The organism is Klebsiella oxytoca, assembly GCF_009707385.1.
GTDB classification, from domain to species: domain Bacteria; phylum Pseudomonadota; class Gammaproteobacteria; order Enterobacterales; family Enterobacteriaceae; genus Klebsiella; species Klebsiella oxytoca_C.
Genome location: NZ_CP046115.1, coordinates 2,415,575 through 2,530,917, shown reverse-complemented (window position 1 = coordinate 2,530,917; position 115,343 = coordinate 2,415,575). Strand labels below are relative to the sequence as shown.

The window sequence follows — 115,343 nt, the reverse complement described above, 5'->3', positions numbered from 1 at the left end:
GCAGCGCCGCCAGGCGACGTACCAGCGGGTTATAGAAGCGCTCTACCGATAGCCCAAGATCCGGCGCCGGACCGCTGGGATCGACGTTGCGGTCATTTAAATCCTGCCCGGCACAAAAGCCGCGCCCCGCGCCGGTCACCAGTAAACAGCGGACGCTGTCATCACGTTCGGCCTGTTTCAGGCACTCCGCCAGCTGCTGGTGCATCTGGTCATTAAAACTGTTCAGACGGTCCGGGCGATTAAGGGTAATCGTCATCACGCCCTGTTCCACTTCGCTGAGAATGAAAGCTTCCACGATTAGCGTCCTTTAAATTCCGGGGTACGTTTATGTAAAAAGGCGTCGATGCCTTCGCGACGGTCTTCGGTCGCGCTAAGTAAGGTAAAGAGCTGGCGCTCCTGCTGAAGCCCGGCCTGCAGGCTCACCTCCTGCGACAGGCGTAAAGACTGTTTAGCCGCGCGCAGCGCCAGCGGCGAATGACGGGCAACGGTGGCGGCAAGGCCGAGCGCGTATTCATCGGTGAGCGCAGGCGGATGAACCTCGCTCACCAGCCCGGCCCGCAGCGCCCGTTGGGCATCAATGCTTTCGCCGCTCAGGACCATCCGGCTGGTCAGCGCCTTACCCACGCTGCGAATCAGGCGCTGGGTGCCGCCGGCGCCCGGCATAATGCCGAGGGTGATTTCCGGCAGACCAAAGCGGGCGTTATCACCGGCCACTATCAGGTCGCAGAGCAGCGCCAGCTCGCACCCGGCGCCGAGAGCATAACCGTTCACCGAGGCGATCAGCGGTTTGCTGAAAGCGTCGATGCGCGCCCACAGCCGCGGGCGAATATCATCGAGAGTGGCGAGCAGATCTTTTTCCGCCATTTCGTTCAGGTCAGCCCCCGCGGCAAAGAAGCGTTCGTTACCGCTGATGACGCAGACGCTGACCGCCGGATCCAGCGCCGCCGCGTCGAGTACGTCGGCAATTTGCGTCAGCAGCGCGTTATTGAGCGCATTGCGCGCCTGCGGGCGATGCAGCGTCAGCTGCAGTACCCGCTCATGGCGAGCAATTAACAGTTCACTCATGCCATCCCCCGCGCGTCGAAGTCGACAACCACATCGTCGCTGGTGGGAAGAGACTGACAGCTCAGCACGTAGCCCGCCGCCACTTCGTCGGCTTCGAGGCTGTAGTTGGCGGCCATCGCCACTTCGCCGCGCAGTACTTTGCATTTACAGGTGGCGCAGACTCCGCCTTTGCAGGCAAACGGCAGATCCGCGCCCTGGCGCAGCGCGGCGTCAAGAATGCTGTCATCCTCCGCGCTCAGCGCAATGGTTCTGTCGCGGCCGTCCTGGCGAATCGTCACCGAGCGCCCCTCCGCCTGTACGCCAGCCGCGCGCTTGACGCTGCTCCCCGGGGTATTAAAACGTTCCAGATGTATGGCTTTCTCCGGGACGCCCAGCTCGCGCAGGGCGGTTTCCGCTTCATCCATCATCGCCGCCGGGCCGCAGATAAAGGCATGTTCAAAGCGGCTGAAATCCAGCAGATGGTCAGCCAGTTTGCGCAGCTTGTCACCATCGATACGCCCCTGCAGTAGCTCGCTGTCCATCGACTCCTGGCTGAACAGATGCACCACCTGCAGACGCTGCGGATAGCGGTCTTTCAGATCAGCCAACGCCTGGCGGAACATCATGCTGTGGCTGCTGCGGTTGCCGTAAATCAGGGTGAAGCGGCTGTCGGTTTCGGTGGCGAGCGTCGCGTCGATGATTGCCATCATCGGCGTGATGCCGGAACCAGCGGCAATCGCCAGGTAGTCAGCGCAACGACCGGCCTGCGGCTGATAGCCAAAGTGGCCCTGCGGCACCATCACCTCCAGCGCCATTCCTTGCTGAATGTCGCTCTGGGCATAGCGTGAGAAACGTCCGCCGTCGATGGCTTTTACCGCCACGCTGATTTCGCCCGGCGTACGGCTGCGGCAAATGGAGTAGCAGCGACGCAATTCTTCCCCGCCAAGCTGGGTTTTCAGCGTCAAATGCTGGCCCGGACGGAAGGCGTATTCGTTACGCAAGGCGTCGGGAATGGCAAAGGTGATGGTGACCGCATCGCGGGTTTCCGGCTCCACTTTCGCCACGGTAAGCGAATGAAATGTCGTCATCGCAACCTCAAATACATTTAAAGTAATCAAAGGGTTCCCGGCAGCTGTCGCAGCGATACAGCGCTTTACAGGCCGTGGAACCGAATTCGCTAATCAGCGAGGTGTGGTGGCTACCGCAGCGCGGGCAAACCACGCCCTCCGGCAGCTGCGCATGGCAGGCATGGCCCTGCGGCGGGCTGATACCGTACTGGCGCAGACGTTCGCGCGCCTCCGGCCCCATCCAGTCGGTGGTCCACGGCGGATCAAGCTGCAGCACGATATGCACCGGCGTATAGCCATTCCCGGCCATCGTCGCGCGGATCTCTCCCAGCAGATGTTCGGTAGCCGGACAGCCGGAGTAGGTCGGCGTAAAGCCAATGACCCAACCATCGCCGCGGCGCTCCACGCTGCGTACCATGCCCAGATCGGTAATCGTCAGTACCGGCACTTCCGGGTCGGGAATAGCGCTTAATAAGTTCCACACGGCGTGGATCTCCGCGGGAGCGATATCAGCCAGACGTTGCATATCCACCTCCTGCTACCACTGCTGACCGGGGTACGAGCGCTGTATATACTGCATCTCCGCCAGCAACGGCCCGAGATGCTCGCTGTGCAGCCCCTGTTTACCGCCGCTGCGGAAGGCCGCTTCCCGTGGGATCCGCAGACCTGCATCAAGCAGCGCCGTATGTACCGCGTTCTGCCATTCAGCCTGAATATCGCGCGGATCGACGGCGATACCCTGCGCGCTCAGCTCAATCTCCAGCTCATCGGCGAGGAACAGCTCGCCGGTAAAGCGCCACAGGTTCTCAACAGCGTTTTGCATTCTCTGCGCCGAAAGCGCCGTGCCGTTGCCCAAACGTTCCAGCCAGCCGCGGCTGAAACGCAGGTGATAGCGCGCCTCTTTTAACGACTTGGCGGCGATGGCGGCAAGCTGCGTATCGCGGCTGTTGACCAGGCGACTGAACAGCGCGACATGCCAGACATCGAGAAAAAAATGGCGCGCGATAGTGTCGGCAAAATTGCCGTTTGGCTGCTCCGCCAGCAGCAGGTTGCTAAACTGCCGCTCGTCGCGGCCAAAGGCCAGGGTGTCTTCATCGCCGCTGCCGTTAAGTTCCGCGGCGTAGCTGAGGAAGTTGCGCGCCTGTCCCAGTAGATCGAGACCGATATTGGCCAGCGCCAGATCGATTTCCAGCTCCGGCGCGTGACCGCACCATTCGCCTAATCGCTGAGCCAGCACCAGGCCGTTATCGCCAAGGCGCAGGGCATAAGCTACAACCGGATTGTTGTTGTTCATTGCCGCCTCACATATGTTCCATGCCGTCAGGCACGGTGTAGAAGGTCGGGTGGCGATAGACTTTGCTCTCCGCCGGGTCAAAAAACTCGCCGCGCTCTTCGGGCTGCGAGGCAACAATCTCGCTGGCCTTCACCACCCAAATCGAGCAGCCTTCGCTGCGGCGGGTATAGGCGTCGCGGGCATTCTCCAGCGCCATCCGATCATCGGCGGCGTGCAGGCTACCGACATGGCGGTGCGAAAGTCCCTGTTTGCTACGAACGAACACTTCATATAACGGCCAGTAGGTTTTGCTCATCTTTATTCTCCTTACGCGGCGTCGCGGGCCTGTTGTTTTTGCGCATGTGCCAGCGCGGCTTCCCGCACCCATTCGCCCTCTTCCCATGCCTTGCGCTTGTCGCCAAGGCGTTCGTGGTTACAGATGCCTCGTCCGACGATAACCTCGTTAAATTCCTGCCAGTCGATAGCGCCAAAGCGGTAGTGGCCAGTCGCCTCATCCAGCTGCAAATCCGGGTCCGGTACGGTCATCCCGAGGATCTCTACCTGCGGAATGGTGTTATCGACGAAACGCTGGCGTAGCTCGTCGTTAGAGTGGAGTTTGATTTTCCACGCCATGCTGCGGGCGCTGTTTGGCGAGTTATCGTCGTTTGGCCCGAACATCATCAGCGCCGGCCACCAGAAACGGTTGATGGCGTCCTGCAGCATCTGCCGCTGCGCCTCGGAGCCCTGCGCCAGCGCCATACAGGCTTCAAACCCCTGACGCTGATGAAAGCTCTCTTCTTTGCAGATCTTAACCATCGCCCGGGCGTACGGACCGTAGGATGTCCGGCATAGCGCGACCTGATTGACGATGGCCGCGCCGTCCACCAGCCAGCCGATCACGCCAATATCCGCCCAGCTGAGCGTGGGGTAGTTAAAAATGGAGGAGTACTTCATCTTGCCGTCGAGCAGTTTCTGATACAGGTCTTCGCGGGCGCAGCCGAGGGTTTCCGCCGCGCTATAGAGATACAGTCCGTGTCCGGCTTCATCCTGCACTTTCGCCAGCAGAATCGCTTTGCGGCGCAGGGTTGGCGCGCGGGTGATCCAGTTGCCTTCCGGCAGCATGCCGACAACTTCCGAGTGTGCGTGCTGGCCAATCTGACGGATCAGCGTTTGGCGATAGGCTTCCGGCATCCAGTCCTGCGGTTCGATGGCCGTCTCCTGCGCAATGCGCTGGTCAAAACGTTGTTCTTCTGTCACGTCATCACCTTTATGATTCCAATAAACTCGATTAAAAATATTTTTCGAATCACTTTTTTTATAAAAGTTACATTCAGGTTAAATAAAACCACAAATTTTGTTTGTGTTTTTTGTGATAGCAGCCGCAAAAGCTTTTGTAAAACAGATTAAATACAGCATGTTAGCTAAAAAACCCAGAACACCACCGATCACATTGTTAATAAATTATTAAATGTGAGCTTGATTTTTATGATTCACGAAAGAACTATTTATAGATATTTCACGTAACATATCTGGAGATTAACCATGCAGCAGTTAGCCAGCTATTTGTCCGGCACGTGGCAAAACGGCCGGGGCCACGCCCGCACGATCCACCACGCCATCAGCGGCGAAGCGCTGTGGGAAGTTACCAGCGAAGGTCTGGATATGGCGCAGGCGCGGCGCTTCGCCATTGAGCGCGGCGGCAAAGCGCTACAGGCGATGACCTTTATTGAGCGCAGCGCGATGCTCAAAGCGGTCGCCAGACATCTGCTGGAACAGAAGGCGGCGCTGTACGCCATCTCCGCCGAAACCGGCGCCACCCGCAGCGATAGCTGGGTGGATATCGAAGGGGGTATTGGCACCCTGTTCACCTACGCTGGGCTCGGTAGCCGCGAGCTACCGGACGATACTCTGTGGCCGGAGGATGAACTGATTCCGCTGTCAAAACAGGGAGGCTTCGCCGCCCGCCACGTTCTGACGTCGAAATCCGGCGTGGCGGTACACATCAACGCTTTTAACTTTCCCTGCTGGGGCATGTTAGAAAAACTGGCGCCAACCTGGCTTGCCGGCATGCCGGCGATCGTCAAACCGGCCACCGCCACCGCGCAGCTAACTCAGGCGATGGTTAAAATGATTGTCGACAGCGGGCTGGCGCCGGAGGGCGCAATCAGCCTGATTTGCGGCGGCGCGGGGGATCTGCTTGACCATCTCGATAGTCAGGACGTGGTGACCTTTACCGGCTCGGCGCATACCGGGCAGCTGCTGCGCGTACATCCAAATCTGGTCGCAAAGTCTATTCCTTTCACCATGGAAGCTGATTCTCTGAACTGCTGCGTGCTCGGTGACGACGTTACGCCTGAGCAGCCGGAATTCGCGCTGTTCATTCGCGAAGTGGTACGTGAAATGACGGCGAAAGCCGGGCAAAAATGTACCGCCATCCGCCGTATTATCGTGCCGCAGGCGCAGGTCAGCGCGGTAAGCGAAGCGCTGATCGCCAGATTGCAAAAAGTCGTGGCAGGCGACCCGGCGCAGGAAGGCGTAAAAATGGGTGCGCTGGTTAACCAGGAACAGCGTCAGGATGTGCAGGAAAAAGTGAATCTCCTGGTCGCGGCCGGATGTGAAGTGCTGCTCGGCGGTAAGGCCGATCTCAGCGCCGTCGGCGCGTTCTTCCCGCCGACGCTACTGTTCTGCCCACAGCCGGATGAAACCCCGGCGGTACACGCCGTTGAAGCCTTCGGCCCGGTGGCGACCCTGATGCCCTATCAGAATACTGAACACGCCATGGCGCTGGCGCGGGCCGGTGGAGGTAGTCTGGCGGGGACTCTGGTGACCGCCAGCGGCGAACTGGCGCGTGAGTTTATTCTCGGCGCCGCCCGCGCGCACGGGCGTATTCAGGTGCTTAACGAGGAATCCGCCGCAGAATCAACCGGCCACGGTTCCCCATTGCCGCAGCTGGTACACGGCGGCCCGGGACGCGCCGGCGGCGGCGAAGAGCTGGGCGGCCTGCGCGCGGTGAAGCACTATATGCAGCGCACCGCAATTCAGGGTAGCCCGACGATGCTTGCCGCGATCGGCCAGCAGTGGGTACGCGGTGCGCAGGTGGTGGAAGACCGTATTCACCCCTTCCGTAAGTATTTCGAAGAGATCCAGCCGGGCGACAGCCTGCTGACCCCTCGCCGTACGCTGACCGAAGCGGATATCGTCAACTTCGCCTGTCTGAGCGGCGATCACTTTTACGCCCATATGGATAAGATTGCCGCCGCCGAGTCAATTTTCGGCGAACGCGTGGTACACGGCTACTTCCTGATTTCCGCCGCTGCCGGGCTGTTTGTGGACGCCGGAGTCGGCCCGGTTATCGCCAACTATGGCATGGAAAACCTGCGCTTTATCGAGCCGGTGAAGCCGGGGGATACCATCCAGGTACGCCTGACCTGTAAACGCAAAACGATTAAACGCCAGCGTAGCGCCGACGAGAAAGCGACCGGCGTCGTCGAGTGGGCGGTAGAGATTTTTAACCAGCACCAGCAGGCGGTCGCGCTCTACTCCATCCTGACGCTGGTCGCCCGCCAGCAAGGAGATTTTACGGAGTAAATATTGGGAATTCGCACTTCTTTGTAACCTGGCCGAGCGTAGCGACGCCGGGTTACCTCATCTTTATGCCTCTGCGGAGGCATTTTTTGTAACTGGCAAAACTGACAAACAACCTGGCAAAAGCAGGCAAACGCCTCGGCCCGGAGCGCTGTTAGGTTAACGATACACAGGCCGACTTTCGCAGCGGCACCGCACAACACAACAATAAGATGAGGTCATAATGGCGATTCTTTTTCCCCGTAAGACGGCTCTGGCGTTGGCTGTCGCCCTGATTTGTGCCTGGAATAGCCCCGCGTTTGCCCACGGCGGTGAAGCGCATATGGTGCCAATGGATAAGACCCTGGAGGAATTTGGCGCGGAGGTGCAGTGGGATGACTACGCGCAGATGTTCACCCTGATCAAAGATGGCGCATACGTGAAGGTAAAACCGGAGGCGAAAACCGCTATCGTCAATGGTAAAACCCTCGAACTACAGGTGCCGGTGGTGATGAAAGAGGGTAAAGCGTGGGTCTCTGATACCTTTATCAACGACGTGTTTCAGTCCGGTCTCGACCAGACCTTTCAGGTGGAAAAAAGCCCCCACCCGCTGAATTCACTGTCAGCGGCAGAAATCAGCGAAGCGGTTACCATCGTCAAAGCCGCTGCGGACTTCAAACCCAATACCCGTTTTAGCGAAATCTCCCTGCGCGAGCCAGAAAAAAAAGCGGTCTGGGATTTTGCCCTCAACGGCACGCCGGTCAATACCCCGCGCGCAGCCGACGTGATTATGCTCGACGGCAAGCACGTTATTGAGGCCGTGGTGGATCTTCAGAACAAGAAGGTCCTCTCGTGGATGCCGATAAAAGACGCCCACGGCATGGTGCTGCTGGATGATTTCGTCAGCGTGCAGAACATCATCAACGCCAGCAACGAATTTAGCGAAGTGTTGAAAAAACGCGGTATCACTGACCCTGGCAAAGTGGTCACCACGCCGCTGACCGTCGGCTATTTCGACGGCAAAGATGGCCTCAGGCAGGATGCACGTCTGTTGAAAGTCGTCAGCTATCTCGACGTTGGTGATGGTAACTACTGGGCCCACCCGATTGAAAATCTGGTAGCGGTAGTCGACCTTGAGCAGAAGAAGATTATCAAAATCGAAGAAGGTCCAACGATCCCGGTACCGATGGCGCCCCGCCCCTATGACGGCCGCGATCGGATTGCGCCAAAAGTTAAACCGCTGGATATCATTGAGCCGGAAGGCAAAAACTACACCATTACCGGCGATACGATCCACTGGCAAAACTGGGATTTCCACCTGCGATTGAACTCCCGCGTCGGGCCAATTTTGTCTACCGTGACCTGGAACGACAATGGTAAAAAACGCCAGGTGATGTACGAAGGATCGCTCGGCGGGATGATCGTGCCCTATGGTGACCCGGACGTGGGCTGGTACTTCAAAGCTTATCTGGATTCCGGCGACTACGGCATGGGTACCCTGACCTCGCCTATCGTGCGCGGTAAAGACGCGCCGTCTAACGCGGTGCTGCTGGACCAAACCATCGCCGACTATACCGGCACGCCAACCACCATCCCACACGCTATCGCCGTTTTCGAACGTTACGCCGGGCCAGAGTACAAGCATCAGGAATTGGGTAAACCGAACGTCAGCACCGAGCGCCGCGAACTGGTCGTGCGCTGGATCAGTACCGTCGGCAACTACGACTACATCTTTGACTGGATATTCCACGAAAACGGCACTATCGGCATTGATGCCGGGGCCACCGGCATCGAAGCGGTAAAAGGCGTGCAGGCGAAAACCATGCACGATCCGAGCGCCAAAGAGGACACCCGTTACGGTACGCTGATCGACCATAATATTGTCGGTACTACCCACCAGCATATCTACAACTTCCGCCTCGACCTGGACGTTGACGGAGAGAACAATACGCTGGTGGCCATGGATCCGGAAGTGAAGCCGAATACCGCCGGAGGCCCGCGCACCAGTACCATGCAGATCAATCAGTACACCATTGATAGCGAGCAGAAAGCGGCGCAGAAATTTGACCCGGGCACCATTCGCCTGCTGAGCAATACCACCAAAGAAAACCGTATGGGCAATCCGGTGTCGTATCAGATTATCCCCTACGCGGGCGGCACGCACCCGGTCGCCACCGGGGCAAAATTCGCGCCTGATGAGTGGATTTACCATCGTCTGAGCTTTATGGATAAGCAGCTGTGGGTGACCCGCTACCATCCGACCGAGCGCTTCCCGGAGGGCAAGTACCCTAACCGTTCCGTTCATGACACTGGTCTTGGCCAGTACGCGAAAGATGACGAATCGCTGGACAACCATGATAACGTGGTATGGATAACCACCGGCACCACCCACGTGGCGCGCGCCGAGGAGTGGCCGATTATGCCGACCGAGTGGGCACACGCGCTGTTAAAACCGTGGAACTTTTTTGATGAGACGCCGACGCTCGGCGAGAAGAAGCAGTAAAGCGATTTAGACGCTCAACGGCGATAAAACCGGGCTGGTTTTATCGCCGTCTTTTGATGTTTACACCCGGGCAAAGCTGGCGGAAAGGATACTGGAGCTCTTTGAGCCATGCGGACGTTCGGCATAAGAAAATGTCGGCCTCTCCTCTGCTCTCACCATTGGCGGATTGCAAAGGATAATCTCCAGATTTAATCCCGCTGTCCCCCGTGCAGGAACAGTTTGGCTGACTGCTTTATGCCAGCACGCTGAGCGGGATGAACGTTAAATTTTTGCTTGATTAACGCGCAGTGAAAGCTCCTGATGACTCTCCTTTCGTTCGCTGTAGCGATCCGCAAGATAGCCAGTTTGTCCTTTGAGCAGCAGCGTAATCTTAAACAGTTCCTCTGCAACATCGACGATACGATCGTACCAGGAGGAGGGCTTCATTCGCCCGTTCTCATCGAACTCCTGCCAGGCCTTTGCTACCGAGGACTGGTTGGGGATGGTGAACATTCTCATCCATCGTCCCAGAATACGCATCTGGTTCACGGCATTGAAGGACTGTGAGCCACCGCAGACCTGCATCACGGCAAGAGTTTTTCCCTGGGAGTGGCGAACTGCACCTTCACTTAAGGGTATCCAGTCAATCTGCGCTTTCATCACCGCACTCATTGCCCCATGCCGCTCCGGGGAACTCCAGACCATTCCGTCACACCATCTCACCAGTTCACGTAGCTCGATGACTTTAGGGTGCGTATCCGGCGCATCATCCGGCAGAGGCAAACCAGATGGATTAAACATTTTGACCTCCGCCCCCATCGCGCTTAGCAGGCGACCAGCCTCTTCCGCTGCGAAACGGCTATAGGAACGCTCTCTGAGCGAGCCATACAGTATCAGGATCCGTGGCGGCTCCTGCAGCTGCAGGCGTTCAGCAATTTGCCGATCAAAACAATCAGCGTTCAGAGCGGGAAAGCTCTCCATCGGTTGTTCCTCCACTGTAATTTGGTTATTTCAAAAATTACACATATGATTTATCGTATATGTATTTTAAGGGGAAAGGAGTGAGAAATGCTACAACCCGTTCAGCTTTTTAAAATCCTGTCGGATGAAACCCGCCTCGCTATCGTCATGCTTCTCCGCGAATCCGGCGAGCTGTGCGTCTGCGATATCTGCGCAGCCACCACTGAGTCACAGCCTAAAATTTCACGCCACATGGCTATTTTACGCGATGCTGAGCTGGTGCTGGACCGTCGCGAAGGTAAATGGATCCACTACCGCCTGTCACCTTTTATGCCGGCCTGGGCGGCTGAGACGATTGCAACCTCCTGGCGTTGTATGCAGGACGATGTACGTGAATGGCTGATGAAATCGACCAGTTCTTCCTGCTGATAACAAGAATATATATCTTCAATCATATATAAAGGAGTCTGAAATGCTGCTGGCCGGGGGGATCTTTTTACTGACGCTGGTACTGGTTATCTGGCAGCCCGGAGGACTTAGTATCGGCTGGAGCGCAAGTATCGGAGCCGTGCTGGCTCTGGTCGTGGGAGTCATCCATATTGATGATATCCCCGTTGTCTGGAATATCGTCTGGAATGCGACAGCGGCGTTTATCGCAGTAATCATCATTAGCCTGCTGCTCGATGAATCCGGGTTCTTTGAGTGGGCGGCGTTGCACGTCTCGCGCTGGGGGAGCGGCAGCGGCAGGATGCTATTTACCTGGATAATATTGCTGGGTGCAGCGGTTGCTGCGCTTTTTGCCAACGATGGTGCGGCCCTGATCCTGACCCCGATTGTGATAGCGATGCTGCTTGCGCTGGGGTTCAGCAAAGGCACGACGCTGGCCTTTGTGATGGCCGCTGGATTTATCGCCGATATCGCCAGTCTGCCGCTGATTGTCTCTAATCTGGTCAATATCGTCTCTGCCGATTTCTTCGCCCTGGGCTTTACGCAATACGCCTTCGTTATGGTCCCTGTAGATCTGGCAGCCATCACAGCCACGCTTATCGTACTGCATCTTTTTTTCCGCAGGGATATCCCGGCAACATATGACGTTTCACTCCTGAAGAAGCCGGCGATTGCCATTAGGGATCCAGCGACGTTCAGAGCGGGATGGATTATTCTGCTGCTGCTTCTGGCCGGATTCTTTGTCCTGGAGCCGATGGGGATCCCAGTCAGCGCGATAGCAGCCGCTGGCGCAGCGGTATTGTTGGTAGTAGCGAAGAGAAGCCATGTCATCAATACCGGGAAAGTGCTGCGCGGTGCGCCCTGGCAGATTGTGATTTTCTCACTCGGTATGTACCTGGTCGTGTATGGCCTGCGCAACGCGGGGCTCACAGAGTATCTGTCTGGCGTCCTGAATATGCTGGCTGATAAGGGATTATGGGCTGCTACGTTTGGTACCGGCTTACTGACGGCTTTCCTGTCGTCGGTAATGAACAATATGCCGACGGTGCTGATTGGCGCCTTGTCGATTGACGGAAGTGCGGCGACCGGTGTCGTAAAAGAGGCGATGATTTATGCCAATGTAATTGGCTGCGATTTGGGCCCGAAAATCACCCCGATTGGCAGTCTGGCCACCCTGCTTTGGCTACATGTGCTGGCGCAGAAAAATATGACCATCACCTGGGGATATTACTTCCGCACCGGCATTATCATGACCCTGCCCGTGCTGTTTGTTACGCTGGCCGCGCTGGCGTGGCGGCTCTCTGCCATTTTGTAATGAGAACTAATATGAGCAACATTACCATCTATCACAATCCGGCCTGCGGCACTTCCCGTAACGCGCTGGAAATGATTCGCAACAGCGGTAACGAACCGACCATCATTTATTATCTCGAGACGCCACCGAGCCGCGAGGAGCTTAGAAAGCTTATTTCAGATATGGGAATTACGGCACGTGCGTTACTACGAAAGAACGTAGAACCATACGAGCAACTGGGTCTTGATAAAGACAATTTCTCTGATGCGCAATTGGTCGACTTTATGCACAAGTATCCGATCCTGATTAACCGTCCTGTCGTCGTTACGCCGTCAGGGACGCGCCTTTGTCGCCCCTCGGAAGCGGTACTGGATATTTTACCTGATGGTCAGAAAGGCTCTTTCACTAAAGAAGATGGCGAAAGAGTCATTGACCAGGCCGGGAGGCGGGTTGAGTAATCTGCCCGACAGTTATTATTGGCAAAATATCCGGGCGACCGCCTGCTCCCTTAGACGGTCGCTTTGGGTCCGGCTTACTGGAACTTAAGCCTGGTGAAAACCAATGTCCTGCTCTGCTATCTTTCCAGGATGCGATTACCTGGCTTTAAATGCGTATTTATGATGGTGTTACCTTTAGCGCACTCTGAATCCATTCCCGCAGCGCAATGATTTCAGGACGATTGGCCGCCTCTTCCAGCGTAACCAGATAATAATTTGCGCCCGGCAGCGTGCAGTCATAAGGCGCAACCAATACCCCTCTCTGAATAAAATCACCCACCAGCAGGCTGCTGGCGATAACAGCACCGTGCCCTGCTACGGCAGCCTGTAAAGCGTGCGTTTCATCACTGAAGTGAAGCCCCCTGGCAGTGTTCAGTGTTTCCGGCCCATAACGCTTCTTCCAGTTATCCCAGCTGGGTGAATCGGCGGGGATATGGCGATTTTGCACATGCAATAGCATGACGTTATTCAGATCTTCGATTGTTTTTAAGTTCAACGTCGGGCTGGCAACGACAATAAACCGGTCCTCATACAGCAAGGTGCTTTCTAAATCGCTTTCCGCGGTCTCCCGGTAACGGATAGCCACGTCAACGGTACGTTTTTTTAAATCAACGCGTTCCACGCTGGTGTGTAAATGCACATCGATATGCGGAAACTGTTCATTAAAATCAGCCAGACGAGGTACCAGCCAATTGGTCAGAAAATTAGAGGTCATGGTGACAATCAAGGTTGGTGATTGTCTGGCCTGTTCAATTCTATTTACCGCCTCTTCCAGCAGGGAAAAAGCGCTTTGTGTAGCGGCATAAAGTAACTCCCCCGCCGCTGTCAACTTGACGCTCTGCGCGGAGCGTTCGAATACGCGACATTCCAGCACCGACTCAAGAAGACGAATTTGATGACTAACGGCGGTGGCGCTGACGCTGAGCTGAGTAGCGGCACCTTTGAAGCTCAGGCATTCGGCAACGGCATGGAAAGCGCGCAGCGCGCCAAGAGGAGGTAAACGTGATGATTTCATGATGAGATTTTTTCATCCATGAGTGAAAAATGTGTCTTTGAAAAGCTTATTATAGAAGGGATATGCTTGTGTCATACCCTTTTCAGGATGAATTTAATATATCCTGGTAATGTATAACGAGGCATAGTGGATCAATGGCTACTTTAAGCGCAACCGCACTGCCGACAGAAAAAATGCGGTTTTCTGTGGGCTTGTTTTTGTTCAGTGGGCTGCTCGCGCAGATCGTTCTTCTACTGGAGTTTTCTTTGCAGCAAAGTCTTCCTGCCGCTTTCGCGCTGGCAGGCGTTCTGGCTATCGCTTTTGCCGGCGGCTACATCGGGTCGCGTTGGGAAGCGTTACTGCCCACAGCCCATCTGACCCGCATCCGGCTGGGATTCCTCATCAGCGCAGCGGGTTTATTGTGTTTGATCCTCGCTTTTCGTGGCCTGTATAGCTGGCACTCGTTGATGCCGGGCGTCATCGTTTCCGGGCTGGGGCAAGGAATCGTGTCGAGGGCGATAGCCGGCAAACGTAACGGTAACGCGGTTTCCGCGCGTTTTGCAAAATCCAGAGCCGGAGTGATGACTACGGTTGCTCTACTATCCTCAGGAATTTGTCTTGCCATTCCGCTGCAATTTGCCGGTTTGTCCGGTTTTCCTTATGCGTTTGCCCTGTTACTCGACCTGTCGCTGTTAGGCGCGCTGTATATAAAAATCACCGAGGATGACCTCTGAAAATTTTCTGCCAGCCTTTAAAACCGGATAAGTGATATGAGCAGGCACTCACAGCAGAACCCACCGTTCAGATGTGATACTTATGCTACGGAAGGATTTTATTTTTGATGATAGCTATGCTGTATTTTTAAAATTAATCACAATAGAATAAAGCAGCGCTTTCGTTTCAGGGGGAAATAAGCATAGTTATAATAATGTGGTGATGCAGGTATTTTTTTATTGAGTTGAAATGAAAAGAGCGGCCCTCTGAGCTGTGACACTCCTGCCATACGTATTTTATAATTTTTACCCCCCTACTTTTATAAAAACGATTTCAAGCTGATTACACAATTTTTCGCCCGCGGTGGCACGGAACTCACCGCCAGTTAATTAAAAAAACAGGGTCACTTATGACATCAAAACATGTCGCTGAAAGTTATGCAGAACCGGGGCTTTTGCCAACGTTAAAAACATTTCCCGTTACCGTCCATGCGCTGCTCTTTTTTACCTTTGTCATAAGATTTAGCTATTTTATGGCATGGCCGTTTATCGCGGTGATCATGACACAAAATTACCATATGTCGCCTATCGATATTGGCGTGGCAATGTCCAGCAGCGCATTACTTTCGGTCGTTCTCGGCATGTATGGGGGGCAGATTTCGGACAGGCTGGGGCGAAGGATTATTCTTCTGCTGGGCTGCGGATTTTCAGCTGTGGGATATATGACGCTGGCGCTGGCCAGCGGAATGGGATTGTTCATAACAGGCCTGATGATCATCGGCGTCTGTTTTGCATGGGTTGATCCGCCCGTGCGCGCGTTGATGAGCGATTTGCTTGGTGACCGTCGGCGCCGTGCGCTTGCCCTTCAGATGCGCTACTACCTGATCAACGTCGCGGCGGTTTTCGGCCCGCTGGTAGGATTAGCATTTGGTCTGACATCGCAGAAAGGGACTTTTTTGATAACCGGTTTAACCTATTTGCCCTTTTTCATCTATGTACTCTTTTACCTGCCGCCGGGCAGAATAACAAGCGAACAGCTCCCCAGCGGCGATAAGACGATTAGACTGCATCAAATGATGTTTATTATCGCCAGGGACAGGATCTACATCGCGGCACTGCTGTGCAGCATATTGTGCAGTATTGTTTATATTCATTACGAGGCAGTACTGCCCCAGTATCTGCTATTACTTGATAATAATGCAGCGGTTAAGCTTATTACTCTGATTCTGGTCACCAACGCGTGCTCGGTGCTTTTTTTTCAAACGTTTATTGTACGTTTCCTGACAAAAACTAATATATCCGGACGCATTATTCTGGGCGGCGTAATTTTCGCACTTTCCCAGTTCATCTTATTTTCCATACGTTCGACGGATATCGTAATATGGCTGGCGGTCACCTGCTTATTCAGTATGGGCGAGGCAATTCTGATGCCTAATCTGAATATTTTGCTCGATCAATTAGCCCCCGCAAAGCATCGGGGTGCCTACCTTGGCGCCTCAACGCTTTCAACGCTGGGCGTCGCCGTGGGGCCGTTAATTGGCGGTCTGCTACTCGCCATGACGGGAGCGGGAGTATTTATCTTCACGGCTGTACTCAGTATCCTGATCTGCGCAATTATAGGCGTTTGTAGGGCTGGCATGCTGGCGCGTCTTCAGGATAGTTAATCACTCCCGATTTTATGCAAAACAGGGAGGAGCCAGAGCAGCGACTCCCTTTTAACCACGTGATAACGAACGGCTCAGATAAGAGGCCGCCCTCTTCGTACTTTGCCTCTCAAGGCAGAGGTGGACGCTAATTATCGCGGCATCCACAATAACTTTGCCTTCCCGCTGCGTCTGCTCGGTTGACTTATTCTGTAAAAAGATTACTTTTCAGGACATGAAGAAAATACTCATTATTGTCCCCGATGGCGGTATGCTGTTTGAATCCGCCGGTATTGCCGACATTCTGATGCAGGCCAACCGCCTGCATCCGCAAGGCGCTACGCACATCTGTTATCAGGTCCAGCTAGCGACAACCCAGCCGCATCAGGTGATCCATGGTCAGTCCGGTTTAAATCTGCTGGCCGATCATCGTCTGCATGAAATAGACCCGCGCGAGCCTCTCGATACCATCATTATTACCGGCAGAGGTCAAAATCCGCAGGAAGGGATTGCGGTAGTTGACTGGCTGCGCCTTGCCGCTCCCCACGCCCGCCGCATTGCCTCTATTTGCGGCGGCGCGATGTTGCTGGCGCAAACCGGGCTGCTGGACGGCAGACGAGCCACTACCCACTGGAAGCTACTGGATACCATGCAGGCGGAATTTCCTCAGGTGCGCGTTGAAGGCGGTCCGCTCTATATTCAGGACGAACACATCTGGACCTCGGGCGGAGTCAGTTCCGGCTTTGACCTGACGCTAGCGCTGGTTGAAGAGGATTACGGCTTCAGCCTGGCGCGCGACATCGCCCAGGACTTCGTCATGTACTTGCGCCGTCCCGGAGGGCAGCTGCAGTTTAGCCGCTACAACCTTCAGCAGACCAGCACCCTGGGCCCCATTAACGATCTGCTGGCCTGGTTACTTGAGAACCTCACCGCCGACCTCAGCGTGGAAAAACTGGCGGAAAAAGTCGCCATGAGTCCACGCAATTTCACCCGCGTGTTTACCCGGGAAACCGGCGCGTCGCCAGCGCGCTACGTTGCCGAAGCCCGTCTCGCCGCAGCACGGCAACGCCTGGAACAGACCAACGAAACGCTGGATCGCATTGCCGAACAAACGGGGTTTGGCAACAGCATTAACCTGCGACGGCTGTTTGAAAAACAGCTACACCTTACACCCGGTGAATACCGCCAGCGCTTTCACTGTCGTAAAATGGCGTAAAGTGATCCTTTTTTGTCATTTACGCCAACTGGTGAGCGGCCTAGATTAGCTCCAGAGACAACAAATAAGGAGTTGATCATGGTAAAGGTCGGTATTAACGGTTTTGGCCGTATCGGACGCAACGTACTGCGGGCGGCACTGGGTAATCCGGATATTCAGATTGTGGCAATTAACGATCTGACGGACAGTAAGACGCTGGCGCATCTGCTGAAATACGACTCGCTGCTCGGTACTCTCGACGCCGACGTCACCGCCGGTGACGGGCAACTGGTCGTTGACGGTAAACCCATTACCGTGTTCAGCGAACGCGACCCGGCCAACATCCCGTGGCGTCAAAGTGAAGTCGATATCGTCATTGAAGCCACCGGCTTCTTCACTGAACGTGATAAAGCGGCGGTGCATATCCACAGCGGTGGCGCAAAGCGAGTGATTATCTCCGCTCCCGGTAAAAACGATGACTTGACCATCGTGATGGGAGTTAACGATAGCCTCTACTCGCCGGATAAACACTTTGTCGTCAGCAACGGTAGCTGTACTACTAACGGTCTGGCACCTGCCGCACAGGTTCTGCACCAGCATTTCGGCATTAAGCATGGTCTGATGAATACTACCCACGCCTATACCAACAGTCAGGCGCTGCACGACCAGCCGGAAAAAGATCTGCGCGGCGCCCGCGCCGCTGCGCTGTCGATTGTGCCTTATTCCAGCGGTGCCGCGAAGGCGCTTGGCAAGGTCATCCCTGAGCTGGATGGACGTTTAACGGGATACTCGCTGCGCGTCCCCGTTCCGGTGGTGTCCATTGTCGACCTGACCGTCACGCTTGAGCGTGATGTGACGACCGAAGAGGTCAATAATGCGTTTCGCGAGGCCGCCGCTGCGGGACCGCTGAAAGGGATCCTCGGCTATAGCGATGAACCGCTCGTTTCCAGTGACTATCAGGGCGACCCGCGCTCTTCCATTATCGACGGTCTGTCAACGCTGGTGATTGGCGGCAATATGGTCAAAATTCTGGCGTGGTACGACAATGAGTGGGGATTCTCGAATCGCCTCGTTGACCTTGCGCTGTTAATGGCACGGCGTGAACGCTAACCGCCTCCTGTAAAGCATAAATGCCCGCAAAGGGCATTTATGCTTGTTCGGCAATGTGCGCAGGGCAAATATTTTCTGGCCTGCGATTCCTGTCACAGGAGAAAATATTCAGTGCACAAACAACGCAATCAAAATAATAATCGGAATGGGTACGCCCAGAAAGAAAAGTAATATTGAACGCATAGGGTCCTCCTGCATAATGAGTATTAGAAGTTATAAATCACGCTGACGGCCGCCGTAAGTTGCGCAAAGACTTGCAACAAAAGCGCCGATTAACAGGGAAATAAATGACCACAGGGTAATGTAGCTAGTGGTTTTTCTGGCAATGTCTGCGCCCTGCTGCGCTTTATTTTTAGCCTCTTTCAAATTGGCCTGCGCCTTATCATAAACCGCCTGAACGCGCTGCTCGGCCTCTGTCTGACTGATACCGGTATTCTGAGAAACGAGCTGCGCCACATAGGTCAGATCTTCAGGGGGAAGCGCGCCAGAATAAATACTGTTAGCAAAAATGCCTGTAACCTCTGCTAACTGGGCCGGGGATTCCGGCTTTGGCGGCACGGGCTGATTCACTGGCGTGGTATCATTACCCGTTGAATTTGCAGCTACTCCGCTGTTTTCTGCCGGGGTGACTCTGAATAACGAGCGAGTGAAATATTCCATCGATGACTTCGAAAGCAGTGATGATTCGTCCCCCGCGTTATTCATCGCGGTTGCCGTCGCCCCCCCGGCAACTGAACCAATCACTTTTGCGCTGCCGCCGATGAGTGAACTGATGGTGGTCGTCAACAGGACGGCTGACACCAGCAGGGCCACTGCCCACGTCAGAAAGCCATGCGCCGTATCGCGGAAATAGATTTCGTTGCTATGCGTATCAACCCATTTCGTACGGAGCCGCCCAGCCAGATATCCCCCCATGCCGGAAGCCACTATTTGGGTAAACGCCAGCCATGCGATGGCGGCAATACCCACGGTGCCTGCCGCCAGGCCATGATTTTCCCAGGGAGAAATAGAGGTAAGGCCCAATCCTGCCCCAAGCATCAGTAGCATCAGCGCCAGCGAAGCTGCCGCCGCTGCGCCGGCAAAAATGGCTCCCCATGATACCGCGCTCGGGCTATTTACCGCGGCGGCAGTTAACTGCCTGGCGGTTTCCTGACTGCCCGGATTGGAAGATTCGTAGATATTCGTCATTTATGTTGTCCTTTAAAATAACTTTCTTGCCCGACGTGGTTTGACATAAACGTCCAGAGCAGAAATTGACCTGCCAGAGCTATGGCAATATCGAACGGGATAATTATCGAAGCAGCTATAACTCATCAGCTTAAATTACGGACGAGCAATAGAAAGCCAACCATATAAATTTATACGAATTAACAATGTCTGAATTTAATCAACAATTTCATATTAGTAGAAGATTTTATTTTAACCATGATTTATCACCAAAAACATCACCACCCAAATGTAACCAGCTGTAAATAAAAAGATAAATGTGAAGAGATATTTTAGCGACATTATCCCACACGTCCCATATTGGCTAACACCTTTGGAATTATCTTATTTTTTCCGGCATAGTTAATTAAATGCTATTGTGTATTAAAGGTAGGCACATTATCCGTTTGCATTATTGATAATTTACGCCATGGTTCGCCGTAATAAACGACCTGATGGCTGAAGGAGTTGCATAGCAACGCAGACGCAGAGTGTATGGGGACGTTTACTCCACGATCGACGCCGTCTTATCCCTCTCCCGGTACGCCCGTGAGCGTGTTAAAGCAATGACACCCTCAGCACCACGAATTCAGCCCTGTCTCGATCGAAGGCATAATGTTGCAAGCCTGCGTCGACCTCAATAAAGAGCGGTTTTATCCGGTGGATACTCTATTAACTCCTAAAGCGTCTGAATGAGCCTGGCGATACACCAGCGGCAAGCAGTGGAAACTCTTTTTTACGTGCCAGGTCACGCGTAGATTGCTTCAAAAAAAACATCGTATTTGTTATATTGTTGCTTATTGATTACTCACCTCTGCGGTGCCAAAAAGAACAAGATTCACCGCAACCCAGGATAATAAAATGTTAGATTACCGCTTCCCGACAGCTTTGCAGATGGTTCTCAGCGTAGCGATGGCGGAGCAATTAGGTGAACGTTCGACGAGTGCGATTCTGGCCTACGGTCTGGAAGCCAATCCGAGCTTTATCCGCAAATTAATGGTTCCCCTCACGCGTGACGGTATTATCGTCTCAACGCTTGGCCGCAACGGCTCCATTCATCTTGGTCGTCCTGCGGATCAGATTACCCTGCGCGATATCTACGCTTCCGTAATAGAAGATAAAAAGCTGTGGGCGTCGCGTCCTGATGTCCCTGCCCGTTGCGTAGTCAGCGCCAACGCCTGCTGGTACTTCAAATCTGTCGCCGATGAAGCGGAGCAGGCTTCGTTAGATGTCTTAGCCCGCCATACGGTGGCAAGCGCGCTGGAAGAGGTCAAAAAAGCCGATACCAGCGGGTGCGATCCGCTACCGGAACTGACCGCCCGCTATAAAAAAGCGCTTTAATGATTTCCTGATTACGAAAAAAAACCGCCTTCATAGTGAAAGCGGTTTTTTTGTCAGTTTTAATTCCTGATTCTACGCAGGCACAACGTCCTTCACCGGTTTACCGCGCGTGACGAATTTACGCAGCGTTACGTAAAACACCGGCGTCAGGAACAGACCAAACAACGTCACGCCCAGCATCCCGGAGAACACCGTGATGCCGGTGACGCCGCGCACTTCGGCACCCGCGCCGTGGCCGAGGATCAGCGGAATGGTCCCGGCAATAAAGGCGATGGAGGTCATCACAATCGGGCGTAAACGCAGGCGGCACGCCTCCAGCGCCGCATCCATGATCCCTTTCCCCTGAATTTCCAGCTCGCGGGCAAACTCGACGATCAGAATGGCGTTTTTACACGCCAGCCCCATCAGAACCACCAGACCCACCTGCATGAACACGTTGTTATCGCCGCCGGTCAGCCAGACGCCGAACAGCGCGGAGAGCATGGTCATCGGCACGATCAGGATCACCGCCAGCGGCAGGGTCCAGCTTTCGTACAGCGCCGCCAGCACCAGGAACGCCAGCAGAACCGCCACCGGGAAGACAATCAGCGCCGTATTGCCCTGCGTGGCCTGCTGGAAGCTCAGATCGGTCCATTCAATATTCATCCCGTTCGGCAGTATCTGCTTAGACATCGCGCTCAGCTGCGTCATCGCCTGCGCTGACGAGAGGATACGAGGATCGGCATCGCCAATCAGATCCGCTGCCGGATAGCCATTGTAGCGAATCACCGGATCCGGGCCGTAGGTGGTGCTGATATTCACCATACTGCCGACTGGCACCATTTCACCCTGATTATTCCGGGTGCGCAAATTGGCAATATCCTCCACGCTGTCGCGGAACGGTCCGTCGGCCTGCGCCATCACTCGCCAGGTGCGGCCGAACTGGTTAAAGTCATTTACGTACGATGAGCCCAGATAGGTTTGCAGCGTACCGAACAGCTCGGTCAGCGACACGCCCTGCGCTTTCGCCTTATCACGATCGACCTGCACATCCAGCTGCGGAACGTTAGCCTGGTAGGTTGAGATAGGGAAATGCATCCCCGGCGTCTGCATTATCGCACCGGACATGGTGTTCACCGCGTTTTGCAGCGCGCCGTAGCCAAGGCCAGCGCGATCCTGGATATACAGCGAATAACCGGAACCCTGACCCAGGCCTAAAATCGGCGGTGGCAGGATGGAGAAACCAAAGCCCTGCTGGATTTGGGCGATTTTCGCGTTGATCTCCGCGTTAATTTCCGCCGCCGAGTGCTTACGCTGATCGAACGGTTTCAGGCCGAAAAAGACCGTCCCGGTATTCGGCGTATTGGTAAACTGAAGCGCATTAAGCCCCGGGAAAGCGACCGCATAATCCACGCCTTCGGTATTCATCCCGATTTCGCTCATTTTGCGGATCACCGCATCGGTGCGCGCCAGCGACGAGCCTTCTGGCATTTTCACGCCGCCAATTAAATAGAGCTTATCCTGCGTCGGAATAAACCCGCCGGGTACCGCTTTAAACATCACGCCTGCGGCGCAGAGCAGCAGTAAATAGACGGCAAACACCGCGCCGCGTCGGCCGAGCGTTTTGCCCACCAGCCCCTGATAGCCGTTTGAGCTGCGATGGAAAAAGCGGTTAAAAGGACGGAATATCCAGCCAAACAGGCGGTCGATAAGCCGGGTCGGAAAGTCTTTCGCCGCGCCGTGCGGTTTTAGCAATAAAGCCGCCAGCGCCGGAGAGAGCGTCAGCGAGTTGATGGCGGAGATCACCGTAGAAATCGCGATCGTCACCGCAAACTGCTTGTAGAACTGGCCGGTGACGCCGGAGAGAAACGCCATTGGCACGAATACCGCACACAAAACCAGCGCAATGGCGATAATCGGCCCGGAAACTTCACGCATCGCCTGATGAGCCGCCTGAAGCGGAGCCAGCCCCTCTTCGATGTTTCGCTCGACGTTTTCTACTACCACGATGGCATCATCTACCACGATCCCGATAGCCAACACCAGGCCGAACAAGCTCAGCGTGTTTAGTGAAAAGCCCAGCAGGTACAGAATGCTGAAGGTGCCCACCACCGATACCGGTACCGCGATCAGCGGAATAATCGACGCGCGCCAGGTTTGCAGAAACAGGATCACTACCAGCACTACCAGCACCACCGCTTCCAGCAGCGTTTGCACCACCGCGCGAATGGAGTCGCGAACAAAAACCGTTGGATCGTAAGGCGCCGCCCATTGCATATCCTGCGGGAAGCGTTTCGACAGCTCGTCCATTTTTGCGCGCACCGCGTTAGACAAATCGATAGCATTTGCCCCCGGCGACTGGAAAATACCGATACCTACCGCATCTTTATTGTTTAGCTGGGAACGCAGGGCGTAGCTGCCGGAACCCATCTCAATGCGCGCCACGTCGCGCAGGCGTACCAGCGAGCCGTCCTGCGCCGTTTTCAGAATAATATTGCCAAACTCTTCTTCCGTGTGCAGACGCCCCTGGGCATTAATGGAGATCAGGAAATCGCTCTCCTTCGGCAGCGGCTCGGCGCCAAGCTGGCCGGCGGATACCTGTACGTTTTGCTCCTGCATCGCCGTGACCACATCCGAGGCGGTCAGCCCGCGTGCCGCCACCTTATTCGGATCCAGCCAGATGCGCATCGCGTATTCGCCCGAGCCAAATATCTGAATCTGGCCGACGCCGGGCAGACGCGCCAGTTCATCTTTCACTTTTAGCGTGGCGTAGTTACGCATATACAGGGAGTCGTATTTACCGCCGGGCGAGAACAGATGCACCACCAACGTCAGCGTCGGCGATTGTTTCTGAGTGGTAATTCCCAGACGGCGCACATCTTCCGGCAGACGCGCCTCGGCCTGCGACACCCGGTTTTGTACCTGAACCTGCGCCTGATCCGGGTCGGTACCCGGACGGAATGTGACGGTGGTCACCAGTACACCGTCAGATCCGGCGACAGATTTCATGTACATCATGTTCTCAACGCCGTTGATTGCTTCCTCCAGCGGCGTCGCCACGGTCTCGGCAATCACCTTCGGGTTGGCGCCGGGATACTCCGCGCGCACCTGCACGCTTGGCGGTACTACGTCAGGATATTCGCTCACCGGCAGCAGCGGGATAGCAATTAAGCCGGTGATAAAAATCAGAATCGACAGTACCGCGGCGAAAATCGGCCTGTCGATAAAAAAGCGGGAAAAGTCCATGTGTCGGATTCTCAGAAAAGGGATCAGTTGAGGGCGGCGCTGGCGGTCATGGCAACGGTCTTAGCGTTAACCGGCATCCCCGGCATAAACACTTTTTGTAAACCATCGACGATGACTCTATCACCGGGATTCAGCCCCTTCTGCACAATGCGTAAACCGGCGGCCAGACGCCCCGGGGTGATATCGCGACGCTGCGCTTTCCCCTCTTTATCAACGATATAGACATATTTGCGATCCTGATCGGTCAGCACCGCCTTGTCGTCGATAAGCGTGGCGTTGAATTCAGCGCTGCCCGGCAGGCGGACGCGGGCAAAGAGTCCCGGCGTGAACTGACGCTGGGCGTTATCCAGCAGCGCGCGCATGCGGATCGTGCCGGTACTCGGGGTTAACTGATTATCAAGAAAATCCACTTTGCCCTGATGGGGATAGCCCTCCTCGCCAACAAGACCAATCTCTACCGGTAGCGCCTGGTGATTGCTGGACGCCCCCTGTCCGCTGCGGGCGAGATGTTGATAGTGAAGATAGGTCGACTCATCGACATCAAAATAGACATAAACCGTTTTCTGCGAGACCAGCGTGGTGAGCACGCTGGCGCTGTCGCCCGCGGTCACCAGATTACCGCTGGTGATCAGCGCACGGCTGGCGCGGCCATCGATCGGCGCGGTCACTTTGGTGAAATCAAGGTTAAGCTGTGCGGCATCTACCGCCGCCTGCGCTGCGCGAATATCGGCCTGGGCCTGGGCGGCGGCGGAACGCCGCTGCTCCCATTCTTCACGAGATACCAGGTTGGTATTGATTAATTTATCGGTACGGTTAGCCTCGCTGCGCGCCAGGCTGGCCTGCGTTTTGGCTCTGGCTAACGTCGCCTGCGCCTGCTCCAGCGCAGCGCGATAGGTGCGGTCGTCGATGGTGAACAGTACCTCGCCCTTTTTCACCTCCTGGCCATCGGTGTAGTTCACTTTATCAATGTAGCCTGAGACGCGGGGACGGAGCTGAACGCTTTCCACCGCTTCAATTCGACCGTTAAAGCTATCCCACTGGCTAATGGATTTCACCACCACGTCAGCGGCGCTGACGGCGGGAGCTTGCGGCGCGGCGTTTTGCGCGACACCCTGATCGCACCCGACAAGAAGCACGGAGAGTAACATTGCTCCCGACGCATTCAGATGAAACTTACCCCAGGTTTTTTGCAGGCTCATTATTTTTATTCCGGTAATTGTAGCCGTCGGGCAAGACGCAGCAGGAAACGCCGCTTCCTTTGCCCGGGCTGGCTAAGGCCATTTGTGTCGATCGTCGCCACAAAACTGTAACAGTTGCGAATACACTATCGCGGCGATTGTAGGAAGGCGCTAAATTTAGTGCAAGAATAATTGTTGCACTTTATGTGCTATTCCTGGCACTGGAAAAAGGCGCGTTTTTACCGTGGATTTAAATGCAACAATAAAACTTGCAATTAACGCAAAAACCGGCCACCTTTAAATGCAACAGATAAAGATGCTTTTAATAAGCTGCGTGGGGTAAACAAGATGAACACTGGCGCATTTATTCACGATTTACTCGACTGGATCGATAATAATCTCGATAGTCGTCTCAACATTGACACCGTTTCCAGGCGAGCCGGCTATTCGAAATGGCACCTGCAGCGGATATTCAAAGAACATACCGGCTATCCTCTTGCCGAGTATATTCGCGCGCAAAAGCTGCAAAAATCGGTCGAACGGCTGGCCCACAGCGATGAGCCCATTTTGAACGTGGCTATCGCCCTCGGCTTTGACTCCCAGCAGTCCTTCAACCGCAGCTTCAAGCGTCAGTTTGGCCAGGCCCCAGGCGCGTGGCGACGCAGTATCGGCTGCGCGCAAACGCAGGGGTTACGCCAGCAATCAGCTCCCCTGTCGGAAAAAGGCTTACGCTCTCAGCGTTGATCCCGTTGCAGTCTCTGCCCCGAACAGTTTGGCTGGCGGCTTACTGCCAGCTTCGCCTCACGCCTTATCAAGGACAGGCATCACTGCGGGATCCGCCGTTCTTCGACCGGCAAAATAGTGCGCGGGCGTGCTGCCCATCGTTTTTCTGAACATAGTGATAAACGCGTTTACCGACTCATAGCCCAGATTAGCCGCCACGTTTTGCACCGATACCCCGCTTGCCAGCTCCCGCAGGGCAATAATCAAATGCAGCTGCTGACGCCATCGCCCGAAGGTCAGCCCGGTTTCGCGCAGCATCAGGCGGGCTAATGAGCGCTCGCTGAGTGCCAGCCGTTTCGCCCAAACTTTAAAGGTACTGCGATCCTCCGGGTGGCTGACCAGCGCATCCGCCATAGCGCGGATCTTAGGGTGCGCCGAAACCGGCAGGCTTAATTTCTGCTGCGGCATGGCGGCAAGTTCATCGAGCGTCACTCTGATCAATCGGCCGACATGGCTCTCCGCCGGATAATCAACCTCCTCTATCGTTAAGCGGTCGACGAGCTCTTTAATCAGCGGCGAAATTGAAAGCCCTGATGGCGGGCGTAGCGGAGGATCGGGCTACGTGGCTCAGGCTATCCACCCATGATGCGTTCGGACAGCGCGGCGGAGGCTGCATTCACTACTTCAGCCACTTCCACGGGCAGCTCGGCAACCGGTTCAGTGACGACCGTGCTCTGTGATGCCTGGTATTCGTCCCATATCTGGCGGAGACGTGTCGGATTACAGCCGGCTACCGAGCTGGGACTGGCGCGTATTGCGTCACCAGACTTCCCCAGTATTATTGCTAACTATGCCAACCAGTTTGCGGATGGCCGGCCGGTAAAGAGCGCCTCCATCGGCATTAAAGACAGCAGTGGTAAATATGTCGCCGCCCTGTGCCTGAATGTGGATATCACGCTATTTCGGGAATACAGAGCGCTCTGGCGCAGTTCACGGAGATTGAAAGCAGTGCGGTGGTCGAACATCTTGAGCCGGCTACCGGTTCCGAAGCCATTCGCCAGCGCATCGACAGCTATGCGGCAAAGCGCACGACCACGGCCAGAGCGCTCAACGTTGCTGACCGCAAAGCCTTAATTCAGGCATTACGTAAGTCTATGGACACCGTGGCCCAGCATCTCGGCATCTCCCGGGCGACGGCGTATCTGTATGTCCGCCAGGAGAACGGTTAAGCGCGCGTTCCCTGCGCTGACCGATACCGCTGTGATTGGTCCGGCGGCGAATCACTGCCAGAAGGGCCGACGGCCGACGGGCTTATCGCAGACGATTTTGGTCGCCGCCTGCACCCCGCCCATTGGTATATATGCCAGTACCAGCGCGCCGATAATCAGTAACCCAGCCATAAACCACAAGCCGGCATTAAAATTCCCGGTCATATCATGAATTACCCCAATCAGCAGTGGGCTAAGCCCGGAGCCAATATTGCCCGCGCCGCTGATAGTCGCCAGCACAACTGCTTGAGCGCCGACGCTGATCGCCCGATCGGGCGTAGTCCAGAACAGCGTCATGGCGGTGAATGCTCCGGCTGAGGCCATTATCAGACCCAACAACTGAATCAGCGGATGTGCGGTCAGCGATGTCAGCAGCCAGCCAGCGGCGGAAAACAGGTAAGGGTAGATTGTATGACGCTTACGTTCCTTGAGGCGATCGGAACGTTTGCTCCACCACATCATCACCACGATGGTGCAAAACTGGGGGATCGCCGCCAACAGACCGACGGTAATATTGCTGCTGGAGACATTAAAGCTTTTGAGGATTTGCGGCGTCCAGATATTGATGGCGCTGAGACTATTAGTGAGGCAGAAGTAGGCGAGAATATAGAGCACTACTACCGGGGTAAAAATTTCGCGCCACAGCGAAACGGGCCGGGAGGTCAACATCTTCCGGTTGACGCTGCGATCGCTTTCCATCATCCGTTGAAGAGTCTGTTTTTCATCAGCGTTCAGCCATTTTGCATCCGCCGGTTTATCATCAAGATAAAACCAGGTCACTACGCCAAGGATCACCGACGGCAGCCCTTCCAGCAGGAATAACCATTGCCAGCCCCTGAGGTTCATCACCCCGTCCAGCGCCAGAATATAGCCGGAAAGCATCGATCCGAACATCATCGTCAGCGGCATAGCGATCATAAATAGCGCGTTGGCGCGGGCCCGATACCAGGACGGAAACCACCAGGTGAGATACAGCAGAATACCCGGCACAAAGCCAGCCTCAGCAACACCGACAATCATACGTAGCGCATACAGCGTACCGGCGCTGGTGGCAAACAGGGTACAGGTAGACGCCACGCCCCAGACCACCATAATGACGGCGATCCAGCGCCGTGCCCCAACCCGGCTGAGCATAATATTGCTCGGCACTCCGAACAGCACGTAGGTGACGTAAAACAGCGTCGCGGCAAGGCCAAACATCGTGGAGGTCAGCCCCAGATCCTGGCTCATGGTCAACCCGGCAAAACCGATATTGATGCGGTCCAGGAAGGAGAATACGAATAAAACGAACAGGAACGCCACCAGGCGGCGGAACAGCTTACTCATTACCCGCTGTTCATCGGCCGTCGCGTGATTCTCCTGCGCAGATTGAGCTAATGTTGACATACTTCTCTCCTTGACCGTTACAGGCTGTTGCCGAGCCGGAAACCTTCCAGAACATCGTCTTTACGGGTGTAAGAGAAACCATCGGCACCGATAGTGACCGCCATTTCGCTCGGCTCGCTGCGCTCTGTGACCGGCTGGGGGTTGCCATCCAGATCCATAACCAGTGAGCCTTCGGTATACCAGCTCGCGACCACCGGATTACCCCACCAGTCGCGGCGCTGGTTGTCGTGAATACCCCAGCCCATCACCGGGTTGTCCGGATCGCCGGTGTAGTAGTCCTGGGTGTAGATCTCAATACGATGGCCGTCAGGATCGCGTAGGAAGCCGAGCGGATCTTCAACGCGTACGGAATCGCCTATCCCGCGGGTGAATCCTTCTTTGCGGCGCTCGGTCCGGTATCCCCGAGCCCGGAACCAGGCCTCAGCCCTGTCGACATCTTCCGGACTACGCACCCGGAAAGAGAAGGCCGCCATGGCGGCAATAGGCCCCTGGCGCAGAACGAGGTTATGGTGAATAAACTCCTCAATGGAGCGCAGGTAAATATGCTGGTCGTCCTCTGCGGTGACCGTCAGGCCGAGAATATCGACATAGAATTCGCGGGCGGCCCGCAGGTCGGTAACCTGTATCTCCATATAAGCACAGCGCAAAATATCCGGTGCCGGTACAGCGGCTATTACATTTTCAATCGTCATTGTAGGGTCTCTCAGGGTTATCGATGTGCATATCAGCGCAATTTGCACCACGGCGACAGGCCACAGCCAGCCGCGGACACTTGCCCAGAGGTTTATTATGGTTTTATTAATATATTAACATTTTATTTATTTAAGCCTTTATCCCGGCGATATCAAGCAGTTTATTTTAAAGTAATCCGGGCAAGGCGAAGGGATGTAAAGATAAAATAATGTTTAATTTCATTGCATTATCAAATCATCTAATAAATGCGCAAAAAAACAACTTCTCTGATTTGTGATCCATACCATATTATTAACATATTAATAGTATTGGCCTGCGATAAAAATGAGGACATTGTGGTTTAACTAATGATAAGCGAAAGCGAGAAACGCATGAATTCACTGTTTTCCTCATTGAGTATTATCCAGTTGAAAACCCTGCTGGTTATTCTTGAACAGCGCAACCTGACCCACGCTGCCGCGACCATGGGCAGCAGCCAGTCGGCCCTCAGTCGCCAGTTAGCCCATTATCGTGCTGCCTTTGATGATCCGTTGCTGGTTCGTCAGGGGAAACAGTTTCTGTTAACGGATAAAGCCAGTGCGCTGCTCACCCCGCTGAGCCAGATATTACAAAATCTCGACTCGCTGGCGCAGCCGTTGATCTTCGATCCCGGGAGTTGTACCCGCCGGTTCTCCATTGCGGCCTCCGATTATGTCGCCACACACATTCTGCCGGACTTAATCCGTCACCTGAGGCAAGTCGCGCCAGGGGTTTGCATTGATTATCTGACCTGGCAACCCAATCGTTACGACTGGCTGTCCAGCGGTAAGGTGGACCTCGCCACCACGCTGGTTGAAGATGCGCCGCCGGAATTTCATGGCCGAATCATCGGCGATGATATTCCAGTCTGTTGTTTACGTAGCGATCACTCACTTGCCAACGCGGAAAAAATTACCCTTAGCGATTATCTTAACTGGTCGCATATCAAAATTAGCGGCGGCGGTGATAAAGACGGTTTTATTGATAATTACCTGAAGCAGCAACAGGTCAGCAGGGTCATTCGTCTGTCGGTGCCGTTTTTCTCCGCCGCGCTGGACGTGGCCGCGCAATCGGACAACCTGTTAACCATTCCCCGATATTTACTGGAGCACAGTGTTGGAACACGGCCATTAACCTGGCGGCCACTGGATTTCGCCACCTGGCGTTTTCGCTATTGGGTTGTCTGGCACCGCCGAACTCATAACTCCCCGGAACATCAGTGGTTTCGGCAATTTGTCTATCAGCACTGTCAGGCGTCGGCCTCGTTAAATCCCGGGAGTCAAAACATGTCATATTGACATGGCAACTATTCCCGGGCCGACATGTTCGCCGGTGCCGATGACTGCTAACGTAATAACAGATATCCGGAGAAGTATTTTTTACCACACCATTAGCGCCGCAAATTAATTATCAAAAGGACATCAGGAAGCCTGATTATTTATTTAATAACGGAGTTTACTCATCAGTCAGAGAGCATATGGAAGTGCATTACGTGCCATTCACCAGCCGCTAATCATGAATGAGGATCTTAATATGAATAATGACCAGAATACGCCGCAGCATATGACGGGCGGAGATGCTATCGTTAATGGCCTGAAACACCACCATGTGGATACTGTGTTTGCCTTACCCGGCGCGCAAATTTATGGCCTGACCGATGCCTTAGCGCGCAACAGACAGGCAATTCGCACGATTGGCGCCCGGCATGAACAAACCAGCGCCTATATGGCCTACGGTTATGCCCGATCCACCGGACAACCCGGGGTATGCGCCGTTGTCCCGGGGCCTGGTATTCTTAACGCCAGTGCGGCACTGTTAACCGCCCACGGCTGTAACGCGCCGGTACTGGCTCTGACCGGCGATGTCGAATCGGCTTACAAAGACCGTGGGCGCGGTCAACTACATGAGCTACCACGTCAGCTTGATATCCTCGGCCATATCGGAAAATGGAGTGCCCACATTGAGCAGCCCTGCGACGCGCCGTGGCTGGTTGCCCGCGCGTTTCAGGAGATGACATCCGGCAGACAAGGGATGGTGGCGCTACAGGCGGGATGGGATTTCTTCACCCGTACGGCGCGGGTGGATGGTGTTGCGCCGCTGGCGCAGAAACCGAAACCGCCGGTAGATACTGATGCTGTCGACGCGGCAGCGAAACTTCTCCAGAACTGCCGGGCGCCGATGATATTTGTCGGCAGCGGTGCTTCAGATGCAGCGCCGGAAGTGAGGGCGCTGGCCGAAACTCTTGGCGCGCCGGTGGTCAGTTTCCGCGGCGGCCGTGGGATTATGGCTGACGATCATCCGCTGGGGTTCAACGTGGTTTCCGGGGCTCGTCTCTGGCCGCAGACCGATGTGGCGATTGTGATCGGTTCACGCTTTGAGCTGCTGGATATTCGCTGGAATTACCGTCCTCAGGGGCTGAAAATTATTCGCATTGATATTGATGCCGGCGAAGTGCGACGCCTGAAGGCAGATATCAATATCATCAGCGATGCGTCTGACGGCGCCCGGGCATTGATTAGCGCTGTTAGCGCAACCGGGACACCACCGCGACGCGACCAGACGCTGGCGGAAACCAAAGAAATCGCCGCCGCAGCCATTAAGAAAATCCAGCCGCAGGTCAGTTATTTACAGGCAATTCGCGAAGTACTGCCGCGCGATGGGATCTTCATTGACGAGGTATCACAGGTCGGATTTACCGCTATCTTTGGTTTACCGATGTACCAGCCGCGCACTTTTATATCCTCCGGCCATCAGGGAACTCTCGGTTACGGCTTCCCGACGGCGCTGGGGGTTAAAGTAGCCAATCCCGGCATAGCGGTATTGTCTATCTGCGGCGATGGTGGTTTTATGTTTGCCGCTCAGGAGCTGGCAACGGCAGTGCAGTACAACATTAATCTGGTCACCGTGGTATTCAATAACCAGTCTTATGGCAATGTTTACCGCGATCAGCAGCAGAGCTTCGCCGGCCGTTTTATTGGTTCTGAGTTGGTAAATCCGGATTTCGTGAAGTTCGCTGAAGCTTTCGGCGTGCAGGGGATACGTGTCACTACGCCGCAAATGCTGCGCCAGGCGCTGGAACAAGCATTCGCCGCTGATAAACCGGTGTTAATTGAAGTAGCGGTAGCGCGCGGCAGCGACAGCAACCCGTGGAAATTTCTCCACCCGCAGTTTAATGATTGACGAGAGACAAGGGCAAGGAAGCCTGAATATGCTATTTAATATTTTCTGGCATAATCAAGCATGTTTATTGTTTTCTTGAGATTCCGGGAAAAGCAGGAAATGGCAGCCCGTACAAACCTGGACCACGATACGGCGACAGCGCAGCACCGCCTGCTCCAGGCTTCCAGCCGCTCACGTATGATGGACGAGCCTATGCAGGTGTGGCAGTGATACTGAGCGGATCCAATATTGTTCGCTATCTCTACGCCAGTATTTTGCAACAGCAGATCCCCACCCCATAGGGGACAGGGATAAGCCCTCGTGCATTCACGATATATACATGAGACATCTTGTCAGCTAACCCTGAATTATTCAACAAAGCCTGTTCAATAATATAAAGCATTACGGATAAAACTTTCTATCCCGCTCATGGAAGAGGTTTGTGATTGAGATATGGGTTTCCGGCTTTATCAATAAGTTAAAACTGAAGACCAGTCAAAATCAGCAGACTTTTCTAAAGAACTGGGCCAGCCAGATAAATACCCAGGGGTTATGGGATTTTCGACACGATCTAAACTGGGAATGTAAGGTTTAATATCTATAACTGGACTACCATTTTCCGCATCAATCCAGGATACAATGAGCAATCCAGCGTTTAAATCAACATGCAATATTTCTGTTGTTGTAATCGCTATTGTATTCGGTCTTTGCGGAGAGCGAGTAGCAAATACTCCCATTTCATCTTCAGTATAAGGAGTTGATGTAATAACAGTCTGACGAGACGATTTATCATCGCAACCATCACACCACCATAATAGAGTAGCATGACTATAGCCTTCTATTCCTTTTAAACCAGAACGGTAAGGAGGATGCAGAATGATTTTTACTTTATCATCAGCCAAAGTAATTCTACCTATTGCGTACAGATTAATTTCTTTCATATAAAATCCCTTTGCGTCAATATTTCACCATTTTATATACATAGTAGCCGTCGACGACAAAAACCATCCTGAATTAACTATTAAATAGATGCAACAGAAAAATAATGCTTTCAAGGTAAATGTTATTAACCGAGTGAAACGAGCGGTACTCCCTCTCCTTCCAGTGAAGAAAATCGGCAGGAAGATGAGATCTTAGCGCATGCTGACATTTTGCAGCATTCTCATATCCAGCTTCCATGGACTTTGTTCCGCCTCTTCATACCTCATACAATGTTTCATACGGGATATGGTGGGAATCAGACTCCCGCGCGCTGCATACTGCAACACCATCGTTTCCCGTGCAGGCAATACAACCAAAATCGTCACAGGTATTCATCCGTACTGTCATGCTCTCCCGATAACATCTCTGGCCGGAATGTAAAAGAGAGTCTGATACACATCATTGAAGGCCCGCTCCTCCTCATTGCAAACCCTGGCTTTGTTGAGTCTGGCAGCTATATGCCAGAAGCGGATGTCTTAAGCCTGTTCTTCCCTTTAAATGCGAATACCGCAGGATATCGACCTGAATATTATTGTTTTCATATCAAACGCTTGCAATGGATTTTTAGCTATGGAAGAGATAAAAATCGCTGATGCTATATGAAACATTTTAATAATGACGGAATCGGATGTTGTTCGTAATGACCTTTAATTTGGAATGAGATATAACGTGCTTCGAAGAAAATTAACATTCTCATAACGTAATTAGGGTTAAGCAAATGAAGCAGATTGGCATTGTTGGTTGGCGAGGAATGGTCGGTTCTGTTTTGCTACAGCGAATGATCGAAGAGAACGACTTCGACAATATATCAGCGCATTTTTTCAGCACCTCCAGTGCAGGAGCCGCCGGTCCTGTCATTGATGGCGTCAGCTACACACTTAAAGATGCTAATTCCGTAAGTGCGCTGGCCGAAATGGACATCATCATAACCTGCCAGGGCGGGGATTATACCAAAGCAATATACCCTGCTTTGCTTAACCATGGCTGGGAAGGCTACTGGATTGACGCGGCTTCAGCGCTGCGGATGGATGAGAAAGCCTGCATTATTCTCGACCCCGTCAACCGCAACAATATCGATCGTGCAATTAAAGAAGGTATTAAACTTTTTGTCGGCGGCAACTGTTCCATTACGCTGAGTCTTATGGGGCTGGCTGGGTTGATAAAGGCTGACTTGATCGAATGGATGAGTGTGATGACCTACCAGTCCGCATCGGGTGCTGGTGCACAGTATGTACGGGAACTCATTGCGCAAAGTGCTTACATAAGCCGCCATTTATCTCCGGATGAGCTGGCATCCTCAGGTTCAGTGCTTCCGTTAGTTAATAAGGTCAGTGAATTGATTAACAGCGCTGACATGCCCACGCAAAACTTCGGCGCGCCTTTAATGGGCAGCATTATTCCATGGATTGACAGTGACTTAAGCGACGGAAACAGCCGTGAAGAATGGAAAGGTGAGGCAGAAACGAACAAAATTCTTGGCCTGTCGCCCGGTACCATTCCGGTAAACGGCCTGTGTGTACGGGTTGGCGTCATCCGATGCCACAGTGCGGCAATAACTCTTAAGCTGCGTCGTGAAGTTAGCGAGGAAGAGTTTGCTAAATTAGTCACATCCTCTCACCCATGGGTTAACTATGTGCCAAATAATAAAGAGGAAAGCGTTAGCAGACTGACTCCAGCCTATATTAGCGGCTCTCTTAAAGTAGGCATTGGCCGCTATAAGAAAATGGCGCTAAACAATGAGCCTGTCTATTCGGTGCTGACGGTAGGCGATCAGCTATTATGGGGAGCGGCCGAGCCTTTACGCCGTATGTTAAATATTCTGCTTGGCAAAGTTTAATTCGACACGGTTGGGCCAAAGCATCTGCTTTGGCCCAGCTTGACACCCAATACGGTTACGGCAAACACTATTCGTGATTATTTATTTCCTGCGCTCTTAAAAAAGCAGGTCTGGTCATCGCCCTGTGCATATAACTGTTGAGATTATCATTGATTTCTAATCCGCATATTTTTGCCCACAATAACGTGTGCGAGACAAAAATATCGGCTAGTGTAAAATCATTTCCGGCAATCCATGGATGAGCCGGATTAAATGGCATTTGGCAAAGCGCCTTGTTTGCATCACGCCTGAAGTGGCTCATTAATTCTTCAGAGCGCTGATTAACCGGAGTGAAGACTATATGTTTAAGCAGATTCCAGATCGGCGCTTCCAGATCGGTAAGAGCGAAGCTTATCCACGAATTCACACTGGCTTTTTGTTGCGGATTTTCCGGATAAAGGGATGTACCAGGATATTTCTCACATAAGTAAATACATATCGCCAGCGTTTCACTTATGGCGATCTCACCATCTATCAAAAACGGAACCTTTCCAAAAGGATGCGGTGATTTAACGCCGGGCGCCGGACTCAGAAGGTCAACCTTGATGGCTTCATAAGCGGCCCCAAGCTCTTCAAAGGCCCAGACTGCTCTCAGTGACCTGCTTTTTGGATAGGTATAGATTTTCATACGTGGCATTCCTTTGTTTTGATTGTCCATTTTTATAAAACGTTAACGCTACTGCTGTCAAAGTGTTCACTTTTACTATTAGTCATCAGGGGCTGGAAATAACAGCGGTTCAGGACACCGATTGCCCGGGGACAAAAAGACGCAATCCGGGATAGCGCTCCAGCCAGCGCTTGTCAGTAATTCGTCGCTTAAAAGTATCAAGCTTTTTATGCTCAAATATGGGAGTCGGCCTCAGACGCAGCTCAAAGAGATCATCAAGACCATAAGGCGCAATAATTTCCATACCATCGTCATGTCCCAGCCTCACCCCAATGGCCGTAGCGGTTTCGGGCCAGTACAGCAAAGCATTTTCCGTTGAGTGATAAGGGCTATCACCATTACGTAAATGCATTCTGGCTTGATTCTTTACCGACCACTCAACCCCAGGCAATTGTTGGCTGAGTTTTTTTTCCAGATAGCTATCGTATTCCTGGTCACAGCATTCACGATCAAACCACACGACATCCACATCGCCAGATACCGGGTTTTGTCCATATCCATGTAAGTTATCCCATACTGCATTTCGCACAAACCCCGCCCCGACCCAGCCATCGTTTAGTTTTAACCGCCGAACCGCATAAAGAACGTTCATTCGGAGAGGATCGTCTGACAAGATTTTCTGCAATAACTTTGGGTAGCCCATAAAAATCCCTGTACGAAAGCGACAACCTGATATCAGAGATACTATCAGTATCCAGACGCGGCAAGAACGCCTCTTCGTCTTTGCCTCCGCCTGGAGCGCTTACCGCCCCGCCTCAGTTATACTCACACCCGGCTGATGCTATCGTCATCCTGCGGATGGACATCACTCTCCGGCGGCTCGATCGCCGCCGGGGAACATGCCGCTAATAACGCACGCAGACCGATTTGGTCTCGCACCAGTCGTCAAGCCAGTCGGGGCCAAAATCACGCCCTGTACCCGACTGCTTCATCCCGCCAAACGGCAGGTTGGCATCAATCAGCGTATGGCTGTTGACCCACACCGTACCCGCCTGCAGGCGATCGGTATAGCTCAGCGCCTGAGTCAGATCGCGGGTCCAGACGCTGGCGGTCAGACCAAAATCACTGTCGTTAGCCAGCCGCAGCGCCTCTTCACCGTCGGCAACGCGCACCAGGTTCACCACCGGGCCGAAAACCTCCTCCCGGTTCAGGCGCAGCCCGGCATCCGGGTTAATCACCAGCGTCGGAGCAATGTAGTAGCCCTGCGCATCCGGACCCGTGTTACCGCTAATCAACTCTGCCTTCTGCTGACGGGCTTCATCAAGATAGGCCGCCACTTTTGCGCAGTGCGCCTGCGAAACAACCGGGTTTATCTGGCTGCTCTCCTGCATTCCGGGCCCGACCTGCAACGACTTCACCGCCTGCTCAAAGCCGCTCACCAGGGTATCGAACAGCGGCGCTTCGATATAGATCCGCGAACTGGCGGCGCATACCTGCCCCTGATTAAGAAAGCTACCGGTCATCAGTCCCTCAATAACCCATTGCGGGTCGGCGTCTTTCAGCACGATAGCCGGGTTCTTACCGCCCAGCTCCAGCGTGAGCCGGGTCAGACGGTCGGCGGCCACGCGAGCAATTTGTTTGCCTGTCGCCGTTGATCCAGTAAAGCTAACTTTAGCGACGTGTGGGTGAGAGGTCAGCGCCGCGCCGCATCCGGCGCCGCTGCCGGTCACCACGTTAAAAACGCCGTCCGGCACGCCGGCCTCGGTGGCCAGCTCAGCTACGCGTAGCAGGGTCAGCGGAGTGGTTTCCGACGGCTTGATGACGATTGAACAACCCGCCGCCAGCGCCGGCATGACTTTCCACATGCCAATCATCAGCGGAAAGTTCCACGGCACGATCCCGGCGACAACGCCTACCGGCTCCTTTTTAGTCCACGCCTGATAGCGGGCGCCCTGTGGAAAAGGAATTGATACATCCAGGGTGCGGCCGCTGATTTTGGTGGTCAGCCCGGCGGTATAGCGCATCCAGTTCAGGGTGCAACCGACTTCAAAAGCACGAGAGATATTGATCGATTTCCCCTGCTCCAGAGTTTCGAGCTGCGCCAGCTCTTCACCGTGCTGCTCCACCAGATCGGCGAAGCGCAGCAGAATACGTTCGCGGTCGGCGGGCGTCCGCCCTGCCCAGCTGCGGGCAACGAAGGCGCGCCAGGCGGACATTACCGCCCAATCGACATCTGCAGCACCGGCGTCCGCGGTGCTGGCGATAGCCTGGCCGGTAGCCGGGTTCCAGACGGTTAAGCGCTTTTCACTCTCTGCCGCCTGCTGGGCGCCATCGATGTACAAACCATGCTGCCGGTCTAAAAACTGCTGCACGCTGGCGAGTAGCGAAACCTGTGATGTGGACATACCCCTTCCTTATTGTTCGCGGATAGTGATTTCAGTCTACGTCGGGGTCGCGATTCACGCTTTTATCTCTGTGACATTCGCTTTTGCCGCTGTGACAGGCTCCGCAATTAAGTCGCTTCGCGAACAGAAAATGTGCAGCAGGTAATAGTTCTTTCATATACTGCGCCCTGTCCACTTGCCTGATGCATCATAAATGCAACAATGCAGAAACATTACCATTACAAGGAATGGGCGATGAGTACGGCAAATCGTGGGCAGGTTTACCAGCACTGGTTAGAAAAAATCAATCAGGTCTGCGGGCAGTTCGCCGCCCGCCCGCTGGATGATAATTTTCACGGTGAGATAGACGCCAGCTATGCGGGTGACCTGAAAGTCAGCACGGTGACCGCTCGCGGCATCAATCTCTATCGCACCCCGCAGGAGATCAAGCGCGATAACGACGCCTGGTTTTATACCGTCTTCCAGCTCTCGGGCCAGGCGACAATCGAGCAGGACGGCCGCCAGGCGCTGCTCGAAACCGGCGACATTACCCTGATTGACGCATCCCGCCCGTGCTCGATTATCTGGCAGCAAACCTCGCGTCAGGCCTCTCTGCTGCTGCCAAGAACGCTGCTTGAGCAGCAGCTGTACGGGGGTGAAATCAGCATCGCCACCCGGCTGGCAAGTACCCTGCCGATGGTTCAGCTGAGCCAGCGCCTGCTGCATGAAAGTATGAATAGCCCGGAACTCTCGGCGAGCGAAAGCAAAGCGGCGCTGGAGGCTATTGTTTGCCTGCTGCGGCCAATGCTGCATCATCAGGAGGCCCGGCCGTCCCGGCGCGATAAGCAGTTTCAGAAAATTATGACGTTAATCGATGAGTCGATTCAGGAAGAACATCTGCGTCCGGAATGGCTGGCCAGCGAAACCGGGATGTCGGTGCGCAGTCTGTACCGCCTGTTTGCAGACAAGGGTCTGGTGGTGGCGCAATATATCAAGAATCGTCGGCTTGATTTATGCGCCCGCGCGCTGCAAAGCGCACGTGATGATGAGAAGCTGGCGGGGATCGGCTACAGCTGGGGGTTTAGCGATCATAGCCATTTCTCCACCGCCTTTAAGCAGCGCTTCGGCGTCTCGCCGGGAGAGTATCGCAAGCGCTGCCGATAGCTATTTTTTCAGCCACTTGCCGTTCAGGCCCTGTACGTATTCGCCCGGCTGCGCCCTGGCAACCAGCTTTTGTCCGGCCATCTTCGCCACTTGATCCACCGGCAGATTGTTGTCATCCGCCAGCTGCTGGTAGCTTTCACTGCGCGCGGCGTTGATCTGCTTTACCAGCGCCAGGGTTTCTTTATCGTCACGCAACGGTTCAAGATAGCCGTTTAGCGTTTCGCCAACTCGCCCCTGCTGCCGCGCTTCGCTTAACGTTAGCGCCATGGCCTGAGAGCTGAACAACGCCAGAGCCAGCGTCGCGGTTATTAGTCGTTTTCTCATCATCGCCTCAGAACAGATCGCTACGCGATTTGAGCAGATCCTCAACGTCTTTATCCACCTTGATATGAATTTCATGCTCAATTTTGACATTCATATTAATGGTGATCGGCTCTTTCGATGCCGCAATCTCAATACGCGGCGTACAGCCTGCCAGCAGCATAATTGCCAGAAAGGCGGTGAGTAGTTTGCTCATTATTGTTGTTCCTTACAGGTATTACTGTCCTGGCAGCGCTGCGCGGGCAGCCTGGCATTCTGTTCCAGCCATGCCTGCAGATTGTCGCCGAAACGCAAGCTGCGCCACAGGTCGAAAATATTCTCTTCATGGGAGTAGTTTAAGTGCACCGTATTGCTTTTTCCCTCTACCCGGCTGGTGCCGCTAATTGCCGCCTGCAGCGTCAGCACGCCAAGGTTATCGAGATTAATATGCGTCCACGATCTAGCTACCTCCATATAGCGCAGCCAGTTAATGGCCGCCCCGGCGGAGATGTTATCGGCCACCAGCGCGTCCGCGGTGTCTTTATCCAGCCGCATCGTCATCGGTCCCGGATTGCTGAACCAGCCGTCTTTAATTATCCATTTCTCATTATTCAACCATAGCGGCAGCGCACCGTTAATCGGGCCGGAAACGGCGAACTGCTTCACTTTAATCGCGCTGACTAATTCGCTGCTGGAGATATTCTGCAGCCGCAGCAGCGCCGGATCGTGCTGCGGCATGCGCAGCTGCTGCATGGTCAGCTTGCCGCCGAGAATGTCGACGCTAACGTTGCTCAACTGCAAGGGAGCGTCTTCACTCCAGGGATAGGATCCCTGAAGATCCGCCGTCAGATTGCGCGAGGTGAACTGGTTGACGATTTCGCCGATGCGCAGCGATACCGGATGACGGGTGCCAAGCTGCCATGTCCCTTCGCTAAAGCGGAACGGCAGCACAAAATCGACGCCGTTAATCTGGTTATCCGGCATCCAGGCGCTACCGCCTTTTAGCACCCCGTGCCCCCCTGCTTCAAAGCCCTGGCCAGCGGCAGCGGAAAAGGCCACCTGCGCATACAGCTCCCCTTCACGCAGATTCATTTTCCACTCCGGCGGCACCAGAGGCTGGAAAACGGTTAATGACTGTTTCGGCCACCATGCCTGGCCGCGCAGGCGCTCGCCGTCCCAGCGCCCGGTCACGCGTACGGGACCAATTTTTTGTGCGTGCAGGGAACCGTTGAACTGGAACCAGGTCGGGTCGCGACCATCAACGTTAAATTTTAGCGTCGATGGGGGGAGCTCGCTGCCGCCGCTAAAGGTGGTTTTTCCGGCATCCAGCGACAGCGCGCCGGTCAGCTTCGGATGCTGCTCATCGCGCAGCCAGTGGATAGGTTTGTCCAGCGTCAGGCGCGGTTGGCTCACCAGCATGGAACCATACTGCAGCTTATCAAAACCGGTCGACAGGCTATTGAGCACGATGGCGCTGTCAACCCATGCGCCCGCGCCTTTGACATCCCAGCGTGCCTGCATCGGCGTGAAATGGCCCTCGCCCCAGTAACGCCACTGCCAGCGGCCGCGGTCGGGCATAAAGTTATCGGCCTGGCCGTCAAGATGCAGGGTAAAATCGCCCATCTCCTGCTCGTGGGCGCGCAGAATGGCCTGCAGACGGCCATCAACGCCCTGCTGCGTCACCTTAACGCCCGCCAGCGGCCAGCGGATTTCGTCGATGTTGAGTGAATCAATGACCCGCCCGCGCGAACGCAGCAGCGCCCCGGGGTGGAAATTGAGTACCGGTGCGGTAAGCGGCCCGCTTAACTGCGCGGGCAATCTGGCGTAAAAAATCAGATCGCCAAGTTTGGCCTCGCCGGTCAGCTGTAGCGGCATATCGCTGCTGTCCATGCTCAGCTTGCCCGGGCCGATATTCAGCACCGCGTTGCCCTTCCCGGCCTCACCCTGGGTGAGCACGTTCAGCCTTCCGCTGACCTGCATCTGTTCGGTGCCCTGCTGCCAGTTGCCCACCGACAGCGCGACCCGACCGCTTAAGGCATTGCCCGCATACTCGGTGTGCCAGCGGCCGTCGCTGATAACGATGCGATCCGGGGTAATTTCCCACGGCAGATCGAGAATTGGCTCCACTTCACCCCGCGGCGTGACCAACAGCTGCCCGCGATTCTCCTGCCACTCCAGCTCAGCGTCGACAAGACCGGGAGTCTGAGGAAATTCAAAGGTAGTGAACAGATGCCCATCGACCGGCAAACCATCCGGAACCAGCGGCATTTTAAACTCGCCGACCAGCTTCACCGGAGGCTGGTCTTCTACCAGCCGCGCGGAAAAGTCGCTAACCGTCAGCGCCTGGCCGCGCAGACGCGCCTGAAGTGAAACCTCTTTTCCGGCATAGCCGATATCCTGCTGATGCGGCGTAAGTGACATCACCAGCCGTCCCTGCCATTTCTCCCACGGCGACAGGCGCAGATTTTCAATAGTCAACCAGCTGTAGGGGAGCATTGATTGCCATTCGGCAAGGGTTTTCGGCGCGCCCGGCGCGGCTTCGCTTTCCGGTAATTTGTTCAGGCAGACGCTGTTAACATCCACCTCGCTGATGTGTAACCGCCAGCGGCTTGGGCGGGAAAGCTCGGCGTTGGTGACGCGAGCGATTTCACAGTCGCCGACCAGGTAACGGAGGTCCGGAATGCGCAGCGAAGAACGCGACAGGCGCGGGCTCTCGTTGAGGGAAATTCGGGTTCCCGCGGGCAGCCAGATACCCGCCAGAGTTGGCACCCAGTGGGTGAGCGTCAATAGCAAAGCCAGCGGTAGCAACACGAGTGCTAATATTAGCGCAATGGCGGCTTTATATTTACCCTTCATGGGCAGCTAATATCCTGATTCAAAATAAGTAAAAGCCGAGAGGCCGTCATTGTGGCACGTTCGACCTGTGAGTTAAAGTTTCCATCCCGTTTAAGCGTAGTCGTCGCGATGTGATTCTCCAGCAGGTCATTTAGTCGGGGTTTAGTTTTCCCCTGCGACACTGACGACATGTGTTACACCTGCGATTGTATACGGATGCTGCTGTGGAGTTGATTATCTCGCTGATTGAATACGCTCAGGGCCACTATTCATTGGTATTGCTTATGGTTTTCCTGCTGACGTTCACAAAATCCTGCGCCGTCATCTCATTTCTGATTCCGGGCACCTCCGGCCTGCTGTTGCTCGGCACTCTGGCCTCGGCCAGCGCCGGACATTTCTTGCTAATGTGGATGAGCGCCAGCCTCGGCGCAATCGGCGGATTCTGGCTCTCGTGGCTGACGGGCCGCCGCTACCAGCACCACCTGTACCGTATCCGCTGGCTTAACGCCGAGCGCCTCGCTCGAGGTCAGCTGTTCCTGCGTCGTCACGGCGCATGGGCCGTGTTTTTTAGCCGCTTCCTCTCGCCGCTTCGCGCCACCGTCCCGCTGGTGACCGGCGCCAGCGGGACTTCACTCTGGCATTTTCAGATCGCTAACATCAGCTCCGGCGTGTTGTGGCCGTTTATCCTGCTGGCGCCGGGCGCCCTGAGCCTCAGTTTCTGGTGAAAAGCATTGTCTTTTAAAGAGATTTCTTAACTCAGCGATATGCTCTAGACTTATTACTATAACCCGACAATTAAACTAATTTTTAATATTTGTAAGATTATTTTAATTATGCTACCGTGACGGTATTATCACTGGAGAAAAGTCATATGAAAATCGCTGTGTATAGTACAAAACAGTACGACAAGAAGTATCTGCAGCATGTTAATGATACATACGGCTTTGAACTGGAATTTTTTGACTTCCTGTTAACCGAAAAGACCGCCAAAACCGCCAACGGCTGTGAAGCGGTGTGTATCTTCGTTAATGACGACGGTAGCCGTCCGGTACTTGAAGAACTGAAAGCCCACGGCGTGAAGTACATTGCGCTTCGCTGCGCCGGTTTCAATAACGTTGACCTCGACGCCGCTAAAGAGCTGGGCCTGCGCGTAGTGCGCGTTCCGGCCTATTCCCCTGAAGCGGTCGCTGAGCACGCGGTCGGTATGATGATGTCGTTGAACCGCCGCATTCATCGCGCCTATCAGCGCACCCGCGACGCGAACTTCTCTCTGGAAGGGTTGACCGGTTTCACTATGCACGGTAAAACCGCCGGCGTTATCGGTACCGGTAAAATTGGCGTCGCCACGCTGCGCATTCTGAAAGGCTTCGGTATGCGTCTGCTGGCATTTGATCCGTATCCCAGCGCGGCCGCGCTGGATCTGGGGGGGGAGTATGTCGATCTGACAACGCTGTACAAAGAGTCCGATGTTATCTCCCTGCACTGTCCGCTGACCGATGAAAACTATCATCTGTTGAACCATGCCGCGTTCGATCAAATGAAAGATGGGGTGATGATCATCAATACCAGCCGCGGTGCGCTAATTGACTCTCAGGCGGCAATCGATGCTCTGAAGCACCAAAAAATTGGCGCGCTGGGGATGGACGTGTATGAGAATGAACGCGATCTGTTCTTTGAAGACAAGTCTAACGACGTTATTCAGGACGATGTTTTCCGCCGTCTGTCCGCCTGCCACAACGTCCTGTTTACCGGTCATCAGGCGTTTTTGACCGCGGAAGCGTTGATCAGTATCTCGCAAACCACTCTCGACAATCTGCGTCAGGTGGATGCTGGCGAAACCTGCCCTAACGCACTGGTCTGATTTTCCTTCGCCTTTTGTGCTCCCCCCTGGCGGGGGGCACATTCAGACAATCCTCACAGAAATTGCCTGCGATAAAGTTACAATCCCCTTCATTCATTAATGCGATAAATATTTATGGAGATTAAATGAACAAGTTTGCTGCGCTTCTGGCGGCAGGAATGTTGCTATCTGGCTGCGTGTATAACAGCAAGGTTTCGACCAGGGCGGAACAGCTTCAGCACCACCGTTTTGTACTGACCAGCGTTAACGGACAATCGCTGAATGCTGCTGATAAACCGCTGGAACTGAGCTTCGGCGAAGAGATGCCGATTACCGGCAAAATGTACGTTTCAGGCAATATGTGCAACCAATTCAACGGCACGGGAAAAGTCTCTGACGGCGCGCTGAAGGTTAAAGAACTGGCAATGACGCGCATGCTCTGCGCGGACCCTCAGTTGAACGCTCTGGACACCACGCTTGGTAAAATGCTGCGTGAAGGCGCGCAGGTCGACCTGACCGAAACCCAGCTGACGCTGGCGACCGCCGACCAGACGCTAGTGTATAAGCTCGCCGACCTGGTGAATTAATAGTTACCGCAGCTTCCGCCCGCCAGCGCCTGCTCGCTGCAGCGTTTGCCGTTTGGCAATGCGCACATGCCGATAGCCGAGCCGTCAAGCTGACGCGCCACTGATAACGAGCCGCCGACCATCGCGCAGTTTGCCTGGCCGGTGCTGCTCATCGCGGCACGCATCCCTGGCGACACATGCGCCGCCGTTGCCTGCTGAACAGGTTCATCATTACTGCTGCATGCTGAAAGCAACAGCGCAGCACATCCCACTAAAAACGCAGCTCGCATCTTCTCTCCCCTCAGATACATCTTAAAATGAACAAGCCCAAGAATAATAGGCAGCTCGGCGCGCCGCGTCGAGAGGCGAAGTACGTATTTATGCGCTGTATTAACATTTTTTAGCAAATTTTTTGGACTCCTTTATGGTGGGACCTTAGATGTGGAAAAGGAGACTACCTGTCGGATACCGTTGTACTGGAATAGAGCCCATGTTAACTGCCCTAATCCAGACAGCATGTGAGACATCATGGCAGAAACCATTAAATAATTCTGATTCTTTGCAAAGTTACTTATTTATCGAGTGGTTAAGAGATTTCCAATCTCTAACCGAAGAAAATAATTCATCATATTTTTCCGGATGCCTATATCAGCGTGAACCCCATGATAGCGCTGGCTTCCATCGACACTGATGCCAGCAAACATGAGAAAAATCAAATCAGCCGGGCCACTCAGGTGGTGTTTGAAGAGGCTGATTTTTGGCTGACTGAAGCATGATTCGACGGTCCGCTTGTCAGCAGACCTCTTGGTTATAAATTGGATGCGATTCGCGCCGCATGCTGATTGCTAATATAGTGGCCATATTGATTTTGGCCCCTTTAGGGGCCTCTCCTGAGAGTTAAGCGACAATCCTGTTACCTTTGCGGAATACCGCAATGTAGGCTCGTTCGCGAAGGTAGCCTCGGTTAATAGTGTTACCGTTAGAGTCGATGTCGAACGATTTCCCATCAAAGCGAGGGACATAAGGCGTATAGGTCATAATTCCGCTGGCGCGACCGCTATCCCTGACACGGACGATAATCCTGTTTTGTTGCCCCTTACCAGCAGCCGGAAGATCGAAGCCGCGAATCGCATAAGCTCTCACCCCGCCGTTATTTCCGGTGTCGATGGAGTAATACTCCCGCTCAGCCCTTCCGGGTGTCTGGACGATTACCTTGAACTCGTTACGGAACCCAGAGCCGACTTGAACAACAAGGTTAGTGTCAATGCTTCGGTCGAAGTCATCCCCGTTGATCTTCAGAATCTCGTAGTCGCCAGCGTTCACATCGCTGTAGTTCTTAAGAGGAATTGTGTTCGACTCCGCAATCATCACATCGCCTTCAATCTTATTAGCGTAAACGGTGCCGTTAAAATAGCCGTCAGTCGCGTGCACGGTGCCGGTAAAAGTTCCACTGTTAGCATGAACTTCCCCGCGCACGACTACATTATTAAATTCGCTGGCTCCCGATTTAGTAATACGCCAGCCCTGACTCCCTCCTACGTAGTTATTTGACTGAATATCTCCTACTTTTGCGCTGGTTATGGAGCCGTTTTTAATATAAGCGGCATTCATGTAAGTCACGCCACTATCAACAACAAACGGTGTCGAGACTGCTCCATTAGCATTGTTAATAAGAGCAAGGCGATTTGCATTGATGAGAAACTGACTTGTCCCTGTGCTATCAGCTCCTAATACAACTCCGCCAACAATTTTATTTCCTTTGCTATCTACCTCTACTTTCAATGTCCACGATGCAGATACAGTTTTATCCAGACTTGCTATTGTTTCTGATTGTTGCTTAATCTTCGCCGTGTTATCTCCAGCAGTTGCATTTAGTTGTAAAAGTTGTTTGGTATGAGAGTCTACATCTTTTCCTTGTATATTTACCTTGCTCTCTAAAGTGCTCAATGCTGATGAGGTCGCTTTCCCCTTTACTTCATTGATGAGTGAAGTGAGACTTTTACTATTACTTTCAATATTGCCTTTGTTAATCTTTACATCGGCAGTGAGAACATCCACCGCCTTTGCGGTAACAGTTCCATCTGCTTTAGCTTCGTTTGCCGTGTTATCTTCCACCACGATAGAGGAAATAATGACCGACGCGTTTGCCGGGTAACAAAACACCTCAATACGTCCGCGAACCGTTGTTGTTTTAGCAGTAAATTTTGCTATTTGCGTTGAAAAAGCGGTGGTGAATATCAGAGTCTTATCGTTCGCGTATGAGAATGCACCACTATTGGGGTACTCTATAAAACGAACCATCAAATTCATTGCGCCGCTTACACCTTTTGCTCTCACTCTAACGATTATTGGACGACCAACGTTACCCCCAGAGGTATTTTGCAACGGATAGAGTTCAAATGTACCGGATGTCTTACTGTCAGAACTTCCGTTAGTTCGAATCACAGGGTTACCTGTTCCGGCCTTTGTCATTTTGACACCAGCTGAGCCGTCTTCCCCTATATTCGCGGCCCAATCAATGCTTCCACCAGTTCCTGCTGCATAAGACCACCATTGAAGACCAGTGTTAAATCGACCATTAGGATTTAGCCCAACCCCCTGATACGCTGTCGCGTCTAGTGAACTTGTTAAATTCGTAATCGAAGTCGACTGAGAACTAATGTTCCCTTCTGCAGCCGTGACACGAGTTGTAAGGGCATTTAACGCTGTTACAGTGGCTTTCGTATTATTTAAGTTAGTAACACTGTTATTAAGACTTGTAATCGCTGTTCCATCTGAAGTAATTTTTCCCTCCGCTGTTGCCACTCGATTAGTTAGAGCATTTAACGCTGACGTATCGGCTTTTAGTTTAACGTTTTCGTTAGTTGCATTCAGATTATTAGTTAGCTTCGTAATATTTTCACTTTGGCTGGATAGAGTATTTTCTGTCTTGGAAACACGATTAGTTAGAGCCGTAACTGCCGCTGCATCAGCTTTTTTGCTGATGTTATCATTCGCCGTTTTCAGACTATTTTCCAGACTTGTAAGAGAACTACTGGCCGAAGTAATATCTTTACCCTGCTGCGTAACCGTGTTCTGAAGAGCAGTAATTGCGGAAGCGTTAGCGTCCGCCTTCATCATGACGCCACCTGCGGCGCCTAATCCCATCATTACACCATTCACAAACTCAACTGACGTCGAGATAAAAGCATTCTGATCACCACCAGTAGGTGATCGCAATTCAAGACCATCACCAGCTTTCATACCCTTACGGCCAAGCAGAATGTAGGCTCCACGATATGGTAAAGAATTAATGACTTCAGTCGTACCGCCTAAAAGCTCAAATGCTGCGGTAATAGAAGAACGATATCCAGTAGGTTCATCATTAGTGAGGATGCATACATATACACCATTAGCCAGGGCCGCAATATCGTCCGACATCGTCTTACCATTAGCTGAAGAACCAAAGACGTCATACGTTTTACTGGTGTTTATAGATGTTGAACCGTTACTGTTTGTCTTAAATGTTACCAGCGCATAGCTTCGTCCCGGACTAAAAAGTTTATTTCCAGATTCATCGAAAATCCCCTCTTTTGCACTTGAGCCATTACCTTTTGAAACAATAGTGAAAACCGTACGACGTCCCAATGATGCCTGTAGCGAAGTCACATTACTGTTTGACGCAGTAATATCCTTACCCTGCTGGGTTACAGTATTCTGAAGAGATGACAGTGCCGTAGCATTGGCAGAATTATTCATCTCATCAGTGATATCAAAAACATAGAAACTGTCGATCCATATTTCAGCTGCCGTTGGATGACAATACAGTCCAAAGGCATGAGCATCTACACCACTGGCAGGAGTCAGAGAGGTATTCCATGTATAAGTATTCCACCCTGCATCAAGCGTCAGAGTTTTATCCTCATACGTCCCCTCTTTACCACCAGAGTAATTCCAACGACGTAAAAGCATATTTTTAGCGCCGCTCACGCCTTTAGCGCGAACTACAAAGCGATATCTGCGCTGACCATTGGCGGGAAAAGGACGCTTATTGCTGACAAAAATACCTGGTGAAGTTGTCGTGTTCACTTTGGCCAGCTTAACCCCTTTTCCGCCATCTCCGTAATCGCCAAACGTTATCGGGTTCTGAGCATTCTGCTGCAGACCCCAACCGACTGCACCTTGCGCAAAATTACCGTTTTCTACAAGGTTTCCGCCAAGGCCTCGCAGACTATCGATATTGGAATTAGTCGTACTAACATTGTTATTCAGAGTAGTTATCGAACTACTCTGAGAGTTCAGCGTTTTGCCCTGCTCTGTTACCGTACTCTGCAGTGTCTGGAATGCGGCAGCATCAGCCTTCTTATTCACATTATCATTTGTGGTTTTAAGGCTATTTTCTAAGTTTGTGGCACGCTGCGAAACGCTGGAAATATCTTTCCCTTGCTGTGTAACCGTATTGCTCAGCGTATCCAGAGCTTTGGCAGTAGCATCAGCGGTGTTTTGCGCCTGGTATGCTGCCGTTATATTGCGAAAATGCCAGTCAGTCACATACCAGATAGTCCCGAAAGGCGAACTCTGGTTGATTTGCAGAAACGGCCTGATGTATCCACGATCAACCATCGTCTGAGTGACTTTTACCTTCCATGTTGCGCGCGTCCACGCAGTGGTTTTTTTCGTATTCCCGCCAGTAGCAAGAGGCGATCCTATGCTGCCATTTGAGCTGGTCGCGGTACCAATATAGAAGTTGAAATCAGCGCTGCCAGCGCCGCAGGCAACCAAAGCGGAAATTTCGAAAACATCATTTAGCGTAGCTGGAATTGCTGCCCAGTTCGGATGATGGTCACGAGCAGCCAGTTTTGCCACATTAGCAAATGGACAGCCTGTCGGAACACCGGACGAAGTCGATGACACAACATTGAACCCCATTTGACTAAATGCAGGATCAAATGTCGGGTTGGAAACCAGATCGCCACTGGATGCGTTCCCGGCGCGAACAGCCGCAGTCAGAGAGGTGATATTACTGTTGGCAGATGTCACATTATTTTCGGTCTGAGTCATCCGGCTGCTCAGCGCATTGAGCGCAGTCTGTTCAGCCTTCTTCGCCACGTTTCCGTTTGTGGTGGATAGATCGCTCTGTAACCTGGTAATAGATGATGTGTGAGTGGAAACTGTTTTCTCTGTTTCTGTCACACGGTTTGTTAAGGCGGTCAATGCTGAGGCATCAGCTTTTTTATTCACATTGCCATTCATCGTGGCCAGATCGTTATTCAGCCTGGTAATCGCGTTGCCCTGGCTGGTTATATTTCCTTCTGCCTTCGTGACTTTCGTATCCAGTGCAGAAACGGCAGAAGCGTTAGATGCGATATTCATCTCATCAGTGATATCGAAAATATAGAACGAATCTATCCAGATTTCTGCCGCTGAAGGATGGCAATACAGACCGAATGCGTGCGCATCTACACCACTCTCAGGAGTCAGCAAGGTATTCCAGGTGTAGGTATTCCAACCTGCGTCCAGAGTTAAAGCTTTATTCTCATAAACCCCTTCCTTGCCGCCAAAGTAATTCCACCGACGTAACAGTATATTTTTAGCACCGCTCACACCTTTGGCACGAACTACAAAGCGATATCTACGCTGACCGGTAATCGGTATCGGGCGCTTATTGCCCACAAAAATACCAGGCGAAGTGGAGCCAACTTTCACCAGTTTCGCGCCTTTTGAGCCGTCGCCATAGTTGCCAAACGTTACCGTATCCTGGCCACCCTGCTGAAGACCCCAGCACGCCGCTCCCAGAGCAAAATCACCGTTTTCTACAAGGTTTCCGCCCATGCCACGTAAACCGTCCAGATTTGCATTTGTCACACCCAGATTGTTTTCCAGTGACGTGATCGCATTGCTCTGTGTGGTCAGCTTGCTCTCCTGCTGGGTTACCGTATTCTGCAGACTCTGCAGCGCCGTTGCGTCAGCCTTCTTGCTGATGGTGTCATTCGCCGACTTCAATCCATTCTGAAGGCTGGTGATAGCGCTACTGGCTGAATTAATATCCTTACCTTGCTGAGTCACAGTGTTCTGTAATGTAGTCAGCGCGGTAGCATCAGCTTTTTTGTTAACGTTCGCGTTCGTCGTCGACAGATCATTGGTCAGTTTTGTGATGCTGCTGCTCTGACTAGTAATCGTACCTTCCGCTTTTGTCACTCGACTGGTTAAAGTCGTAAGTGCTGAGGCGTTTGCACTGGCAAGGTTCTGCGCTTCATTCGCGTCTGTAATGTCCGTGATAACAACGTCATCAAGATACAGCTCATAGCCAGGCGTTCCGCTCCCCGTCGCACCACGACACGATATCCAAACAACGCCCTGAGTTTTTCCTGATGGCAGAGTGCATTTGCCTGAGAATTTGACCCACTTATCGCGACCACCGAGACTCGCTTCATTGATAGTAATGGCGGTTTGCCAGGCATTGGCACCAGCTGCATTTCTGACGTTGATCCCGACAATCGTTGACCAGCCACCAGAAGGTGTCTGGTTTGCGGGCATCATAGCCCACAACTCAATACGAAAGACGCCATTCTCACGAACGGCGGAGCGAGTGCCAATAAACTTGTCACTGTTTCCAGCTTCATTTGCCAGACGTTTTACTCGTAATGACTTAGAACCGGTAAACTTCTGTGCAGTTGTAACACTGGCCTGATTAGTGTTTCCAACCTGTGCACCATCGGCATAGCTTTCGAGGGAACCATCAAACCACGGGTTACCAACCTGTGCCTGTAATGTGCCAATGCTATTGCTGAGAGATGTAAGACTATTGCTCTGACTTGTAAGAGAATTTCCTTGGTTGCTGACAGTCGTACTTAACGCAGATAATGCTGTCGCATTAGCGGCAATATTCACCTCATCGGTGATATCAAAGATATAGAAGCTGTCGATCCAGATCTCAGAAGCATTTGGGTGGCAATACAGACCGAACGCATGCGCGTCTACGCCAGTATCGGGAGTCAGTAAGGTATTCCACGTATAGGTTTTCCATCCTGCATCCAGAATTATGTTTTTATCCTCATACGTACCCTCTTTACCACCAGCAAAATTCCACCGGCGCAGAAGCATATTTTTAGCACCGCTCACACCTTTAGCGCGTACTACAAAGCGATATTTACGCAGACCGGTAATCGGTATCGGGCGCTTTTTGCCCACAAAAATACCAGGCGAAGTGGAGCCAATTTTCACCAGTTTCGCGCCTTTTGCGCTCTCGCCAAAATTGCCAAACGTTACCGTATCCTGGCCACCCTGCTGAAGACCCCAGCACGCCACTCCCTGAGCAAAATCACCGTTTTCTACAAGGTTTCCGCCCATGCCACGTAAACCGTCCAGATTTGCATTTGTCACACCCAGGTTGTTTTCCAGTGACGTGATCGCATTGCTCTGTGTGGTCAGCTTGCTCCCCTGTTGGATTACGGTATTCTGCAGACTCTGCAGCGCCGTTGCGTCAGCCTTTTTGCTGATGGTGTCATTCGCCGACTTCAATCCATTCTGCAGGCTGGTGATAGCGCTACTGGCTGAAGTAATATCCTTGCCCTGCTGGGTCACGGTGTTCTGAAGATTTGTTATCGCAGAAGCATTCGCTTCTGCCTTCATCATCACGCCACCTGCGGCTCCCAGCCCCTGCATAACCCCATTCACAAACTCAACTGACGTCGAGATAAAAGCACCCTGATCGCCGCCGGTGGGCGCCCGGAGTTCAAGACCATCCCCCGGTTTCATTCCTTTGCGACCAAGCAGAATGTACGCTCCGCGATACGGTAGCGAATTAATGACCTCCGTTGTCCCGCCAAGCAGCTCAATAGCTGAGGTAATAGAAGAACGATAACCAGTAGGCTCATCATTAGTCAGGACGCATGTATAGACGCCATTAGCAAGAGCGGCAATGTCGTCTGACATAGCCTTGCCGTTGTTTACCGAGCCAAAAAGATCATAAGTCTTACTGGTATCAATAGAGGTTGAACCGTTGCTGTTTGTCTTAAATGTTACCAGCGAATAACTTCGGCTCGGGCCAAAAAGCTTATTTCCAGACTCATCAAAAACTCCATCCTTCGCACTCGACCCGTTGCCTCGTGATGTGATGGTAAACACCGTGCGGCGGTTAATGGACGTCTGTAGGGACGTTATACTGCTGTTTGATGCAGATATCGCTTTTTCCTGCTGAGTCACTGTGTTTTGCAGTGTCTGTAGCGCGCTGGCTTCCGCCTTCTTATTGACGCTGGCATTCGTCGTGGTCAGGTCATTCTGCAGCTTTGTGAGCGCCTGACTCTGGCTGGTTAACGTCTTATCCTGCTTGCTGACACTGGACTGCAGGCCAGTGATAGCACTGCTGTTTACAGAAACGCCCGATTCAGTTTTTCCTACGCGGTTGGTCAGCGAGGTCAGCGAATTGCCCTGGCTGGTTAACGTGCCGCCCTGCTGTTCCACTTTTTGCGTGAGTGACTGCAGCGCGGTTGCATCGGCTTTTTTCCCGAGCGAAGTTTCCAGCCCGCTGATTTTGCTGGCCTGTGCGCTCTGCGCGGTCGACAGGGAACTTAGCTCCTCCGCGACCGTGGATTTATTCTCGTTGAACTGCGTCTGCAGCGACTCCCGCGCCACGACTTCTGCACGGTCAGCGGTGATACGGGCATTCATTTCCTGGTAGAGAAGACCGGAGCGTAAATCGCTCAGGCTATTGCTGTCGGTGGTGCCCCGGATCTGTGCCGCCAGCGTGGAGCGCTTCATCGCCTCCGCTTCGTCCGCCTGAGTCCGCGCCATCTCCTCATTACGCAGGGCGGCTGTGCTGGCCGCCGGTGCCGGGCGACCAACGGAGATCCAGTGGATCAGGAAATAGTTGTCGGCGTTCTGCCCCTGAGCCAGGTCTATACGAAAACGACGGACGGTGCCGGACGCATTCCAGTTCACATCAGGGATAGCCACCACGCTGATACCATCACCATCAAACTCCTGCTCTGCAATAGTGACCGAACGAGCATCGTTCCAGCCCTGTTCATCGGCCCCAATCCAGTAAAACCGTCCTTTCCAGACCGGATTACCGACACGTTTGATACGCAGCATGATAGTGCGATAAGAGGAGGCTGGGATTGTTTGTCCATTGGGCGAGCGACAGGAGGCCGTACTATTAGATGCTTTCAGCCAGCCCTCATCCGTGATTTGCATCGGTACCTGACCGGCGTCATCCTCGGTCCACCCTTCGTTGTCTTTATCGAAGTACCAGATACTGAACGAATCAAACTGCTGGCCGCTGCCGGCAGAGATTTCAGCAATCTGACGGGCCAGCGACTCATCGCCATCCTGGATAACCGTCTGCAGGTTATCAATAGCCGCCACGCGCTCATTTTTTTCATTCAGCAACTGGTCTGCCGCCTGCGCGGCTTTCGCGTTCACGTCCGCGATTCGGTCAGCGGTCTCCTGCTTCACCGCTTTATCCCAGCCGGTGTTGGCCTGGGCAATAGACTGTTTGAGGCTGTTTTCAACCGTCTGCAGCTGGGATTTTAACGCGGAGTCACCCTCGGCCAGGACTTTGTTAACGTCAGCAATCTGCTGGTCAACAGAAGTATTCATCTCAGTAACGGCATCCGAGAGACTCTGATTCACTGCCGAAATATTGTCGTTCAACGTCTGGTTGACGAGGTCGATATTCTCCGTAATCGATTTATTAACCGACTCTATCTGCCCATCAACCTGTTTACGGAGCCCTCCCACGGTATCATCAATATTCTGATGAATATCCGTGACCTGCTGGGCTACCTCATCACGAATAGCATCGGCGGTTTCCGTCAGCGCTTTATGCGTGTCCCCTATATCCCGCTGGGCTTCCTGCCAGGCTTCAGTGTCTTTAATCGCGTCCGTCAGCTTATCGTAATACTCGTCGATATCGTCGCTGGCCATCCCCTGCACCCAGGAGGTCCAGGGACTTTCGTTACCGAGGCGATCGACGATTCGCGCCCGGTACCAGAACGTCGCCGCAATCTGCAGGCCCATCTGCTGATACGTTTTCCCCGGATACGTTACGTCCGATAAAGCCATCGCCCCGCTGCCGTTCGGATTGGGACTGTACTGAAGTTCCGTTTTCTGAGTATCGCCAGCGCCGTCGGGAAACGCCCATTGCAGTTCAACGCCATGCAGCAATGACGTAGTAGTCAGGGCAATCGGCGCAACAGGCATGCCGATTTTTCCAGTCAGTATTTTCTCATCCGAATATGCCCAACCGCTGGACACTTCCGCAGCATTGATAGCGCGTACTCTTACCGTGTATCGCCCGGCATAAATTCCGCCGACATCAAACGAGGTCACGGAACTACGAGGAACGTTTACCCAGTTACCTTCATTGCGACGCCACTGTGCCTCATAAGCAATGGCATTTTTGACAGGAGCCCAGTGAACCTGAAGCGTTTCAACGCTAATTCCCTGATTAACGACCGAATAAGACTCAACAACGATATTAGCTGGCGCATTTTGATTCCCCGGAGGGATCACGCTTATCGGTCGGCTGTCAATAATCGCGCCGGTATCAATCCGGGCGTATTTATCCGGATCGTGCGCGGCAGCGGAAATAGTAAATGTACTATCGTTATTATCTTTAACGCTCACCACACGATATTGCTGAACCCTGAGAGAGTCAGATTCTATTGCCCATACGCATTCCGTTTCCGGTAATTCAGCGTATTCGGCGGTGACGGTGACAACATGGCCATTAACGTCCTCGATGGTTCGGCTCTGCGTCACGCCCGATGGCAGGTTCAGCAGCAGCCTGTCTCCGGCTTTCGCTTCCGTCTGGCGATCGAGCGTAATCACGCAGCCGTCCACTTCACTGGTGCGGCCACCGTTGACTTTCCCCGCCAGCATCTCGTCTGCCACCGCAATAACATAGCCAGGCTGCGGGATATTACCGTCCAGTCCGACGGAAAAAGTGACCACGCGATCTTTATTGTTAGTCAGGATCCCCCAACGGCCTTTACGGTTGGCCTCCGACTGGCGGGTACAGCCAATCGCCGTCAGCTCAAGTTGATTAAACCCGTAGCGGGCTACCAGCGGCTGCTCAAAAACCGGCTCCATCGCATCGGCATACTCGTTCTCCGGATCGGACCAGGAAACCAGCGCATTGGTGTAGCGCGTTTTGCTACTGCTGCTGGCGTATTGAAAACGACCATTAATAACGTTAGCTCTGGTGTAGGTGTAATCAATATCGCGAGGCATATCCGCCAGAGCAATCACCTGGTCGCCGCTCCAGCAGGTCATGCCGCGGAAAATAGCCGCAAAATCGCGCAGCACCGTATAGGCATCATTGCGATTCTGAACATAGACGTTACATAAATAGCGCGGCTCTGTCCCATCTCCGCCTTTGCCATCGGGTACGGGCTCATCGCAATACCGCGCAACCTGATACAAGGTCCATTTATCAATATTTTCTGAGGTAAGCCGATTCCCCAGGCCAAAACGATCGCTGACGATCAGATCGTAAAAAATCCATGCCGGGTTATCCGTCCATGCCCATTTAAATGCCCCCGTCCAGATACCGGAATACTCCCGGGTCTCCGGATCGTAATTGTCAGGCACGCGAATGACGCGGCCGCGAGGACTGCAGGAAATTTTAGGGATAGAGCCATTAAACAGGCGCGAGTCGAATTCTACGTACAGCAGAGCCGTATTGGGATAACGCAGTTTTGCATCAAGCACCTCGGCATAGCTTTGCAGCATCATAACATCGCCGGTTTTCGAGGAGTTTGCATCCTGGGTAACCTTGCGTAATCGCAACACCCAACCGGTCGTCGAGCGAGGTAAATCAATGCGGTGACACCGTTCATAGCCGGCAGTGGTCTTGCCGCTAACCGCGCTCTCCAGCACCGTCTGCCAGCTACCGCCGTCGGTTTGCAGGTCAACGGCGTAGCTCACGGTGTTCCCCACCAGATCGCCATTATCTTCCTGTTTAAGTAAAGATGGCCATTTTAAGCGCAGACGAACAGCGGAAAGCTGAGTATTGCTAAATGAGCGGCTCCATGCCGTTTTACTGGAGACTTCCATGCCCACATTAATTTCATTTTCTGAGCCGGGGATCCCTTGAATATAATTCTGGGCCTGAGTGCCGGGACGAAACTCCCAGGCAACGCCGCTAAAATTTTGCGAACCGTCGGAATTTTCCAGCGGCGTACCATCAAGATAAATATCTTTCGCGGTGAGCGCACCGGCAAACTCACCTTCACCGAGAGCAAGCAGAACTTTAGCTTTCGCAACAGATTGTAAATCGTCTGGCTGTTCTGTGGGGGTACGCGGGCTTGAACTACCGCCCTTACAACCTTTAATGAGGTGCTGTGTCATAGATATTTTTTCCATAAAAAAACCACCCGAAGGTGGCCATAAATGAGAGAAAGCGGATGTTTTACTGCTGGTCTTCTACATAAATTCCTGCTGATATAATTGCGCCACCGATAAGCCGCTTACCGTACAGAAGCGGTACCGGATACCCTTGGGCAGTGGTATTTGTCACCCCGCCAAAAGCGTAGGAGGCTTTATTTTCAGGAGATTGTTGGCTGGCTAAACCAGGAACCTGAGGGGAGAGCATCTGCAGGACGCCGCCGAGAGCCATTGAGGCCCCGAGCATGGCAGCGGTTCCCCATCCGCTGCCAGCAGAAATGGCGGCAAATATACCGCCGGCCCCCATTGTTGCTATTGAGGCGACCGCAATCAATGCCACACCTAATATCGTTTGTAACATTCCGGCCTTTTTACTACCAATAACGACCGGCACAATTCGTATTACTTTGTCACTAATGGGGAACGGAATATCATCTTCACTAATATTTTTCTTGCCTTTAAAAACAGCATACGTTAACCCCATAGCTTTACTGTTGTTCATAAACTTTTCGAAACCGTTTATGGTACAACACAATGCTCTTATCGCTTCAGATGCGGTGGCTACCATCCGACAATGATGTTTACCAAATTTCTTACCGAGAATTCCACCCAATTCAATCCTGACCATATGTTCTTGCATAAATCCTCCATCTGTCGGCAGATATTATGAAAAATCATAATTTTTATTCTACCATCGATAATATTGCGCGCCTGGCTGACTGGAAAGCGAGTCAAGCTCCTTAAATTGAATAACGCTAATGCGCGGATGCATTTGATATCATGTAATTTGAAGTTCGAAGGCCTTTCAGCTTTTTTTATTACTCACTTAATTATCCTTAACAGGATAGCGCAAAACCTTTACCGTTCTTTCCTGCCAGTATCCACCATAAGGCACCCGCTGGCTTAAATGGCCGTACAGATGATGAAGGAGCATATTTCCCTCCAGCAGAATACCGGCATGATTCCACTTATTCGCCTGTACCTGCATAATTACCATATCACCAGGCTGCGGCGGACCATAAAACTCGCGAAAGCCACATTCATACCAACAATCATGATAAAAGTTATCAGGGTAGCTATCTTCCCACCACGGATAGTCCACCCGATAATCCCTCAGCTCAACGCCATGCTGTTGGCGAAAATAACTCATTACCAATCCCCAGCAATCATAGTGCCCAAGCACAAACGGGCGTTCCAGCAGCGGTAATTCCCCGCGCGGATAAATCGTACGCAGATCGCCTTCTGGCCAGCTGAAAATATGCCACGGCAATAACATCGCGTCACATTGGGCTTTATCCAACTCACTTGGCTGAGTCGTGGCATCAGGATGGCTGTGGACAATGCCAGTAACAATCCCCCAGTCCTCTACCTGAGTATAATCCTCCGGCGCAAGGACAAAATGCTCCAGGGGATCATCCGCAATATTGCGACAGGGAAAATAGCGCGCTATCCGTCCCCTTTGCGCAATCACACCGCAGCACTCACGAGGATATTCCTTTCGCGCATGCTCCTGAATAGCCCTGATAACCTTCAGACGCATATTAGCTCCGAATTAAAGAGGTACCGGGGAAGCCACCAAAAGGCAGTTCGTTATCTTCGCCAAAGCGTAATTTACAGGCTGACAAGGTGCCGTTACAAACATCCTGCGCCGGGTCGGTAACAGGGACATTATTTTTATCAAAATATCGCTGGCCGTTATAATCACACCCATCGCCGCTGCGGTATTTGTTTCTGATGCACCAGGTACAGATGGAATGCAGCTGGCGGGTTGGGATCATTATTCCTTGTAAATCCATCGGGCTGGCAAGAGTGAACTCAATAACTTCATTCGTTTCCTCACTTTTAGCATCGATAAAATAGACCTTTCTTTTTTCCTGCGTGGGATCGGCCGTTGCATTACCTTCAGGGAAATTACGTGCATCGAGATATTTCGCCAGGGTATCGTGGACTGTCACCTTCGCCTGAACCAGATCATCGTAATACAGGCACAGGGCGGTAATCGAAGCGTCAATATTTGCCACCTTAAGAGATGGCTGAGCGTCCCGACCGGCGGTAGTAGACTCGATACCATCAATAATGCACGGCCACGGCATATATTCATTGCCCTGCCACCAGATTGATTTTGCAGGCAAACGAGTTTCATCTCCTCCCGCAGCCAGAATTTCAGCCTCGCTATGGGCGAGGCTGTGTCCGTGGAAATATAAGATATCATCCATTCCAAAGACGCTGCCATCAATCTCCAGTAAACGTATTTCATTCCCTGGTTCAAGTTTTTGATAATCAGCTGTAATCATGGTGCATATGCCTGGTTAAATGTGGCGGTTACCGTCATTACCTGACTGGATAATGGCGAAAGCTTTAATGAGTCGGGGCTGACACGATAAAGTCCCGATTCACCCGTTGGTGAATTCCAGATAAACGACTTCGTGACATGGCGGCGCATAAACTCGAGTATCGCTAATATCTCTTCTTTTTCTCCGGTCAATGTCACCGGCCAGCTTTGTTTTTCAAAATTCAGGCCATCGCCCACGACCTGCTGATATCCGTCGGCGAAACGAGCTTCGCGCACGGTGAAATTAAAATCTCCCTGCAGACCCGCTTGTATTTGCGTTGGCCAGGAAAACGTTTCTATTGCCATATCTTCTCCGGGATTAAAAAGTTAACGTCCGTGGTTCGCATTCCAGATAAGGCCGCCAGGCCTCAATTCATTCGCCACACCCGCGCGAACTGAGCGGTCTATCGTCTGCTGCCATGCGCGATTTAGCGCGCCGTTATTGTCCGTCGCCTGCGGTTCTGTGCTCTGGTTTTGAATAAGTACGGAAGTCTGAACGGTGAGTGGTCCTGAGCCTGAAGACCCCAGTCCCTGCATTAATGCCGTTCCTACGTAGCCTCCCCCTGCATACCCCTGAGCGCCGCGCATCATGGCATAAAGGTTGCCAATACCAATTGCCGCGGTGGCTTCTTTGGTAAAAACAAATTCCCCGCCGTGGACAATCCCTTTTGGCTCATATTTACCGCCGTCTCCGGTATATCCACCCGCAGAGTGACCCATAAAAATTTTACCGATGGATGAAATCCAACCAATACCGGAATTCGACATCGCGTTGAAGGAAGCCTCCATGGCTTTTACCAGCATTAGTTGGCTCAGCATTTTCAGCGTCCCTTTCAGGAAGGTCATCAGGAAATCATTAAAGTTCGCCTTTCCTGTAGTGATATATTCCACCAGCGAGTTTCCCATTGAGCTAAAAGCATCTTTGGCTAATTCTTTAAGCTTGCCGTGAACATTTTTCCCGTCCTCGAGGAATTTGTCCCATGCCTCTTTGGCCCCTGCTATTAAACCTCCGAGCCAGTCGCTCTTACTCCCTTTCTGATTATGATCGCCGGGACTCGCTTCTGGCTCTACGCCTGACTGGAAAACTTTTGCCGTATTACCGAGCTCAAAGTTTGACGTGCTATCCATTCCTGTTAATGAATCCCAGTAACTTTTAGGACCTGATGTTATATTGTAGGTCTCCTCCTCAGACTTCTTGATCATCTCCTGAAGTATTGATCCCATTCTGGCTGGAGGGAGCGGTAGCGTCTGCATTAACCTCTTCAGGCTATCCGTATGCTTTTTCTGTATATCGGTTGCGCCACGAAAAGTCTTATTAAACTCTTCACTTTTACGGTTGGCGACAGTTACTTTCTGTTGATATTTATCCAGAAGCTGGATGTTTTTTTCCAGCTCACTGTTATTCATGCGCAGCGTCATTGTTGTATCACTCGCCATTGACTCTCTCCTGAAAGAATAAACCAGGCTGTAGCCTGGCTTAGTTTGATTAATAAATAGAACATACTCCCGCTGAAAGTCCTGACTAGTTGTGAAGTTTATTCAGGATATTTAATGCCACCCGTTCCATTACCTGAAGATCGTTTATTGCGGTTACCTCGTCAGCTACATCGTAAACCTTCATGAGCCATGCGAGGACATTGTAATCCAGACCGATGACCCCACCCGGGCTGGTGCGCCACTGCGTGCTGGCCGCACGAAAGACGACAAACGCGGGCCAGATATCAGGCCAGACGTTGATAATAACGTCATCATAGTCTTCGGCTGTCAGACCGAATGCGCTCAGCTCATCCGCTGATGGTTCAGGCGTATAGAATGCCGAGGCAACCGCAATCAGTTTTTTTCACGATTCCCCGTCAGTTCCTGATAATAAGTGGTCATGATTGCTTTAACCGCCCCTGGATAGTTATCTACCAGTACCCCAATATTTTCTCGCGTACAGGGTTCAGATAATGCCCAGTCGTCGACGATCTCCAGTAAAAAATCACTGACCGTTTTCTCGTCAATACTTTCAAGTTCTGCCAGTTCCTTTATTGGCCGATGCTTAAATGTAAAATTCAGTACTCCGTCTTCTTCACCAGCACGGGGAATAACAACATCAGCTTTAAAAACCGGTTTAGGTTGTAATTTGAAAATGGCGCTCATAAATACCCTTTAAAAAAGGCCCCCGCAGGAGCCCGATCGAATTTAATTTATGTTCTGCAGATAAGGAAAATATTAATCTTCTGATTTATAGAAGGTAATATCCCGCGAGTGAATGGAAAACGCGACTTGTACAGTTTCAACACTATTCACGGCCGTCACCGGCTGCGGATCGAATGACGGAACACCGGACCAATAGCGATACTCTTTCGCATTAGGAACAAACATGCGTAGCGGTAAAACCTGGCCATAGCGATCCGCCATGCTCAACACGTTGTAGATCGGTAAAGAAGCATCATGGGCTAACGTGAAGGTTTGATTTTTTGCCGCCTTGAAGGTGCCAATATTACGCTGGCGATCGTCTGCCAGAAACTGTACCTGTGCATACTGCTGTTCACCACCTGACTGCGCGACTTCGGTAATCTGTGGAATTTCAGTCCATTCAGTGATTTTCTGTAACTTTCCGCCGCCAGCATGAGCAGGGAAAAAATTGCGATCGCTGGAGTTAATAACCGAAATGGTCACGCTATTGGTTGTTTGCGCAGTGATTCTGGCAACTAAACCATCGATGATTCCCCAGCCCGAAGAAATAAGTACAACATCATCAACCTTAAGGTTATGATTTTCCGCAACGCTAAAAACGGCGCCTTCAGCATTGGAAACCGCACTTACCGAAACCGGATTACTCAGGCCGGAGCCAACAAAAACGGTTGAGCCATTAGGCAGAGCAAAAGCCATAATAATATCTCCATTATTGATATTTAAATATTTGAATGTAATTTATAAAAAGAAAAGCTTGTTTAATTATGACTTATTGTTATGCGTTATCGTGATTACGCTTTAAAACCAAAGTCATTTCCCTGGTAATTTTTCAGGCGTCCGTGGAGCTACCGTTCTGTAATACGCTATCAGGCATACGTTTTGTCACCGGCTCATTTTCAAAAATCTTCATTCCATACTGGCCAATCCAGGTTGCGTTTTGGTTGATGTTACCGGAAATGAAATCCATAACTTCCACCATGAGCTCCTGAATTAAAATAGCAGAATTATCACGCCACCAGGTTTCGATAGCTGCAAGAAGAGGATCGGAGCCATTAGCAATAAATTGTTCACCAATACTATAGTTTTTCGTTCTGGTTTCATCAGTAATACAATGCAGCTTACTGATTTGTAGAATTTCCGCCGATGGCCCCATGGTTTGCACGGTGAGCGTTGCAATTTTATTGCCGGTTTCCTCAGCAATGGCCGATGAGTAAAACATTGAGAGGGTTAAATCATTTGATGTATACATATTCTATGTCTCCAGATTTCGATTATGAACTTATTAAATTAGTAATACAGTAAATTACATAGATACTCGCATTCTCAACCAACCATATATAAATGATTCATTGGCAGCTCTTCTTTCAGCTAACTCCAGATAATACTGGCCCTGGCTACAGTTTAATCCTCGCAACAGGACAAGCTCGCCTTCACTCCCCCTGCGAATAAGATAATGATTCAGGGCATTTAAGCTTCGGGGACCAATAACACCATCAATAATGAGATCGGGATAAAGTACTCCGCGATTATTAAAAGCATTTAGCCAGCGTTGAAGCCATTTGCCTGGTTGAGAAGGTCCCATATTGACACCGGCATCACACAGTTTGTCAGCGATTGCGGTAGATATCTCAGCCACCTGATCGAACCGGGGCGCAATCCAGTAGTCAGCGTGAAGAATATCCAGCGCCTGCTGGCGCGTCAGTTTTCGCATATCACCATCATAACCATGAGCCCGGGCGGTCGCCTGAGTAACTCCCCAATTCGTCGGGCCGCCTCTATCATCAGGATGATTTACATAACCGCCCTCCTTATCCAATATGGCATTAAAAATATCATCTTTACTCATACATACCTCATTTATCGATTAAATGTGCAATATTTCCCTTAACCAGGAATACCGCAATAAAGACAAAAAAATTAACTATGACCACCAGCCAATGCGTCGATTCATACAAGCCGAAGAGATAGCGAAAAGGTATGCTGGCATAGGTTATTACCAGTAAATAAGCTGTGTATGATATCCATGGACGATATGTTCTGTCCTGGACTCGTCGATAAAACATCAAATTCACGGTAATAAAAAAACAGAGAACTGAATTAATTAGCGCAGGAAGGTTACTTTCCATTCGAACGCCCATTATTATTGCGGGTTAATATTTTATACAGGTCGGTCAGCTCTTGATTATTCAGAAAGGTCAGTATCTTAATAATTAGTGCTGAGAGCAGTACAGCGCCTAAAGCGTCTAAAGGCCTTTCATTATACCCTGTCCAGGATGCCAGTTTAGTACCAATTAACCCGGCCCCAAGAACGCCGACAATAAAAGAAGTAATGAAATAGGCAGCCAGTCTAAAACGCGGGATATTGACTGCCGTCGCCACATAAAATACAGCGCCAGCAAAAGCCCCAAACACCACGCCATAATCAATACCTGTTACCAACCCAAACATACCAGCTCCCATTAATCCACCAGCAACAAATGCCGACGTACCGGAAACAGGATCGGACATTTACCCTCCTTTCTTTCATTTTATTTTTTGGTGATTAATCACGAAACGCAGCGTAATGCCTGATATCACCACCACTTTTACCTCGCCGTAATTTTCTTTCTTTTTTGCAGACCAAGCGCATAAATTGCTCTGTGGCACAGATATGTTCCTGGCTCAATATAACGATGAGCAAACTCTTGTTGGTAAATGAGAGTTGCGCGCAAAATCTGACGTTTATATTCTTCCCGGTGCCAAAAAACATCCTGAGCAATAAATTTAATCGGCAGCGCATCCTCAATACGCTCAGGCGTATAATGTTTCCCCTTCGCCTGTATCTGAGCGCGACAAGGTGTTGGCCGGTGAATGAAATCTGAACTGAGGGCTGCCGAATTTTGTAAGTGCGAGCGCTGTGCGCGGCGTCTACCCGCCGCGGAACCATTAAACGGCGTTTTACGGGACATGGCGACCTCCTTAGTGAGCTTTGGCGGTGGTTCATCGGAATCGCAGGTAACTCTCCTGCTGCCCAATGGCCTCACCCCAAAGCGCATTGCCTGGTGGCGCTGGCTTTTCAGCCACGTAGATTCATCCCTGAATCGTTGTATTCATCATCAAGATGGTGGTACGCATCAAGCTGACGAAACAAATGATACCCAAAGGTAATCTAAAAATAAATACCTGTAGGTATATTTTTAAGATAATAAATGCAACTCATTGAAATGAAATGGTATTTTTTCAATACGCTGGAAAGTGGTTAAAACGAAGGAGACAAGGATGGTTGGGAACTGGGAACTGGGAACTGGGAACTGAGAACTGAGAACTGAGAACTGAGAACTGAGAACTGAGAACTGAGAATGTCAGGATGATCGAACGATCCCGCCGATATGCCCCTACATACGGGCAGCATACCTGCGGGAATTTAATCAGCTAAATAAGCACCGATACCTGAAAGCAGATGGCGTGTCCGGGATTATGCGGCGTATTTAAACGAAACGTTTGACGCTATGGCTATAAATAACGCGCCCAATAATCTTCAGATATTGTTCATGGCTTTCGCCAATCGTCCAGTCCGCATACTTGCTGTTATCGGAGTGAACCAACAGACCATCCGCCGTAAACTGAAGACGCTTCACCAGAACGGCACCTTTAAAAGAAAAGACATAAATACCGTCACCTTCAAAGTAATCTTTTGAAACATCAATAAAAATGTAATCCCCGGTCTCAATGGTTCCAGACATGCTATCGCCGGATACGGTGATCACTTTGATATGTTCAGCGGGTCTATTACCAAAAAGTCTCAGCGCGCCTACGGAGTCATAGGTAATACTGCTGACCGTCTCATCAACCTCACTTGAGACTATGCAACCCGGTCCCGCGCTGGCCTGCGCATCCAGAACCTCAATCACATAGTTCATCTGAGGAGAATCCTCCACCGGCTCTTTTTCAACATCAACATTCCCGGTGATACCGTCCATCCATCCGCGGGGCAGATTGAACGAAGACTCAATAAGTTCGACCATTTCGTCAGCTATCCTTTTCTTTTGCTTCTTGCCTTCGGGGTAGAGCATCCTTGAAACATAGGAAGGCTCCCGGCCAATTGTACGGGCTACATCAATAGCTTTACCACCGCATAAATTATCACGGATCCAGAGCAAGCGCTGCCTTCTGATTTCGTATTTGTCCATAGCCATTATTGTTACGCCATTTACCATCAGGTATCCAAAATATAGCAAAACTCCATTAAATTACCTATAGGTTATAAAAAAATCCTGCAACGGATCGTGTGGCGCGGAACGACCGACAACATTGCTACTTATGGAAAAATGGCGCCCCCGATTTTGGTGTAGGGTAACGTTCATACGTGAACGCCCGAGTAATAAGTTGAATTAATTTATTTAAATTATGGATTTTGTAGCCACCGGAGATCAAAAAACCATCTTTCTCTGGCGTCTATACTTAAGCGGTCAGTCACCAACAAGGTAGTCCTGCCGCCAGCAGACGGGTAACGCATCACCCGTGAATGGCAGGAGAAAAATGAATTTATAAGATACCGGAGTACTTACGCTAATGCGGGTTCCCGGGCACACATGAGCGAGTGTTCAGGTTGCATTACTGAGCATTAAAACATCATTTATCAAAAATTTAGCAATGTGAGTATTTATATGATCACTATTGACGGTAATGGCGCGGTCGCTTCTGTCGCGTTTCGCACCAGTGAAGTTATCGCCATCTACCCGATTACCCCCAGCTCCACCATGGCTGAACAGGCGGACGCCTGGGCTGGTAACGGACTGAAAAACGTCTGGGGCGATGTTCCGCGCGTGGTCGAAATGCAGTCGGAAGCAGGGGCAATCGGTGCCGTACACGGCGCGCTGCAAACCGGCGCCCTCTCGACCTCCTTTACTTCATCGCAGGGTTTGCTGCTGATGATCCCGACGCTGTACAAACTGGCAGGCCAGCTGATGCCGTTTGTTCTGCACGTCGCCGCCCGTACCGTAGCCACCCACGCGCTCTCTATCTTTGGCGATCACTCTGACGTGATGGCCGTACGCCAGACCGGCTGCGCGATGCTTTGCGCCAGTAGCGTTCAGGAGGCGCAGGACTTTGCTCTGATTTCGCACATTGCCACCCTGCAAAGCCGGGTACCGTTTATTCATTTCTTTGATGGTTTCCGCACTTCTCACGAAATCAACAAAATCGCTCCGCTGGCCGACGATACTATTCGCAGCCTGCTACCGCAGGATAAAATCGACGAACACCGCCAGCGAGCCCTTAACCCGGAGCATCCGGTGATCCGCGGTACTTCAGCTAACCCGGATACTTATTTCCAGTCACGTGAAGCAACGAATCCATGGTATGACGCGGTCTACGAGCATGTTGAAACAGCGATGGACGATTTCGCTGCCGCTACCGGACGTAAATACAAACCCTTTGAGTTCTACGGGCATCCTCAGGCCGAACGCGTTATCGTGATTATGGGCTCCGCTATTGGTACCTGTGAGGAAGTGGTGGATGAATTACTGGGCCGCGGTGAAAAAGTCGGCGTACTGAAAGTTCGTCTTTACCGCCCCTTCTCTGCTGCGCATTTGCTGGACGTTCTGCCGCAAAGCGCCCGGGCGGTGGCGGTGCTGGATCGCACCAAGGAACCCGGCGCTCAGGCAGAACCGTTATATCTTGATGTGATGACCGCGCTGGCGGAAGCCTTCAACCGCGGCGAACGAGAAACCCTGCCGCGTACCATCGGCGGTCGCTACGGTCTCTCGTCAAAAGAGTTCGGTCCGGAGTGCGTCCTGGCTATCTTCAACGAACTGAACGCCGCCAAACCAAAACCGCGCTTTACCGTTGGCATTTACGACGACGTTACCAACCTGTCCCTGCCGCTGCCAGAAAATTCCCTGCCGTCGGAAGCAAAGCTGGAAGCCCTTTTCTACGGGCTCGGCAGTGACGGTAGCGTCTCAGCCACCAAAAACAATATCAAAATTATTGGTAACTCAACGCCGTGGTTCTCACAGGGCTATTTTGTCTATGACTCGAAAAAAGCCGGCGGCCTGACCGTTTCCCATCTGCGCGTTAGCGAGAAGCCGATTCGTTCTTCTTATCTGATTTCGCAGGCGGATTTCGTCGGCTGTCATCAGCTGCAGTTTATCGATAAATATCAGATGGTTGAGAGGCTGAAGCCTGGCGGCATATTCCTGCTTAACACACCGTACAGCGCCGACGAAGTCTGGTCGCGTCTGCCGCAGGAAGTCCAGGCTACCCTGAATAAGAAAAAAGCACGTTTCTTTATCGTCAACGCGGCAAAAATTGCCCGCGAATGCAGCCTCGGCGCGCGTATTAATACCGTTATGCAGATGGCATTTTTCCATCTGACGCAGATCCTGCCGGGCGATAGCGCGCTGGCGGAACTACAGGGCGCGATTGCCAAAAGCTACAGTAGCAAAGGCCAGGAGCTGGTGGAGCGTAACTGGCAGGCGCTGGCCCTCGCGCGCGAGTCGCTGGCCGAAGTACCGCTGCGGCAGGTGGACGCCAGCAGCCCGAACCGTCCGCCGGTCGTCTCCGACGCCGCGCCGGATTTCGTCAAAACCGTAACCGCCGCAATGCTGGCCGGACTCGGCGATGCGCTTCCGGTTTCCGCTCTGCCGCCTGACGGCACCTGGCCAATGGGCACCACCCGTTGGGAAAAACGTAACATCGCCGAAGAGATCCCAATCTGGAAGGAAGAGCTTTGCACCCAATGTAACCACTGCGTTGCCGCCTGCCCGCACTCGGCAATCCGCGCTAAAGTGGTCTCCCCGGAAGCCATGGAAAACGCGCCGGCCAGCCTGCACTCTCTGGACGTCAAATCCCGCGATATGCGCGGCCAGAAATACGTTCTGCAGGTTGCGCCGGAAGATTGCACCGGCTGTAATCTTTGCGTCGAGGTTTGCCCGGCAAAAGACCGGCAGAACCCGGAAATCAAGGCCATTAATATGATGTCGCGCCTTGAACATGTTGAAGAAGAGAAGGTGAATTATGACTACTTCCTCAAGCTACCGGAAATAGATCGCAGCAAGCTGGAACGTATCGATATCCGTACCTCGCAGCTGATAAGCCCGCTGTTCGAATACTCCGGCGCCTGTTCCGGCTGCGGCGAGACGCCCTATATCAAGCTGCTGACTCAGCTCTACGGCGACCGCATGCTGATCGCTAACGCAACCGGCTGTTCATCAATCTATGGCGGCAACCTCCCTTCCACACCGTACACTACCGATGCCAATGGTCGCGGTCCGGCATGGGCCAACTCGCTGTTCGAGGATAACGCCGAATTTGGCCTCGGCTTCCGTCTCACCGTCGACCAGCACCGGCAACGCGTTATGCGTCTGCTGTCGCAGTTTGCCGATAAGCTTCCGGCCGAGCTCAACGCCGCTCTCCATGCGGAAGCAACGCCTGAGGCGCGCCGCGAACAGGTGGCCGAGCTACGCAATGTGCTGGCAAATGAAGAAGGTGCGAAGGAGCTGTTGACCGACGCCGACGCGCTGGTCGAGAAATCGATCTGGCTGATAGGCGGCGATGGCTGGGCCTATGATATCGGCTTCGGCGGCCTTGACCACGTCCTGAGCCTGACCGAAAACGTCAATATTCTGGTGCTCGATACCCAGTGCTACTCCAACACCGGCGGCCAGGCATCGAAAGCCACCCCGCTGGGGGCAGTCACTAAGTTCGGCGAGCACGGCAAGCGTAAGGCGCGTAAAGACCTCGGGGTCAGCATGATGATGTACGGCCACGTGTATGTTGCGCAGATCTCGCTGGGCGCGCAGCTCAACCAGACGGTAAAAGCGATTCAGGAAGCGGAAGCTTATCCGGGGCCATCGCTGATTATCGCCTACAGCCCCTGCGAGGAGCATGGTTACGATCTGGCCCTGAGCCACGATCAGATGCGCCAGCTGACCGCCACTGGATTCTGGCCGCTGTACCGTTTCGATCCACGTCGTGCCGATGAAGGTAAGCTCCCACTGGCGCTGGACTCGCGTCCGCCATCGGATGCGCTGGCAGAAACGCTACTGAACGAACAGCGATTCCGTCGTCTGAACGCGCAACAGCCGGAGGTAGCGGAACAGCTGTGGAAGGATGCGGCTGCGGATCTGCAAAAACGCTATGACTTCCTTGCACAGCTGGCCGGTAAGGCGGAAAAACCAGCAGCCGAAAGTTAACCGGTCGACGTTTTTCTGGAATATAAAAAAAGCCCGAATATTAATTCGGGCTTGTCATTTTACCGTCCAATAAAAACCATTCTCAGGAACGAACAGCAACATTAATTTTCAGGTGACAATAAAAGGCATATAACGGCCGGATAATACGACATTAAAACCGGCATGTATAATTTTTATTTTATATATTTCCCGCAAACCCATTCATTGCAATTATCATCATTTCCTTCGAATTATTTATTTTAGATTTTACTTATATCGTAACAATTGATATTTACCATATATTAATTTGCTCCTTTAGCATGAGTTCACTTCCCCGGAGGAAGCTAAAACAAAAACCGCTAAAGGATTATCTAAATGAAAAGAAAAGTACTGGCCCTCGTTATACCAGCATTATTAGCTGCTGGCGCTGCTCACTCCGCTGAGATTTATAATAAAGATGGCAATAAACTGGACCTCTATGGCAAAGTAGATGGCCTGCATTATTTCTCTGATGATAATAACTCTGATGGCGATCAGACTTATGTTCGCTTTGGTTTCAAAGGAGAAACCCAGATTAACGATCGCATAACCGGTTACGGTCAGTGGGAATATAACGTCCAGGCAAACAATACCGAAAGCTCAGGCGATCAGGCGTGGACCCGTCTGGCGTTTGCCGGCCTGAAATTCGCTAACTATGGTTCATTTGATTATGGTCGTAACTACGGCGTACTGTACGACGTTGAAGGCTGGACCGATATGCTGCCAGAGTTCGGCGGCGATACCTACAGCAAAGCGGATAACTATATGACCGGCCGCGCAAACGGCGTTGCCACCTACCGCAACAGCGATTTCTTCGGCCTGGTCAACGGCCTGAATTTTGCCCTGCAGTATCAGGGTAAAAATGAAAATCAGTCCAGCCACGAGTATCAGGAAGGCACCGCGAACAGCAATGGCCGTAACGTTAAAAACGCTAACGGTGACGGCTTCGGTATCTCCTCCTCTTACGATCTGGGCATGGGCATAAGCGCTGCGGCGGCCTATAGCTCTTCTGACCGAACCAATGAGCAGACCCACGCTTCTACGGCAGGAGGCGATAAAGCAGACGCATGGACTGCGGGTTTAAAATATGATGCCAACAGCATCTACCTGGCGACCATGTATTCTGAAACCCGCAATATGACCCCATATGGCAATAACAGCGATACTATCGCCAATAAAACACAAAACGTTGAAGTGACGGCGCAGTACCAGTTCGACTTCGGCCTCCGTCCGGCAATCTCTTATCTGCAGTCTAAAGGTAAGGATCTGGTTATGCAGGGCAATGCGGCTAATCCGGCAGGAAATACTGGCGATAAAGATCTGGTTAAATATGTCGACATTGGAGCAACTTATTACTTCAACCGCAATATGTCCACCTATGTTGATTACAAAATCAACCTGCTGGACGACGATGATACTTTCTACAAAGACAACGGCATATCTACAGATAATGTCGTAGCATTGGGCCTGGTGTATCAGTTCTGATGTTGCAGCCCGCTGGCGACGGCGGGCTTACTTGCTCTCGCCTATGACCGCTACATTCAAAACAAAACAATATATCTATTAGCCTAAAACAATCATCCAATGAATGATATATTGTTAACAGGAAAAGCCGTAGCCGTAGAGGACGCCAGCCATGCACCATCATCCTGTTAAATCATCCCGAATCACCTCCGTCGCCTACGATGAATCCTCCGGCATTCTTGAAATTCGCTTTCGCGATAACAAAACGCTGCAATATATCGGCGTTCCGGCGCGTATTTTCCGCGATTTTCTACAAGTTGTTTCGAAAGGCCGTTTTTACGATGGCGTTATTAAAGGTAAATTTACCGAACGCCGCCGCGCCTGATAGCGAAAATGTGACTGGGTTCAATGTACATTCATCTCCTGGATGGCCTACACTTTAAGTGGTTACTTACCAGGAGGTTTTATGAACAGAATGATTCTTGTGCCCATCGATATTTCCGATACAGAATTAACTGAACGCGTTATCAAGCACGTTGAATCTGAAGCCAGAATCGATGATGCCGAGGTGCATTTCCTGACCGTCATTCCCTCCCTTCCCTATTACGCTTCGCTGGGAATGGCCTACACCGCAGAGCTACCGGCGATGGATGACCTGAAAGCCGAATCGGAGTCGCGGCTGAAAGAGATTGTGAGCAAGTTTACTATTCCTGAAGACCGTATCCATCTTCACGTTTCAGAGGGCTCGCCGAAAGACAAAATTCTCGCAATGGCGAAGTCTCTCCCCGCCGATCTGGTGATTATTTCTTCGCACCGTCCCGATATCACCACCTATCTGCTGGGCTCTAACGCCGCCGCAGTTGTCCGCCATGCGGAATGTTCGGTGCTGGTCGTGCGCTAATCCCCGCTCAGCCCGCCGTTCGGCGGGCTTTTATCTTTATAACCCGTCGGGCTTATTTAACCTTAAATGTGCTGACATTCCCTTCGCTAATCCGTACCATACACGCCACATGCTACGCACCAGCAGAAAGCCATGAGATTGCTGGCAGAACGCGAGCTCTTCTGATGCCACACTATGAATTGAGCCATTATTAAATGCTGCAGAATCAAGAAATTAGCAAGAAAGAAAAATACAATATCGACAAATTGCAGAAGCGCCTGCGCCGTAACGTCGGCGAAGCAATCGCCGATTTTAATATGATTGAAGATGGCGACCGCATTATGGTTTGCCTCTCCGGCGGTAAAGACAGCTATACCATGCTGGAGATTTTGCGCAATCTGCAAAAAAGCGCCCCCATCTCTTTCTCGCTGGTAGCGGTCAACCTCGATCAAAAACAGCCGGGCTTTCCGGAGCATATTCTGCCGGAATATTTAGAGCAGTTGGGCGTTGAATATAAGATTGTTGAAGAAAATACCTACGGTATTGTTAAAGAGAAAATCCCGGAAGGCAAAACCACCTGCTCGCTCTGCTCACGTCTGCGTCGCGGCATTCTTTATCGCACCGCCACTGAGCTGGGTGCGACCAAAATCGCCCTTGGCCACCACCGTGACGACATTTTACAAACCCTGTTCCTGAACATGTTCTACGGCGGAAAGATGAAAGGTATGCCGCCGAAGCTGATGAGCGACGATGGTAAACATATCGTTATTCGTCCGCTGGCTTACTGCCGCGAAAAAGATATTGAACGTTTCTCTCAGGCGAAAGGTTTCCCGATTATTCCGTGCAACCTGTGCGGCTCGCAGCCAAACCTTCAGCGTCAGGTGATTGCCGATATGCTGCGCGACTGGGACAAACGCTATCCGGGACGCATCGAAACCATGTTCAGCGCGATGCAAAACGTGGTGCCTTCCCATCTTAGCGATGTAAACCTGTTCGACTTTAAAGGTATTAAACACGGCTCTGAAGTCGTTGACGGCGGCGACCTGGCCTTCGATCGCGAAGAGATCCCGATGCAGCCAGCCGGCTGGCAGCCCGAAGAGGATGACGCGCAGCTGGATGAACTGCGCCTGAACGTAGTCGAAGTAAAATAAGGACTTCGCGTCTCAGGAGCTCGCCTGAGACGCGTTTTTCACGCTTATTTCAGCAAACGAACCCGGCAGGCTTTACCTTTAATTTTCCCGTTTTGCAGCTGCTTAAACGCTTTATGCGCCACGCCCTGACGAACGGCGACGTAGACATGCGCCGGATGGACATTGATCTTGCCGATGTCCGCGCCATTAAGACCAATATCTCCAGTTAACGCCCCCAGCACATCGCCCGCGCGCATCTTGGCCTTTTTACCGCCATCAATACACAGGGTGACCATTTCTGCCTGTAGCGGCGCAATGGCGCCAGACGTCGGCCCGCTGACCCAGTTCAGCTTTATTTGCAGCATCTCAGCGAGAATATTCGCACGCTGCGCCTCTTCCGGCGCGCAGAGGCTGATCGCCAGACCGCTTTCGCCAGCGCGCGCGGTACGGCCAATACGGTGTACGTGAACTTCAGGATCCCAGGCCAGTTCATAGTTCACCACCAGCTCCAGCGACTTAATATCTAACCCACGAGCGGCAACGTCTGTCGCCACCAGCACCCGCGAGCTGCCGTTAGCAAAACGCACCAGCGTCTGGTCGCGATCGCGCTGTTCAAGATCGCCATGCAGCGATAGAGCACTCTGCCCGGCGGCGTTCAGAGAATCGCAGACGGCCTGACAATCCTTTTTAGTATTGCAGAACACCACGCAGGAAGCGGGTTGATGCTGACTCAGCAACTTTTGCAGCAGCGCGATTTTGCCATGCTGCGAGGTTTCAAAAAACTGCTGTTCGATAGCCGGTAGCGCATCAACGGCATCAATTTCAATGGTCTGCGGATGGTTCTGTACCCGGCCGCTAATCGCCGCTATCGCTTCCGGCCAGGTGGCGGAAAACAGCAGCGTCTGGCGCGAAGCCGGCGCAAAACGGATCACTTCATCAATGGCGTCGCTGAATCCCATATCCAGCATGCGGTCTGCTTCGTCCATCACCAGAGTTTGCAGAGCATCCAGCGATACCGTGCCCTTTTGCAGGTGATCGAGCAAACGCCCCGGCGTCGCGACGATAATATGCGGCGCGTGCTGTAACGAGTCGCGCTGAGCGCCAAAAGGCTGGCCGCCGCACAGGGTTAAGATTTTAATGTTCGGCAGGAAGCGCGCCAGGCGACGCAGCTCACCCGCGACCTGATCCGCCAGCTCGCGCGTCGGACACAATACCAGCGACTGGGTCTGGAACAGTGAGGCATCAACGTGCTGAAGTAGCCCGAGGCCAAATGCCGCCGTTTTACCGCTGCCGGTTTTTGCCTGCACGCGTACATCTTTACCCGCAAGAATAGCGGGCAAAGCCGCCACCTGAACGGGGGTCATCGCAAGATATCCGAGTTCATTCAGGTTGGTTAGCTGGGCGGCAGGCAAAGCATTCAGAGTTGAAAAAGCGGTCACAATTTTTTCTCGCATTACATTAAAGGGCGGACAATCTGCTGGCGCGTATCCTCGCAGATCTCCGCTCCCGATGCGACAATTTAATCGGCTCATCTTCAGGCGGCGGATCGGGTAAGGGCCGCGGGCGGGGTTTGGGATCGTGAACAGGTACCGGATCGTTAGGCTCCGGTGGGATAGGTATTGAGTTCAACGGTTGATAACGCATATTGACTCCCGGTTATGGGCGGGTACACCAATTAAGCGTAGAAGCTGAGAAACAGAGCGCAAAAAAAAGCCGACTCATCAAAGTCGGCGTCGTACGAATCAATTGTGCTATGCAGTAATTCAAAAAAGGAAGTAAGACAATATGGAGCGCAACGCCCATCGCTTGACGTTGCATTCACCTGCGAGAGAGATATTGCCCTGAATGGGTAGATGGTTTATTGATTTCGCTCAAACATTACCGGGTTTTCATCTTCCTCATGGCGACAAAAGACGATTCTTTACAACCATTTACTACGATGCAACCACCATGTAACACCCCCGATGAGAACGACTAACATTATGCAGAAAATAGTAAACCCCATATGCCAGCTGTTGCCGGGAATGCCGCCAAGGTTAACGCCGAACAGGCCGGTCAAAAAAGTGCTGGGTAGAAAAACCATCGCCATCAGCGACATGGTATAGGTTCGTCGCGATAGCGACTCCTGCATAATCTGCGCGATTTCATCGCTCATTATCGCCGTGCGAGCGATACAGCTATCAATCTCATCAAGGCCACGCCCCAGACGTTCGGCAATATCCTGCATCCGTCGCCGATGGTCGTCCGTCATCCACGGCAAACGCTCGCTGGCAAGTCTTGCATAAACATCGCGCTGTGGCGCCATATATCGGCGCATGACGATGAGCTGTTTACGCAGCAGCGCCAGAAAGCCGCGCGGCGGCACCTGCTGATCCAATAAATCATCTTCCAGATCGATAATCCTGTCGTGAAGCTGTTCGATAAACTCGCTGGAGTGGTCGGTCAGCGCATCACAAACCTCCACCAGCCAGCCGCCGCCGTCAACCGGCCCCGTTCCCTCACGTAAATCGCCCAGTACATCATCCAGCGCCAGCACCTTGCGCTGCCGGGTAGAAACAATTAAGCGCTCATCCATATACAGACGCATCGCGACCAGCTGGTCTGGCCGCTCATCGGTACTGCCATTAATGCAGCGCAGCGTAATCAACGCCCCATCGCCAATTCTTGTTACTCGCGGGCGAGTGCTTTCTCCGGACAACGCATCACGCACGTTATTGGGCAATAGCGGGGTGGATGCCAGCCATTCCGCACTATCGACATGGGTATAGTTGAGATGCAGCCAGCAAGGATGTTCTTTATCCACGATGTCGCTATCATCCAGCGGCTTTACTCCGCCCTGCCCGTCTAACAGCCATGCAAAAACGGCATCCGGTACGTTCAGTTCCGATCCCTTAATAGCGTCCACTGGACCTCCGTTAACTCATGCACATTTTCGTAGTCTAGCTTTACGCAACGGTTACGCAAGAGCTAATCAGGGCATGCTGCTGAATTCAATAGTGAAAAATGAGCCATCTGAAATAAAGAACCCGCCGGCGGCGGGTCATGGATATGCTTTGCGATACTGTGTCTAACCTGCAATATCATCCGCCGCCATACGCTGGGCTGGCGGGGCTGCAGGCTAGCGGGAGCCGTTCATTTTTTCTCTTCTGCGTATTGACGAGCGCTGTCGTGCAAATGGGTACACATGCTTTTATCCTCCATCTTATAGGCAGAATAAAGATAGATGAGAATTTACGCTTTGCAAATGTATCAAAAGCTGCCGTTGCCGCAGGCCCGGAGGACAAACGGTATGCCCCGCTTCGCCGGGCCATTTTGATTTCTTTTCCCGCAAAATGCTGTATTATGCGGTTTATTGCAGTATTTTGCGGAATTAAGAAATGCATAAAACGGCCAGACAAAAATACCTGATTGATATTCTTACTGAAAAAGGTCAGGTCACCATCAGCGAGCTGGTAGATAAACTGCAGGTTTCTGCGGACACTCTGCGCCGCGACCTTAGCGACCTGGAAAAACAGGGGCTCGCCCAGAAAAACCACGGCGGCGCCATCGCGCTCAATCTCTCGCTCATGAACCGCCAGAACCGGAATACGCTGCTCCCGGATACCAAACAGCGTCTGGGTAAAATGGTGGCGGAAAAGATCCCCTGCGGCTCGACGCTATTTCTTGATGCGGGAAGTACCGTTTTCGCCGTCGCCGCCCAGATACAGGGGCCAATGACGGTGATAACCACCTCTTTAGATATTGCCCAGCACTGCAGCGCACGCCCGGATATTCAACTTATTTTGCTGGGTGGCAAATGGGATATGCAGCAGCGCTTGTTCGCAGGCAACGCCACGGTGTCGCTGCTGGAACGCTATCGGGCGGATATCGCCATTCTCGGCGCCTGCGCGCTCCATGCCGATCTCGGCCTCAGCGCCAGCCAGGAAGCGGACGCTGAGGTCAAGCGGGCCATGCTGGCGGCCAGCGCAGAGCATTGGCTGGTTGCCGATCATATGAAACTGAATCACTGCGAGCCCTGGCTGGTTGCCGGGCTTGCCGATATTCATCAACTCTTTCTCGACCGGCCCTGGGAAGAATTGAAAGATAACGGCTCAATCCAACTCAATATCGCTGAAGCTTAATAATGCGGAGATGCTTATGACTAACGGTAAGAATATTAATATTGCCCTGATCGGCTACGGCTTCGTTGGCAAAACTTTCCATGCCCCGCTGATCCAGTCCGTCGACGGGCTAAATCTGGCGATTGTCGCCTCGCGCGATGAAGAGAAAGTAAAACGCGATCTGCCGGACGTCACCGTCATCGCATCGCCAGAAGAGGCCATTCGGCATCCCGATATCGATCTGGTGGTCATCGCCTCGCCTAACGCCACCCACGCTCCGCTTGCCCGCATAGCCTTAAACGCCGGTAAACATGTCGTTGTCGACAAACCATTTACCTTAGATATGCAGGAAGCCCGCGAACTGATTGCGCTTGCGGAAGAGAAACAGCGGGTGCTGTCAGTGTTCCATAACCGTCGCTGGGACAGCGATTACCTGGGAGTAAAGCAGGTTATCGAACAGGGACTCATCGGCAAGGTTAAACATTTCGAGTCACATTTCGACCGATTCCGTCCGGAAGTGCGCGTCCGCTGGCGGGAGCAGAACGTACCGGGCAGCGGCCTGTGGTTTGATTTGGGTCCGCATCTGATCGACCAGACACTGCAGCTGTTCGGTCTGCCGCAGTCGGTGCAGGGAAATATTGCGACCCTGCGTGAAGGAGCGGAAATCAACGACTGGGCGCACGTGGTCCTGAACTACCCCCAGCATAAAGTGGTTCTGCACTGCAGTATGCTGGTGGCGGGTGGCGTATCGCGCTTCACCGTCCATGGCGATAAAGGCAGCGTAGTCAAACAACGCGCCGACCAGCAGGAGAGCCAGCTGCTGGCGGGCGTGGTGCCGGGCAGCGAAAGCTGGGGCTACGATGATGATAGCCTGGTGGTATTTGATACCAATCTACAGTCTCGCGAAATCCGCACGCCAAAAGGCGATCAGCGCCAGTACTACATTCACGTTCGCGATGCGCTAACCGACAAAATCAGCAACCCGGTGTCGCCATTAGAGGCGCTGGCCGTGATGGCGGTGCTGGAAGCTGCGGTGAAATCGGCCGAAAGCGGAACGACGCAAACTTTAGCGCTGACCGAAGATGAACTGACGGCCCTGAAATAAGCGGCGGGTAGCCGTCATCGGGAAAACGGCCTGCGAAGTTCCCGCTGGCGCTGCCTGAACGGATGACATCTTTGCTTCATGCCAGCCTACAGTTTCACCCGTAGTAAATCACTGAACCGGGTGGTGTAGGCTGGCGACAGCATATGCCGTTTCATCTCCCAGCGACGTTCTATCCCCTGTCCGGCAAACCAGAGCTGGCCTTTTTCCCGCCGGTTAACGGTATCAAGGACCGTCATAAGTCGTTCGCTATTCGCTCGCGGGCGATAATCGTCAAACAGGCTTAGCTGAGCCACTCCCTGGCTGAAGAAATCCCCCAGCATCACGCCGCACTTTTGATATCGGTATCCCTCCCGCCAGATGGTATCCAGGCATTTTACCGCCGCAGCGACAATATCCCGGCTATCCTGCGTCGGAATAAGTATTTTCGTACCGGCATCATTGCCGTAATAGGTTTCATTACCCACAAAGGGGCTGGTTTTAACAAAGGCGGATACATAGCGGCAGTACTGGTGCTCCGCGCGCAGTTTCTCCGAGGCGCGAACCGCATGGCTGCATATTGCTTCACGCATCGGCCCGTATTCGCTGACCTTCTGGCTAAATGAGCGCGAGCAGATGATTTGCTGTTTCGTCGGCATATACTCTTCCAGCTCAAGACAGGCCTCGCCGCGCAGCTCCCGCACGGTGCGCTCCATCACCACGCTGAAATGTTTTCTGATCAGCGAAGTGGGCGTCCCGGCAAGTTCAAGAGCCGTTGTAATCCCCATCTCGTTGAGCTTTTTCGCAATACGTCGCCCCACTCCCCAGATTTCACCGACGGCAACTTTCTCCAGCAGTTTCTTCTGCCGGACCGGTATAGAGAGATCGACAACGCCCTCGAATTTCGGCCATCTTTTTGCCGCGTAGTTAGCCAGCTTAGCCAGCGTTTTCGTTGGCCCGATCCCTACCCCCACCGTCAGGCCGGTACACTGCAATAATGTGCTGCGCACATGACGACCAAAGGCCTCAAGCTCTTCAGAACGATGGATCCCGCTCAGATTCACGAACGCTTCATCAATGGAATATTGATAAACCGCCGGGGTCAGCTCTTCGAGAAGCGTCATTACACGATTAGACATATCGCCATAAAGAGCGTAGTTGCTGCTAAATACCGCCACCTGATGGCGCGCAAACTGTGATTTCACTTTGAAGTACGGCGTGCCCATGGGGATATCCAGCAGTTTAGCCTCGTGATTTCGGGCAATCACGCAGCCGTCGTTGTTGCTTAACACCACGACGGGACGTCCACGTAAATCAGGACGGAAAACCGTTTCACAGCTGGCATAAAATGAATTCACATCCACCAGGGCAAACATTAGCGAAGCTTGTTAATGCTGAAAGTGACGACCCCAAAAATCTCCAGATCTTCACCGTCGTTGTGCAGCACAATTGGCGGAAAATCCGGGTTCATCGGCAAAAGCTGCATAACAGGATGCATACACAGTCGCTTAACCGTGTATTCGCCGCCAACTGAGGCAATGATGATATCGCCATGCTTCGCTTTCAGGCCGCGATCCACCACCAGAAGAGTTCCTTCATAAATGCCGGCATCAACCATCGACATCCCCGTGGCCATGACAAAATAGGTTGCCGCAGGATGGCTGATACAAAGTTCATTGAGGTCTATCCTCTTCTCAATGTAATCCTGCGCCGGGCTGGGAAACCCACATTGCACATAATCGCTAAATAGCGGGATCGACACGATCTGACGCAATTCAACCGGTTTGTAGAACATCATAATAGACTCACTCGTGAATACTGTATTTATATACAGTATCAATGATTCGCCGAGGTTTTCAAGTCGCCAGTCAAGCATTGGCGCGAAGGTGTTGAAGTTGCGGTAAATTTAGCGTGCGGGCTTGCATGGCGCTGAACTGGCGAGCTTCTCTCCCTACGTATTAAGGATGGTTTGGTACTGCACGCTGGATATTTCCCCTAATTGGGAGGAGGATAGAATCAGGTGTTGCGCTCTTTGCCCATAACTTGTTGTTATCTGTCCGACATACTGAACTGGAGATTCATATGTATTACATGTCAGGAGACATCACTCTCCACTTTTATCGTTATCAGTGCCGTTTTTATGTCGCTCATTGGGACGGAGGGCATGTGATGACGGAGAAGTTCAGGCCGTTTGTTGCTTCTATCACTGAGAAAACGGGTATCGATGAAAAGAGCGTCGAGGCGGCGGCGCGGGACTACTTCAATAACGTTGACTAAGAATGTACGCAATACCATCGCTATCAGCAGATTTATAGCGATGGTTACCGCGGGTTTGCAAACAAGCTGAAAACGCAAATGCAAAGCCGTGTCACACGCTCGTAAAACAAAGCCTGTAAGATAGAGCCCGGAAGCCACCAACGCTAAAACGAGGTGAAGAAATGGGAACAGTAAAAGCCAACAATCTGGAACAGGCACAGCAGCTTCTTCAGTCCGCTGACGCGATTAAAATCGAGCTGAATTTCGAGCTCGACTCTGATGAGTTTTTTAATTTTGCTATTGAGTACTGTACTAATGGGACGAAGCTTACGCGCGTCGACGATCGCTTCGTTATTTCTCGCAAGAAAGTCGTGAAGTAGCCAGGCGGTTATCTCCTGCTATTTCCAGATCACAGAAGCATTCGTTTTTTAGCTTCTGTGATGGTCGCCATCACAGTAATCATGCCCTGCTGAATAACGGGGGAAGATCTATTTCGCTGTCTGCGCGACGAAATGGCCGTAATAACCAGCTGAAAAAACTAATACCGCTGATTTTTGCGATTTCCCGTCTGAGAACTCCCTGAGCGTATTGCATAAAGATGGCCTGGCGCGGCATTTTTTCACGTCAGGCCATCTTAGAAAGGCATGACGTTATTTAAATTCATCAAAAACTAAAAGGCTACCCGCAGGCAGCCTCGTCACCAAATGGTAAAACGTTACTTTTAGACGATCAAGGCTCCTTTCAGGAGCCGCTACGCTACTTGCGTAATTCCAGCGATGCTGCGTTTCTGGAAATAGACGGTGCAATATTATCAAATGTAATCATTGCCGATTTACAAAAAATGCATTTCGCACCAAACGGATTTTTTTCAGAAACATCGTAACTTGATGTTCTGTACTGTGACCCATGGCAGCATGGGCATCTGAAATGAATGTGGTCAATCATGATGTTAGCCTCTTTTTGCTACAACATTCTCTACCGCAGGGACATCTGGCCATAATTCACAGAAAACACCTTCCCGGGCTTTCTGTAACAGCGCGGAGCGCTGCTCTGAATGGTTGAGAATAACAATGACATCATTGTCATTACTTCTTATAGATACATCTGAAGCTCGCTTCAGACCTTACTCTATTACTGCACCAGCGATTTTTTAATGTTGTTCGATTCTTAATTTGCCCTCAGGGCACGTAATGTTTGGTAAATTTCAATAACAATAGTTGCGTGCATTGCGAATATCGACATCTCATATGCACTATTTTTTACGCTCAACGGGGATAGCAAAACTCCCGCTTTCAATACCACCGTTTGCGTCAGCTTCTGGCCTGTCTACTCGGGTTTAGACCGTCATCGTTGTCGCAGGTTCAGAAAAACTAAAAATTTATTCACTACACCGAGTTTAGTTAATCACGACAGGGAGACTCTAAAGAAGGATTATCTATGGATAACGCTTGAGAGGAGAACTGCTTCACTAAACCGTTTTATTAATTCATCTATGTAGTAAATCGACTGACCATTAATCACATAGCTGACGATGAATAGCAAGCTTTATTTTCATCTATATCTCCACTACCGGTCCCACCGCCGCAAACTCGGTAAAATATTTTTACCGATAAAAGAAGCAACGCGCGCAGGCATTAAACGCCGACCATCCTCAATGATGACTCGGTTAAAAAAACATGCCGCGCCATTATTTATCGGAGCTGACTTGCTGCAAAATGCTTTTGCTCCAGGCATAAAAAGCGCGTACCGAAGGCGGCAGATATCTGTTCTGCGGATAGACCAGAGAAAGCGGCAAAGCAAAGGAGAAGTTATCCATACAGGAAACCAGCTGGCCGCTGCGCAGATACGGCATAGCCAGATAGCTGGCAATACGAATTAACCCAAGCCCTTGTATTCCGGCCTGAATATAGGCATCGGTATCATCAACGACCAGCGTCTCTTTCATCCGTATCGCGCGATCTTCCTCCGCCAGCGTAAAAAACCACTCGATGGGTCGCCCGGTACGATGGTTCAGGTAGCCAACAGCGCGGTGTCTTTCCAGATGTTCAAGATTTTCCGGCTTCCCCCAGGCGGCAATATAGGCCGGAGAGGCCACAATCACCCAGCTAAAATTAGCAAGCGGACGAGCAACGAGGGTGGTTGAATCGTCAATTCTGCCGGTGCGGATCGCGCAGTCATACCCTTCCTGAATAAGGTCTGCCACATGATCGCTTGAGCAGAGCGTCAGCTCCAGGTCGGGATAGTGCTGCAGAAAATCAGGAAGTCTGGGGATAATACAGTGTCGGGCAAGTGACTGGGGCATCCCCACTTTAAAACGGCCTGTGGGCTGGGCAAATCTGCCGGGAAAAGAGGACTCGAGCGTCGCTATCTCGGCCAGAAGCCTTTTGCACTCTTCATAATAGTGGTAGCCGTCCGGGGTCACGCTGAGCTTGCGGGTCGTTCGCTGTAAAAGCTGAATTCCCAGATATGCTTCCAGTTCCTTAATCACCCGCGATACCGTTGACCGCGGAAGACCGAGTACCTCTGCCGCTCTGGCGAAACTATGGGTATCCACGACACAAACATAGACCTGCATTGATTCCAGCTTATCCATATTTCCCCCATAAATAATCGCCTGATTATCCCATTTTTACGAACAGTCTAACCTATCCTCGTGTACTTATCGAATGAGTGATGCCAGCCTAAACTTCTCTCACAGCCGGTCAATACGGCGATTAAGTGAGTAAGGAGCCACAATGAAAGATAATAATGTCACTACAGGCGAAAAAGTATTGGTACTGGGAGCAGGACAATTGGGCGCTGCCGTCCTGGATTCGCTGGTGCCAGCAGTCATACAGCGGAATGGTACGGTCTCCGTCGTGGTGTCGCCGGGCTCGTGGGATGAGCGAGGCACACTGCTTTCCGATACTCATCAAAAACTCGCCGATATGGGGGCAGAGTTTATCGCCATCGACGTAGCGGGCAGTACCGAGGCCGCGCTAAAAGACCACTTTGCGAATTTTGCTACCATCATCAACTGTATGGGCTTTATTGCCGGAGCCGGAACGCAGATAAAAATTACCCGTGCGGCGCTGGAGGCCGGGGTAAAACGCTATTTTCCCTGGCAGTTCGGGGTTAATTACGATGTGGTCGGCAAAGGCAGCGGCCAGCCCGTCTGGGATGAACAGTATGACGTCAGAACGTTATTGCGTGCGCAGACCGCAACAGAATGGGTAATTATTTCAACCGGCATGTTTACCAGTTTTCTTTTCGAGCCAGCGTTCGACGTGGTTAATTTATCCAAAAACACCATTAATGCTCTCGGGGGATGGGATACCCAGATCACCGTTACCTCTCCTGCGGATATTGGCCATCTGACCACCGCCATTTATTTGTTTCAACCACGAATTATAAACGAAGTGATATTTATCGCAGGGGAAACTACCTCTTATGGAAAACTGGCGGAAACCGTGGAACGCGTAACAAAGAAAACCTTTTCAAAAAATGTACTTACCTTATCCACGCTCCAGGAGCAGCTGCGCTTAAAGCCAGACGACCAGATGCTTCGCTATCGCGCTGCCTTTGCGCGGGGAGACGGTATGTGGTGGCCAATGAGCGAAACATGGAATGCGCAAAATAATATTCCGACCCAGAATATTGCCTCATGGCTTAAAACCGTTATTTGATCCCTTCACCCGCTCAGGATATTAATTCTATGAAAACAGCGTTCATTTTTTTATTTTTTGTGATGCCCGTCACCGTTAGTGCTCAGACTATCAGCGCAACCGGTGACACTCTGGAAAATACGGAAAGTAAAATCAGATTATTAACACAAAAGGAAGGCGGAAAATCATATAAAATTATTGCAGCGCGAATGGGCAATAAAGTACATATGACCGCAGAGATTATCGCGAAATAAATTAATGGGGGCCCAAACGCCCCCTTTTTCCTCAACGTGGAAGTTGCTGCTCCAGCGCCAGGCCCGCAAGCCGGACGGTTTCCTGCAAACGTTCAAGACTATCGCCTGCCCGTGCTTTTGCAGAAAGGCCGGCCATTAGCGTGGCCATATAATCGGTCAGGCGAACGGCATTCTGCGGATCTCTTCGGGTAATATATTCTCTGATGCTGTTTTCCGCAGCGGAGTGCAGTTCGCACGCCGCCTTCCGCGCCGCAGAATCGTTACAATGGATCCCCTCCAGCACCAGGCAGCCCGCCGCCGCCGGATCGGCGACATAGCGTCTTGCCGCTTCGTTCAGCACATCAATCAGACATTGAGCCAGAGGGCGATCGTCGCGCAAAAGCGCCGTCAGAGGGATAGCGCCGGTGCGGCTATAGCGCTCCAGGACGCGCGTATACAGCCCGAGTTTGCTGCCATAGGCGGCGTAAAAACTCGGAGGATTGATACCGAACGCTTTCGTCAAATCGGCAATGCTCACCGCATCGTATCCTCTTGAGTGAAAGAGGTGCTGGGCCGTTTCAATAGCCTGCGCCGGATCAAACTGACGAGGTCGCCCCGGGTTGCGACCTGGTTTTATAGTGCTCACTACATTACTCCTTGACAGCGTGATTTGCCGAAGCATATTGTAATCCTCACTACAATATCATGAGGAACACATAAATGGCTGCATCACAGAAGAAATCGGTACTGGTTTTGGGCGGCAGTCGTGGTATTGGCGCCGCTATCGTACGACGATTTGTCGCCGATGGCGCTTCGGTCATTTTCAGCTATTCCGGATCGCCTGAAGCCGCAGCGCAGCTGGCGCTGGAAACGGGCAGCACCGCGATGGTAACGGATAGCTCCGACCGTGACGCGGTAATTAAACTGGTACGAGAGAGCGGTCCGCTGGATGTTCTGGTTGTCAACGCCGGTATTGCTATTTTCGGCGATGCGCTGGAACAGGATAGCGATGCTATCGATCGCCTGTTCCGCATCAATATTCACGCCCCTTACCATGCGGCGGTTGAGGCGGCGCGACAAATGCCAGAGGGTGGACGCATTATTGTGATTGGTTCGGTGAATGGCGATCGGATGCCCGTTCCGGGAATGGCAGCTTATGCGGTGAGTAAGTCAGCGCTGCAAGGCCTGGCGCGCGGTCTGGCCCGGGACTTTGGCCCACGCGGAATTACCGTTAATGTCGTGCAGCCTGGTCCTATTGATACCGATGCCAACCCGGAAAATGGTCCCATGAAGGAGCTCATGCACAGTTTTATGGCGATTAAACGCCACGGTCGCCCTGAAGAAGTGGCGGCGATGGTCGCCTGGCTGGCGGGCCCGGAAGCCTCGTTTGTAACAGGAGCCATGCACACCATTGACGGCGCGTTTGGCGCATAACCGCATGACGGGGTTTGGCAACCGCGAAATCCCGTCATCATTTTATGGCCTCAGCTCTCAGCCCACGGTTAACTCGTTCACCACCCACGCTACGCTTTTAACGCTGTGAATATTACCGATCCCCGTTCCAAGCGAGATATAGCCCTCATCGGCGTTGCCTTCCAGCATGCCGATACGTAAGCCGCGCAGTCCTCCCATCACCCTGCCCAGCTCTTCACGGCTAGCGCCAGCTTCATCCATCGATACCAGATTTTCAGCGAGCTTGCCCGGTAGAGAGCGGTAGTAATGAGGCTGCGTGCGGAAAAGCAGCAAATCGAGACCGTTAGCGGCAATAATTCTGTTTTTGACCGACGGTGGCACCCTGCACTCTTCTGTACCGATGAAAACCGAGCCGGCAAATACCCCTTCCGCGCCTAATGCGTGCGCCGCTCTGGCAGTGCGGCTGTCGGTAATACCGCCCGCAGCCATGACGGGAATATTCTTCACTGAGTCAGCAATCAGCGGCACGATCGAAAAAGTGCCCAGCGCAGTACCCGGCAACGTGCCGCCTTCATCAAAACCGGTTGCGACGATAATATCGGCGCCGGCTTCTTCAGCAAGACGGGTATTGACCGGCGTCGGATTGATATCGCGGTAAATGATAGCGATGCCCGCCTCTTTCAATTCGTTGAACAGCGTCGGTATCACGCCTCCCTCGCCGTAACCGGTGTAAACCACGGCCCTGACGCCCTCTTCTTTAATTACCTGCAGAATGGGCGGAGTCCAGATGTCATTTTCAGGGGCTGGGATCAGGTTCACGCCGAAAGGTTTTTCCGTTAACCGTTTGGTTTTGCGGATCTCTTCACGCATTTTTTCAGCCGTTTCTTCGGGGGTGGCAACCGCCATCCCGGCGGTTAAGCCTGCGTTGGGTCCCAGCACGCCAAGCCCTCCGGCGTTGCTGACGGCGGCGACTAATCGGGCATCGGTCAACCACGATAATGGACCCTGGATAACAGGTTTTTCTATCTTCAGGATCTGGCAGATACGGTTATTTTTCATGGGAGAAAATCCTTCACAAGAGCGCTTTGGCGCGGTTCTGTTTCTGAATGGAAGGAGTGTAGGACGGTAGATTATTTAGAAAAATAGCCAAAAAAGTTCATCACTATTATAAAATCAGTAACAATATGCGCTCCCGCTCCAGGCAAAAGCAGCCAGCTATGCAAATAAATCTTTTTGAATCGATTCGTATTTTTATTGAAATTGTCGAGTCAGGTAGCTTTACTCAGGCGGCGGATAATCTGCAAATTCATCGTCCCGCCGTCACTAAAGCCTTGCAGCTGCTTGAACAGCACTGCGGCACGCGTTTGATGCAGCGCACGACGCGCCGCATTAATTTGACGCCTGATGGAGAAGCGTTTTATCGACGCAGTAAACCCCTGCTGGCCCAGGCGGATGAGCTGCTGGAGTCTTTTGCGACCGATGGCGTCTTGCACGGCCAGCTTCATGTCGATATGCCCATCGCCTTCGCGACTTTACTGGTGGTACCTAATCTGCCTGATTTTTACCGCCAGCATCCTGGCGTCGAAATCATTCTCAGCAGCTCCGATCGTCGACGGGATATGCTGCGCGATGGCCTTGATTGCCTGCTCCGGATTGGGGAACTGGAGGACGGGGAGTATATCGCCCGCAAGCTGGGTCGCATCAAAATGACAACCTGCGCCAGCCCGGCCTATATTGCGAGCCGCGGCGCGCCAAAAACGCTGGAAGATTTGCGGCATCATCAGGCCATCAACTGGATTAACAGCAACAGCAGGCAAATTATGCCGTGGACGTTTGAAACGCCGGAGGGGACTGCCGACATTACGCTTCCCGGAAATCTCGTGGTAGATAACTCCGAAACCTATCTATCTGCGGGCCTGGCGGGACTGGGGTTAGTGCAGGGCATGAATATTTTTTTACAGCCTTATCTCGATAGCGGCCTTTTGGTCGAAGTATTACCGGACCATCCCTGCCCGGCGCGCAAACTATCGTTGTTATATCCGCACCGCCATCTCTCACGCAAGGTTCGGGTATTTACCGAGTGGCTGGAAAACTTATTGTCATCAACAAAAGCGCCGGTGCTGAAATAAGAAAATCATTGCCCGCGGTTGACACCCTTATGCTTTCTTAAACTCTCAACGTGTCAATCACCGCACGTAACGCCGGCGACACATTGCGATGAGGATAATAGAGAAAAGAACCTTCCAGCCGCTGGCTGTAAGGCTGCAGAACTCTGATTAACGTGCCGCGTTCTAAATCGTCGGTAACCAACTCTTCCGGCACGTACGCCAGTCCCAGCCCCAGTCTGGCGGCTTTCGCCTCCATGTAGCTGTCGGCAAAGGCCCACTGCCCCTGCGGCCGGTGGGTTATTTTTTTACCATCATGATTGAGCTCCCATGCATACAGGCTTCCGTCGCCAAACTGGTAAGCGATGCAGGGATGAACGACCAGATCGGCCGGCGTTTGCGGAAAACCGTAGCGACGGAAGTGCTCGGGCGCACCGACAACAACCATCTCCATATCCGGAGAAATACGCACCGCGACCATCCCGCCGCCGACTTCCGGTCCCAGACGCACCCCGGCGTCAAATCGCTCGGCGATAATATCAACAAACCGGCTTTCGCTGATGAGTTCCAGCCGGATATCAGGATAACGTTGTTTAAACACCGCCAGCTTCGGCAACAACAATTGATCAATGGCGTGCTGGCTGGCATTAATACGTACCGTACCGGATGGGGTATGCCGGTAATGGGCCAGGGTGGCAAGCCCCATATCTAAAGCGTCAAACCCTGATTCAACGGTCCGATAAAGCTGCTCGCCGGCCTGGGTAAGCGAGAGTTTGCGCGTGGTGCGCACCAGCAGCTGAACGCCCAGCCGCTCTTCAAGCTCGCGTACCGAACGGCTGATACCTGATTGCGCCAGCCCAAGCCGCTGCGCAGCGGCGGTAAAACTACCCTCGCGCACCACCAGCATAAACAGATACAGATCGTTATAGTTTTCCCGTTTCGCCATGATCCCTCTCCCCAGCCTCACCACATCTATAACAATATGATATTAATCTTAGCAATTTTAAGCCTCTAATCAGCACTATTTCTGCTAACTATAATCAGCGCATTGCAACAAAGCACAGCAGTGTTGTCCGTATGAAACCTGTATCTGCAACCTGTTTTAGGGGAAATAGTGATGAAAACCTTTACCAGAAAACTGACGGCCGCCATGCCTGCCATGCTGCTATGCGCATCATTAAGTGGAGTCACAACCATGAGCTACGCTGATACATCCAATCCGAATGCGCCCGTTTCGCTGGTCGAAACATGGGATAAAACCTTCGCTAAAAGTACCAAAGTCGCTCACCGTAAAGTGACGTTCCAGAACCGCTACGGCATCACTCTGGTCGGCGATCTCTACATTCCTGAAGATCGCGGCGAGCGCAAGCTGGCGGCGATTGCAATTAGCGGCCCCTTCGGCGCGGTCAAGGAGCAATCCAGCGGCCTGTATGCACAAACGCTGGCTGAACAGGGCTTTGTCACCCTCGCCTTCGATCCTTCTTATACCGGAGAAAGCGGCGGCCATCCGCGTAACGCGGCCTCTCCGGACATCAACACTGAAGATTTCAGCGCGGCGGTTGATTTCTTAGGACTGCAAAACGAAGTGGATCGCAATCGCATCGGGCTGCTCGGTATCTGCGGCTGGGGCGGAATGGCGTTAAACGACGCCTCGATGGATACCCGCGTTAAAGCGGTAGCCACCAGCGTCATGTACGATATGAGCCGCGCGATGGGTCACGGCGTAGGCGACGGAAAAGACCGCTACACTACCGCCGACCGCCGCGCCGTTCTGCAGTATCTCAACGCGCTGCGCTGGAAGGATGCGGAAAGCGGTACCTTCGCGCCGGGCGGACATGATATTTATGTCGATGAGAAAGGCAACGTCACTGCCGCCGGTCGTATTCTGCCAGAAACATTACCCGCCAACCCGAACCCGGTATTGAAAGAGTTCTTTGACTACTATCGGATGCCGCGTGGTTTTCACCCCCGCTCCGTAAACTCAACCGGCGCGTGGAATGCGACCATGCCGCTGTCGTTTATGAATATGCCGCTGCTGAGCTACGCCGGTGAAGTCACTATCCCGACGCTCATCGTAACCGGTGAAAACGCCCATTCACGCTATTTTGCCGAAGATGCGTTTAACGCCATCGGCAGCAAAGAGAAAGAGCTGGTGGTTGTCCCGGGCGCAAATCATGTCGATTTATATGACAATACGGCCGGCAAAATACCGTTTGCCAAATTTGAACAATTTTTCAAAACCAATCTCAGATAACGCCCTGAAGCCGCCTGCTACAGGCAGGCGGCTTTCATCGCCCGCTCGTCTTTCTTTCCCACGTTCTTTGGCGTTATTCCATAAATGGCGTCCGTCCGGCTATGCCTGAGCTGGCCGGGAAAATATTCAGAGATGTAGAGAAAATGTCCACACTGAGCCGTAATACACCTCGCGCACGCTGGAGCGGCGTATTCGCTATGACGCTTTGCGTTTTTGTACTGATCGCTTCCGAATTTATGCCGGTCAGCCTGCTGACGCCAATAGCCAGAGATTTAAACGTCACCGAAGGTCTGGCAGGTCAGGGAATTGCTATTTCCGGCATCCTGGCGGTACTGACCAGCCTGACCATCTCTCACCTGGCCGGGAGTCTGAACCGAAAACATCTTCTGCTGGGGCTGACGGTGCTGATGGCGGTGTCGGGTATCATTATCGCTCTTGCCCACAGCTATGTGATTTATATGGTCGGAAGAGCCCTGATTGGTATCGTCATCGGCGGATTCTGGTCAATGTCGGCGGCTACCGCTATCAGGCTGGTACCGCAGCAGCAGGTACCGCGCGCGCTGGCGATCTTCAACGGCGGCAATGCGCTGGCGACCGTAGTGGCGGCGCCGCTGGGTAGCTATCTGGGGGCTACCGTCGGCTGGCGTGGGGCTTTTTTATGCCTCGTCCCGCTGGCGATCATCGCATTTGTCTGGCAATGCGTAAGCCTGCCGACGATGGAAAACGATAACACGAGCCAGCCGCGAGGCTCCGTGCTAAGACTGTTCAGAATGCCTATCGTCTCGACCGGCCTGCTGGCCTGCGGACTCTTCTTTATGGGACAGTTTGCCTTATTTACCTATGTGCGCCCGTTTCTGGAAACGGTGACCGGAGTCAGCGCTCCCGGCCTGTCCTTAATATTGCTGGCAACAGGCGTCTCTGGTTTGGCGGGCACAATATGCGTTTCATCATGCCTCAACGCCGGGTTTTATCAGACCCTGATCACCATCCCTTTCCTTATGGCCTTGATTGCCGGAACATTGCTTCTGGCTGGGCAGCAGGTGTGGATCGTCGCCGCGCTGTTAAGCCTGTGGGGTATGCTGGCGACGGCAGCGCCAACCGGCTGGTGGACCTGGCTTGCGCGGACGCTGCCCGACGACGCCGAAGCAGGAGGCGGTCTGATGGTCGCCATTATTCAGCTCTCAATAGCGCTTGGCTCAACCACGGGAGGATGGGTATTTGATCATCTGGGATGGCAAAGCGCTTTTGGCTTAAGCGGAATATGGCTTCTTACTGCGGTCGGGATAACGTTTATCACCTGGCGTCAAACGACTCAGCAAGCTAACACAAACCATTGAACGCAGTGTTTTTTTCTTGCCGCGAGTATGGCGTATAATGCAGCGTCTATTCACTCTGAAAATAACCGCGACTAATAATATGACTCTCAACCGGTGTTGTTATTTGCTCCTGATCCTGGCAGCGATCGGCAGCATTTTTACGCCACATCCCTTCGCTATCTGGCTCCTGCTCGCCAACGTACTGACGCTGGCGATTTACGGCGTCGATAAAATGGCGGCACGCCGGGCCTGGCGCAGAGTGCCGGAGTCCACTTTGCTGCTGTTTGGGGTGGTGGGCGGATGGGCTGGCGCGATAGCGGGTCAACGGCTGTTCCACCACAAAACGCAAAAGCAGCCGTTCAAAACCTGGTTCATTATCAGCGTGCTGGTCAGTATTTTAGCGATGGCGGCGATTTATCACTTCTATCCCTTTTCTTCTTACTGAACGTCGGTAAAGCGCAAAAAGTCCTGCGTAACGGCTTGCGAAAGAGTGGAATGCGTTCAACCTGCCGCTATTCGTAGTATATTGAGGGTATTGTTGATATTCAGGTGTCCCTTATGACCTACTCCATCGGTGAATTTGCGCAGCTGTGCGGAATTAACGCCACGACGCTCCGCGCCTGGCAGCGCCGCTACGGCCTTCTTAAGCCACAACGCACCGATGGTGGTCATCGTCTGTACAACGATGACGATATCCAGCAGGCGCTCAAAATTCTCGACTGGGTAAAAAAAGGGGTGCCTGTCAGCCAGGTGAAACCTCTGCTGGCTCGCCCCGGCGCCCGGCGGACGAACAACTGGCTCACTCTGCAGGAAAGCATGCTCCAGCGGCTAAAAGAGGGGAAAATCGAATCCCTGCGCCAGCTGATCTACGACGCGGGTCGCGAATCCCCGCGTCCCGAACTGGTTACCGAAGTGCTGCGCCCGCTGCGTAGCCAGGTTTCCGCGAATGTACCGGCGATCATGACGCTGCGCGAAATCCTCGATGGCATCATTATCGCCTACACCTCGTTTTGTCTCGAAGGAGACAAAAAGGCGCCCGGCGATAACTATCTGATCACCGGCTGGCATCTTAACGACGCCTGTGAAATCTGGCTTGAGGCGCTCAAACGCACCGGTCAGGGCCACCGCATTGACGTCCTTCCCGTGCCGCCCACAACCCTGGCGCCGGAGATCTTGCCGGAACGCAAATGGCTGCTGGTGACCACCGGTAAACTCTCCCCGGCCCGCCAGAAACAGGTTGAACGCTGGCAGCAGCAGGTTGCCTCGCTGGAGATCGTCGTTCTCTGATTCCATTGCCTCTCCCTTGCGCCGCTGCTGGTGGCGCAGCGTGCATCTCCCGCGAAATATCCCTGACAAACGAAAACATCTCCCTCTTCGTACCCGGTAGCGTCGCGCAATGTCTGGCCGCGGCGAACTCGCCCCTCTGACTCTTGCAAAATCACAAAATTACCGCATCAGAAAATAAAAATAACCAATTGATTATTAAGAATAATAAAAAATACCTTCCCACAAATTTGGACAAATAAATTTAATTGTGTAAGTTTTAAGTATGCATGTTGCTTAGGTCAGGATGTGATCCATGAAAACCTCGCTCTCGGTCATCAAACGCTTTACTGAGTACTACACCAGCATGGATCAGCAGCCATCCTCAGCGCTGGGCGAGCTGTACCATGCGGACGCTGTACTTACCGATCCGTTTGGTCAGCACCAGGGACTATTCGCTATCCAGCGTTACCTTACTCACCTGTTAGCCAACGTGGATCGGTGCCGTTTCACGGTGGATACCCCGCTCAGCGAAAACCAGCGATTTTTCGTCACCTGGACCATGCACTGGTCGCATCCGCGTATTGTCGGCGGGGAAATGCTGGAGCTTCCGGGCTGTTCGGTGGTCGACATTGAAGACCAACGGATTATTCAGCAGCGCGACTACTACGACGCCGGGGAGATGCTCTACGAACATCTTCCCCTGCTCGGATGGGCGGTGCGCGGCGTCAAACGGAGAGTGCGGAGATGATGACGGTTCTTATCACGGGCGCCAGCTCCGGAATAGGTGCCGGACTCGCCAAATCCTTCGCTGCGGAAGGTCACCTCGTTATCGCCTGCGGCCGCGATCCGTCACGCCTGGCAGGGCTACAGCAGTATAGCCCGAACATCAGCGTACTCTCTTTCGATATGACGGACAGGGACGCCTGCCGCCAGGCGCTGACCGACTGCCGCGCGGACCTGGTTATTCTCTGCGCAGGAACCTGCGAATACCTGGATCGCGGGACGGTAGATGCCGGACTGGTGGAAAGAGTCATCACCACCAATTTTCTGGGCCCGGTGAACTGCCTGGCGGCGCTTCAGTCGCAGCTGTCAGCCGGGAATCGCGTGGTGCTGGTGAGCTCGATGGCGCACTGGCTGCCCTTTCCTCGGGCAGAGGCATACGGCGCCTCAAAAGCGGCGCTGACCTGGTTTGCCAACAGCTTGCGTCTGGACTGGGAGCCAAAAGGCATCGCCATCACGGTAGTATCGCCCGGGTTCGTCGACACCCCGCTGACGCGTAAAAACGATTTTTCCATGCCCGGTCAGGTAAGCGTGGAGCACGCGGTTAAAGCGATACGCTGCGGTCTGGCGAAGGGTAAAAATCATATCGCCTTTCCAACAGGCTTTAACCTGCTCCTTCGTCTGCTGGCCGGGCTTCCTGATGGTCTTCAGCGCGTGCTGTTGCGCAGGATGGTGCGCTCATGAATATCGCCATTATAGGCAGCGGTATCGCCGGATTAACCTGCGCCTGGCGTCTTGCCGGACATCATCAGGTAACGCTGTTCGAAGCAGAATCCACGCCGGGCGGACATACCGCAACGGTGGATATCACCACTCCCCAGGGCAGCTGGGCCATTGATACCGGATTTATTGTCTATAACAACCGTACCTACCCGCGCTTTATGGGCCTGCTCAGCGAGCTGGGGCTCAGCGGTCAAAAAACGCAGATGAGCTTTTCGGTCCATAACCCGCAGAGCGGACTGGAGTATAACGGCCACAGCCTGACGTCGCTGTTCGCCCAGCGACGCAACCTGGTTAAGCCAGCCTTCTGGGGTCTGCTGACCGAGATCGTCCGTTTTAATCGACTGGCGAAACTGGCTCTGGCGGACGCATTCCACCCGGGCGCCACGCTGCAGACCTTTCTTCAGCGACACGGCTTCAGCCCCTTTTTCGCCCGGCACTATATTCTGCCGATGGGGGCCGCCATCTGGTCATCATCGCTGCAGGAGATGCGCCGCTTCCCGCTGGCGCTGTTTTTGCGCTTTTTTGACAATCACGGGTTATTGGATATTCGCCAGCGTCCGCAGTGGTACGTTGTGCCCGGCGGATCGCGGGAGTACGTCCGCGCCCTGCTTGCTCAGCTTGGCGATCGCCTTAACCTGCGCCTCAATACGCCGGTGCAGAGCGTCATCCGCCGCCCGGATGGCATAACGCTCCAGCTGGCATCAGGGGAACAGCGCTTTGATCAGGCGATCTTCGCCTGCCACTCTCGCCAGGCGCTGGCAATGCTGGCGGACCCAACCCCCGCCGAACGCGAAATACTCGGTGATATTGCCTGGCAGCGAAACGAAGTGGTCTTACACAGCGACCCGCGCTGGCTGCCGGTACGCAAGCGTGCCTGGGCCAGCTGGAACTATCGCCTGAGCGAGCAGGACGAGGACAGCGCCTGCGTCACCTATAACATGAATATTCTCCAGGGCCTGCCTGACGACGCCCCGCTGTTCTGCGTCACGCTTAATCCAGGAACGCCGGTGGATGAGCGCTACGTCTGGAAACGCTTTATCTATGAGCATCCGCTGTTTAATCCGCATAGCTGGTCCGCCCAGATGCGTCGGGAGGAGATTAACGGCCGCCAGCGGAGCTGGTTCTGCGGGGCTTACTGGTATAACGGTTTCCATGAAGATGGCGTGCGCAGCGCCCTTAATGTGGTCAACGGCATTGCGGCGGCGGAGAACATCTGAAATGAACAGCTGCCTCTATCAGGGCGTATTACGCCACCGCCGGCTCCAGCCAAAAGCCCACCACTTTAGCTATCGCCTTTTTATGGCCTGGCTTGACCTGGACGAACTGGTCATGCTCTCCACGGTTGGTATTCGCCGCAATCGGTTTGCCGCCGCCTCTTTTTACGATGCGGATTATCCGCTCGGTATGCCTTTGAAAGAACAGGTTTTGCAGCGTCTGGAAAACCTGACCGGCGAACGCCCGGATGGTCGCGTCATGCTGCTGACCCAACTGCGCTACCTGGGATTTCATTTTAATCCGGTCAATTTTTACTACTGCTATGACGGCGCTGATACCCTGCGCTGGGTGCTGGCCGAAGTGCGCAACACCCCGTGGAATGAACGTCATTATTACGCGGTAGACGGTCAACGGGCGCGTCCGCTGGAGAAAGCCTTTCATGTCTCCCCGTTTAACCCGATGGACATGGTCTATCACTGGCGCTTTAACTGTCCGGGTAAAACGCTGCTCATGCATATTGAGAACCATCAGACCAGCAAAGTCTTTGACGCCACGCTGGCCCTGCACCGCGAGCCTTTAACGCGCGCCAGCCTGCGCGGGCTGCTGCTGCGCATTCCGCTGATGACGCTAAAAACCGTCCTCGCGATCTACTGGCAGGCGCTGCGGCTGTGGCTCAAGCGCGTGCCGCTGTACAACCATCCTGTCAGCAGGAGTGAACGCTCATGACCGATCCCGTCTTTGCGCTTGAACCCGATATTCCGCGCAACGTGCGTATCGCGCGCTGGCTGCTCTTTCGTTTGTTGAGCGGTCTTCGCGAAGGCTCGCTCACTATACGCGAAGGGGCGCACCTCTTTCATTTTGGCGACCCTGCCTCCGATCTGCGCGCCGAGGCGCGAGTGCTCTCTGCTGGCGTCTACTGGCGTTTACTGACCGGCGGTAGCCTCGCCGCTGCGGAGGCGTGGATGGACGGCGACTGGGAGAGTCATCAGTTGACGGTGCTGCTGCAGATCCTCGCGCGTAACGGCCAGGTGCTTGGGCGTCTGGAGCGCGGCTTCCGTCTGCTGGGCAAACCCGTCGAGCGACTGCGCCACTGGACGCGCCGCAACTCACGCGCGCAGGCGCGGGAAAATATCGCCGCCCATTACGACCTGGGCAACGACTTCTACGCCCGCTTTCTTGACGATGAACTGCTCTACTCCAGCGCGCTGTTTACCGATAACGACCAGGATCTGACCCAGGCCCAGCGGGCCAAAATGGCGCGCCTGTGCGAACAGCTGGCGCTCGGGCCCGGCGATCATTTGCTGGAAATTGGCACCGGCTGGGGAGCGATGGCCGAATACGCCGCCCGCCATTACGGCTGCCGGGTTACCACCACCACCCTGTCGCAGGAACAGTTTCAGTGGACCAGGGCGAGGATTGCCCGCGCCGGGCTGCAGGAGCGCGTCGAGGTGCTGTTCTGCGATTACCGCGATCTCACCGGCCAGTACGATAAACTGCTGTCGGTGGAGATGATTGAAGCCGTAGGACAGCGCTATCTGCCGGGCTTCTTCCGCACCTGCCAGGCGCGCCTGCGTCCGGGCGGCAGAATGGCGATACAGGCGATTACCATCCAGGATCAGCGTTATCGCGACTACAGCAAAAGCGTTGATTTTATCCAGCGTTACATCTTTCCCGGCGGCTTTTTGCCCAGTATCACGGCAATGAGCGAACTGATGACGCGGCATACCGATTTTGTGGTGCGCGATCTGTTTGATATGGGCCCGGACTACGCCCGCACTCTCGCCCACTGGCGGCAGCGTTTCACCCACGCCTGGCAGGATATTGAAAAGCTCGGTTTCGACGATCGCTTTCGCCGCATGTGGCTTTACTACTTCGGCTACTGTGAAGCCGGGTTTAACGCCCGTACCATCAGCGTGGTACAGCTGACCGCGGAGCGGGTATGAACCGCCCGGCGTCGATCCTGCTCATAGCCGTCGCGTTCGATCTTTACTGGACGCTGGTGGTGGTCCTGCGCGAACGCGGGGTGTGGATCTGGCTGACGCTGGCAATCCTCTGCTGGCTGCGGCTACCGGCAGAATACCGTCTGTCAGCGCTGCTGCTGGCCGCCGCGGGCTGCGGGCTGGATACGCTCTGGACGCTATCGGGGCTGATCGATTTTTCCGGCGACGCCTTGCTTCCCCTGTGGATGGTTGCGCTGTGGCTGATGTTCGCCGTCGTCTGGAGTCGCCTGACCAGCACCACAACGCTGCCTGGCTGGCTGCTGGTCCTGTCGGCGTCCATCGGCGGCCCCGTGGCCTACCTGCTCGGCGCTCGTCTGGGCGCCATGACCCTACTGGTACCGACGGCTGTCGGCGCTGGCGCGATGGCCTGCGGCTGGCTGACGGTGATGATCTTGTTCCATTTTGCGCTGGGGAGACGGTAATGAAAACGGCTTTACTACTGCTATGGCTGGTGGCACTGGTCCCAGCCGCCAGTGCCGCCGACTGGCTGACCTGGCGTCGCGTTGGCGAAGCAACCCTCACCTGGGGCCCCTTCACCGTCTACACCTCGCAGCTGCGGACCCCGGAAGGTCGATATGATGGCCCGCAGCAGGATCGGGCGCTGATTATCACCTACCAGCGCGCTATCGATAGCGACGAACTGGTAGCGGCCACCCGCGAGCAGTGGCAGGCCCAGGGAATTCTCCAGCAGGAGCCGCGTAGCGAGGCGTGGCTGAGCATGCTCCAGGGACTTTGGCCAGACGTCGCGGCGGGCACGCAGCTGGCGTTTGTCGTAAGCGGCGGCGAGGGGCAGTTCTGGTATCGCGCCAGCGCCGCGCAACCTGCTTTTACTCCGCTCGGCCCACGCCAGTCGGCAGCGTTCAGTACCCGCTTTCTCGCCATCTGGCTCGATCCACACACCACCTATCCCGAGCTGCGTCAGCAGTTAATCGGAGGTACACCATGAAACGAATGTTGACCCTTGGCCTGGCGCTGCTGATGCTGATCCTGACGGGATGCAGCACCGAGGTAACCGACTACCGACAGCAGCAGCCGGCGCTGGACATCTTCCACTACTTTCAGGGAAAGACGACAGCATGGGGGATGGTTCAGGATCGCAATGGCAAGCAGCTGCGCCGCTTCCATGTGGAGATTGACGGCGACGTCGTTGGCGACACGCTGACGCTCCATGAACGCTTTGTCTATGACGATGGCGAGAAGCAGCAGCGAGTGTGGCGGATTCGCCGCACCGGCGACAACCGTTACGCGGGCACCGCGGGCGATATTGTCGGCGTGGCGTCCGGCGAGGCGGCGGGGAACGCTTTTCACTGGCGCTACAGCATGAACGTGAAAGCCAACGGTCACACCTGGCGACTGCACTTCGATGACTGGATGTTCCTGCAGGACGGCACGCATCTGTTCAACAAAACGGAGATGAAGAAATTTGGCCTTACCGTCGCCAGCGTAACCCTTTTCTTCACCCGCACCGCAAATTAATAGAGGAGAGCGCCATGAACACGCAACCTGTCATTGGGATCAGCGGATGTCTTACCGGTTCAGCCGTGCGATTCGACGGCGGGCATAAACGCATGGGCTTTGTGATGGATGAACTCGGGCTGTGGGTGGCATTCAAGCCTGTTTGCCCGGAAATGGCGATCGGTCTGCCCGTTCCCCGCCCGGCGCTGCGGCTGGTGCAGAGCGCTGAAGGGGAGTTCCGTATGCGCTTCACTCATGCCCCGCACGACGACGTAACGGAAAAAATGACCGATTTCGCTCACGCCTGGCTCTCATCAATGGGCGAGCTGTCGGGCTTTATCGTCTGTGCTAAATCACCCAGCTGCGGGATGGAGCGCGTGCGGCTGTATGATGAAAAAGGCAATCGCGGACGTAAAGAAGGAACCGGCTTGTTTACCGCAGCGCTGCTGGAGAAATATCCGTGGCTACCGGTTGAAGAAGATGGCCGCCTGCACGATCCGGTGCTGCGGGAAAATTTTGTCGAAAGGGTCTTCGCCCTGCACGAGCTTAACTGCCTGTATAAAAATGGCCTTACGCGTCGTGCGCTGCTCGATTTTCATAGCCGCTATAAGCTGCAGCTGCTCGCCCATCATCAGGCCGGCTACCGCGAGATAGGACCATTCGTTGCCTCGCTTCACGAATGGCAAGATCTGGAAGCCTTCTTTGTGGCGTATCGCGAAAAATTAATGGCGATCCTGAAAAAGCCCGCCTCGCGAAAAAACCACACCAACGTGCTGATGCATATTCAGGGCTACTTCCGTGACCAGTTGAACAGCCGCCAGCGCGGTGAACTACGGGAGGTGATCCTCAACTATCGCTCCGGACTGCTGCCAATCCTCGCGCCGTTAACGCTGCTCAAGCACTATCTGGCCGAGTACCCGGATCGTTATCTGCAGACGCAGAACTACTTCGATCCCTATCCACAGGATCTGGCCCTGCGTCTGACGATAAATTGAGCTGACAGGCTGGCGCACGTCAGCCTGTCATCCGGATGATATCCGTCGGACCTTAGAACCACGCCTCAAACATCCCGCCGACGTTCAGCGAATCCAGCTGTTCGTCTTTGGTGCCGTTGACCTTCGCGGTACGTTCGTTATCCACCTGACCGCCGGTCACGTAGAAGCGCAGCATCGGACGGAACTCCGGCCCCATACCGATGGCGATATTCTGCGACAGCGTCAGCTTCCAGCCGTGGTTGTCACCGCCCTGATCGTAATTGACGCGCTGATAGCCCGCTTCCAGCCAGGTGGAGTGCACATCGTTCCAGAAGTACATCGGCCGCACGATAGCGCCGTAGTTTTTACGGTTATCCGTTTTGTCTTTGCCGTTGTCATAATCGTGGAAGGCCAGCAGATACTCGACCTGCGCCTGTTGGGTAAATTTATGCAGCCCTTCAAAGCTGGCGTAGATTGCGGTCAGATCGTCGGTCTTGTTATATACGCTGTTATCCGAGTTGTCGGAGTAGCGCAGGATAACTTTGTTGACGCCGCTGTCGTTGGTGTGGCTCAGCACCAGCCCGCCCTGCCAGGCTTCAAGACGTTCGTCGCTATCAACCGCTTTCGAATCAAAGCCGTAGTTGGCGTACACTTCCACGTCGATCGGGCCGGCTTTAATATTGTGCGTTTTGGTAGTCAGCGCGTAGTGGCCATCATCACCGGTATCGGAGCTGCCGGTACAGGTAATCCGCGAAGGGTTGGTCTCATCGGCCATCACTTCCGGGCTACAGGATTTCACCTGCGACACCCCCGCCACGTCAAACTGCACGCCGCCGATATCAAAGTTTTTCACCCCGGCGCCCTGGCCGTCGTGGTTCATCCAGAAGTAGTCGTTGATGCCCTGCTGCGGACGCTGGTGGAAGTCGCGGCCGGCCCACAGATAGGCGTTGGGATTCGACTCCAGCACGTTGGTGACGCCGACGTAGGCTTTTTTCAGGTTAACTTCATCGCTCCAGTGGTCGAACATTACGTTGAGATCCCAGATAGCTCCCTGAGCGCTTTTGAACGCCTTGCTTATCTGGAATTCACCACCGTTACTTTCGTTGCCGAGACGGCCAATTGCCGAGGCGCCGTTATAGGAGCCATCGACGCCGACGTATTTCTGGTCGCCGGTCTGGAAGTGGGCGCCATAGCGGGCGTAACCGCTGAACTTGAGACCAAATGGAATAGCCATATCCGGCGAGGCCGCGGTGGTTTGCGGGTTGGTAATGACGTCTACCTTCTTATCTGCGGCGGCATCGATCTTCGCCTGGCGTTCGGCCAGCGCCTTATCGACCGCTTTAGCGACGATAGCGTCGATCTGTTCCTGAGTAAATTCTTGGGCTATTGCAGAGGTAAACGGAAAAAATACGGCGATTGCCGCCATGGTTAATGGAAGTTTCTTGGTCATTGTCATGATTATCTCAATATTGGTTAATTTTATTCAGACAATAATCATCCTGCCCTGAGCAAACGGAATGTTTCGCTATCATCAGAACAAGTTAATTTTATTTTGTATAATTACAGAGGCTGTTGATTATTTCGGCTACGTTATCTCCATGACAAATATTTATGATTAGCGATGAACCATGTAAACCACCGCCGCGAATAATTCACTTACCGGCATAAGATTTATTGTATGCACAAGGGGGATGCATTAATAAATGTCATTATTTAACAACACCGCGTCCTCTCCGTACCCACCGGACAACATTTTGCTTACCCAATTGTGAGTAGCGGCCGTTGTGCCAACGGCCTGCGCTGCTCTCAACCAAAGATTGCATAATAAACCCCGAAATCTATGCAGCGAAAATTTAACAACTGTGACACATCCTGTATTCTCCTGAGCCGTTGCTCAATTACGTTATTTCACTCAGCGATTAAGAAAATGCTCAAATGTGAGCCATCTCGCAAATATCCCAGAGCATATATTCAACATATAGAGATCTATATAGCGGACATTTCCCAGGGTCATTCGGGCAAAAATAAAATTCCGCTTTTGCAGAAACGATACCTACTGTGATATAGCTGGTGAGCGGTTTTTCTGCAATGAGGTAAACCGGGTCTGAACAGACCTTTGCTTCAATGATCACAGAAGTAAAAAAACATAATTAATTAATTTAAAAACGTAATGGATTCTACGAGATCATTTATGTCAGAAAGTGTTTCACATACACACAACACACCGGAGTCTGCTCAGAATGAGTAAAAACATAATGCAAAGTCGCCATGATGAATATCATAAATTAACTCGCGGAGAACGTATTGGTTATGGTATGGGCGACTTTGCTCAAAACCTCGTTTTTGGCACGATTGGCGGCTTTCTTGCTCTTCACATGTTGACTGTAAATACAATCAGTACGGCAACGGCAGGGTTTATCTTTCTTTTTGTCCGCATCATCAATGTGTTCTGGGATCCGATGGTAGGCACTTTTGTTGATAAACGAACGTCAAAAGCGGGTAAATACCGTCCCTGGCTGTTAAGAGCCGGCGTGCCGCTAGTGATCCTCTCCGCATTACTTTTTGCTCCCATTCCTGGCGTCCGGGGTTCAGTGCCTTTTGCCTTTATCGTTTATTTAGCGCTGGATTTAGTCTATTCGGTGGTGAATATTCCTTATGGTTCTCTGAATGCGTCACTGACAAGGGATCCGGAATCGATTGATAAACTGACCAGCACGCGCATGATGCTGGCGAATAGCGCTAACCTGCTCGTCTATACCCTGTTCCCGATGTTTGTCCAGATGGCTTCGCCAAAAGATCGCAGCCTTAAGGACACCGGTTTTTTTGGACTTGAGCTCAACCTGGGAAACTATACCGATCCATCCGCAAACTATGCCTGGTTCGGCGTTTATTCGATTTATATGCTGATAGGCGCTGCGGCACTTTTCATCTGCTATAAATTTACCAAAGAACGCGTTGTGGCGACTGCAGAACAGACCGCCAACGTAAAAACCACCGACCTCTTCCTTGAACTCAAACATAATCGTCCGTTGGTTATTCTCGGACTGTTTTTTATGCTGGCCTTTACGTTCATGTTTTTCATGAATACGGTTAATGGCTTTTTCAATCAGTATGTTGTCGGCCATTCGGAATGGATGGGCGCCGTGGGTCTTGTCGCCTCCATCCCGGGTATCGCCTTCCCTGTTTTTTGGCCCAAACTTAAGAAAATATTTGGTAAAAAAGGATTCTTTCACATTTTCCTCGCCATGTTTATTGTTGGTGAGCTATTAACTTACCTCTGGTCACGCGAGGGAATGCACGATGCGCTGTGGCTGGCTTATATCGCCACGTTTATTAAACAATGGGGCTTAACCTCAGCCACCGGATTCATGTGGGCGCTTGTTCCCGAAGTCATCGCTTACGGCGAATTAAAATCTGGCAAACGAAATGCGGCCATCATTAACGCGATTATGGGGCTGTTTTTCAAGATTGGTTTTACTATCGGCGGCGCGATTCCGCTGTGGCTGCTGGCCGTTTATGGCTTCAATGAGACCGGTGCCCAGCAAAGCGCCAGCGCTATCGATGGGATAATCATGACCGCAGTCTGGATCCCGATTGCTTTGGCGATTATCTCGATGATCATTATTCAGGTCTATCCCATCTCTGACAAAAATGTCACAGATATCAACCGTCAGCTTGATGAGATACGCGTGTAATTCAAAAACTATAACTCCAGTACTTAGGATATTTTTAATTTTAAAAAGGTGTAATGATATGTCACTTATTCAAAACCCTATCTTACGTGGGTTTAATGCCGACCCGAGTATTATCCGTGTTAAGGATACCTACTATATCGCCAACTCTACGTTTGAGTGGTTCCCCGGCGTTCGTTTACATGAGTCAAAAGATCTTGAACACTGGAATTTACTGCCCGCCCCTTTGTCAACCAGCACCCTTTTAGATATGAAAGGAAACCCTTCATCGGGAGGAATTTGGGCGCCGGCGCTCTCTTATGCCGATGATAAATTCTGGTTAGTGTATACCGACGTGAAGGTCACCGAAGGCGCCTTTAAAGACATGACCAACTATCTGACTACCGCCACGGATATTCGCGGCCCCTGGACGGATCCTGTCAAACTTAATGGCGTTGGTTTTGATGCTTCTCTGTTCCATGACGATGATGGCCGTAAATATATTGTGCAGCAAACCTGGGATCACCGGGAATACCACCATCCCTTCGACGGCATCACCTTAACCGAACTTGATACGACGACGCTGAAATTAATCCCCCAGACCGCGCGTACTATTTACCGCGGTACCGCCGTTGCGCTCGTTGAGGGGCCGCATCTGTATAAACTGCACGGGTATTACTATCTGTTTGCCGCTCAGGGGGGCACCGTTTTTACGCACCAGGAGGTGGTGGCGCGTTCAAAAACCTTAGATGCTAACAGCTTTGAAACTGAGCCGGGAGAAGTATTCTTAACAAACGTTGATACGCCTGACAGCTATATCCAAAAGCAAGGTCACGGTGCTCTGGTTTCTACCCCCGGGGGTGAATGGTACTATGCCTCGCTTTGCGCTCGCCCGTGGAACCGACCGGGTGAATCGGTCTACGATCCTCGCGGCTGGTCAACCCTTGGCAGGGAAACGGCTATCCAAAAAGTTTATTGGGATGCAGAGGGCTGGCCGCGTATCGCAGGAGGCCACGGCGGAAAAACGTTCGTCGAGGGCCCCAAAGATGCCATTTATACCGAAAGCGCAAAAGATAATAGCCAGCGCGATGAGTTTACAGCGCCGACGCTCGATCTCAACTGGAATACCCTGCGGGTACCGTTTACTGAAAAAATGGGTTCCACGGGCGATGGTAAGCTAACGTTAATTGGCCAGGGTTCTTTAGCAAATACTCATGACCTGTCGCTAATTGCCCGCCGCTGGCAAGCTTTTTATTTTGACGCAAAAGTTAAAGTCAAATTTAATCCATATAATTACCAGCAAATGGCAGGATTAACGAATTATTACAATGACCGCCACTGGAGTTTTGCGTTCATTACCTGGAATGAAATTAACGGTAGAGTCATCGAAATAGGTGAAAATAACCGCGGGAAATACACTTCCTGTTTGAAAGATGAGGCTATCAAGATCCCAGACGATGTCGAATATGTCTGGTTGCGGACGAAAGTCAGGAAGGAAACGTATAGCTATGAATATAGCTTTGATGGGGTTGAGTTCATTGAAATACCTGTCAGGCTGGATGCCGCTGTCCTGTCGGATGATTATGTCCTGCAAAGCTATGGCGGATTCTTTACCGGGGCGTTCGTTGGGCTTGCAGCAGTTGACTACTCCGGCTATGGCGCCCGCGCCGAGTTTTATCATTTTGCTTATCAGGAACTGGGCGATTCGTTAATGGCTAATGGCGCTTATAGCTGGGAAGCCAGTGAATTACGTTGCAGTTAAATAGCCCCAGGTAGCGACCACGATTGTCCCGGCAGGAGGAGCCGACGCTGAATACCGCGCCGGTTCCCCATTGCTGAAGCGGGTTTAGCGGTTAAACTACCTGCGGGTAGAGGTTGCCAACGCCCGTTCAAAAGCGACGCGCCCGCTTCCCGCGAGCCAGGATGCAAAGGTCTGCAGTTGCGGATTCATTTGCCGCATCGCCTGCAGATCGGCATGCCCCGCCAGCCGTCCATCATCCACCAGCGCGGTCAGCTTTTGCAGAAAAGGGTTAGCACTCAATACGTCATTGGAAAAACGAGAATATGGAATCGGCCGCCCCGCGGTTGCTGAGAACAGTTCCTGAAGCCGCAGGCCAGTGACAGCATCGCTGGCGATTTCAAACGTTTTGCCTTTGTACCGCGCAGGCGCTGCGTAAATCGCAGCGACAATTTTCCCGATATCTTCTACCGCGAGAAGCTGTATCGCCTCCCCGGGCGACATAAAGAAGTGAAATTGCCCCTCTTCAAGCCCAAAGCCAGGCATGATCAACAGCTCCATAAAAGTCGCTGGTCGTACGATGGTTGAAACAATTGGCAGCGTACGGATGTACCGTTCGATTTCAGCTTTCGTATCGAAGTGCGCAACGCCGGTTGGCCTGTCGCTCACCGCACTCCCTGAAGAATAGACCAGATGCTGAACGCCGCTCTCAACGGCAAGGCTGGCGATCGTCTTGCCATAACGAATTTCCTCATCATCGGTCACCGTCCCTCCTGGCGAACTGGGCTGGACGCTGAAAACGCCGTATACGCCTTGCATTGCCTCACGCATCGCGTCGATATCATCGAATGTCCCCGTCATCATTTCCGCCCCCGCCTCCTGAAGCGCGAGCGATGCCTGAGAGAAAGGATCGCGCACCATAACGCGAACGGACCAGCCTTTATTTAGTAGCGCTCTTGCCACCGAGCCCCCCTGCTGACCCGTCGCGCCAAAAACCAATATGCTAGTTTGGCTGTTCAACATTTGTCACTCGCCTCCGTCCAGCGGCGGTTTTTTTCCGCCTGCTCGTGGTCGGCGCATGGGAGTACGAACAACCCAGCTATGTATATGGATTCACTGGCCTCATCAGCCCCCGCTGACCGCATAGCGTCTGGATATAAATCCGCTGCCGGAATGGGAATTTCACGTTCCGGCACTTTAAAAATAACGCCGTCGCCTGTTCGATAATGTTGCATCACGCCCTCCGCGCATTTGCGCCTGGTTGATCAAACTGGGTGATATTCACTATCCTTCTGGCAGGAATAACATTCAAATTGATTATTGTGATGAAGAAAATCATTGAAAATGATTTAAGTCGGATAGATTTGAATCTGCTGACGGTTTTTCTGGTGTTGCACCGGGAGGGTAGCGTCACACGTACCGCCGAGGCTCTGCATCTGGGACAACCGGCCATCAGCGGAGCGCTGAAACGGCTGCGTGAAATGTTCAACGACCCGCTGTTTGTTCGCAGCGCCAAAGGCATGCTGCCGACGCCGCGCGCCGAAGCGCTGATCGCTCATATGCAGCCGCTGATGGAAAACCTGCATACCGTAATGTTTGGCGCGCAGGACTTTTCTCCCGCCACGGCCAGGCATACCTTTCGGGTGGGAATGAGCGACTGGAGCGAGCACTGGCTGATGCCGGAGTTATTACCCGCTATCGCCCATGACGCGCCGGGAGTGGGGCTACATATTATTGCCGCCGACCCCTTCCAGGTTCGCGGATTGCTGGAACAGGATGCCATTGATATTGCCGTTTCATTGAATAAGCCGAGCACAGGCGAAGTCGTCAGCGAGCCGATCATGACGATGGGGGTTACAACGCTCTGGTCACCGCAGCAGATCCCGTGTAACGGGCCATTATCGATAAAGGACTTTATTGCTTACGAGCACGTTATGGTGTCGTACCGCGATGCAAAGCACAGCGAAATTGACCGCCGGCTCGCGGATAAAGGGCTGCAACGGCGCGTACGCTATATCACGCCGAACTTTTCTACCTTTCCGCTACTGCTCACTACCATGCCGCTTTTCGCCACGGTTCCGCAGGGGCTCGCCCGGCGCTGGCAGCAGCATTTTGCTTTACGCTCCAGCGTTCCCCCGATAGCTTATCCCGCTTTTACGCTATGTATTTTACGCCACAAGCGCCGGGAGCAGGATCCCGCGCTGAACTGGTTGATCTCACAGTTAAAAAACGCCATACAGGGCAGCAAATAACACGTTGAATCAAATACTGTCGGTCGCCATACGTTTCCCCGGCGGCGCACCAAACATACGGTTATATTCACGGGTAAACTGCGAAACGCTGGCATAGCCAACCGAATACGCAGCCTGCGCGCTCCCGACGCCATCAGCAAGCATCAGATGACGGGCGTGAATCAGGCGAAGCTGCTTCTGGAATTGCAGGGGCGAAATCGTTGTGATGGCGCGAAAATGCTGATGGAACACGGACACGCTCATCCCCGCCACGCCAGCAAGCTCCTCTACGCTTATCGAACGTGTAAACTCCTTACGCAATATCGCAACCGCACGGCTGATTCGCCCGGAACGGCTATCCACCGTCCCCAGGGCACGAATAGCAGGACCATGCGCGCTGCGAAGTAGCCAGTAATACAGCTCCCGCCGTAACCCATCCCCCAGAACGGCCATTGCCTCCGGTTGTTCAAACAACTTTGCCAGCCGGTAAGCCGCGCCCGTCATCTCGGCATTTATCGGCTCGACCCCCACACATGGCGAATCCCCCTGCTTCTCAGGCGCAGCATCCAGCAGTTCATGCAGAATAGTGGTATCCAGTTCCAGCACCAGGGAATAGTAAGGATAACGAAGGCTGGCCTGGGTAATCTGACTGAGGGTCGGAACATCGGCAGCAATCACCATCGCCTCACCGGGGCCATAGTCAAAACTTTTCGTCCCGGTGGCGACGCATTTTCGGCCCTGCAGCAGCATCGCAATCAGCGGTCTGCCGATCGCCGCCTGCAATTCACCAGGATGCAAAGCCCGGACAATCGTCAGCCCCGGCACCGGCGTTACGGCAACCCCGTTCCGATCAACGTGAGCATCGGCATAACGGCGGCAGAGATCGAACAACATATGTCGCATAGGAACTCTTTCAGGTAATTTTAAAACCAGAGTATGCGGCAATTTTCGCCAGAACCAATCACTAAAAGAGAAACAGGCAAAAATAACAACAATCAGGCAATGTCGGCAGCTGCGATTCCCCTCTCGTTGAGTCTCCACTAACCAGGGGATATATCATGGGTAACATTGCACGCCTCACCGGCGCCAACCACGAGCGGCGTATCAGCGAGCCAGTCAGCGTCGGCAGCCGCATTCTTTATTTGCAGCTCCCATTCAACCGATACTGCTCGGTGCCTGATTATGTACTCGCCGGGTAGCGTCATGGATAGGACTGAAGCACGCATTTCCCTGAACACCGGGGTTAAACTGGTCGGCCCGGTATTGATTCTGATGTATGCGGTGGAGAACTTTACCCTGCGGGAGTTCAGTTAAGGTGATGTGAAGCGTAACCGGCGGCGCAGGCGTAACAGACTCCTCGCCAGCCGGAGAAAGAGGCGCAGCATCTGGCAATTTGATGCTGCGCTTAGCCATGGGCAATTCCCTGAACCTCATCCAGAGCGGCTTCAATCACCCGTTCTGGCGCGGCAGACAGCAACTCCTGGGATCGTTTATCGCCGAGTGATGACGAAAATCCGCCCTGTTTTTTCCGCTTATGGGGTTGAGCGCTGGGATTGCGCGGACTTAGTCCCGCCGCGATGGTTAACTGACGTAAGCGGGAGGTCAGTACCAATCAGTGCTTCAAGATATACATCGTACGGCTATAGGCCACATCTTCCGGATTGGCGATCGGGTATCCTTTCAGCCACGGTTTAATCAGACGGCCGTTGGTATACTGATAAATCGGCGCGATAGGCGCTTTCGCCATAATGATTTTTTCCGCCGCGTTGTAATCGTTATTACGCGCTTTTTCCGAAGTTTCCAGCGCCGCCTGAGTGAGAATTTTGTCGTAGGCCGGATCGTTGAAACGCGAGATATTACCGCTGTGTGTCGAAGTTAGCAGCGACAGGAACGTTGAAGGTTCGTTGTAATCACCCACCCATGAGGCGCGAATCACGTCGAAATTACCGGTATTACGGCTGTCGATATAGGTTTTCCACTCCTGGTTTTGCAGCTTCACGTCAACGCCAAGGTTTTTCTTCCACATAGAGGCTACCGCAATGGCGATCTTCTGGTGGTTTTCCGAGGTGTTATATAACAGCGTTAGCTTCAGCGGACGGCCGGGACCGTAACCCGCCGCCTGCAGCAGCGCTTTGGCCTGGGCATTCAGTTCGGCCTGGCTCATGCTCTCGATTTGCGTCGGCTGTGGAGTGAAACCTGCGGTCACATCCGGAGTAAAGCGCCAGGCCGGTTTCTCGCCCGTACCCAGGATTTTCTCCGCCATCAGACGGCGATCGATGGTCATACTGAGCGCCAGACGTACGCGCTCATCGGCGGTCGGCCCTTTCTGCGTGTTGAACGCGTAATAATAAGTGCCCAGCTGCGGCGGAGTATAAACCTGCCCCGGAATATCCTTCAGCAGCTTCTGATACAGGTTTTTCGGGAACGACTCGGTAATATCGATATCGCCGGCCAGATAGCGTTTGGTTGCCGCAGATTCCTGATTAATTGGCATAAACGTAACCTGCTGGATCACCGTTTTACCGTTATCCCAGTATTGCGTGTTGGGTACCACCACCAGCTTTTCATTCACCACGCGATCTTTTAACACGTACGCGCCGTTACCGATAAGATTTCCCGGGCGCGTCCAGTTATCGCCGCTCTCGACATTGGCCTTCTGCACCGGATAGAAAGCAAAACTGGCGGTCAGATTGCTGAACCACGGCAGCGGTTTATCCAGCTGCACGCGCAAGGTGCGCGCGTCCACGGCGGTGACGCCGAGGGTATCCGGCGCGGCTTTACCATCTATAATATTCTGTGCATTGGCGATACCGGCCAGCGCAGCAAACCAGGCAAACGGGGACGTGGTTTTAGGATCAACCAGACGCTGCCAGCTATAGACAAAATCCTCAGCCGTCACCGGCGTACCGTCTGACCAGCGGGCGTTATCGCGCAGGGTAAAAGTCCAGACGCGGTTATCATTACTCTGCCAGCGGGTCGCTACGCCCGGAATAAGGTTGCCTTTCTCGTCCTGATTGACTAAACCTTCAAAAAGATCGCGGATAACCTGAATTTCAGGCAGACCGACGGCTTTAGCGGGATCTAAGGAAGCGGGTTCATCTTTGATATGCCGCACCAGCACCTGGTTTTCGGCTAATACGGTACCCGGCGGGACATCTGCCGCCCAGGCAAGAGAAGAGACGCTGGCTAACCACAGCGCCCCGCATGTCAATGTGACAGGATACTTCATAAGATCCCCTTTAAAATAAAAAAACCACAGCTGGCAGTGCGATAATTATTTGTTTCATCACCTGAAATTGCAAACGGCTTGTGAAAGAAAGTTGACATATATGCTGATTTCACCATCGCTGGAAACTATTTGATTCCGGGGCGGTTTTACACAACACTGCTGAAAATAACCAGCTAACAGGATACCCTATGCCCGTTTCTCGTCCTCGCCCCCAGCGCGGTGATTTTCCGCCGGGAACACAACGCTATGGTCGGTCTCACCTTGGCGCTCCGCTGCTGTGGTTCCCTGCTCCGCTGGCCGATAGCCGCAGCGGCCTGATCCTTGCCGGTACCCACGGCGATGAAAACTCATCCATTGTCACTCTTTCCTGCGCGTTACGAACCCTGAAACCGGAATTGCGGCGCCATCACGTGGTGCTGGCGGTCAACCCTGATGGCTGCCAGCTGGGGCTGCGCGCCAACGCGCGCGGCATTGACCTGAACCGCAATTTTCCGGCGGCGAACTGGAAGGAAGGTGAAACGGTCTATCGCTGGAACAGCGCGGCTGAAGAGCGCGATGTGGTGCTGCTGACCGGTGAAAAACCCGCTTCAGAGCCGGAGACCCAGGCGCTGTGCCAGCTAATCCATCAGATCCATCCGGCGTGGGTGGTCTCTTTTCACGATCCGCTGGCCTGCATTGAAGATCCCGGCCACAGCGCGCTGGGACGCTGGCTTGCCGCTGCGTTTAGCCTACCGCTGGTGAGCAGCGTCGGTTATGAAACGCCCGGCTCCTTCGGCAGCTGGTGCGCGGATATCGGCCTGCCCTGCATAACCGCCGAATTCCCGCCAATATCCGCCGACGAGGCTACGGATAAATACCTGCCGGCAATGACGGAGCTGCTGCACTGGCATCCTTAAAGATGAAGCACTCCGGTGCTGAAACGCAGCGCCGGTTCAACATCCACCGCCAGCCATGTCGGGCCGTCAAGATCGGCGAAACGCGCCAGCGGCGCCAGCGGTAGCGCCGCGTTGATGGCTCTTGAGGTACACAGCATACAGCCCAGCATCCGCGCAAATCCCTGTCGCTCAGCTTCCTCCGCCAGCAACAGCGCTTCGGTCAAGCCGCCGGCTTTATCCAGCTTGATATTCACCATCTCATAGCGACCGCGCAACGCCGCCAGGCTATCGCGGGTATGGCAGCTCTCATCGGCGCAGATGGGCAGCGGATGGATAAAATTCTCCAGCGCCGCATCGTCTCCCGCCGGAAGCGGCTGTTCCAGCATCGCCACGCCGATATCCGCCAGCAGCTGGCAGCGTTCGGCCAGACCATCGCTACGCCAGGCTTCATTGGCATCGACAATCAGCGTTGCCTCAGGCACCGACTCACGAATGGCAATCAGCCGCTCGCTAATCAGATGGTCGTCAAGCTTCACTTTCAGCAATGTCGCTCCGTTTTCCCACAGCGCAGCCGCGCTGGCCGCCATCTGGTCCGGCGTGCCGATAACCACCGTTTGCGCCGTGATCACTTGCTGCGGCAGCGTTACGCCTAATAGCTGCGCGATGCTCTTACCCGCGCTGCGCGCCTGCCAGTCCCAGAGCGCGCAGTCCACCGCGTTGCGCGCGGCCCCCGGCGGTAACAGGCGTTGAATTTGCTCACGGGAGTCGCCGCGTTCAATCCGTTCGCCAATCGTCATAATCTGCGCCATCACCGAGGCAATACTCTCCCCGTAGCGAGGATAAGGCGTACATTCACCCGTACCTTTGACGCCATTTTCTTCAATTTCCACCACCACGACTTTTGCCTCGCTGCGGCTACCGCGGGCGATAACAAACGGAGTATGTAGCGGCCAGGCTTCTTCATAGACTCGCAGATTTCGCATTCCCTGAACCTCACAGGTAAATGTTAAAAGGATTTGCCGTGCTGATGACTGATGTCATACACTAGCCGCGACGTTAACTATATGTAAACAGGAAGATAACCATGTCACAAACCGTGCATTTCCAGGGCAACCCCGTTTCTGTTCAAGGCACCATTCCGCAGGCTGGCGCTAAAGCGCAGCCGTTTACGCTGGTGGCCAAAGATCTCTCTGACGTCGCGCTGAGCCAGTTCGCAGGCTCCCGTAAAGTGCTGAACATTTTCCCAAGCATCGATACCGGCGTTTGCGCGGCATCGGTACGTAAATTCAACCAGCTGGCATCTGAACTGAACAACACCGTCGTGCTGTGCATTTCCGCCGACCTGCCGTTCGCTCAGTCTCGCTTCTGCGGCGCGGAAGGCCTGAATAACGTAGTCACCCTGTCCACCCTGCGCGGCGCGCAGTTCCTGGCCGACTACGGCGTGGCTATCTCCGCGGGCCCGCTGGCCGGTCTGGCGGCACGCGCTGTCGTCGTCATTGATGAGAACGACCAGGTTGTTTACAGCCAGCTGGTGAACGAAATCACCGAAGAGCCGGACTATGACGCCGCTCTGGCTGCGCTGAAAGCGTAATATTGCCGATAAGCTACGTAAGCCCTCGTTTGTGAGGGCTTTTTTATTCCCGCGCCGCGTAGCGAGAAATACATCGCGCAATCGCCGGGCCGGTCAGCAAGATGGTGAACAGACGCAGTGTCTGCATCGCCATAATAAACGACATATCCGCTCGCGTACCGGCAGCAATAATCGCCACCGTATCCAGCCCGCCGGGACTGGTCGCCAGATAGGCGGTCATAAAGTCCAGCGGCAAAACCTGCGTGAGTCCATAGGCCATCAGCGCACAGAGCAGAATCAGGCCGAGAATTGATGCGAGGATCTGCGGCAGGGTTTTGAACGCCAGCAGGAAAATCTGTTTATTAAATTTTAGACCAACGCTCCAGCCAATGGCGGCATAAGCCAGCGCCAGTAGCCACTCAGGAAGTTCGAGCTGCAGCCAGCCTTCTCCCTGCACCAGCGCCCCGATCAGCATCGGGAAAAGCATCGCGCCGGAGGGTAAGCGCAGCCGTAGCCCCAGCCATCCCGCCGCCGCCGTCAGCAATAGCGTAAGCGGTAGCCGCCAGCTGATTGGGGGAAACCAGGCAATCTGCTGAGCCATCTCCTGAGCATCGCCGCCGAGCGCCACGCGAACGACCAGCGCTGCGGCTCCGGCAACAAACAGCACCCGCAGATACTGCATCAGCGCCACCAGTCGAACATCGGCGCCATACTCCTGAGCCATAATCACCATCGCCGAGGCGCCGCCCGGCGAGCTCCCCCACGCTCCGGTGGCGCCAGGCAGATCGCTGTAGCGCACCAGCAGCCATCCTGCCAGCGCGCTGATGGCGAGCGTAGTAACAAGGATCAACAGCACCAGCGCCCAGTTAGCCAGCAGAACGCCAAAAATAGAGGGAGTCAGGCTGCGGGCGATCATGCAGCCGATAATCGCCTGAGCGGCGATAAAAAAAGGACGAGGAACGCGGATTTCCGCACCGCGAAGGCTCAGGCAAATTCCGCCTATCATCGGCCCCAGCAGCATCGCGGCGGGAAGGTGAAACCACAAAAGTATAAAAGAAAGTACGCCGGAGAGAACCAGCAGTTTCATCCACTGAAAAAAAGGACTACGCCAGTTCCACATGCGTACTCCCGCTCAAGAAAGGGTAAAAAAGGAGTATATACACCAACATTTTTCGCGTGGATCCTTCCCTTTTCTGGCAATGCCAACCGGCAGCCTGGGCCACCGGTTGGCGGGGATTACTCGTCGCCTTTCTTCTGGCTCAGACCATATTCGCGCAGCTTATTGGCGATTGCGGTGTGCGATACGCCCAGACGCCTGGCCAGCTTACGCGTGCTGGGGAAGCTACGATAAAGCTGGGTAAGCACCGAGCGCTCGAAACGGCGCGTGATATCATCCAGCGAGCCTTCCATCGCTTCTTCGCCGACCGCCAACGAAGAGACGTCGTGATCCGGCAGCAGGATATCCTGAGGGCGCAGTTCAAAACCGTCCAGCTGAGTCAGCGCACGATAAATCGCGTTCTTAAGCTGGCGCACGTTACCCGGCCAGCTATAGCGCGTCAGTACGGTATTTAAATCTGCTGAAAGTTTAGGCCGCGGAATACCCTGCTCATCGGCAAAACGCGCCACAAACAGT

Annotated in this window: 105 protein-coding genes and 5 pseudogenes (2 of these 110 running past the window's edge); 53 read left to right on the top strand and 57 right to left on the bottom strand. The window is 53.1% G+C overall.

All coding sequences use genetic code 11. The features are described 5' to 3' along the window. The 7 genes in view from paaG to paaA are tightly spaced (at most 12 nt apart) and all read right to left on the bottom strand, a layout consistent with a single transcriptional unit that may run on beyond the window. On the bottom strand, nucleotides 1-295 hold the 5' end (the start) of the coding sequence (paaG, locus tag GJ746_RS11695) for a 2-(1,2-epoxy-1,2-dihydrophenyl)acetyl-CoA isomerase PaaG (protein ID WP_154680343.1). Its footprint begins 494 nt before the window's first position; 295 of the gene's 789 nt are visible here — the first part of the coding sequence; it begins with the start codon at nucleotides 293-295; the stop codon falls past the left edge of the window. A 2-nt stretch (nucleotides 296-297) separates the two neighbouring features. Further along, nucleotides 298-1,065 (bottom strand): 2,3-dehydroadipyl-CoA hydratase PaaF, encoded by a 768-nt coding sequence (gene paaF / locus GJ746_RS11690; protein WP_154680342.1) that lies wholly within the window; start codon nucleotides 1,063-1,065, stop codon nucleotides 298-300. After that, entirely contained in the window at nucleotides 1,062-2,132 is a 1,071-nt protein-coding gene (gene paaE / locus GJ746_RS11685; RefSeq protein ID WP_154680341.1) for a 1,2-phenylacetyl-CoA epoxidase subunit PaaE, read from the bottom strand. The genes paaF and paaE overlap by 4 nt, the downstream gene beginning before the upstream one ends. A gap of 7 nt (nucleotides 2,133-2,139) precedes the next feature. Next, nucleotides 2,140-2,637, bottom strand: a complete 498-nt coding sequence (paaD, locus tag GJ746_RS11680; RefSeq protein ID WP_154680340.1) for a 1,2-phenylacetyl-CoA epoxidase subunit PaaD — start codon at nucleotides 2,635-2,637, stop codon at nucleotides 2,140-2,142. Nucleotides 2,638-2,649: 12 nt separating this feature from the next. Then, entirely contained in the window at nucleotides 2,650-3,405 is a 756-nt protein-coding gene (gene paaC / locus GJ746_RS11675; RefSeq protein ID WP_154680339.1) for a 1,2-phenylacetyl-CoA epoxidase subunit PaaC, read from the bottom strand. A 7-nt stretch (nucleotides 3,406-3,412) separates the two neighbouring features. Beyond that, a complete protein-coding gene (gene paaB / locus GJ746_RS11670; protein ID WP_154680338.1) occupies nucleotides 3,413-3,700 on the bottom strand; it encodes a 1,2-phenylacetyl-CoA epoxidase subunit PaaB in 288 nt (95 codons plus the stop codon). An 11-nt stretch (nucleotides 3,701-3,711) separates the two neighbouring features. Then, nucleotides 3,712-4,641 carry a 1,2-phenylacetyl-CoA epoxidase subunit PaaA gene (gene paaA, locus GJ746_RS11665; protein WP_264766560.1) on the bottom strand — a complete coding sequence of 310 codons (930 nt, stop codon included), beginning with the start codon at nucleotides 4,639-4,641 and terminating at the stop codon, nucleotides 3,712-3,714. A gap of 285 nt (nucleotides 4,642-4,926) precedes the next feature. On the opposite strand from paaA, the gene paaZ reads away from it, so the two are divergent. Together paaZ and tynA are read left to right on the top strand one after the other, a co-directional pair. Then, nucleotides 4,927-6,972 (top strand): phenylacetic acid degradation bifunctional protein PaaZ, encoded by a 2,046-nt coding sequence (gene paaZ / locus GJ746_RS11660; RefSeq protein WP_154680336.1) that lies wholly within the window; start codon nucleotides 4,927-4,929, stop codon nucleotides 6,970-6,972. A 220-nt stretch (nucleotides 6,973-7,192) separates the two neighbouring features. Further along, entirely contained in the window at nucleotides 7,193-9,451 is a 2,259-nt protein-coding gene (gene tynA, locus GJ746_RS11655; protein ID WP_154680335.1) for a primary-amine oxidase, read from the top strand. A 261-nt stretch (nucleotides 9,452-9,712) separates the two neighbouring features. Here the strand turns inward: tynA and arsH are convergent, their stop codons facing one another. Continuing rightward, nucleotides 9,713-10,411, bottom strand: a complete 699-nt coding sequence (gene arsH, locus GJ746_RS11650) for an arsenical resistance protein ArsH (RefSeq protein ID WP_154680334.1) — start codon at nucleotides 10,409-10,411, stop codon at nucleotides 9,713-9,715. Between the two features lie 87 nt (nucleotides 10,412-10,498). On the opposite strand from arsH, the gene GJ746_RS11645 reads away from it, so the two are divergent. Genes GJ746_RS11645 through arsC form a run of 3 tightly spaced genes read left to right on the top strand, consistent with a single transcriptional unit; the run spans nucleotide 10,499 to nucleotide 12,589 of the window. After that, a complete protein-coding gene (locus tag GJ746_RS11645) occupies nucleotides 10,499-10,819 on the top strand; it encodes a metalloregulator ArsR/SmtB family transcription factor (RefSeq protein WP_154680333.1) in 321 nt (106 codons plus the stop codon). Between the two features lie 43 nt (nucleotides 10,820-10,862). Further along, nucleotides 10,863-12,152 (top strand): arsenic transporter, encoded by a 1,290-nt coding sequence (locus tag GJ746_RS11640; RefSeq protein WP_154680332.1) that lies wholly within the window; start codon nucleotides 10,863-10,865, stop codon nucleotides 12,150-12,152. Nucleotides 12,153-12,163: 11 nt separating this feature from the next. Next, a complete protein-coding gene (gene arsC / locus GJ746_RS11635) occupies nucleotides 12,164-12,589 on the top strand; it encodes a glutaredoxin-dependent arsenate reductase (protein ID WP_154680331.1) in 426 nt (141 codons plus the stop codon). 157 nt (nucleotides 12,590-12,746) lie between these two features. On the opposite strand, the gene GJ746_RS11630 is transcribed toward arsC, so the two are convergent. Beyond that, a complete protein-coding gene (locus tag GJ746_RS11630) occupies nucleotides 12,747-13,643 on the bottom strand; it encodes a LysR substrate-binding domain-containing protein (protein WP_154680330.1) in 897 nt (298 codons plus the stop codon). 245 nt (nucleotides 13,644-13,888) lie between these two features. On the opposite strand from GJ746_RS11630, the gene GJ746_RS11625 reads away from it, so the two are divergent. The 4 genes from GJ746_RS11625 to gap all read left to right on the top strand — a co-directional run bounded on the left by GJ746_RS11625 (nucleotide 13,889) and on the right by gap (nucleotide 18,283). Beyond that, entirely contained in the window at nucleotides 13,889-14,356 is a 468-nt protein-coding gene (locus GJ746_RS11625) for a hypothetical protein (protein WP_154680329.1), read from the top strand. Between the two features lie 389 nt (nucleotides 14,357-14,745). Then, nucleotides 14,746-15,999, top strand: a complete 1,254-nt coding sequence (locus tag GJ746_RS11620) for an MFS transporter (protein ID WP_154680328.1) — start codon at nucleotides 14,746-14,748, stop codon at nucleotides 15,997-15,999. 214 nt (nucleotides 16,000-16,213) lie between these two features. Further along, nucleotides 16,214-17,194 (top strand): GlxA family transcriptional regulator, encoded by a 981-nt coding sequence (locus tag GJ746_RS11615; RefSeq protein WP_154680327.1) that lies wholly within the window; start codon nucleotides 16,214-16,216, stop codon nucleotides 17,192-17,194. A gap of 78 nt (nucleotides 17,195-17,272) precedes the next feature. Beyond that, nucleotides 17,273-18,283 carry a type I glyceraldehyde-3-phosphate dehydrogenase gene (gap, locus tag GJ746_RS11610; protein ID WP_154680326.1) on the top strand — a complete coding sequence of 337 codons (1,011 nt, stop codon included), beginning with the start codon at nucleotides 17,273-17,275 and terminating at the stop codon, nucleotides 18,281-18,283. Between the two features lie 213 nt (nucleotides 18,284-18,496). Here the strand turns inward: gap and GJ746_RS11605 are convergent, their stop codons facing one another. Then, nucleotides 18,497-19,471, bottom strand: a complete 975-nt coding sequence (locus tag GJ746_RS11605; protein ID WP_154680325.1) for a hypothetical protein — start codon at nucleotides 19,469-19,471, stop codon at nucleotides 18,497-18,499. An 879-nt stretch (nucleotides 19,472-20,350) separates the two neighbouring features. Here GJ746_RS11605 and GJ746_RS11600 point away from each other — a divergent pair. Continuing rightward, nucleotides 20,351-20,830, top strand: a complete 480-nt coding sequence (locus GJ746_RS11600) for an RrF2 family transcriptional regulator (RefSeq protein ID WP_154680324.1) — start codon at nucleotides 20,351-20,353, stop codon at nucleotides 20,828-20,830. Between the two features lie 72 nt (nucleotides 20,831-20,902). Here GJ746_RS11600 and oqxB read toward each other — a convergent pair whose 3' ends face one another. Both oqxB and GJ746_RS11590 read right to left on the bottom strand, forming a co-directional pair. Next, the gene (gene oqxB / locus GJ746_RS11595) at nucleotides 20,903-24,055 is read right to left on the bottom strand and encodes a multidrug efflux RND transporter permease subunit OqxB (protein ID WP_154680323.1); all 3,153 of its coding nucleotides are present in this window, start codon (nucleotides 24,053-24,055) and stop codon (nucleotides 20,903-20,905) included. 23 nt (nucleotides 24,056-24,078) lie between these two features. Next, nucleotides 24,079-25,254 carry an efflux RND transporter periplasmic adaptor subunit gene (locus GJ746_RS11590; protein WP_154680322.1) on the bottom strand — a complete coding sequence of 392 codons (1,176 nt, stop codon included), beginning with the start codon at nucleotides 25,252-25,254 and terminating at the stop codon, nucleotides 24,079-24,081. A gap of 327 nt (nucleotides 25,255-25,581) precedes the next feature. Between GJ746_RS11590 and GJ746_RS11585 the strand changes: the two genes are divergently transcribed. Then, on the top strand, nucleotides 25,582-25,977 hold the full coding sequence (locus GJ746_RS11585; protein ID WP_154680321.1) for a helix-turn-helix domain-containing protein: 396 nt from the start codon (nucleotides 25,582-25,584) through the stop codon (nucleotides 25,975-25,977). A gap of 57 nt (nucleotides 25,978-26,034) precedes the next feature. Here GJ746_RS11585 and GJ746_RS11580 read toward each other — a convergent pair. Both GJ746_RS11580 and GJ746_RS25385 read right to left on the bottom strand, forming a co-directional pair. Continuing rightward, nucleotides 26,035-26,544, bottom strand: a pseudogene (locus GJ746_RS11580) (helix-turn-helix domain-containing protein); the annotation flags it as partial. 56 nt (nucleotides 26,545-26,600) lie between these two features. Continuing rightward, nucleotides 26,601-26,798, bottom strand: a pseudogene (locus GJ746_RS25385) (hypothetical protein); the annotation flags it as partial. Here GJ746_RS25385 and GJ746_RS11575 point away from each other — a divergent pair. Beyond that, nucleotides 26,725-27,185, top strand: a pseudogene (locus GJ746_RS11575) (transcriptional regulator); the annotation flags it as partial. The pseudogenes GJ746_RS25385 and GJ746_RS11575 overlap by 74 nt on opposite strands. Before the next feature lie 51 nt (nucleotides 27,186-27,236). Here GJ746_RS11575 and hpaX read toward each other — a convergent pair. Beyond that, nucleotides 27,237-28,610, bottom strand: coding sequence for a 4-hydroxyphenylacetate permease (hpaX, locus tag GJ746_RS11570; RefSeq protein WP_154680320.1), 1,374 nt, complete (start codon nucleotides 28,608-28,610; stop codon nucleotides 27,237-27,239). 17 nt (nucleotides 28,611-28,627) lie between these two features. Next, nucleotides 28,628-29,302 (bottom strand): VOC family protein, encoded by a 675-nt coding sequence (locus GJ746_RS11565; protein WP_227852778.1) that lies wholly within the window; start codon nucleotides 29,300-29,302, stop codon nucleotides 28,628-28,630. Nucleotides 29,303-29,674: 372 nt separating this feature from the next. Between GJ746_RS11565 and GJ746_RS11560 the strand changes: the two genes are divergently transcribed. Both GJ746_RS11560 and GJ746_RS11555 read left to right on the top strand, forming a co-directional pair. Next, the gene (locus GJ746_RS11560; RefSeq protein WP_195908828.1) at nucleotides 29,675-30,619 is read left to right on the top strand and encodes a LysR family transcriptional regulator; all 945 of its coding nucleotides are present in this window, start codon (nucleotides 29,675-29,677) and stop codon (nucleotides 30,617-30,619) included. A 235-nt stretch (nucleotides 30,620-30,854) separates the two neighbouring features. Continuing rightward, nucleotides 30,855-32,501: a thiamine pyrophosphate-dependent enzyme gene (locus GJ746_RS11555; protein ID WP_227852776.1), complete on the top strand. Its 1,647-nt coding sequence runs from the start codon at nucleotides 30,855-30,857 to the stop codon at nucleotides 32,499-32,501. Between the two features lie 449 nt (nucleotides 32,502-32,950). Here GJ746_RS11555 and GJ746_RS11550 read toward each other — a convergent pair whose 3' ends face one another. Beyond that, nucleotides 32,951-33,421, bottom strand: a complete 471-nt coding sequence (locus GJ746_RS11550) for an SAM-dependent methyltransferase (protein ID WP_154680318.1) — start codon at nucleotides 33,419-33,421, stop codon at nucleotides 32,951-32,953. A 758-nt stretch (nucleotides 33,422-34,179) separates the two neighbouring features. Between GJ746_RS11550 and asd the strand changes: the two genes are divergently transcribed. Further along, the gene (gene asd, locus GJ746_RS11545; protein WP_154680317.1) at nucleotides 34,180-35,298 is read left to right on the top strand and encodes an aspartate-semialdehyde dehydrogenase; all 1,119 of its coding nucleotides are present in this window, start codon (nucleotides 34,180-34,182) and stop codon (nucleotides 35,296-35,298) included. 67 nt (nucleotides 35,299-35,365) lie between these two features. Here asd and GJ746_RS11540 read toward each other — a convergent pair whose 3' ends face one another. From GJ746_RS11540 to GJ746_RS11530, 3 genes are all read right to left on the bottom strand, one after another. Then, nucleotides 35,366-35,965 carry a glutathione S-transferase family protein gene (locus tag GJ746_RS11540; RefSeq protein WP_154680316.1) on the bottom strand — a complete coding sequence of 200 codons (600 nt, stop codon included), beginning with the start codon at nucleotides 35,963-35,965 and terminating at the stop codon, nucleotides 35,366-35,368. Between the two features lie 109 nt (nucleotides 35,966-36,074). Beyond that, complete coding sequence (locus GJ746_RS11535; RefSeq protein WP_154680315.1) at nucleotides 36,075-36,647, bottom strand: nucleotidyltransferase family protein; 573 nt, start codon at nucleotides 36,645-36,647, stop codon at nucleotides 36,075-36,077. 202 nt (nucleotides 36,648-36,849) lie between these two features. After that, a complete protein-coding gene (locus tag GJ746_RS11530; protein ID WP_154680314.1) occupies nucleotides 36,850-38,349 on the bottom strand; it encodes an aldehyde dehydrogenase family protein in 1,500 nt (499 codons plus the stop codon). Nucleotides 38,350-38,583: 234 nt separating this feature from the next. Between GJ746_RS11530 and feaR the strand changes: the two genes are divergently transcribed. Continuing rightward, nucleotides 38,584-39,492: a transcriptional regulator FeaR gene (gene feaR, locus GJ746_RS11525; protein WP_154680313.1), complete on the top strand. Its 909-nt coding sequence runs from the start codon at nucleotides 38,584-38,586 to the stop codon at nucleotides 39,490-39,492. Here feaR and GJ746_RS11520 read toward each other — a convergent pair whose 3' ends face one another. The 3 genes from GJ746_RS11520 to GJ746_RS11510 are packed head-to-tail and all read right to left on the bottom strand — an operon-like array spanning nucleotide 39,493 to nucleotide 42,648. Then, nucleotides 39,493-39,816, bottom strand: a complete 324-nt coding sequence (locus tag GJ746_RS11520) for a YdbL family protein (RefSeq protein ID WP_154682706.1) — start codon at nucleotides 39,814-39,816, stop codon at nucleotides 39,493-39,495. A 7-nt stretch (nucleotides 39,817-39,823) separates the two neighbouring features. Next, a complete protein-coding gene (locus GJ746_RS11515; protein WP_154680312.1) occupies nucleotides 39,824-40,009 on the bottom strand; it encodes a YnbE family lipoprotein in 186 nt (61 codons plus the stop codon). Next, nucleotides 40,009-42,648, bottom strand: coding sequence for a YdbH family protein (locus GJ746_RS11510; protein WP_154680311.1), 2,640 nt, complete (start codon nucleotides 42,646-42,648; stop codon nucleotides 40,009-40,011). Before GJ746_RS11510 ends, GJ746_RS11515 begins: the two co-directional genes overlap by 1 nt. Nucleotides 42,649-42,851: 203 nt before the next feature. Between GJ746_RS11510 and GJ746_RS11505 the strand changes: the two genes are divergently transcribed. The 3 genes from GJ746_RS11505 to hslJ all read left to right on the top strand — a co-directional run bounded on the left by GJ746_RS11505 (nucleotide 42,852) and on the right by hslJ (nucleotide 45,054). Then, nucleotides 42,852-43,352, top strand: coding sequence for a DedA family protein (locus tag GJ746_RS11505; protein WP_154680310.1), 501 nt, complete (start codon nucleotides 42,852-42,854; stop codon nucleotides 43,350-43,352). Nucleotides 43,353-43,498: 146 nt separating this feature from the next. Next, complete coding sequence (locus tag GJ746_RS11500; protein WP_154680309.1) at nucleotides 43,499-44,488, top strand: 2-hydroxyacid dehydrogenase; 990 nt, start codon at nucleotides 43,499-43,501, stop codon at nucleotides 44,486-44,488. 125 nt (nucleotides 44,489-44,613) lie between these two features. Beyond that, on the top strand, nucleotides 44,614-45,054 hold the full coding sequence (hslJ, locus tag GJ746_RS11495) for a heat shock protein HslJ (protein ID WP_154680308.1): 441 nt from the start codon (nucleotides 44,614-44,616) through the stop codon (nucleotides 45,052-45,054). Here the strand turns inward: hslJ and GJ746_RS11490 are convergent. After that, entirely contained in the window at nucleotides 45,051-45,323 is a 273-nt protein-coding gene (locus GJ746_RS11490) for a DUF333 domain-containing protein (RefSeq protein WP_154680307.1), read from the bottom strand. The two genes, hslJ and GJ746_RS11490, sit on opposite strands and share 4 nt — an antisense overlap. A gap of 324 nt (nucleotides 45,324-45,647) precedes the next feature. Here GJ746_RS11490 and GJ746_RS11485 point away from each other — a divergent pair. Then, a pseudogene (locus GJ746_RS11485) lies at nucleotides 45,648-45,809 on the top strand (DinI-like family protein); the annotation flags it as partial. 121 nt (nucleotides 45,810-45,930) lie between these two features. Here GJ746_RS11485 and GJ746_RS11480 read toward each other — a convergent pair. From GJ746_RS11480 to GJ746_RS11410, 15 genes are all read right to left on the bottom strand, one after another. Continuing rightward, nucleotides 45,931-57,366: a phage tail tip protein gene (locus tag GJ746_RS11480; protein WP_413773434.1), complete on the bottom strand. Its 11,436-nt coding sequence runs from the start codon at nucleotides 57,364-57,366 to the stop codon at nucleotides 45,931-45,933. Nucleotides 57,367-57,427: 61 nt separating this feature from the next. Further along, nucleotides 57,428-58,042 (bottom strand): tail assembly protein, encoded by a 615-nt coding sequence (locus GJ746_RS11475; RefSeq protein WP_154680304.1) that lies wholly within the window; start codon nucleotides 58,040-58,042, stop codon nucleotides 57,428-57,430. A 186-nt stretch (nucleotides 58,043-58,228) separates the two neighbouring features. Further along, on the bottom strand, nucleotides 58,229-58,942 hold the full coding sequence (locus tag GJ746_RS11470; protein WP_154680303.1) for a C40 family peptidase: 714 nt from the start codon (nucleotides 58,940-58,942) through the stop codon (nucleotides 58,229-58,231). A 1-nt stretch (nucleotide 58,943) separates the two neighbouring features. Continuing rightward, entirely contained in the window at nucleotides 58,944-59,696 is a 753-nt protein-coding gene (locus tag GJ746_RS11465; RefSeq protein WP_154680302.1) for a phage minor tail protein L, read from the bottom strand. Next, nucleotides 59,693-60,040, bottom strand: coding sequence for a phage tail protein (locus GJ746_RS11460; protein ID WP_154680301.1), 348 nt, complete (start codon nucleotides 60,038-60,040; stop codon nucleotides 59,693-59,695). Before GJ746_RS11460 ends, GJ746_RS11465 begins: the two co-directional genes overlap by 4 nt. A 21-nt stretch (nucleotides 60,041-60,061) precedes the next feature. Beyond that, a complete protein-coding gene (locus tag GJ746_RS11455) occupies nucleotides 60,062-61,171 on the bottom strand; it encodes a phage tail tape measure protein (protein ID WP_154680300.1) in 1,110 nt (369 codons plus the stop codon). A gap of 85 nt (nucleotides 61,172-61,256) precedes the next feature. After that, nucleotides 61,257-61,502: a DUF1799 domain-containing protein gene (locus tag GJ746_RS11450; protein ID WP_227852803.1), complete on the bottom strand. Its 246-nt coding sequence runs from the start codon at nucleotides 61,500-61,502 to the stop codon at nucleotides 61,257-61,259. Between the two features lie 62 nt (nucleotides 61,503-61,564). After that, on the bottom strand, nucleotides 61,565-61,876 hold the full coding sequence (locus tag GJ746_RS11445; RefSeq protein ID WP_154680299.1) for a phage tail assembly chaperone: 312 nt from the start codon (nucleotides 61,874-61,876) through the stop codon (nucleotides 61,565-61,567). Between the two features lie 72 nt (nucleotides 61,877-61,948). Continuing rightward, a complete protein-coding gene (locus GJ746_RS11440) occupies nucleotides 61,949-62,611 on the bottom strand; it encodes a phage tail protein (RefSeq protein ID WP_154680298.1) in 663 nt (220 codons plus the stop codon). Between the two features lie 133 nt (nucleotides 62,612-62,744). Then, nucleotides 62,745-63,164, bottom strand: a complete 420-nt coding sequence (locus GJ746_RS11435; RefSeq protein ID WP_154680297.1) for a hypothetical protein — start codon at nucleotides 63,162-63,164, stop codon at nucleotides 62,745-62,747. 54 nt (nucleotides 63,165-63,218) lie between these two features. Beyond that, nucleotides 63,219-63,761, bottom strand: a complete 543-nt coding sequence (locus GJ746_RS11430; protein WP_154680296.1) for a glycoside hydrolase family 108 protein — start codon at nucleotides 63,759-63,761, stop codon at nucleotides 63,219-63,221. 7 nt (nucleotides 63,762-63,768) lie between these two features. After that, on the bottom strand, nucleotides 63,769-64,041 hold the full coding sequence (locus GJ746_RS11425) for a phage holin family protein (protein ID WP_154680295.1): 273 nt from the start codon (nucleotides 64,039-64,041) through the stop codon (nucleotides 63,769-63,771). Continuing rightward, on the bottom strand, nucleotides 64,031-64,423 hold the full coding sequence (locus GJ746_RS11420; RefSeq protein ID WP_154680294.1) for a phage holin family protein: 393 nt from the start codon (nucleotides 64,421-64,423) through the stop codon (nucleotides 64,031-64,033). Before GJ746_RS11420 ends, GJ746_RS11425 begins: the two co-directional genes overlap by 11 nt. Nucleotides 64,424-64,500: 77 nt before the next feature. Next, entirely contained in the window at nucleotides 64,501-64,863 is a 363-nt protein-coding gene (locus GJ746_RS11415) for an antitermination protein (RefSeq protein ID WP_154680293.1), read from the bottom strand. 519 nt (nucleotides 64,864-65,382) lie between these two features. Continuing rightward, on the bottom strand, nucleotides 65,383-66,084 hold the full coding sequence (locus tag GJ746_RS11410; RefSeq protein ID WP_195908861.1) for a helix-turn-helix transcriptional regulator: 702 nt from the start codon (nucleotides 66,082-66,084) through the stop codon (nucleotides 65,383-65,385). Nucleotides 66,085-66,561: 477 nt separating this feature from the next. On the opposite strand from GJ746_RS11410, the gene nifJ reads away from it, so the two are divergent. From nifJ to ttcA, 5 genes are all read left to right on the top strand, one after another. Beyond that, entirely contained in the window at nucleotides 66,562-70,089 is a 3,528-nt protein-coding gene (nifJ, locus tag GJ746_RS11405; RefSeq protein WP_154680292.1) for a pyruvate:ferredoxin (flavodoxin) oxidoreductase, read from the top strand. Nucleotides 70,090-70,443: 354 nt separating this feature from the next. Further along, nucleotides 70,444-71,592, top strand: coding sequence for a porin OmpC (gene ompC, locus GJ746_RS11400; protein ID WP_154680291.1), 1,149 nt, complete (start codon nucleotides 70,444-70,446; stop codon nucleotides 71,590-71,592). A 151-nt stretch (nucleotides 71,593-71,743) separates the two neighbouring features. After that, nucleotides 71,744-71,956, top strand: a complete 213-nt coding sequence (locus GJ746_RS11395; RefSeq protein ID WP_154680290.1) for a KTSC domain-containing protein — start codon at nucleotides 71,744-71,746, stop codon at nucleotides 71,954-71,956. A gap of 81 nt (nucleotides 71,957-72,037) precedes the next feature. Then, nucleotides 72,038-72,472, top strand: a complete 435-nt coding sequence (uspF, locus tag GJ746_RS11390) for a universal stress protein UspF (RefSeq protein ID WP_154680289.1) — start codon at nucleotides 72,038-72,040, stop codon at nucleotides 72,470-72,472. Between the two features lie 194 nt (nucleotides 72,473-72,666). Continuing rightward, nucleotides 72,667-73,602, top strand: a complete 936-nt coding sequence (gene ttcA / locus GJ746_RS11385; RefSeq protein WP_154680288.1) for a tRNA 2-thiocytidine(32) synthetase TtcA — start codon at nucleotides 72,667-72,669, stop codon at nucleotides 73,600-73,602. Between the two features lie 44 nt (nucleotides 73,603-73,646). Here ttcA and dbpA read toward each other — a convergent pair whose 3' ends face one another. From dbpA to zntB, 3 genes are all read right to left on the bottom strand, one after another. Then, nucleotides 73,647-75,020: an ATP-dependent RNA helicase DbpA gene (gene dbpA, locus GJ746_RS11380; RefSeq protein WP_154680287.1), complete on the bottom strand. Its 1,374-nt coding sequence runs from the start codon at nucleotides 75,018-75,020 to the stop codon at nucleotides 73,647-73,649. A 19-nt stretch (nucleotides 75,021-75,039) separates the two neighbouring features. Next, nucleotides 75,040-75,225 (bottom strand): hypothetical protein, encoded by a 186-nt coding sequence (locus GJ746_RS25540; RefSeq protein WP_319933622.1) that lies wholly within the window; start codon nucleotides 75,223-75,225, stop codon nucleotides 75,040-75,042. A 277-nt stretch (nucleotides 75,226-75,502) separates the two neighbouring features. Beyond that, on the bottom strand, nucleotides 75,503-76,486 hold the full coding sequence (zntB, locus tag GJ746_RS11375) for a zinc transporter ZntB (RefSeq protein ID WP_154680286.1): 984 nt from the start codon (nucleotides 76,484-76,486) through the stop codon (nucleotides 75,503-75,505). 137 nt (nucleotides 76,487-76,623) lie between these two features. On the opposite strand from zntB, the gene GJ746_RS25225 reads away from it, so the two are divergent. Genes GJ746_RS25225 through GJ746_RS11365 form a run of 3 tightly spaced genes read left to right on the top strand, consistent with a single transcriptional unit; the run spans nucleotide 76,624 to nucleotide 78,786 of the window. After that, complete coding sequence (locus tag GJ746_RS25225) at nucleotides 76,624-76,989, top strand: hypothetical protein (RefSeq protein ID WP_195908827.1); 366 nt, start codon at nucleotides 76,624-76,626, stop codon at nucleotides 76,987-76,989. Continuing rightward, nucleotides 76,959-77,702 carry a DeoR/GlpR family DNA-binding transcription regulator gene (locus GJ746_RS11370; RefSeq protein ID WP_154680285.1) on the top strand — a complete coding sequence of 248 codons (744 nt, stop codon included), beginning with the start codon at nucleotides 76,959-76,961 and terminating at the stop codon, nucleotides 77,700-77,702. Before GJ746_RS25225 ends, GJ746_RS11370 begins: the two co-directional genes overlap by 31 nt. 16 nt (nucleotides 77,703-77,718) lie before the next feature. Continuing rightward, a complete protein-coding gene (locus GJ746_RS11365) occupies nucleotides 77,719-78,786 on the top strand; it encodes an oxidoreductase (RefSeq protein WP_154680284.1) in 1,068 nt (355 codons plus the stop codon). Between the two features lie 86 nt (nucleotides 78,787-78,872). Here the strand turns inward: GJ746_RS11365 and umuC are convergent, their stop codons facing one another. Further along, nucleotides 78,873-80,138 (bottom strand): translesion error-prone DNA polymerase V subunit UmuC, encoded by a 1,266-nt coding sequence (gene umuC, locus GJ746_RS11360; RefSeq protein WP_154680283.1) that lies wholly within the window; start codon nucleotides 80,136-80,138, stop codon nucleotides 78,873-78,875. After that, complete coding sequence (gene umuD, locus GJ746_RS11355; RefSeq protein WP_154680282.1) at nucleotides 80,138-80,560, bottom strand: translesion error-prone DNA polymerase V autoproteolytic subunit; 423 nt, start codon at nucleotides 80,558-80,560, stop codon at nucleotides 80,138-80,140. Before umuD ends, umuC begins: the two co-directional genes overlap by 1 nt. Nucleotides 80,561-80,844: 284 nt before the next feature. On the opposite strand from umuD, the gene GJ746_RS11350 reads away from it, so the two are divergent. Then, nucleotides 80,845-81,039 (top strand): hypothetical protein, encoded by a 195-nt coding sequence (locus tag GJ746_RS11350; RefSeq protein WP_154680281.1) that lies wholly within the window; start codon nucleotides 80,845-80,847, stop codon nucleotides 81,037-81,039. 161 nt (nucleotides 81,040-81,200) lie between these two features. Next, complete coding sequence (locus tag GJ746_RS11345; protein WP_154680280.1) at nucleotides 81,201-81,398, top strand: hypothetical protein; 198 nt, start codon at nucleotides 81,201-81,203, stop codon at nucleotides 81,396-81,398. 376 nt (nucleotides 81,399-81,774) lie between these two features. Here the strand turns inward: GJ746_RS11345 and GJ746_RS11340 are convergent, their stop codons facing one another. Both GJ746_RS11340 and GJ746_RS11335 read right to left on the bottom strand, forming a co-directional pair. Next, on the bottom strand, nucleotides 81,775-81,963 hold the full coding sequence (locus tag GJ746_RS11340; protein WP_154680279.1) for a cold-shock protein: 189 nt from the start codon (nucleotides 81,961-81,963) through the stop codon (nucleotides 81,775-81,777). A 742-nt stretch (nucleotides 81,964-82,705) separates the two neighbouring features. After that, on the bottom strand, nucleotides 82,706-83,611 hold the full coding sequence (locus tag GJ746_RS11335) for a LysR family transcriptional regulator (RefSeq protein ID WP_154680278.1): 906 nt from the start codon (nucleotides 83,609-83,611) through the stop codon (nucleotides 82,706-82,708). A 142-nt stretch (nucleotides 83,612-83,753) separates the two neighbouring features. Here GJ746_RS11335 and GJ746_RS11330 point away from each other — a divergent pair, with 142 nt between their 5' ends. Together GJ746_RS11330 and GJ746_RS11325 are read left to right on the top strand one after the other, a co-directional pair. Next, nucleotides 83,754-84,683, top strand: coding sequence for an aromatic alcohol reductase (locus tag GJ746_RS11330; RefSeq protein WP_154680277.1), 930 nt, complete (start codon nucleotides 83,754-83,756; stop codon nucleotides 84,681-84,683). Between the two features lie 29 nt (nucleotides 84,684-84,712). Then, nucleotides 84,713-84,916: a DUF1471 domain-containing protein gene (locus GJ746_RS11325; RefSeq protein WP_154680276.1), complete on the top strand. Its 204-nt coding sequence runs from the start codon at nucleotides 84,713-84,715 to the stop codon at nucleotides 84,914-84,916. 31 nt (nucleotides 84,917-84,947) lie between these two features. On the opposite strand, the gene GJ746_RS11320 is transcribed toward GJ746_RS11325, so the two are convergent. Further along, entirely contained in the window at nucleotides 84,948-85,541 is a 594-nt protein-coding gene (locus tag GJ746_RS11320) for a TetR/AcrR family transcriptional regulator (protein WP_227852771.1), read from the bottom strand. A gap of 74 nt (nucleotides 85,542-85,615) precedes the next feature. Between GJ746_RS11320 and bdcA the strand changes: the two genes are divergently transcribed. Then, nucleotides 85,616-86,329: an SDR family oxidoreductase gene (gene bdcA, locus GJ746_RS11315; protein ID WP_154680274.1), complete on the top strand. Its 714-nt coding sequence runs from the start codon at nucleotides 85,616-85,618 to the stop codon at nucleotides 86,327-86,329. 57 nt (nucleotides 86,330-86,386) lie between these two features. On the opposite strand, the gene GJ746_RS11310 is transcribed toward bdcA, so the two are convergent. After that, nucleotides 86,387-87,367, bottom strand: a complete 981-nt coding sequence (locus GJ746_RS11310; RefSeq protein ID WP_154680273.1) for an NAD(P)H-dependent flavin oxidoreductase — start codon at nucleotides 87,365-87,367, stop codon at nucleotides 86,387-86,389. Nucleotides 87,368-87,525: 158 nt separating this feature from the next. Between GJ746_RS11310 and GJ746_RS11305 the strand changes: the two genes are divergently transcribed. Next, a complete protein-coding gene (locus tag GJ746_RS11305; RefSeq protein WP_154680272.1) occupies nucleotides 87,526-88,437 on the top strand; it encodes a LysR family transcriptional regulator in 912 nt (303 codons plus the stop codon). Nucleotides 88,438-88,474: 37 nt separating this feature from the next. Here the strand turns inward: GJ746_RS11305 and GJ746_RS11300 are convergent, their stop codons facing one another. Then, on the bottom strand, nucleotides 88,475-89,359 hold the full coding sequence (locus tag GJ746_RS11300; protein ID WP_154680271.1) for a LysR family transcriptional regulator: 885 nt from the start codon (nucleotides 89,357-89,359) through the stop codon (nucleotides 88,475-88,477). Between the two features lie 171 nt (nucleotides 89,360-89,530). On the opposite strand from GJ746_RS11300, the gene GJ746_RS11295 reads away from it, so the two are divergent. The 13 genes from GJ746_RS11295 to GJ746_RS11235 all read left to right on the top strand — a co-directional run bounded on the left by GJ746_RS11295 (nucleotide 89,531) and on the right by GJ746_RS11235 (nucleotide 100,417). After that, nucleotides 89,531-90,667: an alpha/beta hydrolase gene (locus tag GJ746_RS11295; RefSeq protein WP_154680270.1), complete on the top strand. Its 1,137-nt coding sequence runs from the start codon at nucleotides 89,531-89,533 to the stop codon at nucleotides 90,665-90,667. Between the two features lie 143 nt (nucleotides 90,668-90,810). Continuing rightward, nucleotides 90,811-92,004 carry an MFS transporter gene (locus tag GJ746_RS11290; protein ID WP_195908826.1) on the top strand — a complete coding sequence of 398 codons (1,194 nt, stop codon included), beginning with the start codon at nucleotides 90,811-90,813 and terminating at the stop codon, nucleotides 92,002-92,004. 79 nt (nucleotides 92,005-92,083) lie between these two features. Further along, nucleotides 92,084-92,428, top strand: coding sequence for a DUF1294 domain-containing protein (locus GJ746_RS11285; RefSeq protein ID WP_154682702.1), 345 nt, complete (start codon nucleotides 92,084-92,086; stop codon nucleotides 92,426-92,428). Nucleotides 92,429-92,541: 113 nt separating this feature from the next. Continuing rightward, nucleotides 92,542-93,270, top strand: a complete 729-nt coding sequence (locus GJ746_RS11280; protein ID WP_154680269.1) for a MerR family transcriptional regulator — start codon at nucleotides 92,542-92,544, stop codon at nucleotides 93,268-93,270. Between the two features lie 292 nt (nucleotides 93,271-93,562). Further along, complete coding sequence (locus GJ746_RS11275) at nucleotides 93,563-93,997, top strand: nuclear transport factor 2 family protein (protein WP_154680268.1); 435 nt, start codon at nucleotides 93,563-93,565, stop codon at nucleotides 93,995-93,997. Then, nucleotides 93,994-94,713, top strand: coding sequence for an SDR family NAD(P)-dependent oxidoreductase (locus GJ746_RS11270; RefSeq protein ID WP_154680267.1), 720 nt, complete (start codon nucleotides 93,994-93,996; stop codon nucleotides 94,711-94,713). The genes GJ746_RS11275 and GJ746_RS11270 overlap by 4 nt, the downstream gene beginning before the upstream one ends. Beyond that, nucleotides 94,710-95,969: an NAD(P)/FAD-dependent oxidoreductase gene (locus GJ746_RS11265; protein WP_154680266.1), complete on the top strand. Its 1,260-nt coding sequence runs from the start codon at nucleotides 94,710-94,712 to the stop codon at nucleotides 95,967-95,969. The genes GJ746_RS11270 and GJ746_RS11265 overlap by 4 nt, the downstream gene beginning before the upstream one ends. A 1-nt stretch (nucleotide 95,970) precedes the next feature. Next, on the top strand, nucleotides 95,971-96,693 hold the full coding sequence (locus GJ746_RS11260; RefSeq protein ID WP_154680265.1) for a DUF1365 domain-containing protein: 723 nt from the start codon (nucleotides 95,971-95,973) through the stop codon (nucleotides 96,691-96,693). After that, the gene (locus tag GJ746_RS11255) at nucleotides 96,690-97,910 is read left to right on the top strand and encodes an SAM-dependent methyltransferase (RefSeq protein ID WP_154680264.1); all 1,221 of its coding nucleotides are present in this window, start codon (nucleotides 96,690-96,692) and stop codon (nucleotides 97,908-97,910) included. The genes GJ746_RS11260 and GJ746_RS11255 overlap by 4 nt, the downstream gene beginning before the upstream one ends. After that, nucleotides 97,907-98,389 carry a DUF2878 domain-containing protein gene (locus GJ746_RS11250; RefSeq protein ID WP_154680263.1) on the top strand — a complete coding sequence of 161 codons (483 nt, stop codon included), beginning with the start codon at nucleotides 97,907-97,909 and terminating at the stop codon, nucleotides 98,387-98,389. The genes GJ746_RS11255 and GJ746_RS11250 overlap by 4 nt, the downstream gene beginning before the upstream one ends. After that, nucleotides 98,389-98,913 carry a hypothetical protein gene (locus GJ746_RS11245; protein WP_154680262.1) on the top strand — a complete coding sequence of 175 codons (525 nt, stop codon included), beginning with the start codon at nucleotides 98,389-98,391 and terminating at the stop codon, nucleotides 98,911-98,913. Before GJ746_RS11250 ends, GJ746_RS11245 begins: the two co-directional genes overlap by 1 nt. Next, nucleotides 98,910-99,443, top strand: coding sequence for a DUF3833 domain-containing protein (locus GJ746_RS11240; protein WP_154680261.1), 534 nt, complete (start codon nucleotides 98,910-98,912; stop codon nucleotides 99,441-99,443). The genes GJ746_RS11245 and GJ746_RS11240 overlap by 4 nt, the downstream gene beginning before the upstream one ends. A 14-nt stretch (nucleotides 99,444-99,457) precedes the next feature. Further along, the gene (locus GJ746_RS11235; RefSeq protein WP_154680260.1) at nucleotides 99,458-100,417 is read left to right on the top strand and encodes a YbgA family protein; all 960 of its coding nucleotides are present in this window, start codon (nucleotides 99,458-99,460) and stop codon (nucleotides 100,415-100,417) included. 52 nt (nucleotides 100,418-100,469) lie between these two features. Here GJ746_RS11235 and GJ746_RS11230 read toward each other — a convergent pair whose 3' ends face one another. After that, nucleotides 100,470-101,852 carry a carbohydrate porin gene (locus GJ746_RS11230; protein WP_154680259.1) on the bottom strand — a complete coding sequence of 461 codons (1,383 nt, stop codon included), beginning with the start codon at nucleotides 101,850-101,852 and terminating at the stop codon, nucleotides 100,470-100,472. A 799-nt stretch (nucleotides 101,853-102,651) separates the two neighbouring features. Here GJ746_RS11230 and GJ746_RS11225 point away from each other — a divergent pair. Both GJ746_RS11225 and GJ746_RS11220 read left to right on the top strand, forming a co-directional pair. Next, nucleotides 102,652-104,091 carry an MFS transporter gene (locus GJ746_RS11225; protein ID WP_195908860.1) on the top strand — a complete coding sequence of 480 codons (1,440 nt, stop codon included), beginning with the start codon at nucleotides 102,652-102,654 and terminating at the stop codon, nucleotides 104,089-104,091. A gap of 58 nt (nucleotides 104,092-104,149) precedes the next feature. Further along, nucleotides 104,150-105,829 (top strand): glycoside hydrolase family 43 protein, encoded by a 1,680-nt coding sequence (locus tag GJ746_RS11220; protein ID WP_154682701.1) that lies wholly within the window; start codon nucleotides 104,150-104,152, stop codon nucleotides 105,827-105,829. A gap of 96 nt (nucleotides 105,830-105,925) precedes the next feature. Here the strand turns inward: GJ746_RS11220 and GJ746_RS11215 are convergent, their stop codons facing one another. Next, nucleotides 105,926-106,828: an NmrA/HSCARG family protein gene (locus GJ746_RS11215; protein ID WP_413773430.1), complete on the bottom strand. Its 903-nt coding sequence runs from the start codon at nucleotides 106,826-106,828 to the stop codon at nucleotides 105,926-105,928. Nucleotides 106,829-106,885: 57 nt separating this feature from the next. After that, nucleotides 106,886-107,040: pseudogene (locus tag GJ746_RS25620) on the bottom strand (MBL fold metallo-hydrolase); the annotation flags it as partial. Between the two features lie 90 nt (nucleotides 107,041-107,130). On the opposite strand from GJ746_RS25620, the gene GJ746_RS11210 reads away from it, so the two are divergent. Further along, complete coding sequence (locus GJ746_RS11210; protein ID WP_154680257.1) at nucleotides 107,131-108,057, top strand: LysR family transcriptional regulator; 927 nt, start codon at nucleotides 107,131-107,133, stop codon at nucleotides 108,055-108,057. 9 nt (nucleotides 108,058-108,066) lie between these two features. Here the strand turns inward: GJ746_RS11210 and GJ746_RS11205 are convergent, their stop codons facing one another. Further along, entirely contained in the window at nucleotides 108,067-108,939 is an 873-nt protein-coding gene (locus tag GJ746_RS11205; RefSeq protein WP_154680256.1) for an AraC family transcriptional regulator, read from the bottom strand. 155 nt (nucleotides 108,940-109,094) lie between these two features. Between GJ746_RS11205 and GJ746_RS11200 the strand changes: the two genes are divergently transcribed. After that, nucleotides 109,095-109,235: a hypothetical protein gene (locus GJ746_RS11200; protein ID WP_154680255.1), complete on the top strand. Its 141-nt coding sequence runs from the start codon at nucleotides 109,095-109,097 to the stop codon at nucleotides 109,233-109,235. Nucleotides 109,236-109,648: 413 nt separating this feature from the next. Here the strand turns inward: GJ746_RS11200 and GJ746_RS11195 are convergent, their stop codons facing one another. Beyond that, nucleotides 109,649-111,265: a peptide ABC transporter substrate-binding protein gene (locus GJ746_RS11195; protein ID WP_154680254.1), complete on the bottom strand. Its 1,617-nt coding sequence runs from the start codon at nucleotides 111,263-111,265 to the stop codon at nucleotides 109,649-109,651. Between the two features lie 188 nt (nucleotides 111,266-111,453). Here GJ746_RS11195 and mpaA point away from each other — a divergent pair, with 188 nt between their 5' ends. Beyond that, nucleotides 111,454-112,161, top strand: a complete 708-nt coding sequence (gene mpaA, locus GJ746_RS11190) for a murein tripeptide amidase MpaA (RefSeq protein ID WP_154680253.1) — start codon at nucleotides 111,454-111,456, stop codon at nucleotides 112,159-112,161. On the opposite strand, the gene ycjG is transcribed toward mpaA, so the two are convergent. Next, complete coding sequence (gene ycjG / locus GJ746_RS11185; protein WP_154680252.1) at nucleotides 112,158-113,123, bottom strand: L-Ala-D/L-Glu epimerase; 966 nt, start codon at nucleotides 113,121-113,123, stop codon at nucleotides 112,158-112,160. The genes mpaA and ycjG overlap by 4 nt on opposite strands. Before the next feature lie 101 nt (nucleotides 113,124-113,224). On the opposite strand from ycjG, the gene tpx reads away from it, so the two are divergent. Beyond that, nucleotides 113,225-113,731, top strand: a complete 507-nt coding sequence (tpx, locus tag GJ746_RS11180; protein WP_004101479.1) for a thiol peroxidase — start codon at nucleotides 113,225-113,227, stop codon at nucleotides 113,729-113,731. A gap of 43 nt (nucleotides 113,732-113,774) precedes the next feature. Here the strand turns inward: tpx and GJ746_RS11175 are convergent, their stop codons facing one another. Both GJ746_RS11175 and tyrR read right to left on the bottom strand, forming a co-directional pair. Further along, entirely contained in the window at nucleotides 113,775-114,830 is a 1,056-nt protein-coding gene (locus GJ746_RS11175; protein ID WP_195908825.1) for an AbrB family transcriptional regulator, read from the bottom strand. Nucleotides 114,831-114,946: 116 nt separating this feature from the next. Then, nucleotides 114,947-115,343, bottom strand: partial view of a transcriptional regulator TyrR gene (gene tyrR / locus GJ746_RS11170; protein WP_154680251.1) — the final stretch only. Its footprint extends 1,145 nt past the window's final position; the window shows 397 of its 1,542 coding nt (coding positions 1,146-1,542); its start codon lies off the right edge, out of view — the gene reads right to left on this strand; its stop codon occupies nucleotides 114,947-114,949.

Coding starts and splice junctions, on each gene's coding strand:
- paaF (WP_154680342.1), bottom strand. CDS start 1,065: ATGAGTGAACTGTTAATTGCTCGCCATGAGCGGGTACTGCAGCTGACG.
- paaE (WP_154680341.1), bottom strand. CDS start 2,132: ATGACGACATTTCATTCGCTTACCGTGGCGAAAGTGGAGCCGGAAACC.
- paaD (WP_154680340.1), bottom strand. CDS start 2,637: ATGCAACGTCTGGCTGATATCGCTCCCGCGGAGATCCACGCCGTGTGG.
- paaC (WP_154680339.1), bottom strand. CDS start 3,405: ATGAACAACAACAATCCGGTTGTAGCTTATGCCCTGCGCCTTGGCGAT.
- paaB (WP_154680338.1), bottom strand. CDS start 3,700: ATGAGCAAAACCTACTGGCCGTTATATGAAGTGTTCGTTCGTAGCAAA.
- paaZ (WP_154680336.1), top strand. CDS start 4,927: ATGCAGCAGTTAGCCAGCTATTTGTCCGGCACGTGGCAAAACGGCCGG.
- tynA (WP_154680335.1), top strand. CDS start 7,193: ATGGCGATTCTTTTTCCCCGTAAGACGGCTCTGGCGTTGGCTGTCGCC.
- arsH (WP_154680334.1), bottom strand. CDS start 10,411: ATGGAGAGCTTTCCCGCTCTGAACGCTGATTGTTTTGATCGGCAAATT.
- GJ746_RS11645 (WP_154680333.1), top strand. CDS start 10,499: ATGCTACAACCCGTTCAGCTTTTTAAAATCCTGTCGGATGAAACCCGC.
- GJ746_RS11640 (WP_154680332.1), top strand. CDS start 10,863: ATGCTGCTGGCCGGGGGGATCTTTTTACTGACGCTGGTACTGGTTATC.
- arsC (WP_154680331.1), top strand. CDS start 12,164: ATGAGCAACATTACCATCTATCACAATCCGGCCTGCGGCACTTCCCGT.
- GJ746_RS11630 (WP_154680330.1), bottom strand. CDS start 13,643: ATGAAATCATCACGTTTACCTCCTCTTGGCGCGCTGCGCGCTTTCCAT.
- GJ746_RS11620 (WP_154680328.1), top strand. CDS start 14,746: ATGACATCAAAACATGTCGCTGAAAGTTATGCAGAACCGGGGCTTTTG.
- GJ746_RS11615 (WP_154680327.1), top strand. CDS start 16,214: ATGAAGAAAATACTCATTATTGTCCCCGATGGCGGTATGCTGTTTGAA.
- gap (WP_154680326.1), top strand. CDS start 17,273: ATGGTAAAGGTCGGTATTAACGGTTTTGGCCGTATCGGACGCAACGTA.
- GJ746_RS11605 (WP_154680325.1), bottom strand. CDS start 19,471: ATGACGAATATCTACGAATCTTCCAATCCGGGCAGTCAGGAAACCGCC.
- GJ746_RS11600 (WP_154680324.1), top strand. CDS start 20,351: ATGTTAGATTACCGCTTCCCGACAGCTTTGCAGATGGTTCTCAGCGTA.
- oqxB (WP_154680323.1), bottom strand. CDS start 24,055: ATGGACTTTTCCCGCTTTTTTATCGACAGGCCGATTTTCGCCGCGGTA.
- GJ746_RS11590 (WP_154680322.1), bottom strand. CDS start 25,254: ATGAGCCTGCAAAAAACCTGGGGTAAGTTTCATCTGAATGCGTCGGGA.
- GJ746_RS11585 (WP_154680321.1), top strand. CDS start 25,582: ATGAACACTGGCGCATTTATTCACGATTTACTCGACTGGATCGATAAT.
- hpaX (WP_154680320.1), bottom strand. CDS start 28,610: ATGTCAACATTAGCTCAATCTGCGCAGGAGAATCACGCGACGGCCGAT.
- GJ746_RS11565 (WP_227852778.1), bottom strand. CDS start 29,302: ATGACGATTGAAAATGTAATAGCCGCTGTACCGGCACCGGATATTTTG.
- GJ746_RS11560 (WP_195908828.1), top strand. CDS start 29,675: ATGAATTCACTGTTTTCCTCATTGAGTATTATCCAGTTGAAAACCCTG.
- GJ746_RS11555 (WP_227852776.1), top strand. CDS start 30,855: ATGAATAATGACCAGAATACGCCGCAGCATATGACGGGCGGAGATGCT.
- GJ746_RS11550 (WP_154680318.1), bottom strand. CDS start 33,421: ATGAAAGAAATTAATCTGTACGCAATAGGTAGAATTACTTTGGCTGAT.
- asd (WP_154680317.1), top strand. CDS start 34,180: ATGAAGCAGATTGGCATTGTTGGTTGGCGAGGAATGGTCGGTTCTGTT.
- GJ746_RS11540 (WP_154680316.1), bottom strand. CDS start 35,965: ATGAAAATCTATACCTATCCAAAAAGCAGGTCACTGAGAGCAGTCTGG.
- GJ746_RS11535 (WP_154680315.1), bottom strand. CDS start 36,647: ATGGGCTACCCAAAGTTATTGCAGAAAATCTTGTCAGACGATCCTCTC.
- GJ746_RS11530 (WP_154680314.1), bottom strand. CDS start 38,349: ATGTCCACATCACAGGTTTCGCTACTCGCCAGCGTGCAGCAGTTTTTA.
- feaR (WP_154680313.1), top strand. CDS start 38,584: ATGAGTACGGCAAATCGTGGGCAGGTTTACCAGCACTGGTTAGAAAAA.
- GJ746_RS11520 (WP_154682706.1), bottom strand. CDS start 39,816: ATGAGAAAACGACTAATAACCGCGACGCTGGCTCTGGCGTTGTTCAGC.
- GJ746_RS11515 (WP_154680312.1), bottom strand. CDS start 40,009: ATGAGCAAACTACTCACCGCCTTTCTGGCAATTATGCTGCTGGCAGGC.
- GJ746_RS11510 (WP_154680311.1), bottom strand. CDS start 42,648: ATGAAGGGTAAATATAAAGCCGCCATTGCGCTAATATTAGCACTCGTG.
- GJ746_RS11500 (WP_154680309.1), top strand. CDS start 43,499: ATGAAAATCGCTGTGTATAGTACAAAACAGTACGACAAGAAGTATCTG.
- hslJ (WP_154680308.1), top strand. CDS start 44,614: ATGAACAAGTTTGCTGCGCTTCTGGCGGCAGGAATGTTGCTATCTGGC.
- GJ746_RS11490 (WP_154680307.1), bottom strand. CDS start 45,323: ATGCGAGCTGCGTTTTTAGTGGGATGTGCTGCGCTGTTGCTTTCAGCA.
- GJ746_RS11480 (WP_413773434.1), bottom strand. CDS start 57,366: ATGACACAGCACCTCATTAAAGGTTGTAAGGGCGGTAGTTCAAGCCCG.
- GJ746_RS11475 (WP_154680304.1), bottom strand. CDS start 58,042: ATGCAAGAACATATGGTCAGGATTGAATTGGGTGGAATTCTCGGTAAG.
- GJ746_RS11470 (WP_154680303.1), bottom strand. CDS start 58,942: ATGCGTCTGAAGGTTATCAGGGCTATTCAGGAGCATGCGCGAAAGGAA.
- GJ746_RS11465 (WP_154680302.1), bottom strand. CDS start 59,696: ATGATTACAGCTGATTATCAAAAACTTGAACCAGGGAATGAAATACGT.
- GJ746_RS11460 (WP_154680301.1), bottom strand. CDS start 60,040: ATGGCAATAGAAACGTTTTCCTGGCCAACGCAAATACAAGCGGGTCTG.
- GJ746_RS11455 (WP_154680300.1), bottom strand. CDS start 61,171: ATGGCGAGTGATACAACAATGACGCTGCGCATGAATAACAGTGAGCTG.
- GJ746_RS11445 (WP_154680299.1), bottom strand. CDS start 61,876: ATGAGCGCCATTTTCAAATTACAACCTAAACCGGTTTTTAAAGCTGAT.
- GJ746_RS11440 (WP_154680298.1), bottom strand. CDS start 62,611: ATGGCTTTTGCTCTGCCTAATGGCTCAACCGTTTTTGTTGGCTCCGGC.
- GJ746_RS11435 (WP_154680297.1), bottom strand. CDS start 63,164: ATGTATACATCAAATGATTTAACCCTCTCAATGTTTTACTCATCGGCC.
- GJ746_RS11430 (WP_154680296.1), bottom strand. CDS start 63,761: ATGAGTAAAGATGATATTTTTAATGCCATATTGGATAAGGAGGGCGGT.
- GJ746_RS11425 (WP_154680295.1), bottom strand. CDS start 64,041: ATGGAAAGTAACCTTCCTGCGCTAATTAATTCAGTTCTCTGTTTTTTT.
- GJ746_RS11420 (WP_154680294.1), bottom strand. CDS start 64,423: ATGTCCGATCCTGTTTCCGGTACGTCGGCATTTGTTGCTGGTGGATTA.
- GJ746_RS11415 (WP_154680293.1), bottom strand. CDS start 64,863: ATGTCCCGTAAAACGCCGTTTAATGGTTCCGCGGCGGGTAGACGCCGC.
- GJ746_RS11410 (WP_195908861.1), bottom strand. CDS start 66,084: ATGGACAAATACGAAATCAGAAGGCAGCGCTTGCTCTGGATCCGTGAT.
- nifJ (WP_154680292.1), top strand. CDS start 66,562: ATGATCACTATTGACGGTAATGGCGCGGTCGCTTCTGTCGCGTTTCGC.
- ompC (WP_154680291.1), top strand. CDS start 70,444: ATGAAAAGAAAAGTACTGGCCCTCGTTATACCAGCATTATTAGCTGCT.
- GJ746_RS11395 (WP_154680290.1), top strand. CDS start 71,744: ATGCACCATCATCCTGTTAAATCATCCCGAATCACCTCCGTCGCCTAC.
- uspF (WP_154680289.1), top strand. CDS start 72,038: ATGAACAGAATGATTCTTGTGCCCATCGATATTTCCGATACAGAATTA.
- ttcA (WP_154680288.1), top strand. CDS start 72,667: ATGCTGCAGAATCAAGAAATTAGCAAGAAAGAAAAATACAATATCGAC.
- GJ746_RS25540 (WP_319933622.1), bottom strand. CDS start 75,225: ATGCGTTATCAACCGTTGAACTCAATACCTATCCCACCGGAGCCTAAC.
- GJ746_RS25225 (WP_195908827.1), top strand. CDS start 76,624: ATGGATATGCTTTGCGATACTGTGTCTAACCTGCAATATCATCCGCCG.
- GJ746_RS11370 (WP_154680285.1), top strand. CDS start 76,959: ATGCATAAAACGGCCAGACAAAAATACCTGATTGATATTCTTACTGAA.
- GJ746_RS11365 (WP_154680284.1), top strand. CDS start 77,719: ATGACTAACGGTAAGAATATTAATATTGCCCTGATCGGCTACGGCTTC.
- umuC (WP_154680283.1), bottom strand. CDS start 80,138: ATGTTTGCCCTGGTGGATGTGAATTCATTTTATGCCAGCTGTGAAACG.
- umuD (WP_154680282.1), bottom strand. CDS start 80,560: ATGATGTTCTACAAACCGGTTGAATTGCGTCAGATCGTGTCGATCCCG.
- GJ746_RS11350 (WP_154680281.1), top strand. CDS start 80,845: ATGTATTACATGTCAGGAGACATCACTCTCCACTTTTATCGTTATCAG.
- GJ746_RS11345 (WP_154680280.1), top strand. CDS start 81,201: ATGGGAACAGTAAAAGCCAACAATCTGGAACAGGCACAGCAGCTTCTT.
- GJ746_RS11340 (WP_154680279.1), bottom strand. CDS start 81,963: ATGATTGACCACATTCATTTCAGATGCCCATGCTGCCATGGGTCACAG.
- GJ746_RS11335 (WP_154680278.1), bottom strand. CDS start 83,611: ATGGATAAGCTGGAATCAATGCAGGTCTATGTTTGTGTCGTGGATACC.
- GJ746_RS11330 (WP_154680277.1), top strand. CDS start 83,754: ATGAAAGATAATAATGTCACTACAGGCGAAAAAGTATTGGTACTGGGA.
- GJ746_RS11325 (WP_154680276.1), top strand. CDS start 84,713: ATGAAAACAGCGTTCATTTTTTTATTTTTTGTGATGCCCGTCACCGTT.
- bdcA (WP_154680274.1), top strand. CDS start 85,616: ATGGCTGCATCACAGAAGAAATCGGTACTGGTTTTGGGCGGCAGTCGT.
- GJ746_RS11310 (WP_154680273.1), bottom strand. CDS start 87,367: ATGAAAAATAACCGTATCTGCCAGATCCTGAAGATAGAAAAACCTGTT.
- GJ746_RS11305 (WP_154680272.1), top strand. CDS start 87,526: ATGCAAATAAATCTTTTTGAATCGATTCGTATTTTTATTGAAATTGTC.
- GJ746_RS11300 (WP_154680271.1), bottom strand. CDS start 89,359: ATGGCGAAACGGGAAAACTATAACGATCTGTATCTGTTTATGCTGGTG.
- GJ746_RS11295 (WP_154680270.1), top strand. CDS start 89,531: ATGAAAACCTTTACCAGAAAACTGACGGCCGCCATGCCTGCCATGCTG.
- GJ746_RS11290 (WP_195908826.1), top strand. CDS start 90,811: ATGTCCACACTGAGCCGTAATACACCTCGCGCACGCTGGAGCGGCGTA.
- GJ746_RS11285 (WP_154682702.1), top strand. CDS start 92,084: ATGACTCTCAACCGGTGTTGTTATTTGCTCCTGATCCTGGCAGCGATC.
- GJ746_RS11280 (WP_154680269.1), top strand. CDS start 92,542: ATGACCTACTCCATCGGTGAATTTGCGCAGCTGTGCGGAATTAACGCC.
- GJ746_RS11275 (WP_154680268.1), top strand. CDS start 93,563: ATGAAAACCTCGCTCTCGGTCATCAAACGCTTTACTGAGTACTACACC.
- GJ746_RS11270 (WP_154680267.1), top strand. CDS start 93,994: ATGATGACGGTTCTTATCACGGGCGCCAGCTCCGGAATAGGTGCCGGA.
- GJ746_RS11265 (WP_154680266.1), top strand. CDS start 94,710: ATGAATATCGCCATTATAGGCAGCGGTATCGCCGGATTAACCTGCGCC.
- GJ746_RS11260 (WP_154680265.1), top strand. CDS start 95,971: ATGAACAGCTGCCTCTATCAGGGCGTATTACGCCACCGCCGGCTCCAG.
- GJ746_RS11255 (WP_154680264.1), top strand. CDS start 96,690: ATGACCGATCCCGTCTTTGCGCTTGAACCCGATATTCCGCGCAACGTG.
- GJ746_RS11250 (WP_154680263.1), top strand. CDS start 97,907: ATGAACCGCCCGGCGTCGATCCTGCTCATAGCCGTCGCGTTCGATCTT.
- GJ746_RS11245 (WP_154680262.1), top strand. CDS start 98,389: ATGAAAACGGCTTTACTACTGCTATGGCTGGTGGCACTGGTCCCAGCC.
- GJ746_RS11240 (WP_154680261.1), top strand. CDS start 98,910: ATGAAACGAATGTTGACCCTTGGCCTGGCGCTGCTGATGCTGATCCTG.
- GJ746_RS11235 (WP_154680260.1), top strand. CDS start 99,458: ATGAACACGCAACCTGTCATTGGGATCAGCGGATGTCTTACCGGTTCA.
- GJ746_RS11230 (WP_154680259.1), bottom strand. CDS start 101,852: ATGACAATGACCAAGAAACTTCCATTAACCATGGCGGCAATCGCCGTA.
- GJ746_RS11225 (WP_195908860.1), top strand. CDS start 102,652: ATGCAAAGTCGCCATGATGAATATCATAAATTAACTCGCGGAGAACGT.
- GJ746_RS11220 (WP_154682701.1), top strand. CDS start 104,150: ATGTCACTTATTCAAAACCCTATCTTACGTGGGTTTAATGCCGACCCG.
- GJ746_RS11215 (WP_413773430.1), bottom strand. CDS start 106,828: ATGTTGAACAGCCAAACTAGCATATTGGTTTTTGGCGCGACGGGTCAG.
- GJ746_RS11210 (WP_154680257.1), top strand. CDS start 107,131: ATGAAGAAAATCATTGAAAATGATTTAAGTCGGATAGATTTGAATCTG.
- GJ746_RS11205 (WP_154680256.1), bottom strand. CDS start 108,939: ATGCGACATATGTTGTTCGATCTCTGCCGCCGTTATGCCGATGCTCAC.
- GJ746_RS11200 (WP_154680255.1), top strand. CDS start 109,095: ATGGGTAACATTGCACGCCTCACCGGCGCCAACCACGAGCGGCGTATC.
- GJ746_RS11195 (WP_154680254.1), bottom strand. CDS start 111,265: ATGAAGTATCCTGTCACATTGACATGCGGGGCGCTGTGGTTAGCCAGC.
- mpaA (WP_154680253.1), top strand. CDS start 111,454: ATGCCCGTTTCTCGTCCTCGCCCCCAGCGCGGTGATTTTCCGCCGGGA.
- ycjG (WP_154680252.1), bottom strand. CDS start 113,123: ATGCGAAATCTGCGAGTCTATGAAGAAGCCTGGCCGCTACATACTCCG.
- tpx (WP_004101479.1), top strand. CDS start 113,225: ATGTCACAAACCGTGCATTTCCAGGGCAACCCCGTTTCTGTTCAAGGC.
- GJ746_RS11175 (WP_195908825.1), bottom strand. CDS start 114,830: ATGTGGAACTGGCGTAGTCCTTTTTTTCAGTGGATGAAACTGCTGGTT.